Source organism: Bacillus sp. J14TS2, from assembly GCF_018333015.1.
Classification (GTDB): domain Bacteria; phylum Bacillota; class Bacilli; order Bacillales; family Bacillaceae_C; genus Lederbergia.
The window spans coordinates 1-115,343 of the sequence record NZ_BORE01000005.1 but is presented as its reverse complement, the minus strand read 5'-3'; the positions used below and the strand labels follow the sequence as shown (position 1 = coordinate 115,343).

The 115,343-nt window shown below is 37.9% G+C and carries 85 protein-coding genes and 2 CRISPR repeat arrays; of the genes, 66 read left to right on the top strand and 19 right to left on the bottom strand.

Annotated features, from left to right (window positions below; translation table 11 throughout):
- The first annotated feature begins 328 nt into the window (after nucleotides 1-328).
- Nucleotides 329-1,288, top strand: coding sequence for a carbohydrate kinase family protein (locus KI375_RS09490; RefSeq protein ID WP_212973265.1), 960 nt, complete (start codon nucleotides 329-331; stop codon nucleotides 1,286-1,288).
- 11 nt (nucleotides 1,289-1,299) lie between these two features.
- A complete protein-coding gene (gtfA, locus tag KI375_RS09485) occupies nucleotides 1,300-2,769 on the top strand; it encodes a sucrose phosphorylase (protein WP_212973264.1) in 1,470 nt (489 codons plus the stop codon).
- 117 nt (nucleotides 2,770-2,886) lie between these two features.
- Here gtfA and KI375_RS09480 read toward each other — a convergent pair whose 3' ends face one another.
- A complete protein-coding gene (locus tag KI375_RS09480; RefSeq protein WP_212973263.1) occupies nucleotides 2,887-3,648 on the bottom strand; it encodes an AraC family transcriptional regulator in 762 nt (253 codons plus the stop codon).
- Nucleotides 3,649-3,765: 117 nt separating this feature from the next.
- On the opposite strand from KI375_RS09480, the gene KI375_RS09475 reads away from it, so the two are divergent.
- From KI375_RS09475 to KI375_RS09405, 15 genes are all read left to right on the top strand, one after another.
- Nucleotides 3,766-6,030 carry an FAD-dependent oxidoreductase gene (locus tag KI375_RS09475; RefSeq protein WP_212973262.1) on the top strand — a complete coding sequence of 755 codons (2,265 nt, stop codon included), beginning with the start codon at nucleotides 3,766-3,768 and terminating at the stop codon, nucleotides 6,028-6,030.
- Nucleotides 6,031-6,045: 15 nt separating this feature from the next.
- A complete protein-coding gene (locus tag KI375_RS09470; protein ID WP_212973261.1) occupies nucleotides 6,046-7,140 on the top strand; it encodes a glycosyl hydrolase family 28-related protein in 1,095 nt (364 codons plus the stop codon).
- A gap of 363 nt (nucleotides 7,141-7,503) precedes the next feature.
- Nucleotides 7,504-9,291: a cache domain-containing sensor histidine kinase gene (locus KI375_RS09465; protein ID WP_212973260.1), complete on the top strand. Its 1,788-nt coding sequence runs from the start codon at nucleotides 7,504-7,506 to the stop codon at nucleotides 9,289-9,291.
- Nucleotides 9,269-10,702 (top strand): response regulator transcription factor, encoded by a 1,434-nt coding sequence (locus KI375_RS09460; protein ID WP_212973259.1) that lies wholly within the window; start codon nucleotides 9,269-9,271, stop codon nucleotides 10,700-10,702. The genes KI375_RS09465 and KI375_RS09460 overlap by 23 nt, the downstream gene beginning before the upstream one ends.
- Nucleotides 10,703-10,803: 101 nt before the next feature.
- Nucleotides 10,804-12,096: an ABC transporter substrate-binding protein gene (locus KI375_RS09455; RefSeq protein ID WP_212973258.1), complete on the top strand. Its 1,293-nt coding sequence runs from the start codon at nucleotides 10,804-10,806 to the stop codon at nucleotides 12,094-12,096.
- Nucleotides 12,097-12,148: 52 nt separating this feature from the next.
- Entirely contained in the window at nucleotides 12,149-13,027 is an 879-nt protein-coding gene (locus tag KI375_RS09450) for a carbohydrate ABC transporter permease (protein ID WP_212973257.1), read from the top strand.
- Between the two features lie 18 nt (nucleotides 13,028-13,045).
- The gene (locus KI375_RS09445) at nucleotides 13,046-13,927 is read left to right on the top strand and encodes a carbohydrate ABC transporter permease (protein WP_306419803.1); all 882 of its coding nucleotides are present in this window, start codon (nucleotides 13,046-13,048) and stop codon (nucleotides 13,925-13,927) included.
- Nucleotides 13,928-14,469: 542 nt separating this feature from the next.
- Entirely contained in the window at nucleotides 14,470-15,630 is a 1,161-nt protein-coding gene (locus KI375_RS09440; protein WP_212973256.1) for a GntR family transcriptional regulator, read from the top strand.
- A 313-nt stretch (nucleotides 15,631-15,943) separates the two neighbouring features.
- Nucleotides 15,944-17,173 (top strand): extracellular solute-binding protein, encoded by a 1,230-nt coding sequence (locus KI375_RS09435; protein ID WP_212973255.1) that lies wholly within the window; start codon nucleotides 15,944-15,946, stop codon nucleotides 17,171-17,173.
- A 4-nt stretch (nucleotides 17,174-17,177) separates the two neighbouring features.
- Nucleotides 17,178-18,110: a carbohydrate ABC transporter permease gene (locus tag KI375_RS09430; protein ID WP_244852475.1), complete on the top strand. Its 933-nt coding sequence runs from the start codon at nucleotides 17,178-17,180 to the stop codon at nucleotides 18,108-18,110.
- A 39-nt stretch (nucleotides 18,111-18,149) separates the two neighbouring features.
- On the top strand, nucleotides 18,150-18,992 hold the full coding sequence (locus KI375_RS09425) for a carbohydrate ABC transporter permease (RefSeq protein ID WP_244852473.1): 843 nt from the start codon (nucleotides 18,150-18,152) through the stop codon (nucleotides 18,990-18,992).
- A 6-nt stretch (nucleotides 18,993-18,998) separates the two neighbouring features.
- Nucleotides 18,999-19,418 carry a hypothetical protein gene (locus KI375_RS09420; protein WP_212973254.1) on the top strand — a complete coding sequence of 140 codons (420 nt, stop codon included), beginning with the start codon at nucleotides 18,999-19,001 and terminating at the stop codon, nucleotides 19,416-19,418.
- A 25-nt stretch (nucleotides 19,419-19,443) separates the two neighbouring features.
- A complete protein-coding gene (locus KI375_RS09415; RefSeq protein WP_212973253.1) occupies nucleotides 19,444-21,264 on the top strand; it encodes a glycoside hydrolase family 2 protein in 1,821 nt (606 codons plus the stop codon).
- Nucleotides 21,265-21,300: 36 nt separating this feature from the next.
- A complete protein-coding gene (locus tag KI375_RS09410; RefSeq protein WP_212973252.1) occupies nucleotides 21,301-23,058 on the top strand; it encodes a glycoside hydrolase family 2 protein in 1,758 nt (585 codons plus the stop codon).
- A 261-nt stretch (nucleotides 23,059-23,319) separates the two neighbouring features.
- A complete protein-coding gene (locus KI375_RS09405) occupies nucleotides 23,320-24,780 on the top strand; it encodes a protein adenylyltransferase SelO (RefSeq protein ID WP_212973251.1) in 1,461 nt (486 codons plus the stop codon).
- A gap of 424 nt (nucleotides 24,781-25,204) precedes the next feature.
- Nucleotides 25,205-25,508: a CRISPR direct-repeat array (repeat unit 34 nt; unit sequence AGTCGCACTCTTCATGAGTGCGTGGATTGAAATA).
- 29 nt (nucleotides 25,509-25,537) lie between these two features.
- On the opposite strand, the gene KI375_RS09400 is transcribed toward KI375_RS09405, so the two are convergent.
- On the bottom strand, nucleotides 25,538-27,190 hold the full coding sequence (locus KI375_RS09400) for an SWIM zinc finger family protein (protein WP_212973250.1): 1,653 nt from the start codon (nucleotides 27,188-27,190) through the stop codon (nucleotides 25,538-25,540).
- 160 nt (nucleotides 27,191-27,350) lie between these two features.
- On the opposite strand from KI375_RS09400, the gene KI375_RS09395 reads away from it, so the two are divergent.
- Complete coding sequence (locus KI375_RS09395; RefSeq protein ID WP_212973249.1) at nucleotides 27,351-28,748, top strand: right-handed parallel beta-helix repeat-containing protein; 1,398 nt, start codon at nucleotides 27,351-27,353, stop codon at nucleotides 28,746-28,748.
- Between the two features lie 232 nt (nucleotides 28,749-28,980).
- Here KI375_RS09395 and pepF (KI375_RS09390) read toward each other — a convergent pair whose 3' ends face one another.
- The gene (gene pepF / locus KI375_RS09390; protein WP_244852471.1) at nucleotides 28,981-30,786 is read right to left on the bottom strand and encodes an oligoendopeptidase F; all 1,806 of its coding nucleotides are present in this window, start codon (nucleotides 30,784-30,786) and stop codon (nucleotides 28,981-28,983) included.
- A 1,201-nt stretch (nucleotides 30,787-31,987) separates the two neighbouring features.
- Between pepF (KI375_RS09390) and KI375_RS09385 the strand changes: the two genes are divergently transcribed.
- From KI375_RS09385 to KI375_RS09365, 5 genes are all read left to right on the top strand, one after another.
- Nucleotides 31,988-33,328 (top strand): ABC transporter substrate-binding protein, encoded by a 1,341-nt coding sequence (locus tag KI375_RS09385; RefSeq protein WP_212973247.1) that lies wholly within the window; start codon nucleotides 31,988-31,990, stop codon nucleotides 33,326-33,328.
- Between the two features lie 193 nt (nucleotides 33,329-33,521).
- The gene (locus KI375_RS09380; RefSeq protein ID WP_212973246.1) at nucleotides 33,522-34,382 is read left to right on the top strand and encodes a carbohydrate ABC transporter permease; all 861 of its coding nucleotides are present in this window, start codon (nucleotides 33,522-33,524) and stop codon (nucleotides 34,380-34,382) included.
- 21 nt (nucleotides 34,383-34,403) lie between these two features.
- Nucleotides 34,404-35,315 carry a carbohydrate ABC transporter permease gene (locus KI375_RS09375; RefSeq protein ID WP_212973245.1) on the top strand — a complete coding sequence of 304 codons (912 nt, stop codon included), beginning with the start codon at nucleotides 34,404-34,406 and terminating at the stop codon, nucleotides 35,313-35,315.
- Between the two features lie 29 nt (nucleotides 35,316-35,344).
- Complete coding sequence (gene rbsK, locus KI375_RS09370) at nucleotides 35,345-36,325, top strand: ribokinase (RefSeq protein WP_212973244.1); 981 nt, start codon at nucleotides 35,345-35,347, stop codon at nucleotides 36,323-36,325.
- Nucleotides 36,303-37,244, top strand: coding sequence for a nucleoside hydrolase (locus tag KI375_RS09365; RefSeq protein WP_212973243.1), 942 nt, complete (start codon nucleotides 36,303-36,305; stop codon nucleotides 37,242-37,244). The genes rbsK and KI375_RS09365 overlap by 23 nt, the downstream gene beginning before the upstream one ends.
- Nucleotides 37,245-37,388: 144 nt before the next feature.
- Here the strand turns inward: KI375_RS09365 and KI375_RS09360 are convergent, their stop codons facing one another.
- Nucleotides 37,389-38,390 carry a LacI family DNA-binding transcriptional regulator gene (locus tag KI375_RS09360; protein ID WP_244852469.1) on the bottom strand — a complete coding sequence of 334 codons (1,002 nt, stop codon included), beginning with the start codon at nucleotides 38,388-38,390 and terminating at the stop codon, nucleotides 37,389-37,391.
- Nucleotides 38,391-39,047: 657 nt separating this feature from the next.
- Here KI375_RS09360 and KI375_RS09355 point away from each other — a divergent pair.
- The 5 genes from KI375_RS09355 to KI375_RS09335 all read left to right on the top strand — a co-directional run bounded on the left by KI375_RS09355 (nucleotide 39,048) and on the right by KI375_RS09335 (nucleotide 47,511).
- Complete coding sequence (locus KI375_RS09355; protein ID WP_244852467.1) at nucleotides 39,048-40,358, top strand: ABC transporter substrate-binding protein; 1,311 nt, start codon at nucleotides 39,048-39,050, stop codon at nucleotides 40,356-40,358.
- 101 nt (nucleotides 40,359-40,459) lie between these two features.
- Nucleotides 40,460-41,329 carry a carbohydrate ABC transporter permease gene (locus tag KI375_RS09350; RefSeq protein ID WP_212973242.1) on the top strand — a complete coding sequence of 290 codons (870 nt, stop codon included), beginning with the start codon at nucleotides 40,460-40,462 and terminating at the stop codon, nucleotides 41,327-41,329.
- Between the two features lie 46 nt (nucleotides 41,330-41,375).
- Nucleotides 41,376-42,194, top strand: a complete 819-nt coding sequence (locus tag KI375_RS09345; RefSeq protein ID WP_244852512.1) for a carbohydrate ABC transporter permease — start codon at nucleotides 41,376-41,378, stop codon at nucleotides 42,192-42,194.
- Nucleotides 42,195-42,607: 413 nt separating this feature from the next.
- Nucleotides 42,608-44,059 carry a serine hydrolase domain-containing protein gene (locus KI375_RS09340; RefSeq protein ID WP_244852464.1) on the top strand — a complete coding sequence of 484 codons (1,452 nt, stop codon included), beginning with the start codon at nucleotides 42,608-42,610 and terminating at the stop codon, nucleotides 44,057-44,059.
- 305 nt (nucleotides 44,060-44,364) lie between these two features.
- Nucleotides 44,365-47,511: a hybrid sensor histidine kinase/response regulator gene (locus KI375_RS09335; protein ID WP_374706824.1), complete on the top strand. Its 3,147-nt coding sequence runs from the start codon at nucleotides 44,365-44,367 to the stop codon at nucleotides 47,509-47,511.
- Nucleotides 47,512-47,710: 199 nt separating this feature from the next.
- On the opposite strand, the gene KI375_RS09330 is transcribed toward KI375_RS09335, so the two are convergent.
- The 6 genes from KI375_RS09330 to KI375_RS09305 all read right to left on the bottom strand — a co-directional run bounded on the left by KI375_RS09330 (nucleotide 47,711) and on the right by KI375_RS09305 (nucleotide 53,456).
- Nucleotides 47,711-48,733: a FecCD family ABC transporter permease gene (locus KI375_RS09330; protein WP_212973240.1), complete on the bottom strand. Its 1,023-nt coding sequence runs from the start codon at nucleotides 48,731-48,733 to the stop codon at nucleotides 47,711-47,713.
- On the bottom strand, nucleotides 48,726-49,655 hold the full coding sequence (locus KI375_RS09325) for a FecCD family ABC transporter permease (protein WP_244852510.1): 930 nt from the start codon (nucleotides 49,653-49,655) through the stop codon (nucleotides 48,726-48,728). Before KI375_RS09325 ends, KI375_RS09330 begins: the two co-directional genes overlap by 8 nt.
- Before the next feature lie 95 nt (nucleotides 49,656-49,750).
- Nucleotides 49,751-50,713 carry an ABC transporter substrate-binding protein gene (locus KI375_RS09320; protein ID WP_212973239.1) on the bottom strand — a complete coding sequence of 321 codons (963 nt, stop codon included), beginning with the start codon at nucleotides 50,711-50,713 and terminating at the stop codon, nucleotides 49,751-49,753.
- Between the two features lie 87 nt (nucleotides 50,714-50,800).
- Nucleotides 50,801-51,835 carry an NAD(P)/FAD-dependent oxidoreductase gene (locus KI375_RS09315; protein ID WP_212973238.1) on the bottom strand — a complete coding sequence of 345 codons (1,035 nt, stop codon included), beginning with the start codon at nucleotides 51,833-51,835 and terminating at the stop codon, nucleotides 50,801-50,803.
- Between the two features lie 18 nt (nucleotides 51,836-51,853).
- The gene (locus KI375_RS09310) at nucleotides 51,854-52,606 is read right to left on the bottom strand and encodes an alpha/beta hydrolase (protein ID WP_212973237.1); all 753 of its coding nucleotides are present in this window, start codon (nucleotides 52,604-52,606) and stop codon (nucleotides 51,854-51,856) included.
- 28 nt (nucleotides 52,607-52,634) lie between these two features.
- Nucleotides 52,635-53,456 (bottom strand): ABC transporter ATP-binding protein, encoded by an 822-nt coding sequence (locus KI375_RS09305; protein ID WP_212973236.1) that lies wholly within the window; start codon nucleotides 53,454-53,456, stop codon nucleotides 52,635-52,637.
- A 503-nt stretch (nucleotides 53,457-53,959) separates the two neighbouring features.
- Nucleotides 53,960-54,324: direct repeats of the CRISPR family, unit length 32 nt; unit sequence GTCGCACCTTACTTAGGTGCGTGGATTGAAAT.
- Nucleotides 54,325-54,725: 401 nt separating this feature from the next.
- On the opposite strand from KI375_RS09305, the gene KI375_RS09300 reads away from it, so the two are divergent.
- The 5 genes from KI375_RS09300 (at nucleotide 54,726) to rhaM (ending at nucleotide 59,085) form a co-directional block, all read left to right on the top strand.
- A complete protein-coding gene (locus KI375_RS09300) occupies nucleotides 54,726-55,346 on the top strand; it encodes a histidine phosphatase family protein (protein ID WP_212973235.1) in 621 nt (206 codons plus the stop codon).
- 407 nt (nucleotides 55,347-55,753) lie between these two features.
- Nucleotides 55,754-56,803, top strand: coding sequence for a Delta(5) desaturase DesA (gene desA, locus KI375_RS09295; protein WP_212973234.1), 1,050 nt, complete (start codon nucleotides 55,754-55,756; stop codon nucleotides 56,801-56,803).
- Nucleotides 56,804-56,876: 73 nt separating this feature from the next.
- Nucleotides 56,877-58,007, top strand: a complete 1,131-nt coding sequence (locus tag KI375_RS09290) for a sensor histidine kinase (protein WP_212973233.1) — start codon at nucleotides 56,877-56,879, stop codon at nucleotides 58,005-58,007.
- Complete coding sequence (locus tag KI375_RS09285) at nucleotides 58,004-58,603, top strand: response regulator transcription factor (RefSeq protein ID WP_212973232.1); 600 nt, start codon at nucleotides 58,004-58,006, stop codon at nucleotides 58,601-58,603. The genes KI375_RS09290 and KI375_RS09285 overlap by 4 nt, the downstream gene beginning before the upstream one ends.
- A 167-nt stretch (nucleotides 58,604-58,770) precedes the next feature.
- On the top strand, nucleotides 58,771-59,085 hold the full coding sequence (rhaM, locus tag KI375_RS09280; RefSeq protein WP_212973231.1) for an L-rhamnose mutarotase: 315 nt from the start codon (nucleotides 58,771-58,773) through the stop codon (nucleotides 59,083-59,085).
- Between the two features lie 255 nt (nucleotides 59,086-59,340).
- Here the strand turns inward: rhaM and KI375_RS09275 are convergent, their stop codons facing one another.
- Nucleotides 59,341-59,655: a helix-turn-helix domain-containing protein gene (locus KI375_RS09275; RefSeq protein ID WP_212973230.1), complete on the bottom strand. Its 315-nt coding sequence runs from the start codon at nucleotides 59,653-59,655 to the stop codon at nucleotides 59,341-59,343.
- Nucleotides 59,656-60,082: 427 nt separating this feature from the next.
- Here KI375_RS09275 and KI375_RS09270 point away from each other — a divergent pair, with 427 nt between their 5' ends.
- From KI375_RS09270 to KI375_RS09260, 3 genes are read left to right on the top strand one after another with little or no spacing between them, the layout of a single operon-like run.
- Complete coding sequence (locus KI375_RS09270; protein ID WP_244852462.1) at nucleotides 60,083-61,393, top strand: ABC transporter substrate-binding protein; 1,311 nt, start codon at nucleotides 60,083-60,085, stop codon at nucleotides 61,391-61,393.
- Nucleotides 61,394-61,452: 59 nt separating this feature from the next.
- A complete protein-coding gene (locus KI375_RS09265; protein ID WP_212973401.1) occupies nucleotides 61,453-62,373 on the top strand; it encodes a carbohydrate ABC transporter permease in 921 nt (306 codons plus the stop codon).
- A 16-nt stretch (nucleotides 62,374-62,389) separates the two neighbouring features.
- Nucleotides 62,390-63,223, top strand: a complete 834-nt coding sequence (locus KI375_RS09260) for a carbohydrate ABC transporter permease (RefSeq protein ID WP_207452695.1) — start codon at nucleotides 62,390-62,392, stop codon at nucleotides 63,221-63,223.
- Nucleotides 63,224-63,290: 67 nt separating this feature from the next.
- On the opposite strand, the gene KI375_RS09255 is transcribed toward KI375_RS09260, so the two are convergent.
- Nucleotides 63,291-64,082, bottom strand: coding sequence for a TerC family protein (locus KI375_RS09255; RefSeq protein WP_212973229.1), 792 nt, complete (start codon nucleotides 64,080-64,082; stop codon nucleotides 63,291-63,293).
- Between the two features lie 886 nt (nucleotides 64,083-64,968).
- Here KI375_RS09255 and KI375_RS09250 point away from each other — a divergent pair.
- The 3 genes from KI375_RS09250 to ltaS all read left to right on the top strand — a co-directional run bounded on the left by KI375_RS09250 (nucleotide 64,969) and on the right by ltaS (nucleotide 69,265).
- Nucleotides 64,969-65,868: a sulfite exporter TauE/SafE family protein gene (locus KI375_RS09250; RefSeq protein ID WP_212973228.1), complete on the top strand. Its 900-nt coding sequence runs from the start codon at nucleotides 64,969-64,971 to the stop codon at nucleotides 65,866-65,868.
- 121 nt (nucleotides 65,869-65,989) lie between these two features.
- Nucleotides 65,990-66,874: a LysR family transcriptional regulator gene (locus KI375_RS09245; protein WP_212973227.1), complete on the top strand. Its 885-nt coding sequence runs from the start codon at nucleotides 65,990-65,992 to the stop codon at nucleotides 66,872-66,874.
- Between the two features lie 471 nt (nucleotides 66,875-67,345).
- The gene (ltaS, locus tag KI375_RS09240) at nucleotides 67,346-69,265 is read left to right on the top strand and encodes a lipoteichoic acid synthase (protein WP_212973226.1); all 1,920 of its coding nucleotides are present in this window, start codon (nucleotides 67,346-67,348) and stop codon (nucleotides 69,263-69,265) included.
- Nucleotides 69,266-69,439: 174 nt separating this feature from the next.
- On the opposite strand, the gene KI375_RS09235 is transcribed toward ltaS, so the two are convergent.
- Nucleotides 69,440-69,727 carry a hypothetical protein gene (locus tag KI375_RS09235; RefSeq protein ID WP_212973225.1) on the bottom strand — a complete coding sequence of 96 codons (288 nt, stop codon included), beginning with the start codon at nucleotides 69,725-69,727 and terminating at the stop codon, nucleotides 69,440-69,442.
- Between the two features lie 444 nt (nucleotides 69,728-70,171).
- Here KI375_RS09235 and KI375_RS09230 point away from each other — a divergent pair, with 444 nt between their 5' ends.
- Complete coding sequence (locus tag KI375_RS09230) at nucleotides 70,172-71,260, top strand: glycerol dehydrogenase (RefSeq protein ID WP_212973224.1); 1,089 nt, start codon at nucleotides 70,172-70,174, stop codon at nucleotides 71,258-71,260.
- An 88-nt stretch (nucleotides 71,261-71,348) separates the two neighbouring features.
- Here the strand turns inward: KI375_RS09230 and KI375_RS09225 are convergent, their stop codons facing one another.
- Both KI375_RS09225 and KI375_RS09220 read right to left on the bottom strand, forming a co-directional pair.
- Complete coding sequence (locus tag KI375_RS09225) at nucleotides 71,349-72,032, bottom strand: response regulator transcription factor (RefSeq protein WP_212973223.1); 684 nt, start codon at nucleotides 72,030-72,032, stop codon at nucleotides 71,349-71,351.
- Between the two features lie 328 nt (nucleotides 72,033-72,360).
- Nucleotides 72,361-73,866 (bottom strand): sensor histidine kinase, encoded by a 1,506-nt coding sequence (locus tag KI375_RS09220; RefSeq protein WP_212973222.1) that lies wholly within the window; start codon nucleotides 73,864-73,866, stop codon nucleotides 72,361-72,363.
- Nucleotides 73,867-73,974: 108 nt separating this feature from the next.
- On the opposite strand from KI375_RS09220, the gene KI375_RS09215 reads away from it, so the two are divergent.
- From KI375_RS09215 to KI375_RS09195, 5 genes are all read left to right on the top strand, one after another.
- A complete protein-coding gene (locus tag KI375_RS09215) occupies nucleotides 73,975-75,276 on the top strand; it encodes an ABC transporter substrate-binding protein (protein WP_212973221.1) in 1,302 nt (433 codons plus the stop codon).
- A 198-nt stretch (nucleotides 75,277-75,474) separates the two neighbouring features.
- The gene (locus KI375_RS09210) at nucleotides 75,475-76,371 is read left to right on the top strand and encodes a carbohydrate ABC transporter permease (protein ID WP_212973220.1); all 897 of its coding nucleotides are present in this window, start codon (nucleotides 75,475-75,477) and stop codon (nucleotides 76,369-76,371) included.
- Between the two features lie 45 nt (nucleotides 76,372-76,416).
- Nucleotides 76,417-77,283, top strand: a complete 867-nt coding sequence (locus KI375_RS09205; RefSeq protein ID WP_244852460.1) for a carbohydrate ABC transporter permease — start codon at nucleotides 76,417-76,419, stop codon at nucleotides 77,281-77,283.
- A gap of 20 nt (nucleotides 77,284-77,303) precedes the next feature.
- Nucleotides 77,304-78,707, top strand: a complete 1,404-nt coding sequence (locus tag KI375_RS09200; RefSeq protein WP_212973219.1) for a sulfatase family protein — start codon at nucleotides 77,304-77,306, stop codon at nucleotides 78,705-78,707.
- 18 nt (nucleotides 78,708-78,725) lie between these two features.
- Nucleotides 78,726-79,337: a YesL family protein gene (locus KI375_RS09195; protein WP_212973218.1), complete on the top strand. Its 612-nt coding sequence runs from the start codon at nucleotides 78,726-78,728 to the stop codon at nucleotides 79,335-79,337.
- A gap of 168 nt (nucleotides 79,338-79,505) precedes the next feature.
- Here KI375_RS09195 and KI375_RS09190 read toward each other — a convergent pair whose 3' ends face one another.
- Nucleotides 79,506-80,327, bottom strand: coding sequence for an MBL fold metallo-hydrolase (locus tag KI375_RS09190; protein WP_212973217.1), 822 nt, complete (start codon nucleotides 80,325-80,327; stop codon nucleotides 79,506-79,508).
- 250 nt (nucleotides 80,328-80,577) lie between these two features.
- Nucleotides 80,578-83,019 carry a family 43 glycosylhydrolase gene (locus tag KI375_RS09185; protein ID WP_212973216.1) on the bottom strand — a complete coding sequence of 814 codons (2,442 nt, stop codon included), beginning with the start codon at nucleotides 83,017-83,019 and terminating at the stop codon, nucleotides 80,578-80,580.
- 271 nt (nucleotides 83,020-83,290) lie between these two features.
- Here KI375_RS09185 and KI375_RS09180 point away from each other — a divergent pair, with 271 nt between their 5' ends.
- The 16 genes from KI375_RS09180 to KI375_RS09105 all read left to right on the top strand — a co-directional run bounded on the left by KI375_RS09180 (nucleotide 83,291) and on the right by KI375_RS09105 (nucleotide 104,162).
- Entirely contained in the window at nucleotides 83,291-84,325 is a 1,035-nt protein-coding gene (locus tag KI375_RS09180; RefSeq protein ID WP_212973215.1) for an ABC transporter substrate-binding protein, read from the top strand.
- Between the two features lie 585 nt (nucleotides 84,326-84,910).
- Nucleotides 84,911-86,671, top strand: coding sequence for a sensor histidine kinase (locus KI375_RS09175; RefSeq protein ID WP_212973214.1), 1,761 nt, complete (start codon nucleotides 84,911-84,913; stop codon nucleotides 86,669-86,671).
- Between the two features lie 28 nt (nucleotides 86,672-86,699).
- Nucleotides 86,700-87,896, top strand: coding sequence for a response regulator transcription factor (locus tag KI375_RS09170; RefSeq protein ID WP_212973213.1), 1,197 nt, complete (start codon nucleotides 86,700-86,702; stop codon nucleotides 87,894-87,896).
- Entirely contained in the window at nucleotides 87,893-89,782 is a 1,890-nt protein-coding gene (locus KI375_RS09165; protein WP_212973212.1) for a substrate-binding domain-containing protein, read from the top strand. The genes KI375_RS09170 and KI375_RS09165 overlap by 4 nt, the downstream gene beginning before the upstream one ends.
- A 1,222-nt stretch (nucleotides 89,783-91,004) precedes the next feature.
- The gene (locus KI375_RS09160) at nucleotides 91,005-92,534 is read left to right on the top strand and encodes a sugar ABC transporter ATP-binding protein (protein WP_212973211.1); all 1,530 of its coding nucleotides are present in this window, start codon (nucleotides 91,005-91,007) and stop codon (nucleotides 92,532-92,534) included.
- Complete coding sequence (locus tag KI375_RS09155; protein ID WP_212973210.1) at nucleotides 92,515-93,519, top strand: ABC transporter permease; 1,005 nt, start codon at nucleotides 92,515-92,517, stop codon at nucleotides 93,517-93,519. The genes KI375_RS09160 and KI375_RS09155 overlap by 20 nt, the downstream gene beginning before the upstream one ends.
- Entirely contained in the window at nucleotides 93,516-94,562 is a 1,047-nt protein-coding gene (gene yjfF / locus KI375_RS09150; protein WP_212973209.1) for a galactofuranose ABC transporter, permease protein YjfF, read from the top strand. Before KI375_RS09155 ends, yjfF begins: the two co-directional genes overlap by 4 nt.
- A gap of 182 nt (nucleotides 94,563-94,744) precedes the next feature.
- Complete coding sequence (locus KI375_RS09145; protein ID WP_212973208.1) at nucleotides 94,745-98,611, top strand: PA14 domain-containing protein; 3,867 nt, start codon at nucleotides 94,745-94,747, stop codon at nucleotides 98,609-98,611.
- 242 nt (nucleotides 98,612-98,853) lie between these two features.
- A complete protein-coding gene (locus KI375_RS09140) occupies nucleotides 98,854-99,321 on the top strand; it encodes a hypothetical protein (protein ID WP_212973207.1) in 468 nt (155 codons plus the stop codon).
- Nucleotides 99,322-99,363: 42 nt separating this feature from the next.
- Nucleotides 99,364-99,927, top strand: coding sequence for a signal peptidase I SipW (gene sipW, locus KI375_RS09135; RefSeq protein ID WP_212973206.1), 564 nt, complete (start codon nucleotides 99,364-99,366; stop codon nucleotides 99,925-99,927).
- A 34-nt stretch (nucleotides 99,928-99,961) separates the two neighbouring features.
- The gene (locus KI375_RS09130) at nucleotides 99,962-100,549 is read left to right on the top strand and encodes a CalY family protein (RefSeq protein ID WP_212973205.1); all 588 of its coding nucleotides are present in this window, start codon (nucleotides 99,962-99,964) and stop codon (nucleotides 100,547-100,549) included.
- A gap of 180 nt (nucleotides 100,550-100,729) precedes the next feature.
- On the top strand, nucleotides 100,730-101,047 hold the full coding sequence (locus tag KI375_RS09125; protein ID WP_212973204.1) for a MazG nucleotide pyrophosphohydrolase domain-containing protein: 318 nt from the start codon (nucleotides 100,730-100,732) through the stop codon (nucleotides 101,045-101,047).
- A gap of 20 nt (nucleotides 101,048-101,067) precedes the next feature.
- Nucleotides 101,068-101,634, top strand: a complete 567-nt coding sequence (locus KI375_RS09120) for an LOG family protein (RefSeq protein ID WP_374706827.1) — start codon at nucleotides 101,068-101,070, stop codon at nucleotides 101,632-101,634.
- Between the two features lie 67 nt (nucleotides 101,635-101,701).
- The gene (locus KI375_RS09115) at nucleotides 101,702-102,187 is read left to right on the top strand and encodes a VanZ family protein (protein ID WP_212973202.1); all 486 of its coding nucleotides are present in this window, start codon (nucleotides 101,702-101,704) and stop codon (nucleotides 102,185-102,187) included.
- The gene (galU, locus tag KI375_RS09110; protein WP_244852458.1) at nucleotides 102,184-103,062 is read left to right on the top strand and encodes a UTP--glucose-1-phosphate uridylyltransferase GalU; all 879 of its coding nucleotides are present in this window, start codon (nucleotides 102,184-102,186) and stop codon (nucleotides 103,060-103,062) included. The genes KI375_RS09115 and galU overlap by 4 nt, the downstream gene beginning before the upstream one ends.
- Nucleotides 103,063-103,322: 260 nt before the next feature.
- Nucleotides 103,323-104,162, top strand: coding sequence for an EcsC family protein (locus tag KI375_RS09105; protein WP_212973200.1), 840 nt, complete (start codon nucleotides 103,323-103,325; stop codon nucleotides 104,160-104,162).
- Between the two features lie 46 nt (nucleotides 104,163-104,208).
- On the opposite strand, the gene pepF (KI375_RS09100) is transcribed toward KI375_RS09105, so the two are convergent.
- Nucleotides 104,209-106,014, bottom strand: a complete 1,806-nt coding sequence (gene pepF / locus KI375_RS09100; RefSeq protein ID WP_212973199.1) for an oligoendopeptidase F — start codon at nucleotides 106,012-106,014, stop codon at nucleotides 104,209-104,211.
- Nucleotides 106,015-106,299: 285 nt separating this feature from the next.
- On the opposite strand from pepF (KI375_RS09100), the gene KI375_RS09095 reads away from it, so the two are divergent.
- The 4 genes from KI375_RS09095 (at nucleotide 106,300) to mgrA (ending at nucleotide 113,074) form a co-directional block, all read left to right on the top strand.
- Nucleotides 106,300-109,452 (top strand): SH3 domain-containing protein, encoded by a 3,153-nt coding sequence (locus tag KI375_RS09095; RefSeq protein ID WP_212973198.1) that lies wholly within the window; start codon nucleotides 106,300-106,302, stop codon nucleotides 109,450-109,452.
- Nucleotides 109,453-109,960: 508 nt separating this feature from the next.
- Nucleotides 109,961-110,974 carry a zinc-binding alcohol dehydrogenase family protein gene (locus tag KI375_RS09090; RefSeq protein WP_212973197.1) on the top strand — a complete coding sequence of 338 codons (1,014 nt, stop codon included), beginning with the start codon at nucleotides 109,961-109,963 and terminating at the stop codon, nucleotides 110,972-110,974.
- 115 nt (nucleotides 110,975-111,089) lie between these two features.
- Nucleotides 111,090-111,965: an SMP-30/gluconolactonase/LRE family protein gene (locus KI375_RS09085; RefSeq protein WP_212973196.1), complete on the top strand. Its 876-nt coding sequence runs from the start codon at nucleotides 111,090-111,092 to the stop codon at nucleotides 111,963-111,965.
- Nucleotides 111,966-112,081: 116 nt separating this feature from the next.
- Entirely contained in the window at nucleotides 112,082-113,074 is a 993-nt protein-coding gene (mgrA, locus tag KI375_RS09080; RefSeq protein WP_212973195.1) for an L-glyceraldehyde 3-phosphate reductase, read from the top strand.
- A gap of 213 nt (nucleotides 113,075-113,287) precedes the next feature.
- On the opposite strand, the gene KI375_RS09075 is transcribed toward mgrA, so the two are convergent.
- Complete coding sequence (locus KI375_RS09075; protein ID WP_212973194.1) at nucleotides 113,288-113,590, bottom strand: hypothetical protein; 303 nt, start codon at nucleotides 113,588-113,590, stop codon at nucleotides 113,288-113,290.
- Nucleotides 113,591-114,217: 627 nt separating this feature from the next.
- On the opposite strand from KI375_RS09075, the gene KI375_RS09070 reads away from it, so the two are divergent.
- Nucleotides 114,218-114,676 carry an OsmC family protein gene (locus KI375_RS09070; protein ID WP_212973193.1) on the top strand — a complete coding sequence of 153 codons (459 nt, stop codon included), beginning with the start codon at nucleotides 114,218-114,220 and terminating at the stop codon, nucleotides 114,674-114,676.
- Nucleotides 114,677-115,343: the final 667 nt, after the last annotated feature.

Sequence of the window (115,343 nt, the reverse complement as noted above, 5' to 3'; positions counted from 1 at the left end):
GTGGTAGCTCGTTGGCTTGTTTCTGTGTTCTTGGGAAAAGAAAGCTACTACTCCTTTGTACGATGCGAATTTAGGAATGCTTTTCCTAGTGCTCATGTATCAGGATAAGTGTCTTCTACTAAAACCGCCCGCGTCCTGTGGACAACATAGAAGTCAGCACATCCTGTACCAGTTTGCTGCTTGAAACTGCGCCACCCCGAACTTTCGACGTACAGGATGTACTAGTGTTGGCATTGCTGACAGGACGTCAGCGTTTTTTAGCCTACTGGTACTTTTTATTTGAACACGAACTTTTAGCAGGTGATCTCTGGAAATCAGGAGGGAAAAGATGTTATTTAAACTGAATGACAAAATAAAACTTAAAACAAAAAGTAATAATCTCCTAGCAGTAGGAGAGCTTCTAATTGATATGATATCTTCAGACTATACTGAGGACATGGAAAGTAATAGTTACAAACGGTTTTTTGGTGGATCGCCTTCCAATATTGTCATGAATGCCAAAAAATTAGGCATTCAATCTCTCGTTGCTGCTGTTGTCGGGAAGGATAGATTTGGCGAGTTTCTGATTCAGCAGTTGCGCAATCAAGATATCGAGACAAGTTATGTACAGCAAGTAGATTACCCAACAAGTATGGTAGTAATAAATAAAAGTAAATCTACACCAGTTCCTATTTTTTATAGAGGGGCTGACTACCATATTACATACACGTCAAAATTAGAACAGGCTTTGAGTAATTCGAGTATTGTACACTTTTCTTGCTGGCCCATTTCGATGGAACAAGGCCAAAAAACGATAACAAAAATGCTTAAAATCGCAAGGGAAAACGATATACTTATTTGCTTTGATCCTAATTATCATCCAATGTATTGGCAAAAGGGTGAAGATGGAGTGGAGATCGTAAAATCATTTATTCGTCAGGTAGATATTATTAAACCATCTGAAGATGATGCGGAACGATTATTTGGAAAGGATACACCTGAAAATCAGATAGATAAGTTCTTGCGATTAGGTGTCAAGCTTGTGATCATGACTCTTGGTAAAGACGGTGCTATTGTGTCTAATGGCAAAGAAACGCTAAGATGTCATACGTTTGCCGAAGAGGTTGTCGATACGACTGGAGCGGGAGATGCTTTCTGGTCTGGTTTTTATGCAGCGATTGTGAAAGGATATACAATTGCGGATGCAATCCGATTAGGGATGGGAGTTAGTGCCTTTAAGTTGAGATATACAGGTGCGGTTGTGGATCTGCCAAAGATTGAAGAGATTAAAGAAATATATAAAGTATAGGAGGACTAAATATGGCTGTTAAAAATCAGGTTCAGCTTATTACGTATCCAGATTCATTAGGAGGAGATCTAAAGTCTCTCAAACATGTGCTTTTAGAACATTTCTCTGATATTTTTAAAGGTGGGGTACATATACTTCCTCCTTATCCTTCTTCAGGGGATAGAGGATTTGCGCCATTGACGTACCTAGAAATTGATCCTGCTTTCGGAACATGGGAAGATGTAAAATCTATCGGTGAGCACTTTGATATTTTAGTAGATATAATGGTGAATCACATTTCAAAGCAATCCAAGTATTTCCAAGACTTTCTTAAAAAAGGAAGAGACTCAGAATATGCCAACCTTTTTATTACATTAGATAAAATATGGGAGGATGGGGTCCCTGTACAAGAGGATATTGATAAGATGTTCTTACGTAGATCTGAACCTTATTCAACGTTTGTGATCGAGGAAACAGGAGAGGAAGAGAAGGTATGGACGACCTTTGGTAAGACAGTTCCATCTGAACAAATTGATTTAGATGTAGGGTCAGAGCAGGTAAAACAATTGCTTACGTCCTTTTTTATGAATTTTAAGGAACAGAACATTAAAATTGTACGGCTTGATGCTGTAGGCTATATCATTAAGAAGTTGGGAACCAGCTGCTTTTTTGTTGAACCGGATATTTATGACTTCCTTGATTGGATCATAGAACTTGCTCATTCTTTAGACATTGAATTACTGCCTGAGGTTCATTCCCATTACAGCATTCAATACAAACTAGCCGAGCATGGCTGTTGGATTTACGACTTTATTTTGCCTTATCGTGTGCTTGACACGTTAATGAATAAAAATAGCGTGGAACTTCTCCGTTATTTGAAAAATCGACCTCATAAACAGTTTACGATGCTAGATTGTCATGATGGAGTTCCGGTTAAGCCTGATCTTGATGGACTCATTAATACAGCAGAAGCGAAAAAAGTAGTCGATGTTTGCTTGGAAAGAGGCTCTAATCTTAGTTTAGTCTTATCAGATGAACATAAGGACCCGGATGGCTTTGATGTTCACCAAATTCGGGGAACGTATTACTCTATTCTGAATTGTGATGATGATGCATATTTAGCTGCAAGAGCTATTCAATTTTTCGCACCTGGCATTCCGCAAGTATATTATGTTGGCCTTCTTGCAGGGGAAAATGACGAGGAGAACATGAAAAAGACAGGAGATGGTCGAGAAATCAACCGTCACAACTACAGCCTCGAAGAAATCGAACAATCCCTAGGCAAACACATCGTACAAAGACTGTTAAAACTAATAAAATTCAGAAACGAATACGACGCCTTCAATGGCGAATTTAACGTACTAGACTCCCCAGCAGATCAAATCAGACTCTCCTGGCACAAAGAAAATAAACACTGCACACTATCCATTGACCTGAAAACAAATCGATCCATCATTCAATACAAAGATGAAAACAATCAGGACAATGAATATATCGTCTAAGGGGTCAGTCCCCCGCCAAGGCAATGCGTTAAAGGATTGCTTTATTTCATAAGTTTCGCCAAATTAAAGGGCATTGAGAATAAGATCATTCTCAATGCCTTTTGGCTGCAGTCATTGCTACAACTTATTTGTTTTGCGGTAGAGGGAAGGAGGCATATTCCATTTTTGTTTAAATTTACGAGTTAAATAAAAGCCGCTTGAATACCCACATTGATCGGCAATATGGTCAATCGTATCATTGGTTTCTAATAATAATTGCTTCGCCTTTTGTAGCCTTAACATTGTAATGTACTCAGAAGGGGTCATCCCAAACACATGATGAAACCTTCTAGTAAACTGTACAGGGCTTAATCCGAATTTAGCCGCCACCTTGTTAATCTGTAATGTACCCTTAAGTGCATGTTCATGCATATATTTTTTTGCCTCTTGCATCAACGGATCCTGATACTTTGCATTCCGATTGATGCTCGAAATAATCGAAGACTTGATTTGATGAGTAAAAAGAATATCCAACAACAAATGTCCTATCCATTGATGATTTTCATAGAAAGTCAAAGTACCTAAATAGGCAATGGTAGAACGAAAGCGATCAATATCTTCAATAGTGATTTTCCCAGGAACTAACATGGCTGCGAATTCGTGGTTACTGCTAAAGCGAATAAAATGAAAGGTTAATGGACTTATAACCTTGCGTTTAAAGCTAGTATGTGGAGGACAGAAAACGATATCCCCAAATTGTGCCTGCCCCTTCTCTTCCCCAATCTCGTAATAAAATAGACCATCCTCAATGACAAAAACAACCCATTCCTGATAGAGATCTTCGGCTAATTCAAACCGTTGTTTTTCCTTCCAATGAATATGCTGCCAAATGGAGAACATACACTCACCTCCACCTATTTTTTGAAAATATGTATATATATATGATATATACGTGCATGTAAAAAGTAAAATTATAAAAGTATAATGAAATAAAAGATATATAAGGAAGTGATTAGAATGAGAGAAGAGCTTGTAGAGTCTGACATTACGGTAGTGGGAGGCGGTTTGGCTGGAGTTTGTGCATCCATTGCCGCAGCACGACTGGGCCAAACGGTGTCACTTGTGCAAAATCGACCTGTTCTGGGTGGAAACTCCAGTAGTGAGGTGCGTGTTTGGGTTGTAGGGGCAACCAAGCATGGGATTAATCGCTATGCAAGAGAAACAGGAATTATGGGAGAACTATTCGTGGAAAACCAATATCGGAATCCAGATGGAAATCCTTATTTATGGGATGCGTTAATCCTTGAAAAAGTAAAAGCAGAAAAAAATATCAAATTATTTTTAAATACAGATGTTCATGAATTGGACGCAACCGGAGATGAGGATAAGCGTGTCATTGAATCAGTAACAGGTTGGATGGCAGGTTCTGAGCGACGTATCACATTTAGAAGCCCTGTGTATGTGGACTGTACAGGAGATGGATTAATTGGTTTTTTGGCTGGTGCCAAATATCGCATAGGAAGAGAAGCGGCATATGAATTTAATGAATCATTAGCCCCGAAAGAAGCAGATGATATATTGCTAGGCAGTACGATTTTATTTTATACAAGGGATGAAGGACATCCAATTCGTTATATCCCTCCTGCTTTTGCTAAAGACATCACAAAAACGCCAATTCCTACAAATCGAATCATCAGAAGCGGAGATAATGGGTGCCATTATTGGTGGATCGAATTTGGTGGTGAAATGGATACCGTTCATGATAATGAAGAAATTCGTGATGAGCTTTGGTCTGTCATTTATGGCATATGGGATTATATAAAAAATTCAGGTGAATTTGAAGCCGATAACTTAACACTAGAGTGGGTCGGAGCCATTCCAGGGAAACGAGAATATCGGCGCTTTGTCGGTGATTATATGTTAAACCAAAATGATATAACAAATCAGTATTTATTTAAGGATCGCATTGCCTTTGGAGGCTGGTCCATTGATCTACATCCACCTAAGGGAATGTATGCTGAGCAGAGTGGGGCGAGTAATTTACAAGCTGATGGCAATTATCACATCCCATTCCGGTCCCTTTATTCGAAAAATGTAACGAATTTGCTTTTTGCTGGACGTAATATCAGTGCAACACATATTGCCTTTGGAACAACGAGAGTGATGGCTACTTGCGCCGTTATTGGCGAAGCGGCAGGCACGGGTGCCGCCTTTTGTATTCAGAAAGGAAAAACGCCAAGAGAAGTCTCTCAAAACTATATGGAAGAAATGCAGCAAGTCTTGCTTCGACAGGATGCTGCTGTACTTGGGGTAAAGAACCAAGATGATCAGGATCTCGTACGAGCGGCCATGATTGACGCATCAAGCTTTCTTGAAAAAATTACAATTGACCAGGCAGATGAGGAATTTCCTTTATTGCATGATTGTGGCATCAGCTTGCCTGCAGATGCTGGGATACGGGACCTAGAGATATTGCTCACCGCTTTAGAAGATACGGAATTAACAGTAGAGGTTTGGGATACGGGTAAACCACAAAATTATATACCAACTAAACTTCTGGAACGTCGTACGATTCCAGTAATGAAAGGGGGCCAACAATGGATCAATACTGGCTTATCAAACCATTTTCTTGATACAGCCTTCGTGATCATCAGACAAAACAAGCTGATCAACCTATTCTTATCTCATCAGCCAGTAACAGGTTTGCTATCTTATGTAAAAAAGCCGGTCAAAAGCTCAAATCTGTCTTCACATAAAAAGGTTACTCCAATACTAGAATGGACAATGAAGCCGGTTATTAGAAAACCAGTTTGCCTGCGAATTGGAACAAGCCAAACAGCATACCAACCAGAAAAAGCGAAAAATGGCTTGGTCCGGCCATATGGTGGACCGAATATGTGGGTCTCTGCTCCTTCAGAAAAAGAAGGTCAAGAAGAATGGCTTCGCTTAACATGGAATCAAGAGAAAGAAATAAAAGAAATTCACCTCACCTTTAACGATGATGTGAACGAAGATCTCATTAATTTACATCATCATCGCACACCATTTGAAGTTATTCCAGAGCTAGTAAAAGATTATCGACTGGAAGCGAAAGTAGCTGGTCAGTGGCAGCTCGTTCATCAAGAAACAAACAACCGTAAAAGGAAGCGGATTCATATTTTACCATCTGCCATAAAAACCGATCAATTACGTCTTGTAGCTGAATCAACAAATGGCTGTCAAAGGGTGGAAGTAATCGAAATAAGAGCATATGAGAAGCCTGTTTCACAAATAAGTGTTTAGGAGGGGGGAAACAATATGGATAAACGTGAAGTTGAACAATTAGATAAGAAAATGACAACATTGAGCAATTCCGACAATAAAAACATATATCCATTCGATGATGCCGGAAAACTATCCTATCGTTACTCTGAAGATCAGCCGCAACGAACGATTGCGTCAATCAGCGTCAAAGATTTTGGTGCGATAGGAGATGGAAAAGCGGATGATTCTCCTGCATTCCAAGCAGCAATAGATGTAATAAAAGAAAAGGGTGGAGGAACTCTGATTATTCCACAGGGTGAGTATTGGATTAGCCAAGCTGTATTTCTTTGCGACAATATCACCATTATTGGAACAGGGTGGCCTACACTGCGTAAGAAGGATGGGGATCATGGTTATACAGTGTTTGCTATATATGGAGTGACTATTGGCAATGATAAACAGGCTGATCCAGAAGTGAAAGCTCCGATTTCTGAAATACCGCCACAAGGATGCCAAGATATTATAATAGATGGCAATATTTTCGAAGGCTTCAATGGGAACACAAAAAATGAATCACTTATTTCGATTCTTGGCGTACAAGATACTCCTGATGTAACCAAAAATGTTCGCATTACTGGGAATATATTTCACGATACCGGTGGATCTGATGCTATCCAGATAAAATATGCATCCGATATAAGCGTGACTGGTAATAGCGTGATGGAGAGGAATTTTAGATTTGTTGGTGTATCGGGGACGCAACGATTGAATATCGAAGGGAACTGTGCCGACAAATCTGAGCAGCAGCCTGTGTGGATAACAGATACCTCACATATCACCTATTCCAAAAACAAATTACGCAGCTTTACTAAGCCACCGCGTTTTTTGAACTGTAGGAATGTAAATATAACGGGGAATCACTTCCTCGATTCTGAGGTAGCATCTGGCATCGCGTTTGTAATTGAATCCTGTTCCGAATTTAATGCTTACGGCAATTTTGCCAACACCACTCAGCCTATGTCTGATGCCGCGATCGTTTTCAAAAATATACCTAAACGAGGGCTGGTGCATCACAACATTTTCACAGGCTACTTACATGCGGCCATCGGTGAAAGTACTAATGTATTGGTATCAGATAACGTAGTGTAGTTATTTGGGAGATGGGTGTTAAGAGCAAGGGAAATAATAAGGGGAAGTTCCATCTTTGCTTGAGTAAACACCTTTCTTATCCGAGGGATCGTCCGTAAAACCTCCACTGACAGTAGTCCCGCTTGATAGGGCAGATTCTCATTTCACTGAAACTTAATAAACATATTAGATATAGAAAACATCCTTTCTTGGTTTGGTGCATCACCTATACTTACCAAAGAAAAGGATGTTTTTGCGTGGGGAGTTCCTAATGGAACAAATCTTAGGGCACAATGGAATGAATCTTTGAGTTATTTTCTATATTATGAGAACGGATACAAAGGTAGCGAAGAATCCGCTAAACTAAAGATTGGAGGGATGGAGATGAGAATTCGAAGCAGATGGGCCTCAACTACATTAAAAAACAAGTTGATTTTAACCTTTTCAGTATTGATTGTTTTGCCATTTTCAACCGTAAGTCTGTATCATTTTCACCAGTTTGAGTATATTATGCAGGAAAAGATTAGTGAGCAAGTGAATGATCAGCTAGGAAGTATAAACCGAACCCTGGAGGATCTAATGGGAGTAGCTTTTAAAACGGGTATTTTGATTGAACAAGATTCGTTAGTTGTTTCCTATTTTAAAAGACCTGAAGACTACCACTTGCTTGAAAGATACAACGGAATGGATGCAAAATTTATGAGTATTAATAATAGCTTTTTTTTATCTAGTCCATCTGTTTATTATACTTTACTTGATTTTAATGGAAATGTTTATACCTCCTTCCGGTCACGTGAAACCCTTTTTTATAAAGATTTGATTGAACAGCAATGGTATAAAACATTAGTTAAAGAACCAACCGATTATTACTGGATACTGAACGATGAGAACTATGTAAACTCTGATTTATCGCGGAGTGCCGCCTTGCTTTCCCTTTATATGGTTTTAAAGGAAGATCAACATAATTCTTTTGGGGTGGCGAGGATAAGTCTAGACTTTTCCGAATGGTTTGAATCTGTGGCAAGAAATTTACCTGCTCACCAAGATTATTTTATTATGGAAGAGAACGGCGAGATGATTGTTCAGTCCAATCTAGAGAGGAATTTGTCATTAGGCACAAAAGATTCGATTATCTCGGATCATAAGAAAGAAGGCTATTTTATAAATGAGGAAAAAACAAATCTGATTAATTATGAATATATTGATACTTTAGGTTGGTATATGGTTAATAGGGTATCTTTAGACGTTATGTATGAACAAGTAAATGAGATGAAAACCCATTATATGTATACGTTTATTATACTTATTCTATTATTTATGATAGCCACCTTGATTATTTCAACAACGTATACACGACCTTTAAAGGATTTACAGAAAAAAATGGGGAAAGTGGCCGAAGATAAATTAAAAACACATTTACCTGAAAAAAACTATCAAGGTGAAATGCTGGCACTAGCTCAAAATTTTAATGGAATGATCGAAGATTTAAACCAACTTGTAAAGCAGTTGAAAATGGAAGAGAGACAAAAGGAGGCGGTTAAATACCAAATGCTTCAGGCTCAATTAAATCCACATTTTCTTCACAATACATTAAATACTGTAAAATGGCTTGCGATTCGCGAAGGAAATGAACAAATTACGGATATATGTATTTCCTTAGGTAAATTATTAGAAGCTAGTTTGAATCATGAGCAGGAGTTAATTTCTTTGGATGAGGAATTAGCGTTAATCCAGTCCTATGAATTTATTCAAAAGTTTCGTTATCAGTCTACTTTTGAAATATTTTATGAGTATGATCCGTCTTATAATCGAGTTTTAGTCCCAAAGTTTAGTTTACAGCCACTTGTTGAAAACGCCATTTATCATGGTATTACTACAAAAGAAAGAGTATTGAAGATTAGCATCCGTATATATAAGCAGAATGAGTACTTGTTTATGGAAGTGATGGATAATGGGGTTGGTCTTCATGTTGCGAAAATCAACTCAAAGAGAAAACGTCCTGGTATTGGCTTGAAAAATATTCGAGAGCGGCTAGCCTTACTCTTTAATGATCGGGCAGACTTAAAAATACTTACCTTATCTGGAGGAACAAAGGTTAAACTTTATTTTCCTTTTATGCTCATGAATAAAGACAAAGGGGGAAGTGCTGATGTGGACCGTATTACTCGTTGAGGATGAAGTTTTTGTAAGAGAATCTATCCGTGAATTGATTGAATGGGAACGTTTTGGTTTTACTGTGGTTGGAGAGGCGGGAGATGGCCAAGAGGCTTTAAAAATCATAAGAGAATTGGAACCTGATCTTGTTATATCAGATATCCGTATGCCGATTTTAGACGGGATTGAATTATTAAAAACAGCGAAAGAGAGCGGGTTTGACGGAGTTTTTCTAATGCTTTCATGTTTAAATGAATTTGAATATGTTAGACAAGCTATGGAATACGGTGCCTCCAATTACATTCTTAAGTTATCAATGAGTGTCCAATCTTTACGAGAAGCACTTGAAAAATTAAAGATCGAGTTATTAACACGAAAGGGAAAAGGCATAAAAGAGATTGAGCAATATTATCAGAATTTATGGAATGTTATCCATGAGAGTACAATTGTACAAGGGGAATATTCACTGCCCTCTTCGTTAGTAAAAGATTATCAATTGATCATCTTTTCTGTCCTGAATGGGTCAACACCTTTTAGGAAAGTAGATTTTTACCAATCGAATCATGCTCCGAACAAGAAGGAAGCCATTGTTCATTTGTTTCAGACACAAGGGCAAACAAGTGTCTTTTATTGGTCAAAGCGGGAAAAGGTTAGTGACCAATCTTTTATATCCGATATTTCTTATCCATTTGTTTCCGAAAGAGTTGGTAAGGATGAGAAAATAAAAGATACTTGGAAAAGGGCACTTAGAAAATTGGATGCAATTTGGTATGAAGTTGAAGACCTACCAGTTTACGAAGGAGATACAAATCAGAGGCTTTTGAAAATAAAAAGAGACTTCGTTAATTTATTTGAACAAATGAACAAGGCAAATTGCTCCGAGATTATTAAAAAAATGTGGCAGTTGATTGAAAGGGAAAGGTACCCAATGGGCATTGTAAAAGACTATATACTTGAACTTAACCGGGATCTTTCTCAAATAGCAAAGAGAGATATAGAAAAGGAAGCTTCAATCATTTATTGCCCCTTTTACCATGAGTTAAAAGAAATGATGACTAGCAGATTTATCTTATTGTTTAAATTAAGATTTGATACGGTTGGGCTTTCTTCTGATCATCATGAGATTAATAAAGTAATGGATTATGTTCAGCAACATTATGCGGAGCCACTTGAGGTGAAAAAATTAGCTAAGCATGTTGCGCTGGATAGTAACTATCTAAGCAGTTTATTTAAAAAGAAAACAGGTAACTCTATCATTCATTATATTCATGATGTTCGAATCAAACATGCAAAATACGCATTAACCCACAGCCGTTTACCTGTAAGTAAAATAGCGGAACAAGTAGGTTTTTTAAATGATAATTACTTTATTAAAATTTTTAAGAGGTATACAGGTCAAACGCCTAAGCATTTTCGGGATAGAAATTAAAACGCTTACAATCGTTCTATTGATATCGAAGTTTTGTTCCTTACGATAACGTTGGTTGGCTGATAAGTTATAAGGGAGAACAATTTCAAGGGGGTAAGGAGATGAAAGTACAATATCCGATATTATTATTTACTATGCTTTTTTTCATAATTGGAACAGCAGGTTGTGGCTCAGATCAAAATGCTGGGAAGGTGAATTCAAAAGGCAAGGAGAATGTAGATGAGGTGATCACCTTGCAATTTTGGGGAGGAGTTCCACCAGAAGCAGGGCCGCAGGCTGTTGTGGATGAATGGAATGAACAAAACCCTAATGTCCAGGTGGAATATACCCGTTTTGTAAATGATGATGATGGTAATTTACGCTTAAATACCGCATTACAAACAGGGCAAAATGTAGATCTTTTAATGACATATACCACCAATCATCTAGAAGATCGTATTCAATCTAACTTTCTTGTTGATTTGAATGAGTTTGATGGATATGACGTAGAGGAAAAAATGGGGGATGCGGCCCAATTTTGGAAGTTTAATGATACGTATTACGCCATTCCAACAAAGCAAAATGCGAACTTTATCTATTTAAATAAAGATGCACTTGATCAAGCAGGACTTTCAATACCTGAAGAATGGACTTGGCACGAGTTTAAAGAATATGCTAAAAAGTTAAAAACAGAGGAGCAATGGGGAGTTATTACCTGGGATGCCGATCTCAGTACGATAGTAGATAGCGCTCTCTTAACAGAAGGATGGGTAAAAGAAGACGGAACTTCGAATTTTAATCATCCTCTAGTCAGAGAAGGATTTGAGTTGTTTTATGAGATGATGCATGAGGATACATCCATACCTGCTTTAGGAGAGCAAATTGCCACGGGAATTGCACCTGATCATATGTTTCTAAACGGAGAGGTTGCAATGTTTAGCGCATTTGAAGGTATATTGCGAATGTCCAATGATTTAGAGGAATATCCACGTGATTTTACAATTGCTTTTGCTCCTTTTCCACACTTTGAGGGTGGAGAAAAAATTGGTCATGGACTGGGGGATGCTATATCCATCTCATCAACTTCAGATTATCCAGAAGAAGCTTGGGAATTTATAAAATGGTACGCCGATGAAGGAATGATCCACCAAGCGAGTGGAGGAAGAATTCCATCGTCGAAAGATGCAAATATAGAAAAAGCCATTGAACTCATGGTGGAAGGGGTAGAGGATACCTATGATATTAAGTCGTTAGAGCGGATGTTCTTACCTGGTGGTAAAGTGAAAGAAACAGTTCCGTTGCAGGTGACGGATACCTTGAAACAGGAATCACAAAAGTTTTATTTGGGAGAGCAATCTGTTGACGAGACAATAGAAGAAGTGGAGAAAAAGCATAACGAACAGCTAGAGAAATAACGAATACAAGAGGGGCTTGCCCCTCTTGTATCAATGAAAAGAGGGAGAATCATTGAATTGGTTACATAAACAAAAATTAATTGGTTATCTTTTTATCTTGCCAAGTGTATTAGGGGTAATTATCTTTTTCTTTATCCCCCTCGTGTTTACCACTGTTCTAGCTTTTACGGATTGGAAAGGTCCGGCAGGGGTCAATGTATCATTCATCGGATTTCAAAATTTTAAACAACTAATGAATGACTCCTTGTTTCACAAAACATTAATCAATACAATTATTTATTTATTACATGTGCCGATTGCTGTTATATTAGCCTTTGTTATTGCGGTGATCTTAAATAAACTGGTCTATCTGAAAAATGCTTTGCGAGCCATGTTCTTTTTACCGTATATCACTAGTAGTATTGCGATTGCCTTTGTTTGGATGTTGCTTTTTCACCCGAGTAATGGGCCAATCAATCAATTTCTGAAGCTGTTTGGTGTAACAAACCCACCAGGGTGGCTATCTGCAACAGAAACAGCGATGTATTCTATTAATATTATGTCTATCTGGTTCGTACTAGGATTTAATATCGTGATTTTCCTGGCGGCGTTGCAGAATGTTTCTGTTGAACTAGAAGATGCAGCAAAAATTGATGGGGCAAAATTCTGGCATATTACACGATATATTACTTTTCCATTAGTAAGTCCTATCACGTTCTTTTTATTAATCATGGGGTTCATTTCCACCTTTAAAAATTTTGGTCTTATTCATGCATTAACAGGTGGAGGGCCTGGAGATAGCACAACTGTACTCGCTTTATACGTCTATCAAACTTCCTTTCGCTATTATGAGCTTGGATACGCTTCTGCTATTGCTCTCGTACTTTTTTCCATTATTTTATTTGTTACATTAATTCAATGGTATGGGCAGAAAAAGTGGGTGCATTATTAAAAGGGAGGAATGATTAGTATGGAATCGGCAAAAATGAATTTGCAGCCATCCACTGTTCTGGGTCTGAGAAACAAAAAGAAAATAGATATGGTAAAGATCTTTATGACAATGGTTATGTTCATTCTGGCAATTCTTATGATAGCTCCATTTCTATGGATGCTTAGCACATCCTTTAAGGGACCTGCGGAAGTTTTCCGATTTCCCATACAATGGATACCATCAGAACCAAAGCTTGAACATCACCTAAAGGTGTGGGGAGGAGAAAATAGTTTTATCACGTACTATCTGAATTCTTTAAAAGTTGCTGTAATTGGAACTACCGGAGCGATAATTATTGGTTCTATGGCTGCATATGGTTTTGCGCAAATTGCCTTTAAAGGTCGTGAATTGATTTTTATTTTTTATCTTTCCATGATGATGGTTCCCCCTCAGGTTTTATTTGTACCGAAATTCATTATGTTTGATTGGGCTGGAATTTTTAATACACATTGGTCCCTCATCTTGCCTTCGTTTGTAACTATTTTTGGTGTGTTTTTTTTAAGGCAATTCTTTATGAGTATCCCAAAGGAAATAGCCGAATCAGCTTTTATTGATGGAGCTGGGCACTTTCGCATATTTTTCCGCATATTCATGCCGTTAGCGAAACCCGCAATTGCTACCTTCGCAATTATAGACTTTTCATGGAATTGGAATAACTACGAAGATGCATTAGTCTTTTTGCTTGATGAAAAATTGTATACAGTACCACTTGGCCTACAAAACTTTGTTCATGAATTTTCAATTGATTACAATGGCATGATGGCAGCGGCAGCGGCAGCAATTGTTCCGATGTTAATTATATTTTTCATAGGTCAAAAGTATATCATTGAAGGGGTTGCTAGTTCGGCTGTAAAGGGTTAAAAAAGAAATGGGGAGAGAGAGCGTTGTATCTATATTATTGTTTAAAACATATTGTTGAGGAGATTGTTCTAACTGGAATTAAGGGGAAAGAAATCGAAATTCGGAAACCTAATAATAAAATTGTAAATTGTTTACCAAGCTGATAATGAAGTTCCAGTTGTGAACTATTTTTCTGAAGTAATTATTACAAATAGAAAGTAAATCTTAAGGAAGTAGTTGTACAAATATCTGAATAGGCTGATTAATGAAAGACATCTAATTAAAAAAACGAGAATGTTGATATAACAGCATTCTCGTTTTTCTTTTTTATAGATCCAGTCTACGTTAACAGACAAAAAGTCTTATCCGACAAGAGATGATCAGAAAGACTCTGTTAATAATTTGTTAGATTTTTCACCGGGCTCATGTACTTATGAGTCTTGGGGAAAGTCTTGAACACCACCCCATCCAAAACTTACTAATAGTAAAACAATTTGTTTCATTGTACAACGGTTGTTATATTATATACATATAACAATTCCAATGATAAAGGTGATTAAAAGATGAGTACTCCAAAGTATAAACAAATTTATAATGATTTACTAGAAAAAATTAAGGATGGCGAATTTAGTTATGGAGCCCGCATTCCTTCTGAAAAAGAGTTAGCGGAGTCTTTTCATGTAAGTAGAATTACGTCTAAGAAGGCGTTAGATCTGTTAGCTGAACAAAATATAATTGAACGTGTCCGCGGAAAGGGCTCTTTTGTTGTTTCTCCAATTCCTTCAATAGCCGATGAGGAACCTGAGCCTTCAGATGATCAAGGGGAAGAAAAGGAAATAAAAATGATTGGGCTTATTACTCCTGATTTTTCCGCCGATTTTGGATTGACATTCGTAAAAAGTGTAGAGAAAGTTTGCTCTGATTTAAATATACATCTAATGATTAAACGGACATACGGGTTGATTGAAAAGGAGGCAGAAAGCATTACTTCTATGATGGAAGCAGGTGTTGATGGATTGATTATCATCCCGGTACATGGTCAACATTATAATCACTCACTTTTACAGATAGTCGTTGATGATTTCCCGTTTGTCTTAGTAGATCGATTTTTGATAGGAATCCCAGCTAGTTCAGTAGGAACAGATAATCATCTCGCTAGTAAAAGGTTGACAGAATACTTAATTGGATTAGGACATAAGGAGATTGGTTTTATATCCGCATCTTTAGATGGCACATCTACCATTGAGGAAAGATTGAAAGGCTTTAAAACAGCCTTTTACCATCAAGAGCTTAAATTAAATCTTGATCATATCATGACTCAAATTCGGAGTAGTTTGCCGGCATTGAAGCAACATCCCGAATGGAACTTAATTGTGCAAGAGGATATGGATCAATTGAAGACTTTTATATTGAAATACCCTGAGATTACTGCATTCGTAACATCTGAATATGAACAAGCTTTGATGTTGAAGTTTGTATTAAAGAAATTGGGAAAAAATGTCCCAGAAGACTATTCCGTTGTATGTTTTGATCATCCTAAGGGATTAATCGGAGAGAAGCAGTTTACCCATATTAAACAAAAGGAAGAGCTGATGGCAGAGAAATCAATAGACTTATTGTTATCTAAATTAAATGGGGACAGTAAACTTGATCATCTTTTCTTGGAATTTGAATTGGTAGAAGGATATTCTTCTAGTAAAAAAAACAACAGTTTTGAAGAATAAAAAGATATATTGTAATGTTATGTTGACACCATTATATAAAGTTGATAATATGATGACATATCATATATGGGTGTGTCGTTACTTGTTATAAGGTTGTAGTTGGAGGGGGGAGCATACATAAATACAGAAGAATTTGAAAGCGATTTATATAAAAGTAATAGTTGAAGAACAGATATATTAGGAAATATTTCCTGATTTTTGTAAGAGATTACCATAAATTGATATGCGACACTACTAATCTTGCAAGTAGGAAGCCAAAACACTCACCAGAATATGAATGATTAATAATAAAACGAACAAAGGGGCAAGTGAGATGAAAAAAAGTTTACTTATTAGTGTTGCCTTACTATTAATTATTCCAATATTATTAGCAGGATGCAGTTTTGGAAAGAAGGAAATTATTCTATGGAATCCCTTTACTGGTGCAGACGGAGAATACTTTAGCAAAATGGTCGAAGAATATAATGCTATCGATGGACATGACTATAAGATCAAAAATATTGTTGTTCCAGATATGTATACAAAGATCTACACGGTGACCAATTCTGGTAAGGATAAAGATGTCCCAGACTTAGCTGTTATTCATGCTGAGAGAATTCCATTGTTTGTTGTACAAAATTTACTAGATCCGATGGATAATATCTTAAAAGATCAATCAAATATTAATGAAAGTGCTTACCTACCTCAGACATGGGAAGCAGGTAATATTGACGGGAAAAGATACTCAGTTCCATTAGATATCCATTCTTCTGTTCTTTACTACAATAAGGATCTATTAGATAAATATGCACCCGAGGCTCTTGATGATGAAGTGATCACCATTGATGAGATTAATGCAATCGCTGACAAGGCGAAGGAAGATGGAAAAATTACGTATCCTATGAATGTAGAGACATGGCTATCGCTGAGCTTAACTGTGCAAAATGGTGGAAATATTCATGACGGGGATACTCCGACTATTAATACACCAGAAATGAAAAAGTCTTTAGAGACATTAAGAGGGTTCGTTGAATCAGGTGCTTCTCAAGAGGATGGCGATGATGTTAGTCAGCTATTCCAATCAGGTGAATCCGTATTCTTACAAGATGGGACCTGGTATGCGGGTGGATTAAAAGATATAGAAGACTTGAATTGGGGAGTAACAAATACACCAGCTTATTCTCCAGATAAAATTGTGAATTGGAGCTCTTCTCATCAGTTTGCCACACTGAAAAAAGATCGTAAAGAAGAAGTTGAACAAGGAATAGGAGACTTTTTAGAATTCGTACGAGAAAAATCAATGTTGTGGGCTGAATCAGGGCAAAATGCAGCAAGTACAGAGGTATACGAAAGTGACGAATATGAAAAAATGCCGCAATCTTTTCTTATGAAGGATGATAAGCAAAAAGAATCTATGGTTATTTTTGATTTTGCTAACTATGGTAATACAAGTGAAGCGATTGGTTCAGTTGCAAGAGATATCATTTATGGTCGAATGGATATTGATGAAGGTTTGGAGCAAGCACAAAAAACGGTTGATGACAAATTGAAGGAAGGAAAATAAGGCTATGGAAGTAAGTGAACATAGACATATGACAAATCAAAAACTGGAACGATCTCCAGATAAAAAGAAAAGAAGTTTTGGTCATTTACTTTACATTGGGCCACATCTAATTCTATTCATTATCTTTGGAATTCTTCCATTGGTTTATGGAACTTACGTTTCCTTTACAAGATGGGATTTAGTGGGACAGCCTGAATGGGTAGGATTTGCTAATTATAAGGAAATATTATTCAATCTAGATTCCACGTTTCATAAGCAATTTTTCAATGGGGTAAAAAATACACTTATTTTCGTGGGAATAAGTGTCCCCTTATTAATGATTATTCCGTTATTGATAGCGTTGGCACTTAATACAAAGGTAAAAGCTACAAGTCTCTTTCAATCTATCTTTTATATTCCGGGATTATTTTCTATTTCGGCAGTGGCGTTAATTTGGTCACTTGTGTTCAATAAACGACTTGGTCCCATTAACAATGTTTTTGGTTCAGATGCGAATTGGTTTACCTCTCAACCACATGCCTGGATTTTAATCTTAGTTGTTTCTATATGGTGGGGAATTGGGGGGAATCTCATTATCTATCGGGCGGCTCTCAGTAGTATTTCTAAGGATGTTTTTGAAGCAGCAGATATTGATGGAGCGGGTCCTGTGAAAAAATTCTTTTACATTACTATTCCATCAATGAAATTTCCCATACTCTATACTCTGGTGATGTCAACACTTGCAAGCTTTAATATCTATGGACAACCAGTCATGCTGACAGATGGAGGACCTACTGGATCCACAACGGTTGCTATGATGTATATTCGAGATCTTGCTTTTGGAAGTGGACAATCGGTGGCTGGAGTAGCTTCCGCAATGGCTATGCTCCTTGGAATGATTATGATCATCGTCTCTATTTTTCAATTTGTTGTATTGAGTAAAGACGATACAAAGTAGCGGTATAGGAATGGAATAATTGTACGAGGAGGGAATAGCGTGAAAAAAATCAGTATATCTAGGTCCATCTCATATGTTTTTCTTTTATCATTAACTTTAATATGGGTTGTTCCACTGCTATTCGGTGTTTTTACATCTTTTAAATCTGAAACAGAGATAAAAGGGGTTGGATTCCAATTATTACCAGTGAATTGGACTTTAAATCAATATATATCTGTACTTGAAAACACAACAAATGCACCAATACTGAGATGGTTTCTAAATTCAGTGTTAATATCTGTTACGCACACCGTGTTAGTCGTTGTGATTGTATCCTTAGCTGCATATGGGTATACCCGTCTAAAGTTTAAGGGAAGAAATTTACTCTTTTGGACATTACTATGTGCCTCCATGTTTCCTAGTGTCGTGAATATTATCCCTATGTATAAAATTGTTGATACCTTTGGATGGGTTAATACGATGTGGTCTTGTGTAATTCCTGGCCTTGGAGGAGTGGCAAATATTTTCCTTGTGCGACAATTTATGCTGGGAATTCCAATGGAATATGATGAATCAGCAAGGATGGATGGTGCCAGTGATTTTTATATTTATTACAGGATAATTGTTCCTTTGATCAAGCCAATTTTAATTGTCGTTGCTTTATTCACCTTTACAGGGTCGTGGAATGACTTTCTATGGCCAACAATCGTTTTTAATGATGTTGATGCAATGCCAATTACAGCTGGGTTAGAGTTATTGAAAGGAATTTACGGTGACTATCTATTTGTAGGACAACTAATGGCATCCGCTTCTTTAGCCTTAATACCAACATTTGTAATGTTCTTATTTGCACAAAAATACTTTATTGAATCATTATCTCTATCTTCTGGGCTTAAAGGGTGATGATACATGAAAAAAAAGAGAAAACTTGAAAAAAACTTACTAAGAATAGCTTCGATCTGGAATATAATTACAGGTACTATTACATTATTTTATTATAGTTCTTGGATGCAACAGAATGTGCTAATTGAACCAGCCGCGACAAATCCAAGCAGTTTATTTGCTGATCGATTTTACTTTCAAAGTGTGTATTTGTTTGTGATCGGCTATGGATTAGTATTTATTTTGATCGGAGCTATGAATTTCTTTCTGTCTACAAAGCTAAAGCAAGAAACAACTCCTGTAAAACTTGTGGTTTGGTTGTCCATCTGGGCTTTGCTTTCTTATCTAACAGTTGATATTATTGGATTTGTCTTATACTTTGCGACAGTCATTATTTGTATCATTAAAAACATGTCGTTTAAAGTGGCGAAAGGCCAGCATCAATAAAACTTATAAGAAAAGGGGCATAAAAATGTATAGGAGTGAATATCCAAGGCCGCAATTTGTACGAGATCAGTGGCTAAACTTGAATGGGGAATGGGAGTTTGAATTCGATGATCTTGATCAAGGAGAGCAAGAAAAATGGCATTTAGCTAAGCAGTCATTTTCTCGTAAAATCAATGTTCCATTTGCATTTCAATCAGAATTAAGTGGAATACAAGAGACAGGTTTTCATGATGTAGTCTGGTATAAACGAAAGATGGACATCCCGAAAGAGTGGAAAGGAAAGAAGCTTCTGTTACATTTTGGGGCTGTGGATTATTACACCAAAGTGTTTATTAACGGTATGTTTGTTGGTGAACACATTGGTGGAAATACGCCCTTTTCCTTTGATATTACTCATTACGTTACATGGGGAGAAACGGAAGAGATTAGCATCCGCGTAGAGGACCCATCTACTGATGAAACCATTCCTCGAGGGAAACAATATTGGAAGGAAAAGCCGGCCGCAATATGGTATACGCGGACAACGGGAATCTGGCAAACCGTTTGGCTTGAACCAGTAGCGGATAGTTATATCAAGCAAGTTAAAATGACACCGCTTTTAGATAGCGGAGAAGTCGCGGTAGAGTTTGATCTATCAAAAGGTTCAGTAGGCAAACAATTGAAGGTAAGCATAGCTTATCAAGAACAAGAAATAGTAAGTGATATTTTGATTGTGAAGGAAGAGGAACTAAGAAGAAAGTTCTACTTGTTTAATAATAAAATAGACCGAAGTGAGTTCCATGGTGTTGGTTGGACTTGGAAACCAGAAACGCCTAATCTATATGATATATCCTTTGAATTATTTGACGGAGAAAAACAAATGGATGAGGTCCAATCTTATTTTGGAATGAGAAAAGTACATAGAGAAAATGGAATGGTTTATCTAAATAATCGTCCGTATTATCAAAAACTAGTCCTTGACCAAGGATATTGGCCGACTGGATTGTTGACGGCTCCAACAGATGATGACTATATCAATGATATTTTAATGGCGAAAAAATTAGGCTTCAATGGATGTCGGAAACACCAAAAAGTAGAAGATCCTAGATTCCTATATTGGGCTGATAAATTAGGATTCATTGTGTGGGGGGAATCTGCTTCTCCTTCTGTTTATTCAAATAAGACAGTGGAGCATGTAACCAAGGAATGGACAGAAATTATTGACCGTGACTATAATCATCCATCTATTATTGTATGGACACCTATTAATGAAAGTTGGGGAGTTCCAGAGATTGGTATAAGTAGGACACAACAGCATTTTTCACAGGCGATCTATCATTTGATCCATTCGTTAGATCCAACTAGGTTAGTTATTTCTAATGATGGGTGGGAAATGACGGAAACGGATATTTGTGGAGTCCATAGCTATGTTCATGGGAATAAAGATGAAGTAGAGAAATATCAACATTTTGTAAAGTCATTATCAACAAAAGAGGAAATTTTGGCCTCAGAACAAAATAGAAGACGGATTTATTGTAATGACTTTGAGCATAAGGGTGAGCCCATCCTATTAACAGAGTTCGGTGGAATTGGTTTTAGTAAAGAGGGAAGTAAAGGTTGGGGATACACGTCAGCTAAAAATGAAGAGGACTTTTTAGAAGATTATAAACGGGTAATTGATGCGATTTACCAATCCAGTGCCATTATGGGATTTTGTTATACTCAATTCACAGATGTAGAGCAAGAGCAAAACGGATTATTAACATATGATCGTCAGTATAAATGTGATCCGGACAAGGTTAAAAAGATTAACGATCAGTGGCATCGAGAGACAGTTGATAAAAGACAATTTTCTTACAAAGCGTAAGCCCGATAGAAAATAGAATAGGGAGGGAAATACTTTATGACTAATCAAACGATTCCGAGAAAAGAATATCCACGTCCACAATTTGAAAGAAAGCATTGGTTGAATTTGAACGGCCAATGGCAATTTGCCTTTGATAGGCAGAATATAGGAGAAAAAGAGCAATGGTATCGTTCTGAAAGCTTTGATCAACAGATTATTGTACCTTTTACCTACGAAACAGAGGCAAGTGGAATAGGAGAAGAAGCATTTTGCCCAAACATTTGGTATCAAAGACATGTTACCATTCCACAGGAACAGGTGGGCAAGAAAGTCATTTTGCGTTTTCAAGCAGCTGATTATGTTACGAAGGTATGGGTAAACGGAGAATTTGTAGGTTCCCACAAGGGGGGACAGATTGCGTTTTCGTTTGATATTACACGCCATATAAATGAAAAAGAGGAATTCAATCTTGTGATAAAGTGCGAGGACAGCTTTAGTTGTTTCCAACCACGGGGAAAACAGAGATGGGTAGAAGAAAATTTCGCATGTTGGTATGTTCAGACAACAGGAATTTGGCAAACTGTTTGGTTAGAGTTTTTGCATGAGACGCATCTGGAAACTGTCAAAATTACACCAAACATTGATAGGGAGTCTGTTAAGTTTGTCTATCAATTAGCAGAGAATTCCTTTGATGATGAATTAGTGCTAAAAACAAAGATTACGTTTGAAAACACAGAGATTGCGGAATATAGTTTTCAAATGAACAGGGCGACACATACAGCAGAAATTGATCTTACGAGTGAGGCGTTTCATTGGAGAATTATGCATTGGAACCCGCATACACCCAATTTATACGATGTCGAGTTCACCCTTTTACAAGGTGACAAGATTATCGATTGTGTACAATCCTATTTTGGAATGAGGAAAATTTCAATTGAAGATGGGAATGTACTCTTGAATAATGTTCCAATTTATCAAAAGCTATTGCTTGATCAAGGGTATTGGAAAGACAGTCATCTAACACCTCCTTCTGAAGCAGCCATTATAGAGGACATCGAGAAAACGTTCGAAATGGGCTTCAACGGAGTAAGAAAGCATATGAAGGTAGAGGACCAACGCTATCTGTATTGGGCTGATAAAAAAGGGTTGCTAGTTTGGTCAGAAATGGCAGCGACATTTGAGTTTTCAGATGAGGCTGTTCAAAATTTCACCGAAGAGTGGACCGAGGTTGTGCAGCAGCAGTATAATCACCCTTCGATCATTACTTGGACACCTTTTAATGAATCGTGGGGAATTAAAAATATTTACACTGATTGTCAACAACAGCAATTTACAGAAGCCATTTACCACCTAACAAAATCAATAGATAGAATGCGGCCAGTGATTGTGAATGACGGTTGGGAACATACTATTTCTGACATTATTACCTTACATGATTATGAAGAATACGGAAAACGCTTTTTTGACCGCTACGCAGATAAAGACAAAATTCTTAAAGATATTGCCTTTAATGAAGGTAAGTATGCATTTGCTAAAGGATATGAGTATAAAGGGCAGCCAATTATTATTAGTGAATATGGCGGAATTGCATTTACTGATGAAGAAGGCTGGGGATATGGAAACCAGGTCAAGAATGAGGAAGGATTTTTTGAACGGTTCGAAGCCATAACACAAGCTATTAAGGATACTCCTTATGTCAGCGGTTATTGCTATACTCAAATTACCGATGTTCAACAAGAAGTGAATGGCCTCCTAACAGAAACACGAGAACCAAAAGTGGATTTGAAACGAATCAAAGAAATTTTAGATAAATGATCGCAACTCCGCTTAAAATGGCAGATAGATGAATCGACCTTTACAGAAAAAAATGCTATACTTATAAAGCGATGAGCTGATTTGTGTAAGACGAAGGTAAAGCAACACATGTGCTGTGAACACATGATCCTTCGCCACAAATAATTTCGTAATGAGCACCTGTGCCGGAAGCATAGGTGCTCTCTTTTATGGGGCCTGTCCCCCAATTTGTTAACGCGTTACCAAGCTAGGGGACAGGCCCCAACAGGAAGGAAGGATACAATGAATCAAGCAGTGGGATGGAATTTTGATAATAGCTATGTCCGCCTGCCAGAGGCTTTTTATACAAGGCAAACGCCGACTCCTGTTGAAGATCCAGGTTTAGTTTTTTTTAATGCTTCTTTAGCCAATTCTCTTGGTTTACAGGTAGAGGCTCTAATGGATGGGGATGGGACAGCGGTTTTCGGAGGTAATGAAATCCCAGAAGGCGCTATACCACTTGCACAGGCGTATGCTGGGCATCAGTTTGGGAATTTTACGATGTTAGGGGATGGCCGTGCTGTTCTTTTAGGGGAGCAGATCACTCCAAAGGGAGAGCGAGTGGATATTCAATTGAAGGGAGCAGGACGCACGTCGTATTCACGTGGTGGTGACGGGCGAGCGGCTCTTGGACCAATGCTGCGAGAATACCTTATCAGTGAGGCGATGCATGCTTTGGGCATTCCAACTACTCGTAGTTTAGCAGTGGTCGTCACAGGGGAACCGGTGTATCGAGAAACGCCCTTACTAGGAGCAATTCTAACGCGGGTCGCGTCAAGCCATTTGCGTGTGGGCACATTTGAATATGCCGCTCATTTGCAAGGGGAAGAAGAGCTTCGGGCATTGGCTGATTATGCGCTGGAACGTCATTATCCTGAATTACAGCAGGAAAAGCAGCCATATCTTTCCTTACTTCGAGCGGTCATGGAACGTCAAGCTCATTTAATTGCAAAATGGCAGTTAGTTGGCTTTATTCATGGTGTGATGAACACGGACAATATGACGATCAGTGGAGAGACGATTGATTATGGTCCATGCGCATTTATGGACACATATGACCCTGCTACTGTCTTCAGTTCCATTGATCAACAAGGACGCTACGCATATGGAAATCAGCCATATATGGCTGGGTGGAATGTTGCGCGGTTTGCTGAAAGTCTGTTGCCATTACTGCATGAAAATCAGGAAATGGCTATAGAAATTGCGCAACAAGAAATGCCACATTTTACAAAAATATATGAACAACAATGGCTCCAAGGAATGCGAGAGAAACTTGGGTTATTTAACGAAGAGCCAGAGGATGCAGAATTGGTTGAACGTTTATTAAAATGGATGGAAGAACAGCAAGCAGACTTCACGAATACTTTTCGCGCATTAACGCTTGATCAAATAGATAAGATTACAGGATATAAGGATCCGAAGTTTACAAAATGGCTTGAACAATGGAAAACACGCCGGGAGAAACAGACGGAATCAGAGGAAGATTCACATGCTCTGATGAAAAAAAGTAATCCCTCTATCATCCCGCGTAACCATTTGGTTGAGGAGGCCTTAGATGCAGCAGTGGAAGAAGGAGATCTCCACGTAATGGAGGAATTGCTTCAAGTTCTTGCTGATCCATATGCCTATACTCCTGAACAAGAAAAATACACAACTTTACCGGAGCCATCCAAAATTCCGTATCAAACCTTTTGTGGGACGTGAAGGAGAAAAAGCGCATATTCCAAGAAAAAATGGCTAAGACCGCCATATCCTGCTTCAGTTTCTGAATAAAAAAGTAGATAAAATAGTTCATTAACATTGAGCGATTTGATATGATGGATTTAATTTAAAAATAGAAGCAAGGGTTCATGAACTACACTGTTAAAAGTTTAAAATGTATTTTGAAAGAAGGATCGCAATCCATTTACTAGTATCTTTTTTATCATGGTGCGAACCTGAAGCGCACATAAAAAACCTAGTAGATCCGCACTTTCCAAATCATTAACTCATTCCTTGATCTAGCAGGGGAATTAGGCATTTGTCAGATATATGGAAAATGAACATATAAACAAAGTTGCTCTTGCATACGGAGGTTCGCACTTTCAACTGTGCAAAGTATTGATGCATCAGCTTGGAAAACGGACGCTGTCGCACTCTTCATGAGTGCGTGGATTGAAATGTCTTAATGGCCGTTTTATTGTTGGCTGGGTGTAGTCGCACTCTTCATGAGTGCGTGGATTGAAATAATAATGTCTTCCAGTTGATCGACTCGGGATATTTGAGTCGCACTCTTCATGAGTGCGTGGATTGAAATACGTTAATTTCAGTATTCTGTATTACTGCAAAAAAGTCGCACTCTTCATGAGTGCGTGGATTGAAATATGATTTTCATATGTTGCTGGATTAGCTACACTGACGTCGCACTCTTCATGAGTGCATGGATTGGAAATAAATTAAAATGAAACTGGGGGAAATCCATCTAGATTTCCCCGAGCTCATCGATGAACGCTGGTCTTCTTATATAAAGAGCACGCAATTTATTTTTTAACTCTTCCTGTTTTTCGCCACCTGCCACTTTTTTATAGTCTTTCAGTTTATAACAAATCCTTCGATAGGCTTTTCGGTTGGATGCCATTTCCGCTTCCATTTCGATATATTGTGCGTACACTTCAATAACCTGTTCAGGAAATTTGCTGCTCAGTATATTTTTGTATTTCTCAATATTACTTGGGTGTTCCTTCACATAGTCCAAGATCGCTTCAAAATCATTCTCAGCTTCAATGAGTTGCTGATAGAGCAAGCTCATATGCCAGCCATTCATCTCTTTTATTTCCTTCTTTAATTCTAGGTAAAACTCGTTTGTCTCCTTTTTTGTTAAATCTTTTAATTCCCAGTAATATTCGAAATTTCCGTCCAATAATAATTCTTTTGCCAATTTTTCCTGCTCTTCTTTCCAGTAAAGTCCTTTGTATGCTTTGTAGCGGAGTTCTTTCCAATCTTGGACCAATCCAGCATACTTTTGATCCTGTTTCTCTCCATCTATGGCGAGTGCTATTGCCTTTTCGAACTTATTCTTTTGCAAGTACTGTTCAATCAATTTTTTTCTGAACGAGGGGTAGTGAAGATGGCTTTGTAAAAATTGGTTTGCTTCTTCTGCCGTGCCATATTTCTGAACCAGATCAAGTAGAATAGTAAGTAACGCTTCTTTTAAGTATTTTTTATGGTCATCGTCCGTTTTTTCATTTAAATTCGTTTTGATGACTTCTGTGAGTTTGTTGCGTAATGCTTCCGTATCAGCGAACACTATTCCTATATTAAGCAAATCAATCTTGAAATCATCCCATCCATTGAACACAGCATGTTCACTAAGATGAATGATATTATCAAAAATTTCTCTCTGAAGTCCAACGTCTGCAAACTTGCAAGATATGGCAATTTCCTCGATTTGATTGATAGCTTGATTAACAAGACCGCCGATTGTCCCATCTGAATCATCGGCATATTGGAAAGCTTCCATTGCTTCAATCAAGACTAGAGAGGCAATATCGAAGGAAAGAGAGATCTGATCAGTAGCATCAGCCTTATCTAAAACTACTCCTAATTCATGAGCAAAGTTAGCCGTATCTTTATACGGAATAAACCCTTGTCGACCAGTATATTTATTAACAATCGCTTGAATAACTCTCCGGCATTGTGATGTATCTTGTGTCTCTCTACCATTGGCGTATTTCAATATAAGCTTGTTGGTGATAAGCGAGTCGTCCTCGGTTATTTCTTCAATAATCGTGATTAACTCCTCTTTGGAGAGATCGTTTAATACATCCTTTAATTTTGGTTGATGGGTCATAACGTTGCTATTAGTCTTAGTTGAATCTATCAATTCAAAATAGACGGCTACCTGATGTTTGCAAATAGGTCCAAAATCAAAGGGGCAATCACATTGTGAAAATAGGATATCATCATTTGATCCTAGCGTTACTATGACGTTATAATCTTCACTACCTTCAACTAAAAAGTGATATTCATCAATCCCATTGGATGATGTTTCCGTAACATGTCCATTCAAATAATAATCATAGCCTCTGTCAATAATAACCTGATTAATAGACTTCTCGAAGTTATGTAGATTCATTTAGTATCCTCACCCTCATTGTAAGTCTTTAAAGATTTCATAAAAAAGATGTGAAGTCTAGTATACTTAATTTCATGAGACTATTCGAGAATACCAAATAAGGAATCGTTTTTTCGTTCACTTCAGTGTATGATGAGTGATAGCAAGAAGGGATGATGAAATGAGAAAAGTAATTTTTATTCTCTTGGCAACCGTTACGATCATGAGTATTTTTATCTACCATAATACGAAGGTCGGACAAGATCATTTTATATATGTGGCTGTCAATGGAAGTGACCAATATGATGGCACAAAAGCAAAGCCATTTCGCACATTGGCAAAAGCCTCTGCAGAAGCTAAAGCGGGGACGACAGTCTTCATTCGCAAAGGGATCTATCATGAAAAGTTTGTTGTGAAGCATAGTGGGACAAAAGCGAAACCAATTACTTTTAAAGCCTACAAAAACGATAAAGTGGTCCTTAGTGGAAAAAGTCTAAAGGATGTTGAAGGGGATACTTCCTTAGTTACGATTAATAATAAAAACTATATTACGATTAGCGGGTTAACAATTCAGGACTTAACGACTGACCTAACAGATGAAACGGTAATGGGGATTTACGTAACGGGCTCTAGCAGTCATATTACATTAGAAAATAATCATGTCCAGCGGATTAAAACGCATGCAGATGATGGAAATGGTCATGGGATCGCTGTATATGGAACTGGACCAATGAAAGACATAAATATTCTGAATAATATTGTGGGAAATTTGCAACTTGGTTTTAGTGAAGCCCTTGTCCTTAATGGAAATATTGATGGGTTTAAGCTGGAAAATAACCTTGTTCGTCATAACGATAATATTGGGATTGATCTAATTGGATATGAAGGTATATCTACAAATAAGAAAAACGACTATGTGAGAAATGGAGTTGTAAAAAATAATCAAGTTTATGAAATATCCTCATATGGAAACCCAGCCTATGGGAAGGATTATTCTGCTGGCGGGATTTACATAGATGGCGGGAAAAATATAATCATCGAAAAGAATACGATCTATAACTGCGATATCGGAATTGAAGCAACTTCTGAACATGCAGGAAAATATGCTGATCATATTAATATTAGAGACAATCTTATTTATAACAATTTTTACACGGGAATATCAATCGGCGGGTATGACGAGAAACGGGGAGGGACGATCCATTCTACAATCTCTCAAAATATCCTTTATCGAAATGACACGAAGGGCCTGGACGGGGGCCAGCTTTTATTACAATATGATACAAAAAATAATGTAATCGAAAGAAATATCTTGACGGCAGGACCATCTAGCTTGTTGATCGTCAACTATTTTACAACCAATCAAGCAAACAAACTACAAGAGAATGTATTCCATAAAGAAAAAGGAAAAACGGCTATCTGGGTGTGGAAAGAGGAAGAATACACATCTTTTCCTGAATTCAAAAAAGCTTCGAAAAGTGATAAGAAATCTAGTTATATAGATCCGAAATATGAAGATGAACAGAAATATGATTTTAGACTGAAAAAGGATTCACCGGCAAAAGATATTATAGAATAATCTTACTTTTGGGCCTGACGTGAACAGTTGAAAAAGGTTGGAGTCATAGGGAGCAACCAACTTCAAGAATTCAAGGCGAAAACGAGAATGGTAAGTGGGGGGACAACTGCCAGTAAATATCCGATTGATTCAGGCCTGCAGGCTGCAGGTCACAAAGGCTTCAAAATAAAGCAGAGAGTCAATGTGAGATGAAGCCCCCATTGATTTTCTGCTTTATAATGTAAGAGTTAAATCAGCCGATTTCTTCTGTAAGTTGCTCAATCTGGTCAATCAATTTTCCGATATAAGCAATGGTATCGCTTAGAGGCTTGGTCGTCGTAATGTCGATCCCGGCCATTTTAGCAAGTTCTGCTGGATTTTTGGAGCCACCGGCTTGGAGAACGGAGAGCCAATCATTGACTGCCGGTTTTCCCTCATTTAGTACACGCTTTGCCATTTCCGTGGATATGGTCAAACCAGCGCTGTATGTGTAAGGGTATAAACCCATGTAATAATGGGGCTGACGCATCCAAGTTAACTCGGCTCCTTTGTTGATAACAACCGTGTCACCCCAAAATTCTTCTAGAACACCTCGTTTTAAATCATTTAAGATCGTTGCATTCACATTTCCGCCTTCGTCAATTAAATCATACACCTTTCGTTGATAGGCTGCTTCGAGAAGATGTGTCACGAAATTATGATAATAAGTTCGTGAAATAATCGAAGATAGTACCCACCGTTTAAAGCGGGGATCATCTGAGTTTGCCAGTAGATGATTTGCCATCAACATCTCGTTCATAGTAGAAGGTGCTTCAATAAAATACATAGATGGTCTAGCGGTAAATGCATTTTGGTGTTGGTGTGCATTATAAAAATGTCCTGCATGACCTAGTTCATGAGCGAGGACAAATACATCCTCCATGCTTCCAGTCCAGGAAATCAGGATATAGGGATGGCTCCCATAAGGACTGGAACAGAATGCACCGGTTGATTTTCCAGTGTTTTGGGCGAAATCAATCCAGCGTTCTGAATAGGCTCGGTTAACCATATGGATGTAATCTTCCCCCATAATGGCAAGTGCGTCGTCTATATACTCTTTCGATTTTTCGATCGTGACAGTTGGTTCATAAGTTGGATCAACAGGGATTTTTAAGTCAGCAAATGTCATTTGATCCAATTGATATATTTTTTGTAAAAGCTTTGCATATCTTCTCATATGAGGGGACAATTCATCCATAATCACATCAATTTGACGATTGTACATTGAGCGATCGACATCTTGTCTCATCAATAAATAATCGATTACAGAATTGTAGCCTCTAAGGTCAGAGGTTGTCTTTTCCGCTTGCAAGTGCATATCGTATGTCTTGGCTGTTGTATGTTGATAGTCTCGCAATTTAGCAGAAAAGGCATCAAAAGCGCCACGCCTTTTGGCGGTATCAGGTTCTGATTCCCAGCTTCCTTCGAATGACCCATAACTGAGTGGATAGTTCTGGCCTTCCACATTGAAATCTGGAAACTGCATATCTACTAATTTTGTTGTATTGTATAGACTATAAGGTGCTTGGAAGGTAGAAGAAAATGCCGCTAGAGTTTTCTCAACCTCTGGCTCAAGTTGGTACGGCTTTTCTTTAATCGTTTTTTCCAATAAGGTAGAGAAGTCCTCAGATTGTTGACTTGCTTGCTGCAATGTCTCAGTAGACAGCTCCGATAATTCACTCATAACAAACGATGTTTGACTTGCAATCTTAGCTGCCAACGAACTAAACTTACCACTGCGCATTTGCGCTTGATCATTTGTTTGATCCTCGCTCACTGACAAGGAAGCATAAGTCCTAATAGGAATTAACTGCTCTTGTAACCCTTGATAAGTCTCCAATGCCTTAATGGCAGAACCCGCATCTCGAATAGTTCCCTTATAAGCGCTAGTAAATGTATCCGCTTCCTTTACTACAGCCACTACCGCTCGTTCATATGCCTCCTCACCCTCAAACAAATCCACTAAATTCCAAGTCTCCTCCACCTTCACCTCTGCGCGCGCAGGTAAACTCTTTACCAATTGCATCCACTCCTTCATTATAACGGTAAATTTAAGTATAACATACGGGGACAGGCCCCCGCTCTGATAAAGCGTTAAAGATATATCGCGATTTTCAGGAGCTGCTTTTAATCATCCATTTTACAAAGAGTATGTGAGTCACATACTTCCTATGCAATATATTTATATTGAAGGAAAAATATCATTTCATCAAATAAGAGGGAACAAGGCAGGGGGATCGGATTATGGTCCATAAAAGACATTGTCTCTCACCTTGGTGCTTTGGAAAAAAGATTAATCAGTTGGATTGAGGAAAGGGAGAGGTGTCAATTACATCAGAACCAGGCTATAACTGGAGCCAAATCGATCAGATGAATGCTGATGAACTTAAAGGATCTCCCATGGGAAGCAGTTGTGGATGATTTTGAAAAACTCATCAAATGGTTGAAACTTAATTAAAAACATGAGTTTAGAAGAGTTAAACGATCCTACATACTACAAGTTTACAAATGGTCAACCATTATGGGTGGATTTTGGGTTCAATCCATTTGACCATTTTCGTCATCATTTGCAACCAATATATGATTGGCTTCGTTCGCATTAAAAGTTTAACCAATTGTAGACAATCTCATTTATCCCGCATTAACAGACTGTTATCCCCCACCTCAAGGCTTTCGAGGTGGGGGATGGAAGAACCACACAGAAACCTTACCTTGTTATATCAATCCATATTAATTTTGCCGGAAATTAAAAATATAAACAAATTGCAAAGGAGAATACGCTAACTGAATAAACTAATAAATTAGAAAAGAGTGTTGATTGAAAAAAATCCATGTGCTATAATCTGTGTAATCGGTTACATGAATAGAGGGGTGATTTGAAAAAAAGAACTTTTCCAGCTTGTCTTCAATCGGTATTGAACATCGAGATGTATCAACGTATTAAAATAGTTTAACTCCATTTCTATAGGTTGTAAGAGATTATGACCAAGAAGAACCTCCCAATAAATTACCAGATTATACATATCCAACATCCCACCTAGGTAATTGAAAAAATCTAAACATAGTATGTAATGAAAATTTAGGACAAAGAATTCGGAAGCTTATTTGCTCTCGTGCAATTGGATGATTTTGTAACAAATGTGTAACCGCTAACACATTTCTGGAAAGTTAAACAATTGAGCTCTAAATAAAATGAGAAGAATATACAAGGAGGATTTTAAATGAAAAAAATATTTCTCAACCTGATATTTTTAGCTGTCATTAGCACATTCATTGTCGGGTGTTCTTCGGAATCAAATCGTGATAGTTCTTCTTCAACAAATACTGATGGTAATAAGGAAGGACCTGTTGAACTAGTCTATGTTTCAACACAAAATGAGGAAAGTATGAATCGGGTTATTAAAGCATTTGAGGAGAAAAATCCAGATATAAAAATTAAAAATGAGGTATATCCTTTTAGACAATTATTTGAAACTCTCGAGGTGAAAATGGGAGCAAAGTCAACAGATGTAGATTTACTTGACGTGGATGTTCCGTTAGTTGCCAGTTACGCTGTTAAGGGATATTTAGCACCACTCGATGATCTTATCAGTGAGGATGCAAAGAGTAATTGGGTTGATTCAGCAATTGAGGCCTCCTCTTATCAAGATCAGCTAATGGCACCTCCAATAAATACTTCAAGTCAAGTTCTATACTACAATAAAGAAATTTTTGAAGAAAAAGGAGTGACACCACCGCCCAACGATGTCGAAAAGAGATGGACCTGGGAACAAGTTGTAGAAGCGGCCCAGAAGTTAACTTACGATCTTAATGGGGATGGGCAAACAGATATTTTCGGGATAGGTTTTGACCAAATAAGCCGACCATATCAGATTTTACCACTTCCGCAAAGCCTAGGTGCGGACCAATTAGATGAGAGTGGGATTGTCTCTACAGGCTATACTAATTCCGCCAAGTCGATTGAGGCAGCACAATTTTATTATGACCTTTTTAATACATGGAAAGTCAGTCCAAAAATACCTGTTGAACAATCAGCAGAATATTTTGCAACTGGAAAAACTGCCATGTTTATTAGTGGTCCATGGGAAGTAGATAACCTCAAGGAATCAGATATTGAATATGGCTTCGCACCGCATCCTTATTTTGAAGGTGGTGAGGTTGTAACTCCGACCGGAAGCTGGCATATTGGAATTTCTCAGTTTTCTAAGAAAAAAGAAGCTGCAGCGAAATTCGTTGAATTTTTAACTATTGGGGAAGGCGCTGATTTGTGGTTTGAAGAGAGAGGAGTTTTACCTGCTCATTTAGGTATTTTACAAGAGATAAAAGAATCGGCGGATTACGAGGAATTTCCAGCTAATATTAATCGTTTAGCCGCTTATGAAGCAGAAAATACAGCAGTACCACGGCCGATCACTCCTGGATATCTAGAATGGGAATCATTAGTAAACAAAGCATATGAAGATATTAAGAACGGATCTGACCCGAAAGAGTCCCTTGATGATGCAGTTCAACAGATTGATAGACAATTAAAGAAATATGAATCAGTAGTCAATGGAAAATAGCTGTTAAAAGAGGCTGAGACATAATTAAAACGCTAAACGTCATTGACGAATAATGCATTACCTGTCAGTCGCCTGCAGAAAGCAATGTATATTTCCAGTGCGGAGGTATTGCAACCTAGTCGTTTTGGTTTTTCTATAGTGAAAATAATTATGTCCCAGCTTCATCCTACCTTTTTTGTAAGGATGTGAAAAAATGATAAAGGAAAGATTCGTGCCTTATTTGTTTTTAATCCCGGCTTTAGTTCTAATTTTGGTTTTTAAAATATACCCAATCTTTGACAGTCTAAAGGAAAGTTTATTTATTCCCAGCTTTTTAGCTGGTGAAAAGATATTCGCAGGCTTTGATAATTATCTCATGTTATTTGAGGACCCCGTTTTCTGGAACTCTGTCAAAGTTACGTTGTATTTAAACGTATTTATTAACCCGCTTCAGATTATATTGGCGTTTTTACTCGCTATTTTTTTAAACCGCCAAATGAAGGGCATAGGAATTTTCAGGGCTATCCATTTTATTCCAATCGCAGTCTCTATGCCAATCGCATTAATTATGTGGAATGTCATGCTTAATCCTGAGCAAGGAATTTTTAACACGATCCTAGTTGCATTAGGATTCGAGCCTCAACCCTTTTTGGGCAGTAGTGACCAGGCAATGTGGATTATCATTATGATTGCAACTTGGAAGGGAGTTGGATACTGGGCCATTTTTCTTCTAGCAGGGTTACAAGAAGTACCAAAAAATTTGTATGAGGCAGCGGCAATTGACGGTGCAGGTAAGTGGCAACAATTTATAAATATAACTTTTCAAATGATGAAGCGGCCATTAGCTTTTGTTGCGGTGGCGGATACTGTAGCAAACTTCTTACTATTTGCACCAATGTACATATTAACAAATGGAGGACCAAAAAATAGTACGAATGTGCTTATGAATGAAAGTTATAATAGCGCATTTGTTTATTCCGATATGGGAAGAGCCTCAGCTATAAATATTATCATTCTTTTAATATTACTTGTCGTAATTGCGATTGAGTTTAAATTTTTAAAAGCTAAACATTAACAATAAAGGAGGCTCAGAAAGATGGGGAATAGTCGTATTGTCCCGCAAAGAAAACAGTTCCAACAAACGAATATTTCTAGAATAAAACCAAACAAAAGAATTGAGAAAATAACTACGGTTTTACTGTATCTGCTTCATATTCTCTTGGCCGCTATTGTCTTGTTTCCTATACTATTTGCTGTAGTTTCTTCTTTTCGTCCATTGGAGGATATTTTTAGGTATGTCTCTCCTATATCTTGGAAAACGTTTATCCCCACTGAAATTACTTTTGACGCTTATATGAATCTATTTACTGAAAGGGGTTTCGGGAGAGTTTTCCTCAACACATTCTTTGTATCAATTGTTACTGTGGTCTTTGCTGTGTATATTAATTCAATGGCGGCGTTTGCTTTTGCGAAATTTGAATTCAAAGGAAAAACTGTATTGTTTTTGTTAGTTTTATTAACTTTTATGATTCCATTCGAGGTTATCGCAATCCCTTTATATAACATTGTAGATGGTCTCAGCTGGCTCGATTCATATTATGGACTTATTGTACCCGGTATTGCAAATGGGATCGTTATTTTCTTATATCGGCAATTTTTTACTGATATCCCAGATTCCTTAATAGAGGCAGCAAAAATTGATGGTGCCTCATGGTGGAAAATTTATTGGAAGATTGTCATGCCTCTCTGTAAGCCGGTTACTGTGAGTGCAAGTTTACTAGTCTTTATTTTTTCTTGGGAATCCTTTATGTGGCCTTTAATCGTTACACAATCAAAAAAGTATAAAGTTCTTCAGGTGGCAATGGGGGATTTTGTTACTGAACATGCAACATTTTGGAATGAAATGTTCGCTGCTTCTGTTTTAGGTATAATTGTCCCCGTGTTGCTCATTTTACCAATGCAAAAGTATTTTGTTCAGGGGATTTCAAATACAGGAGCAAAAGAATAACCATTTTCATAAATCAAGGAGGATTATTTTTGAAGAATGTAACTGTTTTAGGAAGTATAAATATGGACATCGTTACCCTGGTAGAAAAACATCCCATTACAGGAGAAACGGTGAAGGGATGGGGGACTGATTATTATTGCGGCGGAAAAGGGGCAAACCAAGCTGTCGCAACTTACTTGGCTGGAGGAAATATCACCTTCATAGGGGCAGTTGGTAACGATATATTTGCAAAAAAACTGATGGAGAATTTTGCTGAAATGGGTTTGCCGACAAAACATCTGCTCCATAAAAATACTAATTCCGGCTTGGCGTTTATAACAGTTAATGCACAAGGAGATAACAATATAGTATTATCCGAGGGGGCGAATGCAGAGCTATCCATTGAAGATGTAACGAGACTTCTGTCTATTATTAATCAATCTGATATACTCCTGCTACAAAACGAAATTCCTTGGAGCACATCAAGATATGCAATAGATAAGGCGCATGAAAAAGGAATAAAAATCATTTTTAATCCAGCTCCAGCTAGTAATATCGAAAAAGAAATTTTGTCGAAAATTGATGTGCTTATATTAAATGAAAATGAAGCTGAGTTTTTGACCGGGATAGGTATCCATAATTTACGCGATGCACAAGAAGCAATCAAGGAATTAATAAACATTGGAGTTAAGGAGGTGATTTTAACACTTGGTGTTAAAGGGTCCATTTATTTTAATGAAAGTGGGGAGCGAATTTATACACAGCCGTTTAAAGTTAAGGTGGAAGACACAACCGCTGCAGGAGACACTTTCATTGGAGCCTTTACAGCACAAATTGCAGCAAATAAGACTATAAAGGATGCATTGAAGTTTGCCACTGCTGCCGCCGCGATAGCTATTATGAAGAAGGGTGCACAATTATCAATCCCTGGTCATGAAGAAATCAGCAAGCTTTTACAATCTAACTATGAGACTCATAATAATTTATTCATTAAAGGAGAGTGTGAAAATGAGTTTTCCAAAAATGAGTGAAGACATTTTATTAAAAAAATTAACCCCTCCTGATCCGCATTCAAAAGTTCGTATGGTTCTAGATACAGATACATTTAATGAAATCGATGATCAGTTTGCTATTGTGTATGCACTTCAATCACAAGATAAATTGAATGTGGAGGCGATTTATGCAGCGCCATTCCATAATAATCGCTCATCAGGACCTGAAAATGGAATGGAGAAAAGTTATGATGAGATTTTAAGAATACTCAAGCGTATAAATGTAGTCTCAGAAGGCTTTGTCTATAAAGGGTCTAGGGGGTTTCTAGAATCTAAAAATGACCCATATCGTAGTGAGGCAGCTTTAGATATAGTGGAACGCGCCATGTCAGCAACAGAAGACGAGCCCTTGTATGTAGTAGCGATAGGAGCGATTACCAATGTGGTCTCAGCAATATTAATTGAGCCAGAAATTATTGATAAGATTGTGGTTGTATGGTTGGGAGGTCATGCGTTTCACTGGTCAGATGCGAAAGAATTTAATTTGAAACAGGATGTCTTAGCTACACAGATACTATTTGACTGTGGAGTTCCACTAGTACTTATCCCTTGTATGGGTGTTACATCCCATTTACTTACAACCCTTTCAGAGATTGAAAAGTTTGTTGTAGGCAAAGGAGAAATTGGCGATTTCTTAGCTAAAAGATTTGCAGAATACCATCAGGATCATTATGCTTATTCAAAAGTGATTTGGGATATTTCAGCAATCGCTTATCTTCTTAATAGTGAAGAGGCTGTGCTTACTCAGATCGTTCACAGTCCTATATTGACTGACCAAGTAACATGGAGTTTTGATTCATCCCGACATTTTATAAGATATGCCCATCATGTAAATCGTGATGTGATCTTTAAAGACTTGTTTACAAAGCTGGCCAAAGAATCAAGCGTTAAAATGTAGGAAAAGGCAAAGGCAACCATTCCCAAAATGGATAATGAGTTGCCTTTTTCGTGTTTTTAGCAAATAACCTGGGGCAAAGAACGCCTTTCTTTGTCTCAGAACATTTGCTTGTCACCGATAGGCGGGCGCCTTGCTCTTTTGTTCTTATGACTTTCTTAATGTTGTAGCTCTTTGCACAAGTTGTACTTCCAACTCTTGGGATAATTCCTCGGTATCCTGTTTATTGTTAATTTGGCTAATAAGTTTTTTAACAGCTAACGAGCCAATATCATAGATTGATTGAGCGATAGTGCTTATTTCAGGTTCAACCGCAGTGCCGAGAGTGATCCCATCAAACCCAATTAAGGCAATATCCTCGGGAATCCTTTTTTTAAGACGAATTAAAGCCTTAAGCGCACCGACAGCCATTAAATCATTAGCAGTAAAGATACCATCTATATCTGGATGTTTTTCTAATAATGCGTATGTATTATTAATTCCACTTTCAATTGTAAAGTCTCCCTCCCTTATAAGAGATGGATCAAATAATCGGGTACTGTCTAGTGTATCGACATACCCTCTATACCTTGCAAGTGAAGTATTAACATGGAGTGGACCACTTATATGGGCAATTTTTTTGCAGCCTATGGATAGCAGGTGTTGTGTCGCCTTCCTTCCTCCATCATAATTATTCACACTTATAGAAGTTATCCCTTTGGAATTCACAGCTCTATCAAGTGCAACGATTGGTATTCCTACCTTTTGTAATTGGGTTATATCCGCTTCTGGAATTTCACTAGATGAACAGATGATGCCGTCAATATAACGATTAATGAGATTTTCCAGGTAGTTATTATTAGAATTAGCATTAAATTCCGGACTAGTGAGAATTAGACTATAACCAAAACCTCTAGCGGTATCTTCGATTGCTTTTGCTAACTCAGGAAAGAAAGGATTCGTTATATCAGGAACAATTAACGCCAAACTCTCCGTCCGTTTATTAGCTAAAGCCCTTGCAACAGAATTAGGTTTATAATTTAACAACTCCATACTCTTTCTTACTTTCGATTCCGTATCCTTATGCACATAACCATTCTGATTAATTACCCTTGAAACAGTTGCTACAGATACATTAGCCAACCTTGCCACATCTCTTATCGTAGCCAATAAAATTTCCCCCTTTACAAATAAGTCTTTATCCATATTTAAACAATAAAACAACCCTCACTTAATATGTAACCGGTAACATGTTAGTTGCAATAATACTACCATACCAAAGGATATTTGACCACTTCGGGGACAGTCCCCCAGTAGGGTACAGTGATAGCGTGGTAAAGGAAAGATGGTAATAAACTGCCACTTCAAAGCTATATATGAGTAAGATTTGCGATGAAGTAGTTCTTTTATGCTAAACATTTTGTTGAAGTTAAACAGTTGGAGGAATGGGAGAAATTAAAATTCGAGGAACGCCGGAGAAATCTAGGGAATTGGCCTCTCGTTTTATTATGAGCTAGAAGAGTTTGGGTGTCTTATGTTCTTTTCTATATTTTTCATCCATATATATATAATGATTGAACGAACTCTCAGTATACAAAGGAAGAGGAATAAGCTTTGGAAGAGTTCGTTCACTCATTCATATGTGAGAAAGATAGCTGCCTAAATGTTCTAGCGGGAAAGATAAGGGGGGAGACGGTAAAGTAGATTTTTCTGATGGAAAGAGGAAATAACTATCGATACTGTTGTTATATGTCAACAATGAAAACTTACTGCTAGGACATTTTATTTAAAAAATGATATTCAATTATTAACATAGGGGGCGTCTTATTGAAAAGGAAATCGCAATTCGCTGCATTTCTACTCGTGATTGTGCTGCTTGTCACTGGGTGTAGTAGTTCTGGCTCAAACTCAGGATCAGCTTCTAATGACGAAAAGAAAATTGAATTGACTATGTCTGCATGGGGAAATCCAGCAGAAATTAAGGTGTATCAAAGGGCTTTAGATGAATATGAAAAGCAAAATCCAAATATAAAAGTGAAATTAATCCCTGTTCCAAGTGACAATTATGAACAAAAACTGTTAACTCAATTGTCGGGTGGTCAAGGAAACGATGTTTTTTATGCTGGAAGTGAAACGATCTCAAAATTGATCTCAACAGGAGTTATTGCAGATTTAACAGATTTCCTTGATAGTTCCTCAAGTTTTGTGAAACCGGAGGAGTTCTCAGAAGGAATGTGGGGGCCGGCGGAACTAGATGGAAAAATATATGGCGTAAGTGTTGATGCAAACCCATACCTAATGTATTACAACAAAAAAATTCTTGAAGATGCTGGTATAGAAAAGACACCACAAGACTTATACGAGGAAGGGAATTGGAATTGGGACACCTTCGAAGAAATAACAGGTAAAATTAGGGATGATGGTAAAAAGGGCTTTGTAGTAGACAATAATAATGAGGTTTTCTTTTCTTGGGTATGGTCCAATGGTGGACAACTTTATGATGATAATGGGCAGTATATTTTAGAAGAAAACGAGAAAGCACAAGAAGTTTTCACATATCTTGAAAGGTTAATCCAAAATGATCAGGCTATCTATGCTGGTTCTTTACCAAAAGGGCAGGGTGCTGATGCCATGTTCATGTCAAATCAAGTTGGATTTATCAATGCAGGGAGATGGCTCACACCAATGTTTAGTGAAAATAAATCATTGGAATTTGACTACATTCCTTGGCCCACTAATACCGAAAATAAAATGGAACCTACTTCTATTGGTGTAGCATTCATGGCTGTGAACAAAGAATCAAAACATCTAGAAGAAGCTATGAAATTTATGTCCTTTTACACTTCGGAGGAGGGACAAAAGGTGCGCCAGACGGAGAATGGAAATGCGATCCCATCCGTAACTGGAATTGATGAGCTAGTCCAGGAAGCGAAAACTCCAGATCACCCTGAATACCTTATCGATGCACGCGATATTGGGAGAATTGAAGATCAGCAAACTCGAATTCCCGGTCTAGGCAAAGAAGTAACCGACATCATGGACCTTATGTATCTTGGCAAACAAGATTCGGAAAAAACGATGAAACAAGTTTCCAAGAAAGTAAAAGAAATAGTAGAGAAACATAAGCAAGAGAACTAGATGAAGGAACGGTCATAAATAGGGGAGATGATATTTCTCTCTTATTTTTGATGGAGATCATGGATAAAGCAGATTTTGTTCTTTTGGAGGGATTAGAGAACATGAGAAAAAATAACACGTTTTGGGGCTATTTCTTTTTAACCCCGCAATTAATAGGTCTTTTGGCTTTTTCCGTAGTTCCGCTTGTTTTCGCTTTTGTCCTCAGTTTTACAGACTGGGATGGATTTGGAACAAAAAACTTTGTTGGCTTCAGCAACTTTATCAGTCAATTTCAGAATAGAGTGTTTTGGAAGGCTATATGGAATACAGCTTTGTATACAATTTTATATGTTCCTATAGGAATTGCGATTTCCCTGTTATTAGCTATAACACTAAATAATATTAAAGGAAAAGAGTTATATCGGGTCTTTTTTTTCATGCCTGTTGTGACAAGTTCTGTCTCTGTTGGAGTCATTTGGATGTGGATTTTAAACGGTGACTTTGGCATTTTAAACCAAGTGTTAGAGGTGATTGGGATTCAAGGTCCACAATGGTTGACTGATACGAAATGGGTGATGATTTCGATTGCGATGTTAAGCATTTGGTGGCAAGTGGGATATAATATGGTGATTTTCTTGGCTGGCCTCCAGGGGGTATCCAAAAGTTATTATGAAGCTGCCCAAATCGATGGGGCATCTAAGTGGCAGCAATTTCGTCATATTACATTGCCATTGATATCACCAACAACTTTTTTCGTCTCTATCATGGCGATCATTAGTTCATTTCAGGTATTCGATCAGGCTTTCGTTATGACAAGTGGAGGTCCCGCAAAAGCTAGTTATACCCTTGTATACCACATATACGAAACCGCATTTGTTAACTTCCGAATGGGCGAAAGCTCGGCTGTTGCAATGATCCTGTTTGTCATTATTTTGATTTTCACACTTATTCAGTTTGGTGCATCGAAAAGGTGGGTCCATTATGAAAGCTAATACAGTTGAAGTCAAAAATCCAATACTTAAAAGAAGTAGGAAGAAAATGAACCTATTTACATTAATCATCCACTTTTTGGTAATATGTGGATCATTAATTATGATTTTCCCTTTTTTGTGGTCAATCAGCAGTTCCTTGAAAGATATTTCACAGATTTTTATCATTCCTCCGGAGGTTATTCCTAACCCATTTGTTTGGTCAAATTATCCAGACTCCTTACAAGCGATGCCATTCGGGAGGGCTTATTGGAACAGTTTCTATATTACTTTTCTCGTTGTTGGTGTTTCATTATTAACAGCATCGATGGCTGCCTATGCGTTTGCAAAAATTAAATTTCGAGGATCGAATTTCCTATTTATCTTCTTTTTGGCAACCATGATGGTTCCCAACCAAGTTACGATGATTCCTCTTTATATGATTATGGATAAAATTGGTTGGTTGGATACACATTTATCCATTATTGTGCCGGGCGCATTATTCAATGCATTTGCGGTATTTTTACTAAGGCAATTTATTATGGGAATTCCAAATGAGTTAGAGGAAGCAGCTATCATGGATGGAGCTAATCCAATCAAAATTTATTGGAAAATTGTTTTACCGCTAGTTAGGCCGGCACTAGCTGCAGTTGGGATTTTCTTATTTTTGGGCTCGTGGAACAATTTTCTACAGCCATTGATTTATTTAAGCACACCAGAGTTATTTACCGTGCCGTTGCTTCTCAACTATTTTAAAGGTCTTTATGCAACAGACTGGGCATTAATGATGGCGGGCTCAACAATCTCCGTAATTCCAGTCTTAATTATTTATATTATCGCTCAAAAACATATTATTGAAGGAGTTGCTTTAACTGGTATTAAGGGGTAAGGAAGGTTTCGAAATCCCGAATCCTTAGAGGTTAATTGCTGAAGGAAGTTCCAGTGGTCAATTAGACTTCTGGGACTTTTTGCGAATTCCATATTTGCGATTTTAACAGCCCGCCGAAAGAAGTCCTCTTCCTCAGGGAGCTAAGCGAACAGGGAGGAGGATGGGTCATTGTAAACAGAATTTTTTTTATTTTCTTTCTATTTATACTTGTTGTAGAGAATATATGTTTGGTATACTATACATAACGTATAAGTGTGGAGAGGTGACGATCATGAAAAAGAAGGTTGGAGAGAAGTTCACATCGGAAACAGAGATACTTGTGAACGATCAAGGAGGGGTTGTTCACTTAACGGTTTAACCTAAGGTGGATTAAAATAGAATTTCCAATGGATAAATAAGGAGAGGATGTAAAAATGCATGTAGAAATGGCGCTGCTTCGAAGTACTCCGGAAGAGAAGGGGGTTGATTCTATCACAATTTCTCGTTTTTTGGAGCGAATCGAGGAAGAAAAGATCGAACTTCATAGTTTTATGATGGCCCGTCACGGTTCTGTGATTGCGGAGGGATGGTGGACCCCATATAAACCCGATTATAAGCATATGCTTTTTTCAATGACGAAGAGTTTTACGGCATTGGCGATGGGGTTTGCTATTTCGGAAGGATTGGTATCGCTAGAAGAAGAGGTGCGTTCCTTTTTTCCAGGAATGAAGAAACGAGCCAAAAGTAAATTTAGGGAAATAAGAGTGAAAGACCTGCTAACCATGAGTGTTGGGCACACGAAGCCAACGATGGGTGGAGAATTACGTCAGCTGCAAGGAAGTTGGGTAGAGCACTTTTTTCAGTTAGCTGTCGAACATGAACCAGGCATCCACTTTCAATATAATTCGCTTGCCTCTCATATGGTATCAGCCATCATACAACAGGCGACAGGACTGAAGATGGCTGATTATCTTCAGCCAAGATTATTTGATCCTTTAGGTATTATGAAACCAAGTTGGGATACCTCTCCAGAAGGGAATACGACAGGTGGAGGCGGATTAAGCCTTAAGACAGAAGATATAGCGAAATTTGGTCAGTTTATACTGCAGAAGGGCTCATGGAAGGGAAAGCAGTTGTTACCTGCTGCTTGGGTAGAAGAAGCAACGGCATGTCAGATTACAACCGGAGATTCTTTAGAGGATCAACAAAGTTACGGTTATCAATTTTGGCGTTGCCGGCATGATGCGTATCGGGCGGATGGAAAATTTGGTCAGCTATGTATTGTGATGCCTGCCCAGGATACAGTGATAGCCATTACAAGTGGATGTGATAATGCCGGGAAAATATTGGATCAGGTATGGGAAAATCTATTCCCAGCAATAAGAAATCAGCCCCTACAGATAAATGAGCAAGGACATAAATCTCTAATAACTAAAATGAGTCATCGGATTTTACCGATTCCATCTTATCCAATAAGCACTTCTCCGATATCTTCTAACGTGTCTGGGAAGATTTTTAGAATGGATGAAAATCTGGATCATGTAGAAGAGATCGTTTTTGTATTTGGAGCAGATTTTTGCCAATTTAGGTTGAAGGATGATCAGGGAGAACATGAAATTTTGTGTGGGTATCAAACATGGCTAGATGGAACGACCACGATGACCGGGCATAACCTTCATCATCACTATCAACCTGATCAATTAAAGGTCAGTGCCAGAGCAGGATGGAGGAATCAACATGAATTAGAACTGACATGGTGTTTTGTAGAAACTCCCTTTACAGATACGGTTGTTTGTCATTTTCAAGGAAATCGGCTCAGCTTAAATCGCTCAGTCAATACAGATAAAGCAGTAGAACGTCCTACTATATACGGAAAATGGATATGAAAGGACATTGGAGCGTAAGTTTATGAGAAACTGTTGGGGACAACTGTTGGGGACAACTGTTGGGGACAGGCCCCCACAAGGGTACTGCGTTAAAGCGATGAAGAATGCTCTTCTCTAAATGAGGAGCTTCAAGATCATATAGAGTATACGGAAATACAAATTATGAGATTTTGTAGGACCTTTTCTATCAGTATTTGGAGAAATATCTTTTAATACCGCTTCATTTAGAACCTGTTAAAATAAATATGAAATTAATCGTTGTATATGTAAAAATAGATATATGCTGTTATAGAGAGGGGGTCTGTTTGGCAAGCGCTTTGCCAAATTTGCCCATGAAAAATAGATATATTTTATTATCGCTTGTACTTTTTATCATTCTTCTAGTAGGTGCACGAATGTTATGGACGGACTCATTTCATGATCAGCAGCACTCGACGATTAAAAAGGGTCAATTGGATTTACGTGATTGGCATGGGGAAGAGGATGGAATCCTTTTGCTAGATGGGGAATGGGAGTTTTATCCGTCCGAACTATTGATGGATGATGAGCAATCATTGAATGTTAGCAAGAACTCGCAACAGTTTATTCAGGTACCAGGGAGATGGAATAGAGATCTGGATGACAAGAAGTCAACTCCCTATGGATTTGGAAGCTATCGTTTGCGTGTGCATGTTGATTCGGAAAAAAACTATAATTATAGTATTCGTGTACCAAGTGTGCGCAGCTCTTCAGAAGTATATGTCAATGGACGATTGTTGGCTAAATCTGGGCAGGTGGGAAAAACAAAGGATGACTATGTAGCGAAAAATTTGCCTTATTCAACAACATTTACGGCAGATGAAAATGGCATAATTGAGATTGTGGTTCAGGCGACAAATTTTACTGATGCTCGTAGTGGTGGGATTGCTCGCTCGATTAAATTTGGTACTGAAGCAACCATTATGAAGGAAATGAAATTATCGTATATGATGCAATTACTAGTTGCCGTTATTTTTTTGATGCATGCCGTGTATGCCCTTATTTTATTTTTTCTAGGAAATCGGGAAAAGCAGCTGCTATATTTTTCATTGCTAGTATTTTGTATTACATTAATGAATTTAGTAAGCAATGATGAGAAGTTATTCCATTTACTATTTAATATTGGCCATGAATGGGATTTTCGTTTGGCGAATTTTCCGATTACAATCTGCTGTTATGCATTATTGCAGTGTATGAAAGGGCCGTGGATGCCTTCATATTGGCGGAAAATTTCTCCCGTATATGGATCCGTACTTATTGGAATGGCTATAATTACATTATTTTTGCATCCCACTCAAATTATAAAACTATTTCCAGTTTATTATCTGTTGGTTGGGATCACCCTTACAGTTACGATTATTACAGTTTTTAAAAGGCTTACTGATAATAGAGAAGAAAATACTTTACTACTTTTTTCCCTTACAGCAATCATTCATCATTTTATATGGGAGATAGGGTGGAAGGAAAGTGGCATTAGTGGTGTCCATTATCCATTTGATAAGATTATTTCGATCGGTTGTTTTGCATCAATTTGGTTTAAAGGTTATTTTGACATGCATGCTGAAACAAAGGAGCTTGCTTCGACTTTGCAAAGAATGAATGATCAAAAGGATCAATTTTTGGCTAATACAGCACATGAATTTAAAAATCCACTCCATAGTATTCTTAATATGTCACAATCGCTTTTAATGAGAGAACAACCTGCATTGCGGAAAGAGAGCATTCGGGAACTTGAAACAATATTATCTGTTGGGCAACGGTTGACGGTCATTTTAAATGATTTACTTGATGTAGAGAGTATTCAGGCAGGTACACCACGTTTACAGAAAAAAGTTATTTCTCTAGAGCCGATCGTGATCGCTGTTATGGATATGCTGCAATTCATGGTAGAAGTCAAATCAGTGAAGTTTGTCAATCAAATACCGGAAGATTTACCCCCTGTGATAGCAGATGAAAATCGATTGACTCAAGTTGTTTTCAATTTGCTTCATAATGCGATGAAATACACGAACGAAGGCGAAATTACAATTCAAGCTTTTGTTAAGGAGAAAAAAGCTTATATTGTTGTATCAGATACTGGGATTGGGATGGATAAAACCATGATTCAGCGCTTATTTCACCCATATGAGCAAGCAGACTTCAATGAAACAATGATGGAGGGCGGATTTGGATTAGGGTTAAGTATAAGTAAACAATTGATAGAACTCCATGGAGGTACTTTAAAAGTGTCCTCTGTATTAGGAGCAGGATCGAAGTTTACATTTTCGTTAGAATTAGCTGATTTAAATGCGAAGAAAAAGAATACTGAAGTTTATCGATCTGAACAGTCAATCACACAAAGTCTGTCTGTTCATCATATTACAGCTGCTGCAGTTGATGCTGATGAAATGAAAATCTTGGCATCTACAACAGATACTTCGCAACGGGAGATGGATACAGAACGTCTTTCTATATTGGCTATTGATGATGACCCCGTTAATCTTCAGGTACTAGAATCCATCCTGCCAGAGGAGGAGTTCGATGTAATCACTGCAACAAGTGGACAAGCAGCTTTGAACATCTTAGATGATAGAGAATGGGATTTAGTGGTTTCTGATATTATGATGCCGCAGATGTCTGGATATGAGCTAACCCGAATCATTCGCGAACGATATTCTTTGACGGAACTCCCTATATTATTGCTTACTGCAAGGAGCAAACCCAAAGATATACAAGCAGGATTTTTAGCTGGAGCAAACGACTATGTTATGAAGCCGGTTGAAGCTTTAGAAATAAGAACCCGTATCAAAGCACTCACTACTGTCAAACAAGTGGTTCAGGAACAACTGCAACTAGAATCCGCGTGGTTACAAGCTCAAATCCAGCCTCACTTTTTATTTAATGTGTTCAATTCTGTTGCGGCTTTAAGTGAGATGGATCTGGATAAAATGCGCGATTTATTAAATGAACTAAGTCACTTTTTAAGAAGCAAATTTCAATTTCAACATTTTGATGAGTTTATTCCAATTGAAGAAGAGCTCAGCATTGTACGTTCTTATCTTAAAATAGAACAAGTTCGATTCGGAGACCGATTACAAGTCGTTTGGGAAGTCGATGAGGATAAAGAAGTAAAAATTCCCTTCCTGACAATCCAGCCATTGGTAGAAAATGCCATTAGACATGGCGTTATGAAGCGTAACAGTGGGGGAAAGGTTTCTATCTGTGTTTCTATATATGATACTTATGCTAATATCACGGTTGAAGACGATGGAGTTGGAATGGAAGAAGCTAAATTAAACAGCTTATTAGCAGGAAAAGCAAACCAGAAAACGGGAGTTGGCATCATCAACACCGATCAACGACTAAAACGCCACTTTGGCACAGGGCTTCATATTATAAGCACACCAGATATAGGCACAACCGTCACCTTTACGGTCAGTATCCCACCACGTTAATACGTTTCTCAGGATTTTTTAAAAAAGGACTTAGTTTCATAGAAACGAATCGTTAGGGTTCAATGATTGTTAAATTAAACACTAGAGACCCAAGGGGGAACAGTCACCAATTCAATTTTGATAGTCTAAAATCTCTCATGATTTTCTAACCCTCAACAACAGGCTAACAACGCAAATCTCGCGCTGTTAGCCTCCTATTTTACACTTTTGATTTAAGTAACAAGAAAATAAAATACGGCACTCCGATTAAGGCGACGATAATTCCAACTGGTAATTCAGCGGGCAGGACAATGGTTTTGGCGATCAAATCAGCGCAGATGACGAGTATAGCCCCGATGAATCCACTAATTGGCAAAACAAATTGATGTTTCAAACCAACGAGTCTCCTGGCGATATGTGGGGCTATTAACCCAATGAAGCCGATATTGCCTGATACAGATACACATGTAGCAATAATCGCAATACTTGTTAGTAAAAGAATGATCTTCTCTTTTTCAGTTCGAACCCCAAGATTGATGACGGATTCTTCGCTTAACTGAAATAAATCCAGTGTATGAGATTTAATAAATAGAATCGGTACAAGGATTAAAAGGATTGGTATGAGAACGAAGACAAAATACCAGTTTGCATTCCAAATGGTCCCAGTAAGCCAGATTGTAGCCGCGTCGAAATTACTTGCGTCCATTTTTAAGGATATATATAAAGAAACAGCACTGAACCCCATCCCGATTGCAATTCCGACTAGAATTAGTCGTTGCGAGTCCAATTTTCCTTTGTCCCACGTTAATAAAAAGATGGAAAGAGCTGCAATGAGTCCACCGATAAATCCAAATGCAGGCATGAGCAGTGCTGCAAACCAGCCTTCATAGGCAATCTCCCCTAAAAAGAGGAACATGAATAAAACGATCGCAAAGCCTGCACCAGCGTTAATGCCTAATATACCAGGATCAGCTAAACCGTTTCTCGTAATCGCTTGGATAACTGTTCCAGAAACCGCTAGTCCAAAACCAACTAATCCAGCTAAAATAATTCTTGGCATGCGAAACTCTAGTAGCATTAAATCAAGTTCGTGAGATGGATTGATTCTAAATAGGGTGTGGTATACGTCTGCAAAACTTGCTTGATAAGCCCCGCTTACAAGACTAATATAACTAGCGATGATCCCCCCGATCACCAAGATGACCAACACTTTCCAGAAGCGGCGCTGTTCCGGGCTATGCATATCTTTTTCCTCCTTTTTTCTTTATTAGATAAAGGAAAAAGGGGACACCGATAATAGAGGTGACAACACTGATCGGTGTTTCAAATGGATAGTTTAAAAACCGGCTACCTACATCTGCTAATGTTAAAAATAAGCCACCTAAAACGCCTGAAACCGGCACAATCAATCGATAATCTGAGCCAATAAAAAAACGTGTGATATGGGGAATGATTAACCCAACAAAAGCGATTCCACCGGCAAGGGCCACCGAAATACCAGTAAGGATGGAGACAGCAATAATAACTAGCACTTTTGTCTTGAATGTTTTTTCACCTAATCCAACTGCAACTTCTTCTCCTAATGAAATAATTGTCACGGATTTGGAGACAAGAATGGCTAGCCCAACCCCGATAATCGCAAATGGGATACTTAATGTAATCAGCGTCGGATCGAGTTGATGCAACCTGGCATTATACCAAAAACTGACTTGTTGGGTCACTTTGAAGTAAATTGCCAATGCACTCGCAAGGCTGCTTAAAAATGTCCCGATAATGGTCCCAATAATAGCTAGTCGGACTGGATGGAAGCCATTTGAGATGACAGAAGCTAATCCAAATACAATTACCACACCAAGAAATGAACCGATCAACGAATAAAGGATGAGTGAGAATGATCCAGAGTTAGGAAAAAAGACGATACAGATCGTAATGACAAAACCAGATCCAGCCGTTACACCCATAATCGAAGGGGATGCAAGATAATTCCTTGTCATCCCCTGCATTAAAGAACCGGATATCGCCAAAAACATGCCAATCAAAAAGGAACCAATCGCTCTAGGAAACCGCGAATAGGTAATAATATGGTGATCTGCATTGTCTTTATCAAAATGAATAAAGGATTCTAAAATGGTTGTATATGGGATCTGCTTTGTTCCAAATAACATTGATAAGAGGATCACTAAACAGATGAAAATGGGTGCTAGTAACAAAATAGTGATTGCTCTTTTTCTGTTTGCTGTAACGGTTGTATTCCTCAACGTCACTCACCTAAATTTTCTTTAATGGCATCAAGAAGTAAACCGCGACTATAAATCGGTCCACCTTCTAGAATTGGATCAATGGTATTGACAAATACCTTGTCTTCTTTCACTGCTGATAGACTTTGCCAAATAGGATTATCCTCTACATCCTTTAATAATTGGTCTTCATTTTGAGCCTCAGCATTTTGCACGAAAATAACATCAGGATCGACTTCAGATAATTTTTCTAGTGAAATCGCCTCTTGAGCTTTCGCTTGTTTAATCACATCGGGAATAGGTAACCCAAATTCATGATAGATCACTAAATTCAAAAAGACATCATCTGGATAGACGTACAGTTCTCCACCTCTTATACGGATGGCAAGAACATTTAAATCTTCTAAATCAGAAAGTTCTTCTTTGGTTTTAGCAAGTTTTTGATTATATTCTTCAATTGCTTGTTCAGCTTCTTCTTTTTTACCTGTTATATCAGCGAGTGTTTTTAAATTATCGATTCCATCTGTAGAAATATGAGAAATCTCTACCATCGGTGCTAATTTTTTTAGTTTTTCTTTCGTTTCATCAGGGAATTTCGTACTTACTAAAATAACATCAGGTTTTAGCTGTAAAATGATATCTAGATTTGGTTCGGTTTTTTCTCCAATAGGTTCAGCCTCTTTGACGACATTTGTAAACACTTCGGGAAATTCCCCGCCAATCGTATTGGCGCCAACAGGGTGTAAGTCCAGTACTAAAGAATCTTCAAATGATTCCATCGCACCTACAATCACGATTCGTTCGGCCTTTTCAGGAATTTCATATTCTTTCCCAAGATGGGTGATAGTCCGCATCTCTTGCTTTTTATCACTCACATTATCTGTCGAAGCAACAGTTGCCTCACTTTCTGTTTTATTATCACTGCTGCAACCAACTAAACCTAACACAATAATCAAGGATAAAAATATTGTCCATTTTCTAAGCATGATGGTTCCTCCAACGTATTTAATTTTAAATGAAAATGAAATTCATTCTCAATTGAAGTGAAGTTTTTTTCCCAGCAATAAGGGATATTAGTTATACAAATATTGTTTATTTTTCTCTTTAAACGCGTCATTGTGTGATGAGACCCGAGCATATGCATAGGCGTCTGGCTCAAGGAATTTCTTTGCACTGTTAATAGCATTGACAGCATCTTGAAAAGCCCCAGCGATTAAATTTAACTTACCTTTATAGCTTAAAATATCACCAGCTGCATAAAGTCCGGGAATAGTCGATTCCGCTGCTGCGTTACCTTCCACAAAATAATCATCCTTTAAGGCAATATCTAAATTGCTTTCTCTTATCAACTTTTGATCATGCTGATAACCATGATTGACAATAATTGCATCGACTTCTAACCATTCAGTCGACATTTTTTGATTATTTAATAGTTTGACTGTATGAATCTGCCCATCTTGGCCTAGCAATTCTTCTATCTGTGTATGGGTATAATAATTGATATTGTTTTCTTTCAAACGTGATATTTCTTTTTCATGGCCTTTCAGAGATTCACCACGATAAATTAGTGTCACTTGTTGTGCGATTGGAGCCAGCTCATTCGCCCAATCGACTGCTGAATTTCCTCCGCCAGAAATCAATACCCTCTTATTCTGAAAGTCCTTGAGCCTTTTTACGTTATAATGGAGATTTCCAAGTTCATATTCATGGGCATTTTCTATATCTAACTTGATGGGATCGACAATGCCTCCTCCTACAGCTAATAAGATTGTTTTTGAATAATGGACTGTTGATGAAGTGTGAATATGGAATATCCCAACATTGCTTTTTTCGATGGATTGAACCGTTTCATTTAAAGCAACTGCAGGGGAAAAGGTAAGGCCTTGTTCAACCATTTGATCAATCAATTGCATACCAGAAATAGGTGTAACTCCGCCAACATCCCAGATCATTTTTTCAGGATACACATGCACTTTACCACCAAGTTTTGAATGAGTCTCGATGATTTTGACCTTCATTTCTCTGAGACCGGCATAAAAGGAGGCGAATAATCCAGCAGGCCCACCACCAATAATCGTAATATCAAATATTTCTTTATTCGTGTTCAACAATCATCTTCCTTTCTATTATTCACTCATTTTTGGAAATAAGAAACGGACGGCTTTTGGAAAATATGTAATGAAAAACGAATGCAGATGTTCTCCATTTTCCTCCGTCATCATGGTGATATCGGATGCTTGATGGACAAGTTTTGTTTGTAAAAGTTTATAAGCGATTTTATTATTAGGAACCATCAATTTTAAAGCATTGTCACGGTCCTTGCCCTCTCTTTTCCCAACATACATAAACACCTTTGTTTCATGCTCAAGGTCTGGTTGCTGTTCTACAAAATGAATAAAATTTTCATACCATAGAGAAGGAGAGAGGAGGCAAAACTTACTGAAATACTCTGACTCCTTAAATAATGCATAAAGTGATACGAGAGCGCCAAAAGATGCACCCGCCATTCCGATATCTGTTTTCTGATATGATATCCGATAGTTACGGCGTAAAAAGGGCAATAACTTCTGAACAAGCATCGTTATATAAGCATCAGCATTTCCGCCACCATAACAATTACCAGCAGAATCCTCCATTTTCCACGGAGTATATTCTTGATCGCGATTAAGAGAAGTGATGCCAACAAATATGATTTCCTCGGTAATTTGGTCATGGATATTTTTTTCAATTTCTTGTACAGACTCTAAAAAGAGATACCCTCCATCTTGAACGATGACAGCGGGATATTGCTTGGATTTTTTACGTTGATATGACGGGGGTAAATAGATCGTTAATTCTCGTTCATGCCAAGAGAACTTTTCTATTTGACCTGTCTGCACTTCATTCACCTCCGAAAGTATTGCATAATTAATGATCATATGCTGCTATTTTTAAACCACTCGTGGCATCGTGTAATTGATAGGACAAACAAATTGGGTTATGACTGTATGGACAAGTAGCAAATTCTGCATCAATATTAAAGATTTGTTGTAAATTTTCATATGTCATCACTTTATCTGGTGTACCTTCCGTAATTAACTCACCGTCACGCATCGCAATTAAGTAATCGGAGAAACGAGAAGCATGATTTAAATCATGCAACACCATCACAATGGTCTTACCTTCCTCTTTATTAAGCTTTTGCAATAACAATAAAACATCCATTTGATGAGCTAGATCTAAATAAGTGGTTGGTTCATCTAATATTAAAATGTCTGTTCCTTGCGCTAATGCCATGGCAATCCAGACACGCTGTAATTGTCCACCAGATAATGCATCAATAGTTCTTTCCTTAAACTTTTCTAGACCTGTTACTTGAATAGCCCAATGTATATAATCATAATCGGTGTTTGTTAGGCTTCCGAAACCACGCCGATGGGGAGATCGACCATAAGAGATTAATTCAAAAACAGTCAATCCATCTGGCGCTTGAGCGGTTTGTGGCAAAATCGCCATTTTTTTCGCGATTTCCTTTGTATGGATTGTTTGAAGTTCTTTTCCCTCCAAAAGCACAGTACCATGTTGAGCTTTCAAGATCCGTGCAATAGTTTTTAAGAACGTTGATTTACCACAGCCATTTGGACCGATAATGGTTGTCACTTTATTCTCAGGAATAGAAATCGAAAAATCTCTCACAATCAGGTCTTTTGAATACGCGACATTAATTTCTTCTGCCTTAAGCACAAACATTCGTTTACACCTCCGCAATTGAGAATCACTTTCAATTACTAAGTTTATTGAAAATGATTCTCATTGTCAATGATTATTTAAACAACATATTTTTTTAATGACAACAATATGACGGTGGGCTCTAGAACATTATCGGGAGGATAAATAAAGCGGTTCATTAACTATTGCTTGATTTGGTATGATAAGATTAATCTGAAAATAAATGCAAATCTCCATTTCATATTTTTATTAGCGGAAGGAGCTTATTGTTGGGGCGCAGCAATGTGTGAGATCCAGCAGTATCTGAGTTATATAATCAGTGGTGCGAACCTGAAGCTCACATAAAAATCCTAGGAGATTCGCACCTTCCTACCTTAATTGGTTCGTACATTGATCTAGCGGGATTTACAACTACTTGATAGATACAGAGGAATTGGTTACACACATCAGAACTAATCTTATCTCAGAGACTCGCACTTTTGGGTGTGTAAACCATTGATGTACATGCTTGGAAAACGGTCGGAGTCGCACCTTACTTAGGTGCGTGGATTGAAATTCTGACCAGTTTGTAATAATACGTTGGTTTTCCTCGTCGCACCTTACTTAGGTGCGTGGATTGAAATTACTGTCCTATCGGCGATTGTTGACGTCATTTTTGTCGCACCTTACTTAGGTGCGTGGATTGAAATAATTCAAGTAAAAAAGGGTAATAAAAATGATATCGTCGCACCTTACTTAGGTGCGTGGATTGAAATGAGTGGGAAAAGAGTTTTTTTCAATCCCACCCTTGTCGCACCTTACTTAGGTGCGTGGATTGAAATATCTCGAAAGGTTGCCATCGCCCACATAACAAAGGAGTCGCACCTTACATAGGTGCGCAAATTCAAATTTCGGTGGTGTACCCGTATTCATAAAACGCCCGTTGCCCTCCTCATGAGTGAGCAAATTGAACTTTACATATAGTTTACTAATTAGGGATGTATATATAATAATTCTCGTAGTATAGTGCGAGTACTATTATGACCATCATAAAAAATCATCTCTTGAATATAGTGGAAATAAAAGCACCTATTGGAAACATTGGATATTTCATTGCATCCCTTAAAGGAATAACCTAGTATATATAGTAGGTATGAAAAAATTGCTAGAAGTCAGAAATGCTAGAATGGTTTAAGTAATCTCTAAAATTTGGTTTTCAAAATGCTTGGAGATATAATTTGCAACTATACTAATGTAAGTAAATGGTTGTGAGACGAGTATGCTAAAATAGAAATATGGGGGTATATAAAAATGGAATTATATTTAATTCGACATGGAGAATCAGTTGGAAATGCGACAGGTAAAGATATTCCTGATTGTACCTTAACAGAACGTGGAGAAGAGCAAGCAAGACTCGTTGTTCAGTCCTTAATAGACGCCGATATTACGCACATTCTTGCTAGCCCGCTCATAAGAGCATTACAAACAGCTCAGCCTTTTGCTAGAGCGATAAATAAGCCTATTATCGTAATGAAAGATGCTTATGAAGTGAGACATCTTGAATCATGTAAGGGAGCAGTATTAAGTGACTTGTTGGAGCAATTTCCAGAAGCGGAGTTTGATGAAGACTTTGAGCCAAATGGGTGGCTTTATAAGGGAAATGAGAATCCCTCGATCATCATTGAAAGAGTAAGCAAAATCACCAAACAATTGAAAGAATATCATGAGGAAGCTAAAATCGCGATGTTTGCCCATGGTACGTTGAATCAATATCTTATTAGAGAATTAATTGGTCTATCCGATTCTCAACACGTCCATTTTTATCAAGAAAATACCTGCGTGAATTGGTTCACGATTACGAAAGATTATATTAGGGTAAATAAAATAGGAGATATCCACCATTTGCAGGAGCTTGCTAATATAAGTAGATAAATCGAGTAAGGATTATTGATTTGAGGATAATCTCCCAGTTAGATGCCCAAACAATATAAGAACAGAGCCATTAGATTTTGAGATGACTTAAAATCTAATGGCTCTTTGTTTAATCTTAGTAAATGCCTCTTCCTAGTAATCTATAGGAGAGCACCTTTGTAAGAGGGGCATTGTATACTCAAACATGTTTGAAAAAAAGGATAAATTTTGCTCATGTTAGTTCTAGGTTTAACTCCAATGAAGCCTATGTTGGCAGGCCCTAGAAAGTTTTTTCAAGAAGAATCTGGAGTATATACGGACAAACCATGATATTTATCATGGTTTGTCCGTGACATCTATGCCTTTTATCGCTTTTTCCCTGCTTTTATAATTAGGAGAAATGATAGCGAGAAAGGTGACGTGAATCCATGTCTCAGCATGATCATCGAAATTTAAAAAAACAAATTGCTCATTATGAAAAGTCCAGTACGAAGAATAGTATTTGGCAGGTTATCAACACACTTGGCCCGTTTTGCCTTTTATGGTTTTTTGCGTATAAGAGTCTGTCCATATCCTATTTTCTTACATTTGCACTCTGTATCATTGCGTCTGGATTTTTAGTGCGGATCTTTATTATTTTTCATGATTGCTGCCATGGCTCTTTTTTTAAAAAGAGAAGGGCGAATCAAATTTGGGGGACAATTACAGGGATCTTAACTTTTTGTCCCTATGAACAATGGAAACATAGTCATTCCATCCATCATGCCACAAGTAGTAATCTGAATAAGCGTGGTACTGGTGATGTCTGGGTGATGACGGTCGATGAATATATAGCTTCATCTAAATTGCAAAAATTAACGTACCGTTTGTATCGCAATCCGTTTGTGATGTTTATTCTGGGTCCGATTTATATCTTCCTGATTTCTTATCGTTTTAATACGAAAAACGCTAAACCGAGAGAGAGGCGCAACACATATATTACGAATATTTCAATCGTTGTGGCCATTGTTCTATTATGTTGGTTAGTCGGTTGGCAAGCGTTTTTATTAATTCAAGGACCCATTTTTTTCCTTTCTGGCTCACTTGGAATTTGGTTGTTTTATGTTCAACACCAATTCGAGGATTCTTACTTTGAAAACCAAGATAACTGGGATTTTGTTAAAGCCGCTATGGATGGGAGTTCATATTATAAGCTTCCTAAAGTCCTCCAATGGCTAACGGGAAATATTGGTTTTCACCATATCCATCATTTAAGTCCGAGGATTCCAAACTATTATTTAGAAGAAGTGCATAATCATCACAAACCATTGCAAGAAGCAACAACAATTACACTTTCAACCAGTCTGCGTTCTCTTCGTTTTCGCTTATGGGATGAAAAGAACAAACGATTTATTGGATTTAAAGAAATAGAAAATGTGATAGAAAAAAACAAGGAAGAGAAAATACCTACCGTGCTTCCAACTGTTAAAAATTCATAGAAGTTCACGAGTTCCTTTGTGATATGATGACAAAGGAACTTATTTTATTTGGGATATGAGTGAGGGTAAAGAGATGAAAAGGATTATGCAAAGATTAAAAAGTTCAGGCATTTCTCCTTATATATGGACGATTCTAGCGATTCTTCCATTTTATTTCGTGTTCCAATCGTCTTCTGTTGTAGAAGTCATTGTTGGAATTACTTTAATTATTATTTTCTTTGTTGCTTTACGTTTTGCCTATGTGTCAAAAAAATGGCCTGTCCATTTATGGACGCTTATTTTAATTGCGATTTCAATGGTAATGTCTCTACTTTTTCAATATATTTATTTCGCTTTTTATATAGCCTACTGTATTGGTCATATTAAGTATCGCATGACCTTTATAACTTTATATGTTCTTCATTTACTGTTTACCGCTACTTCCATCATTCTGATTGCAATCTATCATAATAATTCATTTTTACAAGAGTTTCCATTTATCATTATTCTATGTTTAAGTGTGATTTTGTTGCCGATGAATATTTATAACCGAAAACGACAGGAAAAATTAGAGCAACAATTAGAATATGCCAATAATAAAATTGCTGAACTGGTGAAACAAGAAGAGCGACAACGAATTGCACGTGATTTACATGATACATTGGGGCAAAAGCTTTCCATGATTGGGTTAAAAAGTGACTTGGCTAGAAAATTAGTCTATAAACGGCCAGAGCAGGCAAGGAATGAGTTGAGTGATATTCAACAAACGGCTAGAACTGCTTTAAATGAGGTAAGAACAATGGTCTCGCAAATGCGAGGGATTAGATTAAGAGAAGAATTTATCAGGGTTCAGGAAATTTTACAGGTAGCACAGATTGAGTTGATTACAGACCGAGATATTAAACTGAAAAATGCATCCGTTTTTCTGGAAAATATTTTAAGCATGTGTGTCAAAGAAGCTGTCAACAATGTGGTCAAACATAGCCAGGCAACGACATGTTGGATCATAGTTGAGCAATCGGATAAAGAGATTCAAATCAAAGTAGAGGATGATGGAATGGGCATTAGTGATCATCGTTACTTTGCGAAGGGAAATGGATTAATAGGGATGAAAGAGCGGCTGGAATTTGTCAATGGAACATTAGACATTACAGAAGGGAAGGGGACAATCCTCACGATGACGGTGCCGACCGTAATGAAGAAGGTAAAGGAGGAAAATACATGATTCGAATCGTAATCGCAGAGGATCAGGGAATGATGCTTGGTGCACTTGGCTCACTGCTTAATTTAGAAGAGGATATGGAAGTAGTTGGAATGGCTAAAAGTGGAGAAGGAGCTGTTCAGTTGGTCAATCAATTGGCACCTGATATTTGTATCATGGATATTGAAATGCCGGGAAAGTCTGGATTAGAGGCAGCAGAGGAACTGCAAAGTTTAGACTGCAAAGTGATCATTCTTACAACCTTTGCACGCTCTGGGTATTTTCAGCGTGCCATTAAAGCGGGTGTTTGTGGCTATCTACTAAAAGACAATCCAAGTGAAGAATTAGCAAATGCCATTCGCCACGTTACGACCGGAAGAAAAATCTACGCTCCTGAACTAATGGATGACTTGTACAGGGAAGAAAACCCACTCACAATGCGAGAAAAGGCAGTATTAGAATTAGTCGCCGATGGAAAAAACACAAAAGAAATTGCAGAAAAACTCAGCATCAAAACCGGAACAGTCCGAAACTACATTTCGCAAATCCTCGACAAACTCGAAGTCACCAACCGAATCGAAGCCATCACACAATCAAAGAAAAAGGGATGGTTCAAATAATGGGGCCTGACCCCCAACCTGGTAATGCGTTAATACATTGGGGGTCAGGCCCCACGTAAGATGTTTTGTGTTGACTTTGGAAAATGTGTTTATTATGATGAAGATATTAATCTTTGAAAACGCTGTCATATTGGGTTTGATTTATTATAAAGAAGGAAGGCGATGGAGTGCAGAGAAAGGGATTTATTATGAAGGTTTATGCTGATAAACACGAAGAATATGAGAAAAGCCATAATGAAATTTGGCCAGAGATGGTTGAAGAGCTACGCCGACATGGAGCACGGAATTATTCCATCTTTTTAGATAAAGATACAAATCAACTATTTGGCTACATCGAGATTGAGGACGAGAAAAAATGGAACCAGATGGCAAAAACGGCAATCAATCAAAAATGGTGGGAATTTATGAAACCATTAATGGAAACAAATGCAGATAATAGTCCTGTTACGGTTGATTTAACGGAAGTTTTCCATATGGACTAGAGTCATTGATTCATATGGTTCTCATATTCGATCTATACGTATTAAAAGAAGGTGCTTGGAATATTTCCAAGCACCTTCTTTTTTATGTTCTAGGAACCTCTAAAATCCCAGCCTATGGGAAAATCCTAACAGGAAGGGCTGACATCCAGCTAGCAATGTAAGTAGCCCCTTTGATCGGCGTGCTTTTCGAAAGGAAGGCCTTCTCTTTTTTACTAGTATTTGTCGAATGAAATTTTGCAGATAGCTAGATTTTTTCTATTGATCTTCCCCTATTACTAAATTCAGGAATTCATTTAATTTCACTCTCGCTTCGGGGCTCAAGGTTTTCACTGTATTGATCAGTTGAATTAAATCAGGTGGGGTGTTATTATGCTCGGATGTGAAAAACGATGGTAAGTCAGAATCTAGCGCATGCAGAATTCTGGCAAGCATGTCAACATCGGGAATAGCTTTATTATTTTCAAAACGACTAATATAGGATTGAGAAATATTGACTTTCCCCGCAAGTTCTTGTGTCGTAAGACTCCTAGCTTTCCTTAAGTTTCTTAACCTTTCACCAATTTCAATCATTTAAAACTTCTCCAACTCTCTTTTTTCTTTATTTTACCGTGACTCGCACTAAAACACATGAGTACAATATTTTTAGAATTAATAGTTATAATTATATTGACAATTATTCCTAATAGTCATAATATGAGTGATGTGGTAACTACACCTTACGGATACTGAAAAGAGTAGTTATATAGACCTGCTGTGCAACTAAAGGATAAATAGTAGTAATCTTTCTATCATGTCCTTCATGCAGGCTCTTTATAGAAAAAGTAGAGGGTAGTTATCAGCAAATATTCATTGCTCAGGTAAGAAAGATGTTAGTTGTAAAGAAAACACATAAGGGGGGAAGTAGTTCAACATTGGCCATCTATGTGATTTTTCAAAATGAAAAGGCTTACTAAAAAGTATTCTAGCTAGTTTTAAATAAAAATTTGGGGGTGTCAAAGTGAGTAAAAGGGTAAATAAATTCGGACAATTTATGCTTATTGCTATGCTTACCTTGTTGTTATTTTTATCAGGCTGTTCTTCAAATGAAGGGGCTTCATCTGGTGGAAAAAAGGGAGACGATGACAAGACGGAAATTACGTTTTGGCATGGTAGTACAGGTATCGGATTAGAAGCAATGGAGGCATTGGTAAAGAGTTTTGAAGAAGCACATCCTGATATTAAAGTGAAAATGGTTTATACGGAGGCGAATGAGGGAGCGGACCAAAAACTTCTGACTTCCGTCACAGGTGGCAATCCTCCTGATGTTGCAACATTTGATCGATTCAAAGTTGGATCATGGGCAGATCAAGATGCGCTAACGGATTTAACAGATATGGCTGCTGCAGATGGTATCTCCCGCGATCGTTACTACCCATATGCGTGGGATGAAGCGAGCTACGAAGACAAGCTTTATGCAATTCCCTATTCAACAGATTCTCGTTTACTTTATTATAATAAAGATCATTTTAAAGAAGTTGGGCTCGATCCAGATGACCCGCCTAAAACGATTGAAGAATTGGAAGCAGCTGCTGAAAAATTAACAATCAAAGAAGGTAATCGTTTTAAACGAATTGGTTTTATTCCTTGGTATGGACAAGGTTGGCTTTATAGTTGGGGATGGTCATTCGGAGGTGAATTTTACGATGAAAGTACTGGGGAAGTCATTGCCAATGATCCTAAAATTGTAGAAGCTTTGGAATGGATGGTTGAATTCGGAAAAAAATATGATGTAGAAGATATTTCTGGATTTGAAAGTTCTGCGGGTAGTGACGCTTTAGATCCATTTATTTCAGGTCAGCTTAGTATGAAAATAGATGGAAACTGGACGGTGACAGGAATAAGCAAATTTAAGCCTGATCTAAACTACGGTGTTACGCCAATCCCGACACCTACTGGTACTGACTTTACTACTTGGTCTGGTGGACATAGCTTTATTATTCCTAAAGGAGCTAAGAACGTTGAGGCTGCGTGGGAATTTTTGAAATATTTCGGTGGTCCAGAAGGAGCAAAAGCTTATTATTCCAAGCTTGAAGGGGACTTCTCTGTTCAACCGCTTGTAAACGAAGAACTTGGGCGCGGTGATGATCCGATTTTAAAAGAATTTGTGGATATCCTTCCAAATTCACATCATAGACCTGTTATTTCAGAAGGACAATTGCTGTGGAATGAGCTTGCAACTGCTGTTGAAAATTCGACAAGAGGTAATGGTACACCTCAGGAAAATTTAGATAAGGCGACTGAAGCAGTAAATAAAGCATTGAAAAAATAATAAAAAGGGAGACTTTACCTCCCTTTTATTTATGAAAGGGGTTGCCTAATTTGACGGAAATTCAAACTTCAACTGTCTTAGAACCGAAAAAGAATAGTGCTTTTACTTTTAAAGCGAATTTGACTGGTTGGCTCTTTGCATCACCTTGGATAATTGGCTTAATTGTATTCTTTGCTATACCTTTATTTTCCTCTATTTATTTTAGTTTTACAACGTACAGTGTTTTACAGCCGGGAGAATTTATCGGACTTCAAAATTATAAAGAACTATTTCACGATGAATTGTTTTGGAAATCAGTCTATAATACAGTTTATTTCGCTGTCTTATTTGTTCCCTTAAGCATTATCTTTGGGGTAGCTCTTGCGATGATGCTTAATATGAAGGTAAAGGGATTGGCTGTATATCGAACTATTTATTTCTTACCTACACTCGTTCCCCATGTTGCTCTGGCAGTTCTATGGATGTGGCTATTAAACCCTGGGTTTGGTCTTATTAATGGAATGCTTGACTTAATCGGGATTGAAGGGCCGAATTGGTTAGGTAGTGTAAAGTGGTCGAAGCCTTCGTTGATCTTAATGTCACTATGGGGAATTGGACAGGCTGTTATTATTTATTTAGCTGGTCTCGGAGATATACCGGAAGAGCTTTATGAAGCAGCGGAAGTCGATGGTGCAAATTGGTTTCAAAGAATGAAGAATATTACATTGCCATTACTTACACCAGTCATATTTTTCAACTTAGTTATGGGCATCATCGGGGCATTTCAACAATTTACTCTACCGTATACGATGACACAAGGACAAGGATCGCCCGCAAATTCACTAACCTTTTATGTCATGTATTTATATGATAATGGATTTAAATTTTTCAAAATGGGTTACGCATCAGCAATGGCTTGGATTCTATTTGCTGTCATTATGGCTTTAACCGCTTTGATTTTTGCAACATCAAAAAGATGGGTTCACTATCAAGGTGAGTAGAAAAGGGGGGAATGGAATGCAACCAATCGTAAAAAAAAGAATTCAATACTCATTAGCGCATTTAATTCTCATTATGGCTTCTATATTTTTTATCATTCCATTTATTTGGTTAATGTCGACGTCATTGAAACCACTCACACAAATTTTTACTTTTCCGCCAGAATGGATACCTAGACCATTTCGTTTTCAGAATTACCTCGATGCAATGTCGTATATCCCGTTCTTCACTTATTTGAAAAATACGGTGGTGATTACGGTTTTTAGTACAATAGGTATTCTTATTTCGTGTCCATTGGTGGCGTATAGCTTTGCAAAACTTCGCTGGAAGGGACGAAATGTACTCTTTATCCTTACAATCGCAGTCATGATGATTCCGGGACAAGTGACGATGATTCCCTTATTCTTAATATTCAATAAAATCGGGTGGGTTGGAACACCATTACCGTTAATTGTTCCCGCATTTTTTGGAGCACCGTTTTACATATTCTTGTTGCGCCAATTTTTCTTAGGTCTTCCAGATACATTAAGAGATTCGGCAAAGATTGATGGTGCTTCTGAATTCAGAATTTATTTGCAAATTATGCTCCCTTTGGCCAGACCCGCCCTCCTTGCGGTCGGACTTTTCCAATTCATGGGCAGCTGGACAGATTTCCTTGGTCCTTTGCTTTACTTAACAGATGAAATGCAGTACACATTATCATTAGGACTTCAACAATTCCAAAACCAAATGGGAACAGAATGGGGCTTAATGATGGCAGTTTCTACAATGATGACATTGCCCATCATCGTCATGTTCTTCTTTATGCAAAAGACATTTATTCAAGGAATTACTTTTAGTGGAATTAAATAATTGTGTCGGGGCCTGTCCCCCAGTTCGTTAACGTATTACCAAACTGGGGGACAGGCCCCAAATCTTTTTATGAAGAAGAGCTTTCATGGGATGAATTCTTTTCATTGGGGGCTGTTTTCCCCGACATAAACCATCCAATTATAGCGATTCCTAGTAGGACTCCCCAGAAGGCAATGGTCCAGCCTGTGCTATGGGGAAAATGTTCATCTAATATAGCAACTTTTTCATGACTAAGTGTGATAACTGCTAGCTTTACTCCTACCCAAGCAACGATTAAATACGCTGTTGTTTCGAGGCCGGGGCGGACAGCTAGAAGTTTAACAAATAGGTTTGCTGCGTATTTTATCAATATCAGTCCAGCAATCCCTGCTATTACGACAATTAAGAATTGTCCGCCATCCATACCACCGATGTGGGGAAGTGGTGTACCAGGCAGAACGATCGCAAGTGCAACAGCTGCAAGGATGGAATCAATGGCAAAGGCAAGGTCAGCTAATCCAATTTTGACCACCGTTGGCCAGAAGCCTTTCTCATTGGAGCCCTTTTTCACGTTATCTTTATTATCCTTTGATGAGGTAAACATGTCTTGAATTACATGTTTTAAACCTAAATAAATTAGATAAGCTGCACCAATTGCTTGTACTTGCCACACATTGGCAATAAAGGAGATTGCGAACAGCGCTAAGAAACGGAAAAGAAAGGCGCCCAAAATTCCGTAATTGATGGCCTTCTTTTTTTGTTTTTCTGGCAAATGTTTGGCGATTACGGCCATAACCAGTGCGTTGTCAGCAGATAAGATCCCCTCTAATCCAATGAGAATAATTAAAGTCCATCCGTATTGAATCCATAATGATTCCACTTAGTGATCTCCCTTCTGAAATAAAAAAATAGAGGCTTTTACCAATGAATGGTAAAAGCCTCTAAAAAATAAAAGACCTTTACCACATTGGCAAAGGTCTTGCTAACAACGTTAAAGTTGCCCGTAAAGCCGAGAGTATGGTCTATACTCTGTAATGACGACTTTACCGTTAAAGCTACTCCCCTTTGAAACTACCAAAAATATATCATTGAATGGTCTATTTGTCAATAAGTTTATAATACTGCCAGAAGTAGTGGCACGCTTGGATTCTTTGTTGTGTATCACCTAAAGGAGTTACATAATTATCATAAAATTGTCGCTGTAATGTAAACTGGCCACCCTGAAGAAATCCCCGAAATAAGGTGAGAACATTAATGGAAGAAACATATAATGCCGGATAACAATAGGTTAGCGAATGAAGCCTGGAATGAAGAGGCTTTTTTTATTTAGAGAGCTATAAAATTCCTATGCTTGTGGATAACTAGCTTAGGTTGAGGTCGACATCCAGCTCCAGTGTCTAACCCCGAGAGGCTGGCAGGAGCGAGTCCATTGGCGAAGATATGCGGAAGTGGCGTCCTTAGCCGATGTTCCACTAAATAACCCTGAACCTATGAAGGCCCTTCCTAGGTTCAGGAACATTTGCTTGTCGGAGGCCAACAGGATGTTGGTCAGAAGGGCGTTGCGCCAGGACGGCGCGTTTTTAGCTGTTCATCCTTACTATGAAAGTTTGTACGTCGCTAAACGGGCGTCTTGCGATTTTGTTCTGGGATGAGCCCATTTACAATTAAATACTAAAGTATAGTTGACAGGTAGGAATTATATGAATAAAATATAATAAAATAACATACTATATAACAAAAATGCATACAATTTCGGAGGGAGAAATATGCGGCAACTGATGCTTTTAGCATTCATTGGTTTTCTGGCACAGTTAATAGATGGCTCTTTGGGGATGGCTTATGGCGTAACATCTACATCATTGCTTCTAGCTTATGGTATGACTCCGGCGGTGGCTTCGGCATCTGTTCATTTATCTGAGGTATTCACGACAGCTGCTTCCGGCGTATCTCATATCAAGTTTAAAAATGTTGATAAGCAAATGGTTTATCGACTTATTATTCCGGGGTCGATTGGTGCTTTTATTGGGGCAACATTTCTGAGTAATTTGCCCGGTGACATCGTTGCACCGTATATTTCCTTATTTTTACTGCTGCTGGGTGTATATGTGTTGCTTCGCTTTCTATTTATTCACAAAAAAAATGAGGAAAGTAATGAAACTCGGTTATCTACAAAGCAATCTGTGCCATTGGGGTTGATTGCAGGTTTTTTCGATGCAACCGGAGGGGGAGGCTGGGGACCAATTTCAACACCAATTCTCTTGTCTAAAAACGGTATGAGTGCTCGGAAGGTAATTGGCACTGTTGATACAAGCGAATTTGCTATTGCCGTTTCCGCATCATTGGGTTTCTTTTTTTCACTTGGGACTAATGCTTTGCCATGGACTTTGGTAACTGCATTGATAATAGGAGGTGTAATTGCAGCACCAATTGCAGCTTGGTTAGTTCGAATTATTCCAGGTAAATTAATGGGGGTATTAGTTGGAGGGTTTATTATTCTGACGAATACAAGAACATTACTCATAACCTGGGTTGAAAACGAATCCTTATACCCATTATTCTATGGAACCATCATTATGGTTTGGATGATTGCGCTTACCTATGCCGTTTTTAAATTTAAACATGAAAAAAGGATAGAAATTGAGAATGTGGATGGTAAGATTTCATAAAATTATAAAGCTATAGTTTCACGGATAAAAAGGAGTAAATCGATAAAGAGAAAAGAACTGATAAGTAATTATCTTCATCTGCTATAATGGATAGTAGCAGTATACTGATGAGGATGATTTTATGAATATTGATAATCTGAAACTTTTTTGTCTGGTCGTTGAAGAGGGAAGTATTAGCCAAGCAGCACGGCTAAGCAATGTTTCGCAGCCGGCGGTTTCCAGACAGATACATCAGCTTGAAAATAAATATGGTACGCTTCTATTTGACCGGATAGAAGGAAGATTAAAATTAACTCAGACGGGGCATGCTCTCTATCCTTTTGCAAAAGAAATTGTAAAGGATTATCATCGTTCAAAAGAAACGATCCAGCAAATTGCCAGAAATTATGACAAGAAGCTTAGCGTTGGTGCTACATTAACCATTGGCGAATATTTATTGCCTGAAATACTAGGAGAATTTAAAAAGAAGCATCCACATACAAAATTGATGCTGGATATCGGTAATACACCGACGATTTTGGAAAAACTTGCAAATGACGTTATTGATATTGCCCTTGTGGAAGGAGAAGTAGACGATAAGGGCCTTGATATACAGAAATTTGCAGAAGATGAACTTATCCTAGTCTGTCCTCCTGATCATGAGTGGAAAGAAAAAAAAGAGATTGATATTCAATACTTAACGGAAGCAGATATGATTTGGCGTGAATCAACTTCAGGAACAAGACTAATCGTTGAAGCAGCTCTAAAAAAATACAATGTATTTGAAAGCATGGAAAGTTATATGGAACTAGGCAGCACTCAGGCAATCAAAAGTGCTGTGGAAGCAGGCTTAGGCGTAAGCATCCTTCCTAGAATAACCGTAACGAAAGAGTTAAAGCATGGTGATTTTGCGGAAGTAAAGATACATGGCATCAGTATTAATAGAAATTTATGGATGGTAAAAAAAACACAACGTTTTCCCAAAGAAAGTGTGGATACATTTGTCGATTTTATAATGAAAACTTAATAAACAGGTGAGGGGAATTTGCAGTAAAAAGCGCGCTCTTATTTGGAATTTTATTTTCACGGGGTACGTTCACTCGCATATTTGGTAAACTTTGGCCTGGGGGATCCCCAGATGGATATCCAATAATGTAGATTGCCAGTTATAGTTAAGAAGCTTTGTGTACTGCACTCCAAACATTAGATGGCTAAATATAGTGAAGAAGCTAAAAAATGGTGGTGAAGAAATTCATTATGGGGTTCAATCTTTTGGCTTTTTTTGTTAAGATAAAATGAAACATTTTATAGAATAGAAAGAAGATGAGAGGGAGTATGAGGAAAATGTAGGCAATCATTGAATTTTAATTGTAATGTTTCATTATAATTAAAAGCGGGTAATATGATATACTGAATCGATGACTCTCTTTATGTATTAGGAATGTATAGAAAATCAGTCGGAAATATACGGAATGAGAATTTTATGAGGTGAAACATAATGAAGAAGTTTCTAATGTCCAAAACTGGTTTCTTTTCCGTTATCGTCCTTTGTTTTTGGATAAAAACGTATATAATTTATCAGGTAGAGTTTGATCTAGGGATTAATAATTTGTTGCAGCAATTCTTGCTATTTTTTAATCCATTGAATTCAGCTCTTATCTTCCTAGGACTTGCATTATTTGCAAAAGGAAGAAAAGCTGGCGTTTGGCTTTTGACTATTTATACAACTTTAAATGTGCTTCTTTACGCGAATGTCGTGTTTTATCGTTTTAATAGTGATTTTATTACAATACCAACACTCACTCAAACAAGTAATTTCGCGAGTCTTGGGGGAAGTATCGTTGATTTAGTCGCATGGCACGATCTGTTTTATTTGATTGACTTTATCTTGTTAGTGACGTTTTTTGTTTTGACAAAGGCTCATTGGTCTACGGAACGTTTACCAATAAAGAAACCTTTACTTGTTCTTGCATCTGGTGCCATCTTGTTTACGGTCAACCTAGGCTTGGCTGAAGTCGACCGTCCGCAGTTATTAAAAAGAACATTTGACCGAAATTATATTGTGAAATACTTGGGTGCGTATCATTTTATGATCTATGATGCTGTACAAAGTTTTAATTCATCGAAGCAACGTGTTCTTGCTTCAAGTGATGATATAACTGAAGTAGAAAATTATACGAAGAGCAAGTACGCAGAACCTAATCCTGACTATTTTGGAGTAGCAGCTGGTAAAAATGTGATCAAAATCCATCTAGAATCTTTTCAATCATTTTTGATAGATTACAAATTAAATGGAGAAGAAGTGACTCCATTCATTAATTCACTTGTTCATGATTCAGAGCAGAATTTTACGTATTTTGATAACTTTTTCCATCAAACAGAACAGGGGAAAACTGCGGATGCTGAATTGATTATGGATAATTCCTTATATGGTTTGCCACAGGGTTCAGCCTTTGTGACAAAGGGAAATAACACATATCAAGCATTGCCAGCGATATTACAACAGCAGCAAGGATATACAAATGCTGTTTTTCATGGAGATTATAAATCATTTTGGAATCGTGATGAAGTTTATAAGCAATTTGGAATCGACGATTTCTATGATGCTAGCTACTATGATATGGCTGATGACAAGGTGATTGGCTATGGCTTGAAGGATAAGCCATTTTTTGAGGAATCCATGCCTTATCTTGAATCATTGCCACAACCTTTTTACGCTCATATGATTACATTGACGCATCATCATCCTTATTTGATTGATGATGAGGAGGCAACGATCGGCCCAGCCACGACAGGAGATGCTTCTGTGGATCGGTATTTCCAAACCGCACGTTATTTGGATGAATCAGTGGAGCAATTCATTAATAGTTTAAAGGAATCTGGGTTATATGACGATTCCGTGATCTTCTTGTACGGGGATCACTATGGGGTTTCGACAAATCATAATCGTGCGATGTCTGAGTTACTTGGAGAAGACATCACCAAACTAAAATCAGCTGAATTACAGCGTGTCCCTTTCATGATTAAAATACCAGGAGTAGAAGGTGGAGGAATTAATCATGAGTATTCAGGTCAAATGGATGTTGTTCCAACACTCCTGCATCTCCTAGGCATTGAAGCACGCGACTATATCCAATTCGGAACAGATCTATTCTCTGAAGAACATAAAGACTTTGTCCCATTTCGAAATGGTGACTTTTTGACAGACAAATTCAGCCGAGTGGATGGTGTCTACTATGACTCCGAAACCAAAGAAGCCATTGAAGAACCAACACAAGAAATGGAAGAACTGCATGAAAAAGTCATAAACGAACTCGAACTATCCGACCGTGTCCTATACGGCGACCTGCTAAGATTTTACAAACCAGATCAAGACTGGACACCTGTCGATCCCAAAGAGTATATGTATGGGAAATAAGGGGACTGTCCCCCGCTATGGTAAAGCGGTAAAGAATTAAGGATCTGGCTTCTATTCGTGAATAGAAGCCAGATCCTTTTTTTGTAAGAGAGTATTTGCAAAAATTAAATGGACTTTTTGGACAGTCCATCGAAAATCAATTGAAATTTGTTGGTGTTACTTTTGGTTCTCAGCTTAGGGTTTAAACATTACGAATTTAACTTTTTGTTCAGTGGATAGTCGGGTTGAAGTCCATACTTCCATGCCAGCAGCTTCCATTTCTTCCATTAGATTTTCAACTGCTTCGATGATCGCCTGTTTAGGATCAGGGTGGTCCCCCATTCCATCAATGCTTTCTTCTTCCCAGAAGTAATAGCTAGCATAAGCTTCTGTATGCTTCTTATAAATATGATAAGTCACTTGAATTCTTAGACCTTTGTGTTGAATCCAAAGTGTCCCTGCACCATTTAGTAATGGTTCCATGTCTGTAACCTCCTCAGCATATAAAATATGTTCTATAAAGTGTGACTACCATCAGTGGAAATGTAAGCCTACAAGGATATAGGTCATACAGACGTTGCCACAGGACGAGGCGAACTACGTCTGCGTTTCACTTTCCACTACAGATGGCAGCGAGACTAATCGGAGTTAGCGTCCGTTATCCCCCTTAGACTTCTTTGGTGTCGCATCATCGTCTTGAAGTAGGAGTCATACGGTCGGTTGCACCGAGATAAATTGAAAAGATGTAAAGTGTTAATAGAAGTACCTGTATTATATCATTGAGAAGTGATGAGTGTCTATTTGACTGGGATAGAAGATTTTATGGGAAACAACTCTCAAAATTATTTGTGAATATATTCACAAACTATCGAAAACATGTTATGATTAAAGTATAAAATATAGATTATTTCAGAAAGGAAGAGGAAGATGGCTACTACAATTTTTGTTTCACCTAATAAATATGTTCAAGGAAAAGGAGCACTTAAAGATCTTGGTTCTCATGTGAAAAATATGACAAAAAAACCTCTTATTATTTCGGATCATATTGTTTGGGGGCTTACGAAAGAGACGATCACAAAAAGTTTTCAGGAAGAGAGACTTGATTTCCATTTTGTAGAATTTAATGGTGAAGCTTCTTTGGGTGAAATTCAACGGATTGTTGAAGAAGGAGAAGCCAATCAGGTTGATTTAGTAATTGGAGTGGGGGGAGGAAAAACACTCGATACAGCAAAAGCGATTGCCGATGGATTAGATACAGGCGTAGTTATCGTCCCAAGTACCGCTTCAACAGATGCTCCAACAAGTGCTTTATCTGTTATTTATAGTGATGATGGAGTATTTGAATCCTATAAATTCTTTGCTAAGAATCCGGATTTAGTGTTAGTCGATACTGAAGTTGTTGCGAAAGCCCCGGCCCGATTATTTGCATCAGGGATTGCCGATGCGATGGCTACATGGGTGGAAGCGAGAGCAACCATTAAAAGTAACGGCACTGCCATGGCTGGTGGAAGAACAAGTATTGCAGCAAAGGCTATTGCGAAAGCCTGTGAGGAGACCCTATTTGCATATGGTATTCCCGCCTATCAAGCCGTTCAAAAAGGTGTTGTGACACAGCATGTTGAAGCAGTAGTCGAAGCCAATACGTTGCTATCTGGTCTTGGGTTTGAGAGTGGTGGCTTAGCTGGTGCACACGCGATTCACAATGGTTTTACCGTTCTAGATGGAGAGATTCATCATCTCACACATGGGGAAAAAGTAGCCTATGGAACGCTTGTCCAACTGATGCTAGAGCTTCATCCAGAAGGGGAATTAGTAAAATACATTACGTTTTATCAAGCATTAGGCTTACCAACAACATTAAAAGAAATGCATTTGGATGAAGTAACCTATGAAGATCTTCTTAAAGTAGGACAAGCTGCTACACAAGAGGGAGAAACAATGGGGAATTTATCCAAAGACATTACAGCTGAAGATGTGGCCAATGCGATTATTGCAGTGGATCAGCTAGCCCGATAAAGCTATGGTTCAATTGAATAATGATAAAAAATTCTTTCGCTTCGTGCGAGAGAATTTTTTGCTTTTGTCAGAATATGGATAATAGAAATTATGATATATTTTTTATCATATCAAATAATTCAAGTTCATTAATAAGCCTAACTATTTCAGCTGTATTTCTCTTGTTAAATTTTTTTAAGAGACTACTAATTTGCTTTTTAACCGTTTCCATTTCAACGCTACGTTCTCTGGCTATTTCCTTTCGTTTTAGACCTTTGCACAATAACTTTAAAACTTCAAGTTCAGAAGGGGTAAGAATAGCAATAATTTTAAAGATTTCTGTTAAGTGATCCTCAGATTTTTTTATACGAGCAAATTCTTGTCTGATTTTTTCAGCAATAAATGGCCGAATTGGTGAGCTGTTATTGGCCGCCGAATGTATGGCCTCTAAAATTTCCTCAATGGGGGCTGATTTTACTAAATAATCGACAATCCCACTTTGAAAGGCCGCGAAGATGTTATTATTATCTTGGTGAATGGTGAGCATGATGATTTTCGTTTTAGGTAAGATCTTATGTATTTCTGATGCCGCAACAATCCCTGCAGTTGGACTTTCCATTTCAATATCGAGAAGAACAATATCGGGCTTTTTTAGGGCTGTGAGGGCGACGGCTTCATAGCCACTTTTAGCAGAAGCAACTAATGCGAATTTCTCTTCTTTATTAATTAATCTTTCCAATCTTCTACGATGAGCTTCCATATCGTCAGCTATCAAGAGTCGTATAGTTTGCAAATTGTTTCCCTCCCAAAAGGTTTACTTATGTTTTACCCCGTAAATCGTTGAAAAATAATAAAGAGAATTAAAGATTTAGCCACTGTTTATGTGGGAGTAAAAATACTTCCACTCATTCCCCAACATGAAATCCCTTCCACTAATTATACATTAATGTGGACATTTTGAAAGAGGAGGGGATATTGTAAATCATATCATTATAGAATCCAATATTGATGGGAAGAGGTTTCAGTATTTATAAAACGAGACTTATCGTTGTGTTACCATCCGTTATCTCGTCTTAATGTGATTGAAATGATCCCCCAGACTCGCTCTTTAGGGGTATTATTTATACCCTCCTGACGAGAGGCAATAATATATCAAATTGTGTCTTTTTACCTTTTTCACTGGTTACTTCGATTTTTCCATTATGAGCTGTAATGACTTTATGGCAAAAGGAAAGACCAATGCCCCAATTTGTAATCGATGATTTTGTTGAGAAAAAAGGGGTGAAAATCTCATCCACATTTTCAGAAGGGATTCCTGGGCCATTATCTCTAATTGTAATCGTTCCCCATTGCCCAACCTCTTTCGTTGTAATCCATATATCTCCTACTCCGTTTGTAGCAGCTTCAATAGAGTTTTTCAGGATGTTATAGATCGCTTCCTGGATGTATTCTGAATCAATATAAACCATACCCTCCTGCTCATTTCTATGATAATGAATGTTGACATGTAATGTGTTGGAATGAAATCGTTCCACTGCTTTTTCAATTGGTATATGTAAGGGAGTAGCTTTCATATTTAATGTAATTGATTTTAATTTTTCGTTTGCATCATGAATACTTCGAAAAGAATTTTCACAAGCAACGATCATTAAATTCAGGCTATATTGAGCCTCTTCATCGTCTGCAAATTTTTCTTGTAAATATTCAGCCTCCGAACGGATGGCAAGTAAGTGATTTTTAATGGAATGTGTAAATGCACGTACCCCGAGTGAAGCTGTATCCATTTTCTTCTTAGTATTAATATTAATACTGGAGTACTTTGCTTCGATTGATTTATATTTAAAAACATTGTAAATCATTATGATAACAGCAAATAACACGATAACTGGAAAAAAACGATACTCCATTAGAAAAGGGTGGATAGGTGGCTGTAAGTAATTAATATAGCTTTGGCTGAATGTGACCCTCACGAAATTTAATGGTGCCCAATAAAAAATAAAGAGATGAACACTAATAAGAGGAAAAAGTCCAATGACATTATAAATGGTGAAATGTCTGATATATCTTAAACGGTAATACCGAACAAAATGATAAGTAAACAGAGCCAATCCGCCGATTAAAAAACATAGATTTATAGCATGGAAGAACAGATGAATAATCTGACTATACTCATGATATTGTTGTAAATTCCCTATTGATGTGACATGGTTTTGCCATAGCAGATGGACACCTGGATCATAATATATGAATTGAATGAAACTAAAAATACCTAAAATCATATATGTATAGACGTTTTTTTTCCTGAATCTCATTGTGCTCACAAATGAGATTGCAAAAGCCAAGAAAGAATAATAAAACAGAATAATACCAAAGTGAAAAAGGCGGATTAATGTATCGGTATCAAAGTTTTGGAGAACAAGATAATTCCAAGTGCCTGGGCTAAAGTCAATAAATTGATTCACAACATTATAGAAGTAGTTAAATTTTGATAGGTAGAGTGTGAAAGATACATAGGCGAGAATCCACCCGATTGTGAGCGTACTTAAAAAGAATACAGAGGAACTTTTTAAATTTCGAGAAATAAAAAAGACCAAAATAATAATGCAAACTAAAAATAAGAAAATCATGATGTCCACTCCTTAAAGGGGTATAAAATTTAATCCTTATCCTCATAGTTGAAACCCCTTACAATGATGATACACGAAAATAATCCATTTATTAAGGGGGCTTATTGTATGAAAAAGATTTGGAGCATTTGTCTTATAATGATCGCTTTTTTAGGAATAGTTGCAGGTTGTTCAAGCGGAGCGGTAAAAGGAGAAAATTCAGATGCCAATTCCTCTAAAAACGACAATGAAAAAGTTAGTTTGAAAATGGCTGTCTTCCCGGATGATGAGGCTACATTTGAAAGAGTATATGAGGAATTTACTAAAGATCATCCTAATATTGAGATTACCTTTGAATCCTTTCCACAACAGCAGTTTTACGAAAAAATTCGAATGCAATTATCAGGAGGGGAGGGCTACGATTTATTTACGGGACAAATGGATCAAATGATCGATACAGGTTTACTTGCTTCGCTCGATGAGTATATCAAAGAAGCAGATGTTGATGTATCAGGCTATGGCACTTTATATGACACATATAAGCATGAGGATGAGGTGAAAAGTTTACCTTATCGTAAATCGAACACAATGCTTTACTATAATAAGACTTTATTTGATGAACAGGGTGTCGATTATCCGAGTGATGATATGACATGGGAGGAGTTCCGTGAATTGGCAAAAAAATTAACAAATGGTAGTGGAGACAAGAAAGTATATGGTGCATTTATTCAACCGTGGCCGCAATTATGGTATATGAGTGCCGTCCAATCGGGGGTATCCATTATTGATAAAGATTTGACTCCTTTTACTGCTGCTTTGCAATTACGACTTGATATGGAAAATGATGGGTCGATTATGAAATGGTCAGAACAAGTGACATCAGGCGCACATTATAATGCAGCCTTTCAGAAAGGAAATGTTGCGATGAATATTATCGGTGACTGGCATGTCTCACAACTTCGTGAAGCGGAAGAAGAGGGCGATATTGACTTTGATTGGGATGTTGTCCCAGTTCCGCATCCAGAAGGAGTAGAAAAAAATACAACAACCGCCTTGCCAGTGACGATCATGATGAATAATAACACAAAATATCCAAAAGAAGCATTTGAATTTTTACGTTATGCAACAGGGAAAGAAGGAGCAATTCAATTTGCAAGTGATGGGTACTTAACAGGATATATGAATGATGAGGTAAAGGAAGCATACATGGGTGATGGTTCACAAAAGCCAAAGAATCTTCACTATTTCTTAGAGGCGAAGGAATACTCCGAGTATCCGATGCTACAAGGAGTTAAGAATATAGTGGTTGAACAAATATTCAAGCAAGAAGGAGAACTAGCACTAATTGGTGAGCAATCAGTAGAAGAAGCGATTGAAAATATTACGAAACGGGTGGAAACCGATTGGGCTAGTAAATATGGGGATGAATAATTTAACTTCATAAGAAGTGGCTGGGACATAATTAGCGGTCGATTTTGGCAAGACCTCGAAAGACGAAGCCTGAGGAGGCTTGCCATTCGTCCTTGGAAAGCGAGATAGGGTATATAGATCCTAGTAGTTCGGTTTTTATTTGGTGAAAATACTTATGTCCCAGCCTCTTATATTTTTAAAGGAAGGGGCTGTAACAACATGAAGCGATCCAAAAAAACAAAATCAAAGATGGTTAGACGAAATCGATTGGTTGCCTATACATTTCTCCTGCCAAATATTATTGGCTTCCTACTCTTTATCCTTATTCCTGTTATTGCTTCCTTTATAATGAGCTTTACCTCATGGAATGGTTTTGGAAATATTGAGTTTATTGGATTGGATAATTATAAAAACTTATTACAAGATACGAATTTTAAAGTTTCTTTTGTTAATAGTATTCTCTTCACATTAATTTCTGTGCCTGTCACGATATTTTTATCGATCCTTATTGCAGTAGGATTAAATAAAGGAATTCGTTTTGTAAAGGTATTTCGAACAGCAGTATTTTTACCATATGTAACGGCCACTATTGCTGTTGCTGCGGTATGGCAACTTATCTTCAACCCTTCGATGGGACCAATAAATAGCTTTCTTATAACACTCGGAATTGATCACCCTCCAGGATGGCTTTCTTCTCCAAGTTGGGCATTGGTCTCTGTCTCAATTGTTTATATATGGCATTCGGTCGGATATTATATGGTTCTATTCTTGGCAGGATTACAAGGGATACCGAACCATTTATATGAAGCAGCAGAATTAGATGGGGCTGGAGCTATTTCTAAACTTTTTCATGTGACGATCCCGATGCTTGCACCAGTTTTGTTTTTCACTAGCATTATTGGTGTGATCAATTCCTTTAAAGTATTTGATCTTATATATGTTTTAACAGGAGGAGGGCCAGGGAGGTCTACGCATGTACTTGTGTATGATATTTACAATACAGCCTTTAAGCAATTCGAATATGGATATGCTTCATCAATGGCTTATGTATTATTCTTACTCATTATCTTAATTTCCTTTATCCAATCCAAGATACAGAAAAATGGTCTCAATTAATAACCGAAACAATGATAAAAATTAAGAAAGGAGTTGGAGTTTTCAATGGAGATTGCTAGTAAAACTTCAAGCTACACACCGATGGAAAAAGCAAGAAAACTAAAAATTAGCCAAATAATTAAATATGTAGTGATCATAATCGTCTCATTAATGATGATTTTACCATTTATTTGGATGTTATCAGCCTCCTTTAAAACAGAAGCGGAGATCTTTGGATTCCCTATTAAATGGGTTCCGGAGACCTTTCAATGGAGCAATTATAAAAAGGTATGGACACAGGTACCGTTCCATTTATATTACTTAAATACGTTGAAGATTGCTGTAGTGACAACCATTTTACTTGTTATGAATAGTTCACTTGCAGGATACGCTTTTGCGAAAATTAAGTTTCCAGAAAGCAAACGCTTATTTGTTATCTATCTAGCCACGATGATGATTCCTTACCAAGTTATGATGATCCCTCAATTTATGCTGATGAAAGAACTAGGACTTGTTAATTCGCATTGGGCACTGATTTTACTTGGCTCATTTAATCCATTTGGCGTATTCTTATTCAGGCAATTTTTCTTATCAGTTCCAGATGAATTATTAGAAGCTGCTAGGATTGATGGGCTCAATGATTTTGGGATTTATTGGAGAATTATTATGCCGTTATCAAAGCCGGCGATTGCGACACTCGTGATATTCACCTTCATGCATGCTTGGAATGATTTTCTTGGACCGTTGATTTACTTAACATCCGATCATTTATATACACTGCAGCTTGGTATTCAGCACTTTATTACTGAATATAACACGGAATACGCATTACTAATGGCTGCTGCTGTTTCCGCAATTATTCCAACTATTATTGTCTACTTCCTAGCACAAGATCACTTCGTGGAAGGGGTCGCCAATACAGGGATTAAATAATGGAAGGAGGGGAAATCCCAATGAAAAAGAAACCTAATCTTATTTATATATTTGCCGATCAATGGCGGCGCCAAGCTGTGGGGTATGAGAAGGAGGATCCTGTTTACACACCAAATATAGATGCATTTGCCCAAGAAAGTACTGTATTTACGGATGCTGTATCGGTTTGCCCTTTATGTTCACCACATCGAAGTTCTTTATTAACAGGCAAATATCCGATTAGTACAGGAGTATATACAAATTGTAAAGTGGGGGCTGATGTCATGCTTAGTCCTGAAGAGGTTTGTATAAGTGATGTTCTTGCGGCATCAGGTTATAAGAACGGATATATAGGGAAATGGCATTTGGATCTATCTGAACTCAATCATACAGAAAAACCGAAATCTGGTGCAAAAGAATGGGATGCATTTACACCACCAGGCCCTAAACGCCACCAATTTCACAATTGGTATTCATATGGGGCTTGGGATGAGCATTTGACTCCACATTACTGGCGTAATAGCCCAGAGAAAATTAAGGTGAACCAATGGTCTGTAGAACATGAAACAGATCGCGCGATTGAATTTATTAAAAATAGAAATGAAGATGATCCTTTTGCATTATTTGTTTCATGGAATCCTCCTCATAGTCCCTTTGAGCAAGTTCCTGAAAAATATCGAAAGCTTTATGAGGGAAAAGATTTATCATTGCGTCAAAATGTGCAATCCTCCTTTATGATTCACACGGGAGAAGAGGTGGCTGGCGGGATAGCGAAATTAAGGGAAAACCAACTAAACTATTTTGCGGCTGTGTCGGGTATTGATGAACAGTTTGGTCGTATTTTACAGACATTAAGGAAAGAAAAATTAGAGGAAGAGACGATAGTTGTTCTAACTTCAGACCATGGCGAAATGATGGGATCACATGGGTTGATGGCTAAGCATGTATGGTATGAAGAATCGATTGGTATTCCTTTTGCCATACGTTGGCCGCAGATCATCCCGCAAGCAAAATCCAATGTATTACTTAATACAGTTGATATTATGCCAACTTTACTGGGATTACTACAAATTGACATTCCAACATCTGTAGAAGGCAAGGATTTATCAGAGTGGATTATTCAGGCTGAAAATGGAGGACCAGAAGAGGCTTTTATTTGTGCATATCCTGGGCGAGTACAAGCTATTCAACAGTTTCGGGATGCTGGGTTAGATAATCGGGCATATGGTTGGAGAGCCATTCGTACACATAAATACACTTATGTCATACATCACGGTTATGCGCCAAATCAAGAAAGCATTCGGTTATTATACAGCCTAAAAGATGATCCACTGCAGCTGGCTTCAAAATATATTGAGGATCCGCAGGCACATCCAATTGCAGGAACATTGGAGGAAAAATTAAAAAAATGGTTTACAGAAGTTGAAGATCCATTTTTACTGTAAATTAGGGAGGGGGAGAGGATGGGCCTTGTTGATAGTAAAATTTATAAGAGTTTAGAGTTTATTATGACATTCTTTGTATTAAATCTGATTTGGCTCATAATGTGTCTTCCTATTTTCACAATTTTCCCTGCTACAACTGCCATGTTTGGTGTCGTTCGTGAATGGAAAAGGCATGGGGACACACCAGTGTTGGCAACATTTTTTCGTATTTTAAAAGAGAACTTTATCCAGAGCTTTATCGTTGGTAGTCTATGGACGGGGGCTGCCATATTACTCTTAGTCGATTTCATGTTTACGAACCAGCTTACCAGTGATATAAAATATCTTTTATTTACTTTCTTCTTTGGATTAACCTTGTTCTTTATATTGAGCACAGTTGTTATTTTTCCAGTACTTGCACATTATAAGGTAACCGCCATTACAGCAATAAAAAAAGCCTTAATCCTATCTATTCGGTATTTGCCAAATACATTACTATCCCTTGTAGTACTAAGCGTCATTATCGCATTGTGTTTTTATTTCCCAGCAGCAACATTGTTAGCTTTTAGCATTGGTGCCTATCTAATTTATAGTATTGCTGAACTGGGATTTAAAAAATTTGGGAGGATGGAAGTTTCCAATAGACTATGACATCAAGAAATTCGTAGCACGGAGAAGGGGTTACACCTCTAGACATTTGAAACAGGAAATCTGCTGGGAGAGATTGCTAAGACTGATCCTATCTTGTGGCAACGCTAACTTAATAGGATGTATATGTTAGCGTTGCCATAGAAGGGTATTCTCAGGTGTTTTCAGCATTTATAGATGAAGCATCAATCCATCATAAGCTACTTGAATTCCGTATGGTGTGAAGGCCTTTACAAAATCATCGTGCAAAAACCCTGAATTATGAGAGAAGTGAGTAACAATGATTTGTCCATTGTCTTCAAGCATTTCTTCCTGTTCAAAAGTATTCTGTACTTCCAAAATCGTCTCGATACACATATGATTACGGCTACGCTTAGTTCCGTTAAAGCTACCTGTGCAATCCAGAATGGCCAAATCAATTTTCTTCCCTTTTAACCATTCCCATGTTTCCTCAGGAAACCAACCTGTGTCATTCCCATACAGAACTTTTTTACCGTCTTTTTCTATATAATAAAGCAGGCATGTTTCCATTTGATCATGGTCCGCTAATAAGGGTGTGATCTTGGCTGTTTGCGTTTCCGTTTCTTTAAAGGGCAGTACGCGATGATAGGAGAAACGTTTGTCCTTTTGAGATGCTGGTAAGGTTTGTATAAGACCTTGCATAGCTAAATCATTCCCATATATTTGCAATGGTTGGTCAATTCCATGGGCAAAATCTTCAATCCGATTAAACAAATCCCCTGGTTGAAAATGATCATAATGCGTATGGGTAAACAACAAATCCTTAACTAAAGACAAGTCTATCCCATGATAAACAGCATGATAAAAAAAGTCTGGCGGAAAATCTACCTTTAACACATCATCAAAAATGACGGATGTACGGGAACGAATATTGCGCCCACCTAGCTTTCTTGCTTTTTGACAAGGCTCACATAAGCAAAATGGGTTTGGAAACCCTTCCGCCGCTGCAGTGCCTAAGAAATGTACCTTCATAATCAATCACTCCTTTTTAATTACCAAAATCATCAGCTGAAAAGACATGATTTTAGAAATTCCTCAATTATTACATAGTTTCCTAGTATTGTAATAGTTTAGGAAAGAATTTGCAAAGGGATCCTGCCTGCATTATAATTTTTCGTTGTTTAACTGATCACTTGTCTTAAGGAAATGTATATAGCAAAATACCCTCTATGACAAGAAATGATCTATCATAGAGGGTTATGCTCACATCAAATTTATAAGATTAAGACCATTTCTTAACCAATGCATTCGCGTTCGCCTTAAGTATGTTATAGGCGTTCTCAGAAATTAATTTGTTATCTTTTTGATATTCTAGCAATTGTTCAAAGCCTTTCATATGTTTGACGATCTTATCAACAGCTTCTTGTTGTTCGAAATGCTCGACCCCTGATAAATGGATATCTAAGGCACGGGCAGCTGCATCATCCGTAATTTTACCTTCTTCCTTGAAGCGTTCAACAAGTTCCTTCATGATAGCGGCACTTGAAGCAACTTCATCTGCCTTATACATGGTTAAATAATCTAAATTCACATTCCCAATAGAACCACTGTCAATCCGATAACTGATTACATTTGTACCCTCTTTTAAGTGTAAACGTTCAGACGTCGTAAACCATTCATCCCAGCTAATTGCTGTTTTATCTGGTGCAATTGTTTTTTCATGTGTACCATTTACATATACATTGATTTCCGCTCTTGCGGGGAGCTGGGTCGTAGGATAATTTGTTGATTCCCCATCCACTTCTACACCATAAGCATAGCTTACACCTACTATATAATCACCGTCTTCTCTAGCCTTTACTACAAAACTTGCCTCTGCACCAGGTGTCTCCGGTAAGTTAATATAGCCAGCTCCTTGGTAATTGGCAGAGCTATTTTCTTTAGTAATATCACCATAAAGAATGGCATCCTCTGCTTGGTACATATTGCCTTGACCCAAATCACCAGACGGTAATGTCTGCCATTCATCTGGTGAAATTGGTTCACCAAAATCAGGTGTTCCGTCTTCATTCCAACCGAATTTCTTCAAATTGACTTGACGCCATCCATTATCTTGCGTGTCCTTATATACACGTGAGTGGTAGATCATCCAATCTTCTGTTCCGTCAGCCGATTTTATAAATCCAGCTCTGGCAGGACCAGACACATCTTTAGTAGAAGCAAAGACATCGCTTGTACGGTTCCAAGAATCTTGGTTAAGGAAATCTTTATCTGTGTTCGTATAATAAGACAAACGATAGCCGTCTGTGGCAAAAGCGCCATCCGATACTGTAATAAACACTTTTCCATCTTTCTGTAAGACCCGAGGGCCTTCCCCACCGCCTCCTATAATAGTGCGATCTGCTGTGATTGTATAAGGGTTATCCATTGGAGCAATTGCGGGGCCTTCTGGTTCCCCGGTACCTAAAGTACCCCAAACAGCGTATAGTTGCTCATTATATTCAAAGACTGTAAAGTCATTTGCTTGCTTATATTCCCCATTTTTGCCAGTATATAGGGCTCCTTTGTCCACATATTCCCCCTGAGGATCATCAGTAACAGATTCTAAAACGGTTGCCATATGTCTATAATCATAATCTTTTAAGTCGGCACAGTAATAGATATACCACTTTCCATCAAAGAAGAATATTTCGGGAGCAAAAATACGAGTTTGTGTTCCTTGTGAATCAAATACCATTACCTTTTCTCCTTGATCTGTTAGTGTACGAGATTTGGACACGTAAATTTTGTTGTTAGAGTCTAAGTTACTAGAAGATACAAAGTAATAATATCCGTCTTTATAAGTTACAAATGGATCCTGTCCCTGATATAAAGGATTGTTAAATTTGTCATGTACGGAAGAATTTTGGACCCCCATTTCTTCCATAAAATTGGTGCGAGCCATTGACCCGGCCTCAATCGCTTCTATTAATAAAGCGGCTTTATCTCTATCATCAATCTCATTATCATCAATCGTGTCAAGCAGTTCCTTCATAGAATCCTTTTTTACAATTAAGTTATTTAATGCACTTTCGCTTACCTTATCAGCAAAATTTTCCTTTAAATAATCCATCTTTTGGATTTCTACCTTCAGGTCATTCCTTTTCGTTGTTACAACATGATCTGCTGGCAAATAAAGTGCTGATTCTGGAACTATCTCCCTTTCCTGACTTGCACTTTCCCATTCCATACGAAGCCATGCACCACCCCACCCTTGTAAATATTCAATTTTAATATCATAATGTTTTCCGGCTTCCAATGAAATCGGGCTGCTAACTTGTGGGATCTCCCATTTTTGTTCCCAAAAGTCAATAATCATCACGCCATTAATCCACAGTCTAAATCCATCATCCCCTACCATATGGAAGGTATAATCTTCGGTATATTCCGGTACTATCGTGCCCGTAAAACGCGCCGTATTATAATCAGGGCTTCCTGTAATTTGTTTAAAAATACTTGTAAAGGAATCTCCCTTTAAATTTCCAATCACCTTTTCTCCCCGAAAATCATCAAAGTTAAATACGCTAATGTCTTCTCGATCATTTGGATTTGGTTCATTTTTAAAGAATTCACCTAATAACCCCTGACTATCCATAGTTGTTTCTACAGCATAAACATCTTTAGGTACATTAACCATACCTGCAATTAAAATGATCCCCATGAGTACTCCTATTACTTTTTTCATAATTATTCCTCCCTCATAAAATTGATTTTCGACTATCGCATAGATAGATCCTCCTTTTTCTCATATTGTTATATTTAAAAATTAACACAATTCGAAAAATATATATTTGTAAATTTAAGCTATTTTTTACAATCTTTTATGTATTTCGGAGGAGACTTCAAAACAGAAAACTGAAATTTACAAAATATTGGTTTTTTTTATAAATACTTCTTGTATCTTTTTTATTAAACTTAGAAACAGTTAGTTTAAATTTTAAAAAGGGGAGAATAAGATGAAAAAAACAAATAGGCTTATGTTTATCCTGTTTGCATCATTAATATTATTGTTCTTACTTGCCGCTTGTGGACAAGAAAGCTCTAGTAAGGGGGAAACTGGAGGAACTGCAACAACTGGAAATGATACAGAGAAGAATGGTACTCCAGGTAAAATTGTTGTAGGCTTTTCTCAAGTTGGTGCGGAAAGTGGATGGAGAACAGCAGAAACAGAATCTATTAAAGAAACTTTAGGAAATAGTGATGAATTCGAATTAAAATTTTCAGATGGACAACAAAAACAAGAAAACCAAATCAAAGCACTCAGAAGTTTTATTGCGCAGAAGGTTGATGTCATTGCTTTAGCACCGGTAGTTGAATCTGGTTGGGAAACGGTTTTAACAGAGGCTAAAGACGCTGAGATCCCAGTCGTCCTCTTGGATCGTGGGATTGAGGTGGAAGATGAAAGTTTGTATACAAGTTTTATTGGTTCTGATTTTGTCCTTGAAGGTGAAAATGCTGCTGAAGAGCTAATCAATCTTATTGGGGAAGATGTAGAAACAAATATTGTTGAGCTTCAAGGCACGGTCGGTGCAAGTTCAGCAAACGATCGTATGGAAGGTTTTAAGAATGTGATTGATCAAAACGATAACTATAAAATTATTAAATCCCAAACGGGCGATTTTACACGTTCAAACGGTAAAGAAGTAATGGAAGCATTCTTAAAATCTGATGGTGATAACATTGACGCTGTTTATGCACATAACGATGATATGGCATTGGGGGCAATTCAGGCAATTGAAGAATATGGCTTAAAGCCTGGTGAAGATATTAAAATTGTATCAGTTGACGGAATTGGAGATATTTTCGAAGCTGTCGCTGAAGGAAAGTCCAATATTATTGTAGAATGTAACCCGTTACTTGGGCCACAGCTTGCTCAAGCTGCTAAAGACCTAATGGCTGGAAAAGAAATTGAAAGATGGATCAAAACGGAAGAAACGGTCTTTGTAGGGGCGGAAGAAGCGAAAGCCGCATTGCCTGATCGACAATACTAGATAGTGAAATAAAGGGTATCGAGATTGTAACTTACAGTCTCGATTTCTTGTCGTTTCGAAAATTATGAATCGTAGCTTGTGAAAAGTTGTATGATGTCACGTTTGAGTCTGCCGCCAGGACGGCGCATTTTTAGCTGTTCATCCTTACTATCAAAGTTTGTAAGTCGCTAAACGGGCGCTTTTGTTCTGTTCTAGGAAACTATAAAATTCTTGGCTTGTGGATAAGTTGTAATTTTGATTTTTGTCGTCTAGCTCCAGCGCCCAGCGACTAGCAAACTTTCAGCTTGTAAGTCAACATCGGCTCATTCTTCGCCGTGCTGTCTAGCTCCAGGCGCCATCGGCTCGAGGTCAAATAACCCTGAACCTATGAAGGGAAAAAGCCCCTTCCTAGGTTCAGGAACATTTGCTTGTCGGAGGCCAACAGGATGTTGGTCAGAAAGGTGTTGCGCCAGGACGGCGCGAATTTAGCCTTTCTTCCTAGTTCAAGGCGCTTGCGCTTTTGTTCTGTTTAAATAGCTTGTATAATTGGTTTATTGTGGAAAATATGCAAACTCACTGTTAATTAAAGGGGAGAAAAAAATCAATGTGACTAGATTACGAAATTACTTCAATAATAAAAGTATTCGTTTTAAACTTCTGTTTTACTTCTTTATTATCATTATTTTGTGTGTTTCTACATTAAGTATAATTGGGGGGAAAACGTATAAAGAATCTTTGGAAGAAGAGGCTAACCTGCATACAGTGCAGATGATTGATCAAGTATGGAACAATATTGAAATGTTAATTCAGGAAAACGATAATATTATGGATTATATAACTAATGAAAAAGAAGTAGCACAATTTATGGAACGATCAACACCTTCTGAGAAAAGCGCAAGCATTATCAAGGATAAAATTAGTATTTACAAGCAAAAGCATCCCGAAATTGCGGGGATATTACTTGTTAATCAGTATGATAAGCTTGCAAGCAATGAAATAGTACGTGTTTCTAGGGATCCACTTACAGAGGAATCATGGTACAAAAAAGCAATACAATCCCCCGAAGATATTCAACTTATTAGTAATCCAATTGGCAGAAATATAAAAAATAAAGTGAATTATCAAATGAATTATGTTTTATCATTAGTAAAGGCCGTAAAGAACCCTGAAACAAATCAAGTAACAGGTGTTATCTTAATGGATTTAAAATTGGATTTTATAAAAAACGTTATTGAATCGATAAAAATTGGAAACAGCGGCTTCATATTTATAACGGATAAAGAGGGGGAGGTTGTTTATGCACCAGTAAACTCCATTGTATATCGCATACATCCAAGTTTACTACATGCAGAAAATTCACCACCCATTGAGAAAAATATTAATGATGATAAGTATCAAATTATTTATAATACTATCCCAGATATAGGTTGGAAAGTTGTTGGGGTGTTTTCATTAAATGAAACGACAAAAGTTGTAACAGAGGTTCAACACTTCACAATTGTAATCGCTATCATAACGCTTGCTATAGCTTCGCTTGTATCTGTGTTTTTTGCAAATATGATTACCAAACCGCTTAATAAGCTTAGAACATTAATGGGAAATGTAGAAGAAGGCCGTTTTGATGTCCGTTTTAACTCAAAATATAATGATGAGGTTGGGCAACTTGGTAACAGCTATAACAAAATGGTTCAAGAAATAGATCGCTTAATCCAATTACTATACGTTAAAGAAAAAAGTAAAAGGGAGGAGGAGTTAAAAGTTTTACAAGCTCAAATTCAACCGCATTTTCTTTATAACACACTCGATACAATCCAATGGATGGCATATGAATATAAGGCTCCCAAAATTGCAGAGTTGGTCAACTCTTTAACAACTCTATTTCGGATTGGGCTCAATAAAGGGAAGGAATTTATTAGTATTAGAGAGGAATTAGAGCATGTTAGAAGCTACTTGACTATTCAAATGACCAGGTATGAATCTAAATTAGAATATGATATTGAAGCGAATGAAGAAGTTAAAGACTATCAGGTTCTTAAATTAATTTTACAGCCACTAGTAGAAAATTCAATATATCATGGTATCCGCAATAAAAGGGGGAAAGGAAAGATAACAATTACTGTAACTCAACAGGAGGAAAATCTTATCCTATGTGTGATTGACACGGGCAAAGGAATAAAAGAAGAAACGGTAAAGCAGTTAAACGATTCGCTTAAAAAGTTAGAAACAACAGATAGAAAGGGTTACGGTCTTCATAATGTCAATGAGAGAATAAAACTATCCTATGATGAGAGATATGGAATAGAAGTTTTTAGTGAGTATGAGCATGGAACAAAGATCCAGGTGGTACTTCCCATTAGACGTATGTAAAGCATATTGAATACGAGGAGGGGTATGAATGTGGAAATTACTCATTGCAGAAGATGAAACAATTATTAGAAGGGGATTAAAGAATTCGCTTAACTGGAAAGAATATTCGATAGATATTGTGGGCGAGGCGGAAGATGGCGAAATCGCTCTAGAAATGGCTATAGAGTTAAGACCAGATATTATGTTTATCGATATAAATATGCCATTTTTAAATGGAATCGAATTAATGAAAAGGTTAAGGCACGAGCTCCCTCATATTATATTCATTGTCATTACTGGTTACAATGAATTTAGTTATGCACAGCAAGCTATAAAAATGGCTGCGTTAGATTTTCTCTTAAAACCTGTAAGAAAGGAAGAGTTAGAGACTACCGTTAAAACTGCAGTTGATTTATTACAAAAAAAAGAAAGAAATTCAAATTTATACTTACAGTTCAAGGGAAATAAACAAATATTAAAAGAACAATTTTTGCTTAATTGGTGCTTAGGTCAATATACAGAAGAAGAGGTTAAGATCCAAGCACAATTATTGGATATAAATCTTCGAAAGAGTATAGGCATATCTATATTTGAAGTGATAAAAGATATTAATATTAGCGGATCGGAACAAAATTGGAGCGAATTATTGTTAAACTTTGCAGTGAAAAATATAATTGATGATATTCTTTTAGATTATTCAAATGTAGAGATATTTGAAGATCAAGGCGGACATATCGTTTTATTGATTCAGAATATTGAAACTGAAACTTTATTAAAGTTAAATAGGGATATTATTAAGCATTTAGAAAGAGTTATTGGTAAAGTCGTTGCTTGTAATGAGACTGTATTAGAATCCTCTTTAGATATTCCTTCTGCATATAAGAAGTTAATAAAAGACATGAAATCAAGTCAGAGCTTAACACCTATTGTGATACTTGCTAAAAATTACATTGATCAAAATTATGCTGAACAATCAGTATCCTTAAAGCGGGTTGCCTATCAAGTTCAGGTAAACCCTACTTACTTAAGCAAACAAATAAAGAGTGATCTGGGTGTTTCGTTTGTTCATTATTTGACTAATGTAAGGATCAATAAAGCTTTAAAGCTTATAAAAGACCCCTATTTAAAAATCTATGAAATAGCTGAACTAGTAGGCTATAGTAGTCAACACTACTTTTGTAATGCATTTAAAAAAGTAGTCGGTATATCACCAACAGAATTCCGGAATGGAGTAAAAAAGCATTGAATAAGTTGTATTACTATCGGGCAGTTATTCTGCTAATTATGCTCCTTATATTAGCCATTATTTTATATCAAGCTCTAGTCAAAAATGCAAATACAGACACGGAGCCTTTAATTGATTTTGTCATTGGTGTGTCTCAACCAAACTTGCACGAGCCATGGCAAATATTGATGAATGAAGAGCTTCGTGCCGAAGAAGCAAAGCATGATGATATTCGTGTGATTTATGCAGATGCAGCGCAAAGTACAAAGCAACAAATTGAGGATATTAACACATTAAATAAATATGGGATTGATCTATTAATTGTATCGGTTGAAGATTCATCAGCACTTACACCAATAATATCAGCAATATATGAGGAAATACCGGTTATTGTACTTGGGCGCGGGGTTGAAGGGTATAATTATACTTTGTACATTGGCTCAGATCATCATTTTATAGGTGAAATGGCTGCTGAAGCCGCTATTGAACTATTAGGAGTTGAGGGTGGTAGGGTAATAGAAGTCAAAGGTATGGCAAGTGCTCTAAAGGCAGAGGAACGAAGCAGAGGTTTTAGAGAGAAAATATCTGAAAGCGGAAACATAGAGATAATTAATTCCGTTGCAGCTAACTGGCAAAGGGATCAGGCAGAGGACGAACTAACCAGTTTGCTAAAGCGAATTAATCAAAGACCAGATCTTATTTATGCACATAATGATGCAATGGCATTTGGCTCATACCGAGCACTGCAATCACTTGGACTTGATGGAATAAATATAATAGGGAGTGATGGGGTTACGAATCCTAAGGGAGGGCTGCAACTTGTAAATGAAGGAATTATTGATACTACATTTATCACACCAACAGGTGGAAAACAAGCATTTCAGTATGCAATCGATATTTTAGAGAAGAAGTCAGAAATACCAAAAAAAGTCATTTTGAGAAATCATAAAGTATCAGAAAAGGACAATATAGATCAGTACTTAAATGAGAGCAGTAGTATAAGCGATAAAGATGGAAGAGAAAAGGAACTAACATTAGGCTTTGCCCAAGTTGGAAGTGAAAGTGCTTGGAGAAATGAAAATACAGCTTCAGTTATTAGTTCAGCAGAACAATTAGGTGTGAACCTTATATTTAAGAATGCAGATAATGATCAACAAAAACAGATAGCAATCATCCGGGAATTTATTAATCAAGAAGTAGATGTTATAGCATTTTCTCCAAAAGTAGAAAATGGGTGGGAAAAGGTATTACAAGAAGCAAAAGATGCTGGTATACCGGTTATTCTTTCCGATCGGGAAATTGATGTTAATGATAGTACGCTATGGACATCTTTTATTGGCTCGGATTTTGTGGAAGAAGGGAGGCGTGCTGGTCGTTGGCTAATAAATGAAATGGATAAAACAGGCCTAAAGGCTGTAAATATAATTGAATTAGAAGGAACAAAAAATTCAGCTCCTGCAGTAGGTAGAAAGCAAGGATTTGAAGAGGTTCTGTCAGATTATCCTAATTATCAAATTATCGACAACCTATCAGGTGACTTTACGTTAAGTAGAGGAAGAGAATTAATGGAACAAGCGTTGGACTCTTATGGAAATAAAATTGATATTGTTTACGCACATAATGATGATATGGCAATTGGAGCGATAGAGGCAATAGAGGATTATGGATTAAAACCAGAGATAGACATGAAAATTATTTCCATCGATGCTACAAAAAAGGCATTTAATGCGCTAAGTACGGGGAAATTAAACTATACAGTTGAATGTAACCCTTTATTAGGCCCGCAAATTATGCAAGCCGCTAAAGAATTACATGCTGGAAAAGAAATACCCATGAAAATTATTACTTCTGAAGAAACATTTACGCAAGAAGAGGCAAAAAAGGAAATGAAAAAAAGGCACTATTAAAGTCGGCATGCAAAAGTCAAATCCCTATATGACTTTTGCATGCCTTTTTCTTGTCTTTAATATCTTTTCCTCCTATATACGTTAATAGACTCTCGGAATTCACCAAGTTAGATGGTACAAGGTTTTCTTGTACTATTTTTTTAATTCTTCTCCTGAATTTTTAGGGGATATTTCCCTTTTTTTTGTAGAACTTCCATTCTATATTGAACGAGATCATCATCTACAAATGGCGAGTCTGCTAGTCACTGGTGATTTCCGTTCCAGGTGGACGCTTTCCGGAGGCCTGCAGGATGCAGGTCATATACAGGCATTGCGCCGGGACGGCGCGAATTTTGCCTGTGTTCCCTTATAGCGCGGCCTACAGGATGTAGGTCACAAAGGCGTCGCGCCAGGATGGCGCGTATTTAGCCTTTGATCTATAGAACGCTCCTGCGGGATCTCACCTATCATGCTAATCGCCACCTTCCACTCCAATCAACTAAGATATTCTTTTGCTTACGGAAGGCCGTCTGACAATACCATATCCTAAACGATCTTCCCTTTTGATTCTTAAGATCTTATACACACTGGAATTTTGTTCCCATATTTGTCGAAAACACTTGGCTTTTTTGAAAAAACCACAATAACCGTCGGTGAAAGGAGTTATTTTTTTACGAACTGTGATTGAGGTGATTAACATGATGTGGTACGTCAGGATATTTGGAATCATGAGTGTCAGCACATCAATCCTTGGTATGCAAATCAAGACGAGAAACTGAGATTCCTAGAAGGTCATATTTTCTCTTCAATGGCTTACTTTTTTTAATGGATCCAAAGGGATTGTTGCTTAGAAAAACAAAACCTAGTAAAGGTTGATTGGAGCGAAAGTGCGAGACTCCTGCGGAATCGGCAGGACAGGTGAGACCCCACAGGCAACACCGAGGAGGCTCAGCGCCCGCCCCGCGGAAAGCGAGCAATTGTAGCGGAAATCAACCACGCACGATCTTGGTAGACGATGTTTACAAAAACATTTTTTTAAAAATACATTGTAAGCTTTTGTTCATTCGGCGGATTTACACCTTGAAATTCCGAGAGTCTACGTTAAATACTTAATAATGGGATTAAACAGAATATGTTAAAAAAGCACCTTTTTTTCTAAATACATTATTAGTTCAGAATCTTAAAATAGAACCAATCCGACATAAATATGTAATTCTAACTCAGAAAAAAGAAGGTGTCTAGAATGAGTTCTGACTATTTGTTAAGAGCTGAAGGGATCTCAAAGTATTTTCCAGGTGTTCAAGCTTTATCAAATGTAAATTTTCATTTGCGGGCTGGTGAGATTCACTCATTGATGGGGGAGAATGGTGCTGGAAAATCAACCTTCATTAAAGTTTTAACTGGTGTTCATAAAGAGGATGAAGGTTCTTTTTATTTAAAAGGGAATAAAATTGACCTTAGTTCACCACAAGATGCACAGAATATAGGGATCAGTACGGTTTATCAAGAGGTAAACTTATGCGAGAATTTATCAGTTGCTGAAAATATTTTTATCGGCAGAGAGCCCATGAAAAAAGGAAGAATTGATTGGAAGGAAATAAATAAAAGATCCCAACGAATTTTGTGGGAACGTTTAAATATTAATATTGATGTGACAAAAATCTTATCTTCATACTCCACTGCTATTCGACAAATGGTAGCTATTGCAAGAGCAGTAGATATATCCAGTGGTGTATTGATTTTAGATGAACCGACATCAAGTTTAGATAAAAACGAGGTGGAACAATTATTTAGAGTCATGAGAAATTTAAAAAATGAAGGGTTGGGAATCGTATTCGTTAGTCACTTCCTCGATCAAATATATGAAATATCTGACCGAATTACCGTTTTGAGAAATGGACTTTATATTGGTGAATATGAAACAAGAAAACTTCCACGGAAAGAACTTGTGTCCAAAATGATTGGTAGAGAATGGGGAGAGGATTCTAACCAAGTAAAAAAGACTAAAACGCAAGTTAGCAATGAAATATTCTTACGTGGAAAAGGTTTAGCAAGAAAAGGTACGTTAAATCCCTTTGATTTAGAACTTAAAAAAGGAGAAGTATTGGGTCTAGCTGGTTTATTGGGTTCGGGCAGAACAGAAATGGCTAAAATGATTGTCGGGATTGAGAAGGCAGATCGCGGTGTTCTTTATTTGGAAAATGAACAGATCCGTTCAATGAACCCAAAGCTCGCTGTTGAGAAAGGTATGAGCTTCTGCCCTGAAGATCGTAAAGTAGAGGGAATCATAAATGATTTAACCATTCGTGAAAATATCATTCTTGGTTTGCAAACGAAGAGGGGATTACTCAGGCATATACCATTGAAAGAACAAAAAGAGATTGCCCAGAAATATATTGAATTACTGCGAATTAAGACACCGAGTATGGAAGAGCGTATTGATAATCTTAGTGGAGGAAATCAGCAAAAAGTTATTCTTGCAAGGTGGCTGGCAACTGACCCTAAGCTATTGATCCTTGACGAGCCAACTAGAGGAATTGATGTAGGTTCTAAGCAGGAGATAAGAAATTTAATATTAAAACTGGCTAGGGAAGGAATAACCATACTTTTCATATCTGCGGAATTAGAAGAAACAATTGCTTGTTGTGATCGAGTGATTGTCCTGCGTGATCGAAATATAATTGGTGAATTACAAGGTAGTGAGATGTCAGAATCAAAAATCATGGAAATGATCGCAAAAGGAGTTGATAGTAATGAAGCAAGCCTTGCATAAATTTACACATACAAAAATATTTTGGCCACTTGCAGCATTATTATTACTCCTTTTATTAAACCTTATCATTGAGCCAAGATTTTTCACCATTCAAATAAAAAATGGCCATCTTTTCGGTAGTCTTATAGACATATTAAATCGTGTTATGCCATTAATGATTATTTCTATCGGGATGACTCTTGTAATTGCAAAAGAAGGAATCGATATTTCAGTAGGATCTGTATTGGCAATTTCGGGCGCATTGGCAGCGGCACTATTAGAGAATCATTCTGTTTGGTTGGCAATAGGAGCAGCTCTTTTTATAGGTTTAGTGTGCGGTTTATGGAATGGTATTCTCGTTTCTGTATTTGAGATTCAACCAATGATAGCGACCTTGATTCTACTTGTTGTTGGCAGGGGGATCGCCCAGTTAATTACAGGTGGACAGATTTTAACAATCAACAATGAAATCTATTCGTATATTGGGACCGGGTTCCTGTGGGGGCTGCCTTTTTCTATTTATATAGGTGTAGTCATTTTTCTTATTATGATGTTTCTTAAAAAGAGAACAGCAATGGGGCTTTTTCTAGAATCCATTGGCAATAACATGGTAGCAAGTAAATTTGCTGGAATTCAACCTAAAAGGATCATTTTGCTTGTTTATACACTTTGCGGATTATGCGCAGCGATTGCTGGGATCATTGTTAGTGCGAATGTTAGCAGTGCAGATGCAAATAACGCCGGTTTGTGGATCGAGTTGGATGCCATCTTAGCAGTAGTCATTGGCGGCACATCGATGCGTGGCGGAAGATACTTTTTAGGTGGAACGATTGTTGGGGCGCTATTTATACAAACGCTGTCTACAACTATTTATTCAATTGGGATCAATCCACAAATTGTAATGGTCGTGAAAGCAGTTGTTGTCATTATTGTCTGCCTTTTCCAATCCACAGAATTTAGAAACATGTTTACAAAGTTTGGTAAAAAGAAGGTGTCTTACTCATGAAATTCAAATTCACAATAAAAGAAAATTATCTATTTATAATGGCGACTATCCTGCTAATTGTGATGCTATATGGATATGGTTCCCTCTCATTTACCGGTTTCTTCAGTACTCAAGTGTTTTTAAATTTATTTATTGATAATGCTTATTTAATTATTGTTGCTACAGGAATGGCTTTTGTCATTATAGCAGGTGGAATTGATTTGTCGGTTGGTGCATTTGTTGCATTTATTAGTATGGTATCAGCGGCTTTACTTGAGCAAGGGCTAAATGCATATGCAGTCATTTTTTTAATGTTACTTATCGGTATTCTATTCGGTGCCTTTCAAGGGTTTTTAATTAGTCATTATGACATACATCCTTGGATTGTCACATTAGCAGGAATGTTCTTAGCAAGAGGGGCAAGTTTTTTAATTAGTACTGATAGTATCGTCATTACTAATGCAGTATTTAGTAATTTATCTCGTGCGAAAATACCGATTATCGGTGACGGTTATTTATCAATTGGGGCGGTTATCGCCATTATTGTAGTGATCTGTGCCATTTTTATAGCAAAACATACAAAGTTTGGTCGGAATGTATATGCAGTCGGGGGGAATGTTAGTTCAGCTAAGTTAATGGGATTACCTGTTCAAAGAACAACAATTCTCGTGTATGTATTCTCAGGCTTTTGTTCAGCATTAGGCGGTTTTGTGTTCACCTTATATATGTTATCTGGATATGGATTGCATTTAATGGGCATGGAAATGGATGCCATTGCGGCATGTGTAATTGGAGGCATACTGTTAACAGGCGGTTTCGGCTATCTTATCGGTCCAACACTTGGGGCACTAAGCATGGGAATCATTCAAACAATTATTATGTTCCAAGGCACACTTAGCTCTTGGTGGACAAAAATAGCTGTAGGATTCCTCCTTTTAATCTTTATTTTGTTACAACGTCTCGTAGTCATGAATAGACGTAGAAGATCATCTATCGGAACTAAAAACAGTCCCGAGTTACGAAAAGATACAACAGATATTCAAGAGAGTGAAATGAATGCATAAGTTTTTCCACAATTAGATCATTCTATCATGAGTTTCTACCACATTTTTCTACAAGTTCCTTTCTGATATTTCTAATCTGACTTTTTAAAGTAATTATTTTAAAGGGGGTGGTATATGGATGGGTGATCACTAGATTAATAGGAAAGCTACATGGAGAATAAGTACTTGAAGGAGGAGAAATATTGGGAATAAGTAGATGGGGAAGAAACTTTAGTATTATTCTGATGCTAGCCCTCTTTTTTTTGCTGGGAAACCTTTCTTTAGAAGTAAAGGCAGACACTGAAAGTGATACAGAGAACCAACTAATAAATGGTTTGAAGGGTGAATTCTACACAAGTTCACAACCAGGAAGCTTCGACTTTGGAAAGAAAACAGCAACAATTATCACACCAAACATTGAATTCCGAGATTTAAACCCAATTCTAAAACAGTTAACTGGCCAAGATGATCATGTGACTGTGAGATGGACAGGACAGATACAACCTGAATTTACAGAAGAATACAGCTTCTCAATGATTGGAGATAATGGATTTAGGTTATGGATAGATGATGAACTTGTGATCGATCATTGGGTAAATGATTGGGACAATGAACAAATCAGTGATCCAATTGCACTGAATGCTGGAGAATTGTATGATATAAAAATTGAATATTTCGAAGACGTTGGTGGCGCATATTTGAGACTGAATTGGGAGAGTCCTTCCCAAGTAAAAGAAGTTGTTCCGCATAAGCGTTTATTCCTGCCGAAAGGATACGAGCTAACGGGTCCATCCAGCGCCGTTATTAATGAGGATGGTAAAAGCGTAGAGTTGAATTTTGAAGAAGATCTAAACGAGTTGCCGGATAATATTTCTAATCACTTTTCCAAAATAGGAAATAGCAAGATAATCTCAGCTGAATTAAAGAAGGGAGATCAATCAAGTATTATTCTTACACTGGACTATCCAATCACTAGTAAGGATAATCCTACTCTTCTGCTAACTTATGATGGAAAAGGAAAAATTACGACGAAGAAGAATACAGAAATAGAATCATTTAAAGTATTTGCTGACAACCATTCAACCTATTTAATTTCTTCACCTTGGGCAGAAAAGGTAGATAAAGATCATGTACTTCCAGAATACCCAAGACCGCAGTTGGTTCGTGAGCAATGGTTAAATTTAAATGGCACTTGGGAATTTGAAGCAGCATTAGAGGAAGACTCTTTGCCAACAGGAAAAACATTAGCAGAAGAAATTCTAGTACCATTTGCTGTTGAATCAAAACTTTCTGGAATAGAGCGACATGAGGACCATATGTGGTATAAGCGACAATTCACTATTCCAGAGACATGGTCTGGGGACGACGTATTATTACATTTTGGTGCTGTTGATTATGAAACTTTTGTTTATGTGAATGGAACTGAGGTCGGGAAACATAAGGGCGGCTATGATGCGTTCAGTTTTAATATAACGAAGCATCTAGTAGATGGTGAGAATGAGATTATCGTTGAAGTTATTGATAAAACTGATACAAATCAAGCGCTTGGAAAACAAAGATTAAGACCAGAAGGAATCTGGTACACATCTGTATCAGGTATTTGGCAAACTGTCTGGCTTGAACCTGTAGCAAATGCGCATATCAATAATTTGAAAATGACACCGGAAATTAACGGGGAATACTTAAGCTTAATTACAGAAGCACAAGGAAATACAAATGAGACTGTTGAAGCCATTGCCTATAAAGAGGGAGAAGAAGTAGGGAGAGTGAGCGGTAATGTTGGGGAAGAACTCCAAGTCCCAGTAAAAGATCCCCATTTATGGTCGACCACTGATCCTTTCCTATATGACTTAGAAGTTCGCTTAATGAAAGATGATTCGGTTGTTGATAATGTTACCAGTTATTTTGGAATGAGAGAAATTAAAACCGGGATGGTAGATGGAAAACTTCGTCCATTATTGAATGGAGAGTTTATATTCCAAATGGGACCACTTGATCAAGGCTATTGGCCAGAGGGTCTTTATACAGCACCAACAGATGAAGCCTTGAAGTTTGATATCGAACAGGCAAAGAATATTGGTTTTAATATGATTCGTAAACATGCAAAAGTAGAGCCACAGCGATTCCATTATTGGACAGATAAATTGGGGATACTTGTATGGCAGGATATGCCAATGCAATTTAACAACTCACCAACAAAAGCAAATGCTGATCAATTTGAGCATGAATTTGAGGAAATTATCAACGAGCACTATAACTCTCCATCCTTAATTCTTTGGACTGTATTTAATGAGGCATGGGGACAATATGATACAGAAAGATTGACGAATTGGGTAAAAGAGCTAGATCCCACACGTTTAATTTCGAATGCAAGTGGTTGGGATGATTACCCGGTTGGGGATGTTATTGACTTTCATGCATATGTTGGCCCAGCTTCGCCAACACCAACAGAGGATCGTATCGCGGTTTTAGGCGAGTATGGGGGACTAGGACTCCATGTTCCAGGCCATGAGTGGAGTGCAAATGTCTTTAATTATGAAATGCAAAATAGTAAGGAACAGCTAACTAACCGTTATCTTGGCTTAATTGATGGAATTAAAAAGTTTAAAGAAGAACCAGGTTTAAGTGCGGCTGTGTATACACAGCTTACGGATGTAGAAATAGAAATTAATGGTTTATTAAGTTATGACAGAAAACTTGAAAAGGCTGATTTCGATAAACTCCGTAAAGCGCATAGAGAATTAATCGGTATTGTGGATGTTAATGACTTATTAGAAATGATCGCGGAAGCCCAACAGCTTTTAGATAGTGCGAAGATTGGTTCAGAGCCGGGACAATATAGGCAAAATGTTATAGATGATCTGAAAAAAGTAATTACTGATGCACAAGTAATTGCTGATGACAGTTCTGTAACAGATGGAGAATTACGAGAAATGGTAACAGCATTAGAAAAGGCGATGGATGCTTTCAGTGATCAGGTAAATCCACCAATTACTGTTGGTGCCGTGGTAGATCATTTTGATAATGAGAATCTTGCAGATGACTGGTCTATTTTTAGAGAAAATGATAAGAAATGGAGCCTGACAGATGTTCCAGGGAAACTACGCATTAAAACATCTAAGGGTGATTCGTATCAAGAAACCAATAACCTAGTAAATCTATTTCTTAGGGATGCTCCTCAAGGTGATTTTGAAATTACAACTAAGGTGAACGCGCCTATTCGTAATAATCACCAACAGGCTGGTCTATACATTTGGGAAGATGAAGACAATTATGTTAGGTTAGGTCATGTTTGGGACACAACAGTCGCACCAAGTGGTTACAGTATTGAAACTGCAAAAGAAGAAAAAGGAAAATATAGTAAAGCGTCAAATATGGTGTCACACCCTAAAACAGATACGATGTACTTGAAACTGAAGAAGATTGGTAATCAGATAACTTCTTATTATTGGGATGGTAATGTATGGATTCAAGCTGCAGATCCCTTAACTGTCACACTAGAAAACATCCAAGTTGGATTTTATGGTACTTCGACAAATGCAGGGGATATAAATGCTGATTTTGATTATTTTACAATTCAATCCATAACTGATTTATCACAATTACAGGCACTGATCGACAAGGCCAAAGCAATTTCGAACGAAGATGGAAAATATACAGAAGAATCTTTTGCTTCATTACAATCAGCTATCGAGGTGGCGGAAGCAGCGTTAAAGACCATCGAGACAGAGGAAGAATTAGAAATTGCTCTTACTGACTTACAATTAGCCATCGATGGACTTGAACTTGTAAATGGTGGAAATGAACCGATTACCATTTCGGATATTTTGAAAGTGCTTTCTGAACATGAGGAAGAGTTAACACCTGAGACGTATCGAGCATTAGAGGTTCACTTAACAGCTGTTGGTCAATACGAGAAAAAGGCAGAAGCTACTAAAATCATTAAGCATATGAAGAATTTCAATAAATTACTTGATTATCAGTTAGGAGATAACTCGATTTCTCAGGAATTATACGAAATGCTGAAGGCAGATGCCGATTTGCTTATTCAAAAATGGAAAGATGCGTAAAGTAAGTTTTTTATAAAAAAGAGACTGGAACATAAGTATTTTCACCAAAGAAAAACCAAACGACTAGGGTGCATATATCCGCGTCGGAACTTTCTGCGGGCGAGTGGCAAGTCTCCTCTGGCTTCGCCTTCGGGGTCTTGCCGAACTCTCACCCCCGTAGCTTAACGTTTTAATTATGTCCCAGTCTCCCAGACAATTACAGCAATGTATCAATTTCCTATTTTATCGACCGGGAGATGACAATGAATTCTAAACGAAAAATCCTAGAAAGAAAAAGACCGAAAAGAAGAATCCAACAAGTTATTCATCTACTTCTACCTATCTATTTATTATGCTTAATTGGCTCACAACTAACAACACCGACAAGTGCCTCCTTTACTGATATGACGACCATCGTAGGCACATTATCATTGGAGAACGACTTTGGGGAAGAAGAGCAGGTAGATGCTTTCCGTGAAGACGAAGACCTTCCAGAAAATGGTGTGGTGGATGAGAAGATAGAATCTGACTCTGAACAGGAAAAGAAAGAATTAGATGAAATTCCACATACGGAAATTAATGAAGAAAAAGATCAAGAAATAGCTGATGAGAATCCTGAAGAAGTGCTAGAAGATCGAGGAGAGGAGAATATTGAACAAGATGAAGAACAAGATGTAGAGGATGAACTTGATGAACAAAATGTTACTGAACTAGATTCTGAAGAGCATTAGAATCAATTTCTCAAAAATCAGATCTATCGGAGTGAAGGAACAATGAAAGGCAAAACCATTCTGAAATGGTTGGGGAATAGTATCACAACCCTATTTATTATGCTATTAGTCTGCGCAGTTTTTGTGGTTATTTCATCACGAGCAGCAGGGGGAGAGCCTAGCCTGTTTGGCTACCAATTAAAAGCCGTTTTATCGGGTTCCATGGAACCGGAAATGCCAGTTGGATCGATCATTTTGGTTCAACTAACGGATGAAAATAGTACCTTTACAAATGGAGATGTTATTACATTCAGAACAGACGAGAATATATTGATCACTCACCGAATTTTGGAAATTGAGAATGGTGGACAACGCTTTATTACGAAAGGAGATAATAATAACGGACCTGATGTGGAACCTGTTATGAACCAGAATATTGTTGGCAAATACTCAGGAGTGGCGGTTCCTTATGTAGGATATATCTTCCACTATTTGAATACAAAACAAGGTGCCTTTCTACTGCTATTTCTACCTGGCCTATTCTTTCTAGGACATGCACTATTTACTATTTGGCGGGCCCTACGTCTCATTGAATCACCTAATGAATCGAAACTAACTGAAGAATAGTTAACCACTAATTAAAAAATGGAGGGGAAAATCAATGAATCTAAAAAAACAATTAACAACAGGTCTATTGTCCGCGGTACTAGGTGTTACCTTAATAGGAAGTGGAACATATGCCTATTTTAGTGATAGTGCAGAAACAAATAATACATTTGCAGCAGGGACATTAGATCTTTCAGTTAATCCTACACAAATTATTAATGTTGATAATATAAAACCAGGGGACTCCTTTATTCGTGATTTTGAACTGCATAATAATGGTACAATGGATATTGGAAAAGTACTATTAGAAGCCTCCTATACTGTGGTAGACGCAAAGGGAGATAATACAGAGGATTTTGGAGAGCATATTGAAGTGGAATTTCTCTATAATTTGGACAAATTCGATGAAGTCATTTATCAAACCACTTTGGCGGAATTAAAGAATTTGAATCCAGAAGTAATAAATGAAAAAGTTTTTGGTGAAATTTTTGATGGTGAAGGCCTTCCAGTCGGTGGAGAAAATGATCTAGTAGTAAAATTCACCTTTAAAGATAATGGTACAGATCAAAATCAATTCCAAGGCGACTCGCTTGATCTTACTTGGACATTTAACGCACAGCAAAAAGAGGGCGAACAAAGGTAAACATAAATCTATAACAATGCTAAAGCAGTCCCTGCCTGTTCATTTGGTGGGGACTGCTTTGTGTTGTATTTAAGTATCTCCCAAGACAATTACCATATATAGATAAAAAAGTTAAGTCTCATCCTATATACTGTGTTATTATACATTGTGGTAACTATAATAGAATTGGGGAGAAGGAATTTGGACGCAAGAGATTTTCAAAAATGGATCGATTCTTATTACGAAGAAAGAGGCTGGGCGGATTTAGATATCTTTGTACGAATCGGCTTTTTGTCAGAAGAAACGGGAGAGGTAGCAAGAGCGATTAGAGCACTGGAAATAGGTAGAGATCGACCAGATGAAGTAGAGGGAACTTTTGATGAGTGTAAGAAAAATCTAACAGAAGAATTAGGCGATGTACTAGGAAATGTCGCAGTGATTGCCAATAAGTATAATATTGATTTTGAAGATATTTTTTCACAACATCGAAATAAATTGTTTGATCGCTATCAAAAATAGAAGGGGGACGGACCATGAATATTAAAACAATAGCCGTGTTCTGTGGCTCAAATGTTGGAAATAAAGAAATATATCTGGATAATGCCAAAAAGCTAGGAGAAGAATTAGCCGCTAGTGATAGGATGTTAGTTTATGGCGGTGCGCAAGTTGGTTGTATGGGAGCATTAGCTGATTCAGCTTTAAATAGCGGTGGCAACGTTGTTGGAGTTATCCCGAAAAAATTACAGGATGTTGAAATAGCGCATAGGAACCTAACGGAACTTTATGTTGTTGAAACAATGCATGAACGGAAAGCAAAAATGGCTGAGTTGGCAAATGGATTTATTGCCCTCCCAGGAGGTGCAGGAACATTAGAGGAATGGTTTGAGGTATTCACTTGGGCACAGCTTGGGTACCACCAAAAACCATGTGGATTATTAAATGTAAATGGTTTTTTTGATCCATTAATGTCTATGTTGAATTATACTATTGAAGAAGGGTTTATGAATAGTAAGTATCGTGATTTGATCGTGATTGATTCTGAGCCGAAGCGTTTATTAGATAAAATGGAAAATTACTCTCCACCTTTAAAGGCGAAATGGGAATAACTTATCGTGCATAGGGGAAGATGCTAATCCTGATCTTTTTTTCTGCTTTGGAGAATAGGGAGTGGGTATGAAGACTTATTATAAATATGGCCTTTTCTTGCTAGTACTTTTTTGGATGGTCCTAATCTTTACTTTATCTAATCAACCGAAAACAGATTCGAGAGAGTTAAGCTCAAGCTTAACGGAGAAGGTATTGTCAACGATTGAAATAGTTTTACCTGATCTAGAGGTTAATGAAGAACGTTTGCATCATATTATTAGGAAGAATGCTCACTTCTTGGCCTATTGCTTGTTAGGAGTTTTGGTGATTTTTTCCATCAATCGGATGAAACTAGCGCCAATTCGGAGCATTGGACTGGCCATGGCGGTTTGTATCTTGTTTGCCATTTCCGATGAAGTTCATCAACTATTTGTACCTGGACGCGGGGCTGAAGTAAAAGATGTACTGATTGATAGCGCTGGGGCAAGTGTGGGAATAGGATTATATGTATGTATCACCAGATTTCTGAAAACGTCAATGAGTTCTCGAAGAATAGGGAGGGGAAAAGTTTGAAAGTTAGAAAAGCGATTATCCCTGCAGCAGGATTAGGGACGAGATTCTTGCCAGCAACAAAAGCAATGCCGAAAGAGATGCTCCCAATTTTAGACAAGCCGACGATTCAATATATTATTGAAGAAGCGATCGCCTCCGGAATAGAGGAAATTTTGATCGTAACAGGAAAAAGCAAGAGGGCGATTGAAGATCATTTTGATCGTTCTTTTGAGTTGGAGAGTGAACTAGAAAAGCAGAATAAACTAGATTTGCTTGAGCTCGTCCAAGGAATTTCTAATATGATAGATATTCATTATATTCGTCAAAAAGAGCCGAAAGGATTGGGACACGCTATTTATTGTGCACGTACCTTTGTTGGAGATGAACCATTTACGGTGCTTTTAGGCGATGATGTTGTACATAACGAGGAAAAACCTTGTTTGCGGCAAATGCTGGAGGCTTATGAAGAATATGGGACATCGATATTAGGGGTCCAAGAAGTGGAACCTGAAAATGTGCATAAATATGGGATAGTTGCTGGAGAGAAAATGTCTGACCATGTTTATTCGGTACATGATTTAGTTGAAAAGCCAACACTTGAGGAAGCTCCTTCAAATGTCGCAATTTTAGGCCGTTATATTATTAATCCGAGTATTTTTGCGGTGCTTGAGCACACGCCACCAGGAAAGGGTGGAGAAATCCAACTAACCGATGCTCTAAGGGAGCTAGCGCAATATGAAGCGATGTTTGCATATCAATTTGAAGGAAGACGTTACGATGTTGGCAATAAGCTAGGATATTTGGAAGCGACCGTAGAAGCTGCTCTGCGCCGTCAAGATATACGAGATGAATTTCTTCATTATCTAATGGAAGTTGTCGAAAAGGCCAAAGGCTAGCATTTCGTAGCTTTATCCCGCATTAACTGGCTGTAAGACCCCCACTTCAAGAATTCGTGGGAAAACCTGGAATTGTGAGTGGGGGATGAAGGAAAACCCCCACTGATTGTACTTTCAACTAGGGAGATATTGTGGGGATGTTTAAGTTCTAATAAGTATCGTCTCCAGATAAGTGCGAAATACTATTAATAAATAGAGAACAGATTTTTCGCCGAAGTGATAACCGGCTTTTTATGGGCAGGAAGGATGAAAAGTTAGAGATGGAAACATCAGCGCAATTATTAAATGAATTGAAAAAGATTGAGAAATGGGAGCAGTCCCAGAAAGGATTATGGTTTTGGGAGAGGATTGGCCGTCTACCTTTCCAACTTTTAGACAAACTTACACCAACTTTTTTGCAAAGAAAGATGGGGATTCTTCTTGACGAGTTAGGCAAATATATTCAATCAGGTGGAAGGTATTTAAGTTCAGTCTCATCATTAAAGTCCTATTATCCTCGGCAAAATATCCATACGTTAGAAGATTTGGAGTTAATTCCAGTAAAGCAAATGGATGATGCTGTTAAGAGACTGAGAAAGAAGCGAAAGCGATTAGCAACCTTCCAAGGTGCAAGCATCGGAATTGGCGGTTTCATCACTATATCGATTGATATTCCATTCCTATTAGGCCTGCAATTAAAAACTCTTCAAGATATTGCTATTTGTTATGGCTATCATCCAAATGATCAAAAGGAACGATTGTATATATTAAAAATTCTCCAACTTGTTTCATCAGATATTGTTGGAAAGCGAACAATCTTAAAGCAACTATCCGTCATAAATTCTTCTGATGAAGCTGCTCATAGAGAGATTATTTCGGAACTGCAAGGGTGGAGAGAAGTGGTTATGACTTATCGAGACCAAGTTGGCTGGAAAAAGTTATTCCAAATGATCCCCATTATTGGTTCGATTTTCGGGGCTATGACTAATCGTTCCACACTTCATGATTTATCGGAAGCAGGGATGATGCTCTATCGAAAGAGGAAAATTAAAGAACGTTTAAGACAAAACGGATCCAGCATCATTAAAACGGAATACCAATCAGAAAATAAGAGTGAGTAAATCAATAAGACCACTATCCAGTAAGGGAATAGTGGCCTGCAATTTGTTATCCAATTTCGTCGGTGAGCTTCTCGATTTGATCGATCAAATCGCCAATATAGCTAATTGTATCTCGTAATGGTTGATCTGTTGTAATATCGATTCCTGCCATTTTCGCTAGTTCTGCTGGATTTTTAGAGCCACCAGCCTGAAGGACTTTTAACCAATCTTCGACTGCCGGTTTTCCTTCATTCAAAACACGTTTCGCCATTTCTGTGGAGATCGTTAAACCAGCGCTGTATGTGTAAGGATACAAGCCCATGTAATAATGTGGTTGACGCATCCATGTTAATTCGGCACCATCATTGATAACGACATCCTCACCCCAAAATTCTTCTAGAACTCCTCTTTTTAGTTCGTTGAGGATCGTGGCGTTGACATTACTGCCTTCATCGATGAGTTCGTAAACCTTCCGTTGATAGGCTGCTTCAAGCAAGTGAGTAACGAAATTATGATAATAGGTACGCGAAATAATGGAGGACAGTACCCAGCGTTTGAATCTCGGGTCATCCGAATTTTTTAGTAGATGATTGGCCATCAGCATTTCATTCATGGTCGATGGGGCCTCAATAAAATACATGGAGGCATCTCCGTTAAATACACTTTGATGTTTGTAAGCATTATAGAAATGTCCGGCATGACCAAGTTCATGTGCAAGAACGAATACATCTTCCATACTTCCCGTCCATGAAATCAAAATATACGAATGGTTTCCATATGGACTAGCACAGAAGGCACCGGTTGATTTTCCAGTGTTTTGTGCGAAATCGATCCATCGCTCAGAATAAGCTCGATCAACCATATCTGTATAGTCTTTTCCCATAATGACGAGGGCATCATCAATATATTTCTTTGACTCCTCTATCGTTACTGTTGGTTCATAGGAAGGGTCAACAGGAATTTTTAAATCCGCAAACGTCACTTCATCTAATTGATGAATTTTTTGTAATAGTTTTGCATACTTACGCATATGTGGAGCCAATTCTTTCATAATTACATCGATTTGGCGATTATACATCGATCGGTCTACATCTTGCTCCATCAATAGATAGTCAATAACAGATGAGTATCCTCGTAAATCAGATGTTGTTTTCTCCGTTTGTAAGTGCATATCATATGTTTTGGCTGTGGTATGTTGATAATCTCGCAACTTAGCAGAGAACGCAGCAAATGCAGCACGTCTCTTTTCAGTATCTGGATTTGATTCCCAACTACCTTCAAAAGAAACATAACTAAGTGGATACTTCTCATCATTCACTTTAAAATCAGGAAATGTCATGTCCACTAATTTTGTCGTGTTATACAAACTATAAGGTGCCTGGAAAGTGGAGGAGAACGCAGCTAATGTCTTCTCAACCTCTGGATGAAGCTGGTATGGCTTTTTCTTAATAATATCTTTCAGTAATACAGCATAATCTTCTGATTGAGCACTTGCATCCTGTAAAACCTCTACTGATAGCTCCGATAACTCACTCATAAGAAAAGAAGTTTGACTGGAAATTTTCGCAGCCACTGAACCGAATTTGCTATCACGCATCTGTGCTTGATCATCCGCTTGATCCACACTAGCCGCAAGAGAAGCATATGTACCAATTGGAATAAGCTGCTCATACAACCTTCGATATCCATCCAATGCCTTTATCGCAGACCCAGCATCCCGAATCGTCCCTTTATAAGCACCTGCAAACTCTACTGCCTCCTTCCCTACAGCATCCAAAGCCTGCTCATAAACCTCTTCCGTTGCAAACAAATCCTCTAAATTCCATGTCTCTTCTTCCTTAACCTGTGTGCGTGTAGGTAAGCTCTGTACCAAATGGCCCCACTCCTTTATTTAAAAATCCTTTAACTCTACTATTAGTATAATATATAAAGCTGGAAGATGACAAAATGGGGACAGGCCCCCGCTGGTTTAAAGCGTTAAAGGATCACTGATGATATATTTTGTTTTCTCTACAATTGGTTTCTATAAATGATAAAATAAGGACTATAGTAGGATGTTGTAATATGAAAAGTTGGCATTTTTTGCCGTTTTTGAGAGGATTTTGTATATTAAACTAGAAGTATACTGTATAATTCAATTGAGGAAAGGAGAGTTCTAATGAAGAAAAGAGTCATTTTACCTAGTTTGTGTTTTGCAGTCTTATCTACTGTAGCTTTTGAGCAAACAATTCAGGCTGCTGAGCCGCCAAGCGGGATTGAGTCACAGCAGGATGTGAGTTATGTCTCTGTTGATCAGGGTTCTAGTTTAAATATGCGAGCGGAGGCTTCCGCAAGTGCTTCTATTGTTAGTAAACTAGCAAATGGCACATCTGTCATCGTGATTTCGGAAGCGAATGGCTGGGTTAAAATTAGTGCGAATGGAAAAACAGGTTTTGTAAGTAAGCAGTATTTAACAACAGGGAAAAAATCAGAGAACAAGCCGGCTACTCCTAAGTCAACCTCTGTCAAAACGGAAACAAAGTATGTCTCTGTGAATGCGGGCTCTACTTTGAATTTACGTAGCAGTGCAAATGGCAGTGCGTCGATCATCGCTAATCTCAAAAATGGTACAGCGGTAAGCGTGGAATCAGAATCCAAGGGCTGGGCAAAGGTAAAAGTGAATGGGAAGACCGGGTATGTGAGCAGCCAATTTTTATCAGGCAAGAAGAGCTCGACACCATCTAAACCATCCACGCCATCAACCCCAGCACCATCTAAAACAGAAACGAAATATGTGTCAGTGGATGCAGGCTCTGTTTTAAATCTACGCAGTAGTGCGAGCGCCAGTGCGTCAATAATTGACAGCCTTAAGAATGGTATCGCGGTAAGCGTAGAATCGGAATCCAAGGGCTGGGCAAAGGTAAAAGTGAATGGGAAGACCGGGTATGTAAGCAGCCAGTTTTTAACAGGCAAGACAAGCACAAATCCGTCCAAACCATCCACGCCATCAACCCCAGCACCATCTAAAACAGAAACAAAATATGTGTCAGTGGATGCGGGCTCGAGCTTAAATCTTCGTAGTAGTGCAAGCGCCAGTGCATCAGTTATCGGCAGCCTTAAGAATGGGATCGCGGTAAGCGTAGAATCGGAATCCAAGGGCTGGGCAAAGGTAAAAGTGAATGGGAAGACTGGGTATGTAAGTAGCCAATTTTTATCAGGCAAGACAAGCACAAATCCGTCCAAACCATCCACGCCAGCACCATCTAAAACAGAAACAAAATATGTGTCAGTGGATGCAGGCTCGAGCTTAAATCTTCGTAGTAGTGCAAGCGCTAGTGCATCAGTTATCGGCAGCCTTAAGAATGGTATCGCGGTAAGCGTAGAATCGGAATCCAAGGGCTGGGCAAAGGTAAAAGTGAATGGGAAGACTGGGTATGTAAGCAGCCAGTTTTTAACAGGCAAGACAAGCACAAATCCGTCCAAACCATCCACGCCAGCACCATCTAAAACAGAAACAAAATATGTGTCAGTGGATGCGGGCTCTAGCTTAAATCTTCGTAGTAGTGCAAGCGCCAGTGCATCAGTTATCGGCAGCCTTAAGAATGGTATCGCGGTAAGCGTAGAATCAGAATCCAATGGTTGGGCGAAGGTAAAAGTGAATGGGAAGACTGGGTATGTAAGCAGCCAGTTTTTAACAGGCAAGACAAGCACAAATCCGTCCAAACCATCCACGCCAGCACCATCTAAAACAGAAACAAAGTATGTGTCAGTGGATGCGGGCTCGAGCTTAAATCTTCGTAGTAGTGCAAGCGCTAGTGCATCAGTTATCGCCAGCCTTAAGAATGGTGTAGCAGTAAGCGTAGAATCAGAATCCAATGGTTGGGCGAAGGTAAAAGTGAATGGGAAGACTGGGTATGTAAGCAGCCAGTTTTTAAAATCAGGAAAAGAAACCGCCGATCCGACACCACAAACGAAATATACTAAAGGTGCATCGGTTTCTGGAATAAGTATGTATACTAAGCCATCAACGAAATCTTCTGTTATGGTTAAAATCGCATCTGGAATACCAGTTGTCGTCTATTCGGAAGAAAATGGCTGGGCAAAAGTTAAGGCATACGGGGAAGAAGGATACATAGAATCCAAGTTTCTTTCTGATACAAATGAGATCAGTAAGGACCATGAAAATGATGCTCAAGAAGATTTACGATATGTGGAAGTGGACCCAGGTTCAAGCTTAAACATGCGCTCTTCTGCTTCTACTAGTGGCTCAATTGTCAGCAAATTATCCAGAGGAACGATCGTAAAAGTTCTCTCAGAGAAAAATGGTTGGGCAAAAGTATCGGCAAATGGGAAAGAGGGCTATGTAAGCACGCAATATTTAACAAGTGAGATTAAAGTTCCAGAGGGACAACAAAAGGAAACAGTCTATAGTCAATATGATTATACCATCGACGAATTTGTAGATATACAGATGAAGGCAAATCCACAAACAGATTCAAAATACGATACTTACATTAGAGAAGATGCATTATCCGTGAATTCTAATGTTGGAACAGTACAAGGATCTGGCTGGAATGTAAGAGGCGGAGCTGGAACCGGATTTTGGACAGTTGGACAAGTTTCCAATGGTACGAAGTTAAATATTCTTTCTTCAGTAAAAGGGACGGATGGGTATACATGGTACCAAGTTGATTTTAAAAAGGCTTGGGTGAATGCAAGTCCAGAGGATGTTAAGTACTATATTGATCCTAATAATTTTGCTGAAGATCCGATTAAATCCCTGCAGTTTGTCAATCTCGCAACTTCCACTAAGGTTCAGGAGAAAGAGGTTAATAACCAAATACTTTCTGGAAAAGGCATATTAAGTGGAAAAGCATCTGCGTTTATCCAAGCAGGGGAATCACTAGGTGTGAATGAAATGTACTTAATTTCACATGCTCTGCTTGAAACAGGAAATGGACAATCAACCTTGGCAAATGGTGTAAAAGTGAATGGAAAAACTGTTTATAATATGTATGGAATAGGCGCTTTCGATGGAGATGCTGTTGCTAAAGGGGCGCAGTTTGCATACAATGCAGGCTGGTTTACACCTGAGCAAGCGATCATTGGTGGAGCACAATACATTTCAAAAGGTTATATTCATGCCAACCAAAACACTTTATACAAAATGAGATGGAATCCAGACGAAGCTAATAAAACCGGCAAGGCTACACATCAATATGCTACAGATATTGGTTGGGCAAACAAGCAAATTTATCAGCTTCACAATTTATATAGTCTTGTAAACTCTTATAATTTAGTATTCGATATACCAGTTTATAAGGCAAAATAGAACAAGGCTCCAATCAGTCGATCTTTTCGGCAGAATGGAGCTTTTTTGATAAGAATGGCTTCATTTTATCGCGCATGAAGGACAGCCGCCAAACTCAAGGTTTTAGATACGGGGTGCGGAACAGACAAGTATGGGGAGAATGCTCTAGTAGTAAAATAGAAACTATGATGGTAATATAAACAGTAATCCGTTTTGCTATTTTATGTAAGCGAAAACAATTTTGTCTTTTTAAAAAGATAATGAAGCATAAAGTTTTTCTTAAGATTGCTTTAAGGCTAGCAGTTGTTGTCCATCTCCCAGCTCCAGGCTCCATCGGCGTTGCGACGTACAGGATGTACTAGTGCAGACGATGCGCCAGGACGTCGCGAACTTAGCCGATGTTTTGCATAATAACCTGAGCCAAAGAAAGGCAAAAAACACCTTTCTTTGGCTCAGGAACATTTACTTGTCGAAGGTAGCGGGTGCCTGCTCTTTTCTTATGAAGGTTTGATCACAGTGGAGGGATTAGATGAAAAGTATCGTTTGTGAAGAGCCCCATAGATTAAGAATGAAAGAGATTCCTTTTCCTACAAAGAAAGTGGGGGAGGCGCTCATTCGTATTAAAAGAATAGGGGTTTGTGGAACTGATCTACATGCTTACAAAGGAAATCAGCCTTATTTTACGTATCCCCGCATTTTGGGTCATGAGTTGAGCGGTTTGATTATCGAAATTGATCAAAATGATGCGGGATTAGAGGTTGGTGATTCAGTGTCTGTTATTCCGTATCTACATTGTGGTAGCTGCATCGCTTGTCGCAACGGAAAAACAAATTGTTGTACAAGTTTGAGTGTGATCGGCGTTCATCAGGATGGTGGCATGTGCGAAGTATTATCTGTCCCAGTTCAAAATTTAGTAAAGGCAGATGGGATTACGTTGGATCAGGCCGCCATTATGGAACCACTTGCTATTGGCGCTCATGCTGTTAGACGATCAGCGGTAAGGGGAGGGGAAACTGTGCTTGTCATTGGAGCGGGTCCCATTGGGCTTGGTGTCATGGCTTTTGCTAAGCAACAAGGGGCAAGGGTGATAGCAATAGATGTAAACGAGGAAAGATTGCAGTTTTGCAAAGCATGGGCACAAGTGGATGCAACGATCCGAGCAGGTGAACAGTCTGTTTCAATACTAGAAGAGCAGACAAGCGGAGATTTGCCTACGGTTGTATTTGATGCAACGGGAAATGTCCATTCTATGGAAGCTGCCTTTCAGTATGTAGCTCATGGTGGAAAATTAATCTATGTCGGTTTAGTAGAAAATAAGATTCGCTTCTTTGATCCTGATTTTCACAAAAAGGAACTAACGCTATTAGGTAGTCGGAACGCAACATCTGAAGACTTTGCCTATGTTTTAAAGAATTTGCAAACAGGTGTTATTAAAAGTAGGGACTATATTACTCACCATTGCTCATTTAATGAAGTCTTGAATCAGTTTAGTCATTGGTTATTACCTGAATCTAAGGTCATTAAGGCTATGATTGAGTTGTAAAATGATGGAGAGATTAATAGATCAACTCCTTATTCATTATAGATAAAATGAGAGAGTGCAAAAGAGTAATCCAAGGTTTTTTTAATAAAACGGATAGTAGGGAGAGTGATTCAGTATGACGTATCAGGCGGAATTAGTATTAGATTTGCAAGCTGCTCTGGGTGAAGGACCACATTGGGATGAAAGTCTAGAAATTTTATATTGGGTTGATATATTAGGTAAGAAATTGCATGCTTTTGATGCGAAGACAGAAGAAAATAATACATTTCAATTTGATCAGTATGTGAGTGCGGTTGTACCAGGAAAAGCCGGCCGTTTTCTACTAGCGATGGAGCATGGCATCTATCAATATGATATTCATCAAAATAATTTGACCTTCATTACGAATCCTGAAGATAGTCTTCCTCATAATCGTTTCAATGATGGAAAATGCGATCCAGCAGGACGGTTTTGGGCAGGAACGATGGCAATGAATGGAAAACTTGAACAAGGAAGTTTGTATCGTTTAGATGAAAAGAAAAAGATCACTCAAATGCTAGCCAATGTGAGTACATCCAATGGTTTAGCCTGGAGTCCTGATAACAAGCAAATGTATTTTATTGATACACCTACGAAAGAGGTTGCTGCTTTTGATTATGATAATGAGAATGGAGATATTTCTTTTCAAAAAATTGCTGTAAAGATTCCGGATGGGATGGGAAGTCCAGACGGGATGACGATTGATCAAGAAGGGATGATTTGGGTGGCTCATTGGGGCGGTGCCCGCATAACACGCTGGAATCCATCAACGGGAAAACTTCTCGATCAAGTACAAGTCCCAGCAAAAAATGTGACCTCGTGTGCTTTTGGTGGGAAGAATTTAGATGAGTTATATATCACGACCGCCAGAGATGGTTTAAGTGAGAACGAATTATTGGAGTATCCAAAATCAGGGGGATTATTTAAAGTAAAAACAGATGTAAAAGGAATAACGGGCTCTCGGTTTGAATGATCATTAATGCTCTCTAGAAAAATATAAATGCAGAATTCTAGCTATTCAGGAAGTTTCAAGCTACAATTTTGAAAGGGGATTCAATCCAAAACTATATACAGAAAGAAGGTTTATGAATGGTCTATCGAGCAATCGAGCAGCGCTATGAAACAATGAAATATAATCGTTCCGGTCAATCAGGTCTATTATTACCGGCCTTAACCCTAGGATTATGGCATAATTTTGGTGGAGTTGATTCATTTGAAAATGGTCGTGCCATTTTGCGTCGTGCATTTGATCTTGGGATTACACATTTTGATCTAGCCAATAACTATGGTCCGCCGGCTGGATCGGCAGAAGAGATGTTTGGACAAATGGTCAAAACAGATTTTGCTCCTTATCGTGATGAAATGGTGATTTCTACAAAAGCGGGTTATTACATGTGGCCTGGTCCATATGGAGATTGGGGTTCAAGAAAGTATTTGATTTCCAGCCTGGATCAGAGTTTAAAACGAATGGGACTTGATTATGTAGATATTTTCTACTCGCATAGACCTGATCCTCATACACCGCTTGAAGAAACAATGCAAGCATTGGATACGGTTGTTCGCCAAGGAAAGGCTTTGTATGTGGGTATATCCAATTATTCCGCAGAACAAACGACGAAAGCAATTCAAATTCTGAATGATTTGGGAACACCTTTACTGATTCATCAGCCTTCTTATTCGCTGTTTAATCGTTGGATTGAGGACGGTTTGCAAGATGTATTGCAAGAAAATGGAGTAGGGTCGATTGCTTTCTCCCCATTAGCACAAGGGTTATTAACAAATAAGTATATACACGGGGTTCCTGAGGATTCACGGGCAGCAAAGCAGAATACCTTCTTGCAAAGAGATCAAGTGACTGACAAGGTAGTGAGTCGTGTTAAGCAACTAAATGATCTTGCAGCCGATCGAGGACAAAGTCTCGCACAAATGGCTCTAGCCTGGGTTTTGCGAGAAGGACATGTGACCTCCGCATTAATTGGAGCAAGTAAAGTCAGTCAAGTAGAAGAAAACGTAGAAGCATTAAACAATCTTACTTTTTCAAAAGAAGAATTGGCAAAAATCGAAAGTATTCTCGCAGATTAATGGTGGAACAACTTTGAGAGGATATACATCTAGCAGCAAAAGCCAAACTCTGCCTTGAACGATCAAGGAGAGTTTGGCTATTCGTTGTGATTTTTGAAATTATAAAACTCTTGGCGGTGTGGTAACTAGCTTATTTAGCGACGGCGCGAATTTAGCCTTTCTTCCTCTAGTTCAAGTCCCCTTGCACTTTTCTTGCCGAAAGAGAAGGGATTTTTATTCGAGATCTTCCTCAGGTTGAAAAAAGATAAACTTAGCTTTTTGATTGGTTGCAGGTCGTGTAGTGACCCAAATATCCATACCCCATTCTTCCATTTCATCTAATAAGCCTTTAATTGCTCCTTTTAGTGCCATACGCAGATTAGTATGTTTGCAAAAGCCCACGAGGCTTTCATCTCCCCAAATATAATAACTGGCAGATACGGAGATATGTGTATCATAAATCTCGTATGAGATTCGAATTCTTAAATCATTATACTGGGTCCAAAATGTGCCGCCGTCCTTAGGTACTGGTAGCATATTCAACCTCCTAGCTGTTTTTATTGGTTTTGTTCGATCCAGTGTACTAAAAAATAGTACGTTTGGATAATTTTAAGCTTTATAGAGGATGTTCAAAAAGTCCGGTAAAAATGACACTTCGAGATAAAGGATCTTCGACTAAGTACCGACACGTCCTGTGTCGAACGTCGAAGTCACCACCTCCTATGGAAGCTCGTTGGCTCGCTTTTCCGCTCCTCATGTACCTACTGTCGTACATTCCGGTGCTCAAAGCTTCGCCGCCTCGAACTTTCGACGTACAGGATGTACTAGTGTCGGTGTTGCTGACAGGACGTCAGCGTTTTTAACCGACTCGGTCCTTTTTATCCTCCTTTTTGAACTGGCCCTTATAAAAAAATTTGGGCACTGCATTCTTAATTGTTTGCCGCTCACTTTTTCCTCCCATAGCAGTATGTTTTATTATTGTATTTAGATTTCCCCCAAATATGTCTGTGATAATCCTTTCATTCTATCTACAACCACCATCAGCGAGGTTTTAAGGACGATTGAACCTGGATAAAGAATAAGCCCATTTTCCCTTGCAGTTTTTATCAGAATATCTTATAGTTAATAAAACCTATAAAAATACTAAGGAATGAGTGTGAAAAAATGACGTCAACGAAAACATTACTAAAAGTAGAAACAGCTGGAAAATGGGAAAGCGGAGTGAAAACGAGCATACAAATTCGCGACTTTGACTCGTTTGTTATTGATGAACCCACTTCTTTAGGTGGAACAGATGAAGGGGCAAATCCAGTTGAATTTGTGCTTGCTGGATTATCAGGATGTACATCTGTAATGATTGCCTTGATTGCTAAAGAACAGAATTTTTCCTTTGATGGGGTAGACTTTAAAAATATTGGAGAAATTGATCTTCAAGGATTAAAAGGAGTAGCAGGAGTATCTCCACACTTCCAATCTGTCACTTTTGACGTCATTGTCAAAACGAATGAAGATGATGAGAGACTTCAAGCTTTGAAGAAGGAAGTAGAGAAGCGCTGTCCTGTGATGAATTTACTTCTTGATGCAGGTGTTCCAGTACAATCCACTTGGAAAAGGGCAGAATAATACGACGAGACCATTACCAAGACATGGCAATGGTCTCATGTTAAAAGGTAAGTAAGTATAAGTTTCGGCTAATGCTTGATCCAGCTCCAGGCGCCATCGGCTCGAGGCTCGCAGGAGCGAGTCCATCGGCGAAGACATGCGGATGTGGCGACCTTAGCCGATGTTCCACGAAATAACCTGAGCCAATGAAAGGCAAAGAACGCCTTTCTTTGTCTCAGAACATTTGCTTGTCGAAGGTAGCGGGCGCCTTGCGCTTTTCTTATGGTTGAGGAAATTATAAAATTGTAGCCTGTGGATAACTGTTTACGTTGCGGTTTGTCATCCAGCTCCAGCGCCCAGCGACTAGCAAACTTTCAGCTTCTGTTTGCGTAAGTCAACATCGGCTCATGCTTCGCCGTGTTTCCTTTATCTCCGGGCTACAGGATGTAGGTCAGAACAGCGTTGCGCCAGGACGGCGCGTTTTTAGCTGTTCATCCTTATTATAAAAGTTTGTACGTCGCTAAACGGGCGCTTGCGCTTTTGTTCTTGTTAAGGAAACTATCACTAGCGTTGCATTAAATTTCCAGCCAAAAGTCAAGAGGAAATAACTATGCCAAAATTATGAATAATGGCAATTATCACTATAAAAGTCCATAAAAAAACCTTATAATTAGGGTATGGTAGTCCT

Bases quoted from the DNA above. Each gene is read 5' to 3' on its own strand.
- KI375_RS09490 (WP_212973265.1), top strand. From the start codon at position 329: ATGTTATTTAAACTGAATGACAAAATAAAACTTAAAACAAAAAGTAAT.
- gtfA (WP_212973264.1), top strand. From the start codon at position 1,300: ATGGCTGTTAAAAATCAGGTTCAGCTTATTACGTATCCAGATTCATTA.
- KI375_RS09480 (WP_212973263.1), bottom strand. From the start codon at position 3,648: ATGTTCTCCATTTGGCAGCATATTCATTGGAAGGAAAAACAACGGTTT.
- KI375_RS09475 (WP_212973262.1), top strand. From the start codon at position 3,766: ATGAGAGAAGAGCTTGTAGAGTCTGACATTACGGTAGTGGGAGGCGGT.
- KI375_RS09470 (WP_212973261.1), top strand. From the start codon at position 6,046: ATGGATAAACGTGAAGTTGAACAATTAGATAAGAAAATGACAACATTG.
- KI375_RS09465 (WP_212973260.1), top strand. From the start codon at position 7,504: ATGAGAATTCGAAGCAGATGGGCCTCAACTACATTAAAAAACAAGTTG.
- KI375_RS09460 (WP_212973259.1), top strand. From the start codon at position 9,269: ATGTGGACCGTATTACTCGTTGAGGATGAAGTTTTTGTAAGAGAATCT.
- KI375_RS09455 (WP_212973258.1), top strand. From the start codon at position 10,804: ATGAAAGTACAATATCCGATATTATTATTTACTATGCTTTTTTTCATA.
- KI375_RS09445 (WP_306419803.1), top strand. From the start codon at position 13,046: ATGGAATCGGCAAAAATGAATTTGCAGCCATCCACTGTTCTGGGTCTG.
- KI375_RS09440 (WP_212973256.1), top strand. From the start codon at position 14,470: ATGAGTACTCCAAAGTATAAACAAATTTATAATGATTTACTAGAAAAA.
- KI375_RS09435 (WP_212973255.1), top strand. From the start codon at position 15,944: ATGAAAAAAAGTTTACTTATTAGTGTTGCCTTACTATTAATTATTCCA.
- KI375_RS09430 (WP_244852475.1), top strand. From the start codon at position 17,178: ATGGAAGTAAGTGAACATAGACATATGACAAATCAAAAACTGGAACGA.
- KI375_RS09420 (WP_212973254.1), top strand. From the start codon at position 18,999: ATGAAAAAAAAGAGAAAACTTGAAAAAAACTTACTAAGAATAGCTTCG.
- KI375_RS09415 (WP_212973253.1), top strand. From the start codon at position 19,444: ATGTATAGGAGTGAATATCCAAGGCCGCAATTTGTACGAGATCAGTGG.
- KI375_RS09410 (WP_212973252.1), top strand. From the start codon at position 21,301: ATGACTAATCAAACGATTCCGAGAAAAGAATATCCACGTCCACAATTT.
- KI375_RS09405 (WP_212973251.1), top strand. From the start codon at position 23,320: ATGAATCAAGCAGTGGGATGGAATTTTGATAATAGCTATGTCCGCCTG.
- KI375_RS09400 (WP_212973250.1), bottom strand. From the start codon at position 27,190: ATGAATCTACATAACTTCGAGAAGTCTATTAATCAGGTTATTATTGAC.
- KI375_RS09395 (WP_212973249.1), top strand. From the start codon at position 27,351: ATGAGAAAAGTAATTTTTATTCTCTTGGCAACCGTTACGATCATGAGT.
- KI375_RS09385 (WP_212973247.1), top strand. From the start codon at position 31,988: ATGAAAAAAATATTTCTCAACCTGATATTTTTAGCTGTCATTAGCACA.
- KI375_RS09380 (WP_212973246.1), top strand. From the start codon at position 33,522: ATGATAAAGGAAAGATTCGTGCCTTATTTGTTTTTAATCCCGGCTTTA.
- KI375_RS09375 (WP_212973245.1), top strand. From the start codon at position 34,404: ATGGGGAATAGTCGTATTGTCCCGCAAAGAAAACAGTTCCAACAAACG.
- KI375_RS09365 (WP_212973243.1), top strand. From the start codon at position 36,303: ATGAGTTTTCCAAAAATGAGTGAAGACATTTTATTAAAAAAATTAACC.
- KI375_RS09350 (WP_212973242.1), top strand. From the start codon at position 40,460: ATGAGAAAAAATAACACGTTTTGGGGCTATTTCTTTTTAACCCCGCAA.
- KI375_RS09345 (WP_244852512.1), top strand. From the start codon at position 41,376: ATGAACCTATTTACATTAATCATCCACTTTTTGGTAATATGTGGATCA.
- KI375_RS09340 (WP_244852464.1), top strand. From the start codon at position 42,608: ATGCATGTAGAAATGGCGCTGCTTCGAAGTACTCCGGAAGAGAAGGGG.
- KI375_RS09330 (WP_212973240.1), bottom strand. From the start codon at position 48,733: ATGCATAGCCCGGAACAGCGCCGCTTCTGGAAAGTGTTGGTCATCTTG.
- KI375_RS09325 (WP_244852510.1), bottom strand. From the start codon at position 49,655: ATGTTATTTGGAACAAAGCAGATCCCATATACAACCATTTTAGAATCC.
- KI375_RS09320 (WP_212973239.1), bottom strand. From the start codon at position 50,713: ATGCTTAGAAAATGGACAATATTTTTATCCTTGATTATTGTGTTAGGT.
- KI375_RS09305 (WP_212973236.1), bottom strand. From the start codon at position 53,456: ATGTTTGTGCTTAAGGCAGAAGAAATTAATGTCGCGTATTCAAAAGAC.
- KI375_RS09300 (WP_212973235.1), top strand. From the start codon at position 54,726: ATGGAATTATATTTAATTCGACATGGAGAATCAGTTGGAAATGCGACA.
- desA (WP_212973234.1), top strand. From the start codon at position 55,754: ATGTCTCAGCATGATCATCGAAATTTAAAAAAACAAATTGCTCATTAT.
- KI375_RS09290 (WP_212973233.1), top strand. From the start codon at position 56,877: ATGAAAAGGATTATGCAAAGATTAAAAAGTTCAGGCATTTCTCCTTAT.
- KI375_RS09285 (WP_212973232.1), top strand. From the start codon at position 58,004: ATGATTCGAATCGTAATCGCAGAGGATCAGGGAATGATGCTTGGTGCA.
- KI375_RS09275 (WP_212973230.1), bottom strand. From the start codon at position 59,655: ATGATTGAAATTGGTGAAAGGTTAAGAAACTTAAGGAAAGCTAGGAGT.
- KI375_RS09260 (WP_207452695.1), top strand. From the start codon at position 62,390: ATGCAACCAATCGTAAAAAAAAGAATTCAATACTCATTAGCGCATTTA.
- KI375_RS09250 (WP_212973228.1), top strand. From the start codon at position 64,969: ATGCGGCAACTGATGCTTTTAGCATTCATTGGTTTTCTGGCACAGTTA.
- KI375_RS09245 (WP_212973227.1), top strand. From the start codon at position 65,990: ATGAATATTGATAATCTGAAACTTTTTTGTCTGGTCGTTGAAGAGGGA.
- ltaS (WP_212973226.1), top strand. From the start codon at position 67,346: ATGAAGAAGTTTCTAATGTCCAAAACTGGTTTCTTTTCCGTTATCGTC.
- KI375_RS09235 (WP_212973225.1), bottom strand. From the start codon at position 69,727: ATGGAACCATTACTAAATGGTGCAGGGACACTTTGGATTCAACACAAA.
- KI375_RS09230 (WP_212973224.1), top strand. From the start codon at position 70,172: ATGGCTACTACAATTTTTGTTTCACCTAATAAATATGTTCAAGGAAAA.
- KI375_RS09220 (WP_212973222.1), bottom strand. From the start codon at position 73,866: ATGATTTTCTTATTTTTAGTTTGCATTATTATTTTGGTCTTTTTTATT.
- KI375_RS09215 (WP_212973221.1), top strand. From the start codon at position 73,975: ATGAAAAAGATTTGGAGCATTTGTCTTATAATGATCGCTTTTTTAGGA.
- KI375_RS09210 (WP_212973220.1), top strand. From the start codon at position 75,475: ATGAAGCGATCCAAAAAAACAAAATCAAAGATGGTTAGACGAAATCGA.
- KI375_RS09205 (WP_244852460.1), top strand. From the start codon at position 76,417: ATGGAGATTGCTAGTAAAACTTCAAGCTACACACCGATGGAAAAAGCA.
- KI375_RS09200 (WP_212973219.1), top strand. From the start codon at position 77,304: ATGAAAAAGAAACCTAATCTTATTTATATATTTGCCGATCAATGGCGG.
- KI375_RS09195 (WP_212973218.1), top strand. From the start codon at position 78,726: ATGGGCCTTGTTGATAGTAAAATTTATAAGAGTTTAGAGTTTATTATG.
- KI375_RS09190 (WP_212973217.1), bottom strand. From the start codon at position 80,327: ATGAAGGTACATTTCTTAGGCACTGCAGCGGCGGAAGGGTTTCCAAAC.
- KI375_RS09185 (WP_212973216.1), bottom strand. From the start codon at position 83,019: ATGAAAAAAGTAATAGGAGTACTCATGGGGATCATTTTAATTGCAGGT.
- KI375_RS09180 (WP_212973215.1), top strand. From the start codon at position 83,291: ATGAAAAAAACAAATAGGCTTATGTTTATCCTGTTTGCATCATTAATA.
- KI375_RS09170 (WP_212973213.1), top strand. From the start codon at position 86,700: ATGTGGAAATTACTCATTGCAGAAGATGAAACAATTATTAGAAGGGGA.
- KI375_RS09160 (WP_212973211.1), top strand. From the start codon at position 91,005: ATGAGTTCTGACTATTTGTTAAGAGCTGAAGGGATCTCAAAGTATTTT.
- KI375_RS09155 (WP_212973210.1), top strand. From the start codon at position 92,515: ATGAAGCAAGCCTTGCATAAATTTACACATACAAAAATATTTTGGCCA.
- yjfF (WP_212973209.1), top strand. From the start codon at position 93,516: ATGAAATTCAAATTCACAATAAAAGAAAATTATCTATTTATAATGGCG.
- KI375_RS09140 (WP_212973207.1), top strand. From the start codon at position 98,854: ATGAATTCTAAACGAAAAATCCTAGAAAGAAAAAGACCGAAAAGAAGA.
- sipW (WP_212973206.1), top strand. From the start codon at position 99,364: ATGAAAGGCAAAACCATTCTGAAATGGTTGGGGAATAGTATCACAACC.
- KI375_RS09130 (WP_212973205.1), top strand. From the start codon at position 99,962: ATGAATCTAAAAAAACAATTAACAACAGGTCTATTGTCCGCGGTACTA.
- KI375_RS09115 (WP_212973202.1), top strand. From the start codon at position 101,702: ATGAAGACTTATTATAAATATGGCCTTTTCTTGCTAGTACTTTTTTGG.
- KI375_RS09105 (WP_212973200.1), top strand. From the start codon at position 103,323: ATGGAAACATCAGCGCAATTATTAAATGAATTGAAAAAGATTGAGAAA.
- KI375_RS09095 (WP_212973198.1), top strand. From the start codon at position 106,300: ATGAAGAAAAGAGTCATTTTACCTAGTTTGTGTTTTGCAGTCTTATCT.
- KI375_RS09090 (WP_212973197.1), top strand. From the start codon at position 109,961: ATGAAAAGTATCGTTTGTGAAGAGCCCCATAGATTAAGAATGAAAGAG.
- KI375_RS09085 (WP_212973196.1), top strand. From the start codon at position 111,090: ATGACGTATCAGGCGGAATTAGTATTAGATTTGCAAGCTGCTCTGGGT.
- mgrA (WP_212973195.1), top strand. From the start codon at position 112,082: ATGGTCTATCGAGCAATCGAGCAGCGCTATGAAACAATGAAATATAAT.
- KI375_RS09075 (WP_212973194.1), bottom strand. From the start codon at position 113,590: ATGCTACCAGTACCTAAGGACGGCGGCACATTTTGGACCCAGTATAAT.
- KI375_RS09070 (WP_212973193.1), top strand. From the start codon at position 114,218: ATGACGTCAACGAAAACATTACTAAAAGTAGAAACAGCTGGAAAATGG.